Annotated in this window: 94 protein-coding genes (2 of these 94 running past the window's edge); 37 read left to right on the plus strand and 57 right to left on the minus strand. The window is 73.7% G+C overall.

Translation table 11 applies throughout. The features are described 5' to 3' along the window. Together ACGFSH_RS18215 and ACGFSH_RS18220 are read right to left on the minus strand one after the other, a co-directional pair. On the minus strand, window positions 1–2,188 hold the 5' portion of the coding sequence (locus ACGFSH_RS18215) for a bifunctional FO biosynthesis protein CofGH (RefSeq protein ID WP_393349591.1). It extends 428 nt beyond the left edge of the window; only the first 2,188 of its 2,616 coding nucleotides appear in the window; it begins with the start codon at window positions 2,186–2,188; its stop codon lies off the left edge, out of view. Window positions 2,189–2,287: 99 nt separating this feature from the next. After that, window positions 2,288–3,133 carry an LLM class F420-dependent oxidoreductase gene (locus tag ACGFSH_RS18220; protein WP_393349593.1) on the minus strand — a complete coding sequence of 282 codons (846 nt, stop codon included), beginning with the start codon at window positions 3,131–3,133 and terminating at the stop codon, window positions 2,288–2,290. Between the two features lie 267 nt (window positions 3,134–3,400). Between ACGFSH_RS18220 and ACGFSH_RS18225 the strand changes: the two genes are divergently transcribed. Both ACGFSH_RS18225 and ACGFSH_RS18230 read left to right on the plus strand, forming a co-directional pair. After that, window positions 3,401–3,637, plus strand: coding sequence for a hypothetical protein (locus ACGFSH_RS18225; protein WP_393349595.1), 237 nt, complete (start codon window positions 3,401–3,403; stop codon window positions 3,635–3,637). Between the two features lie 633 nt (window positions 3,638–4,270). Beyond that, window positions 4,271–4,672, plus strand: coding sequence for a nitroreductase/quinone reductase family protein (locus ACGFSH_RS18230; RefSeq protein WP_393349597.1), 402 nt, complete (start codon window positions 4,271–4,273; stop codon window positions 4,670–4,672). 7 nt (window positions 4,673–4,679) lie between these two features. Here ACGFSH_RS18230 and ACGFSH_RS18235 read toward each other — a convergent pair whose 3' ends face one another. The 4 genes from ACGFSH_RS18235 to ACGFSH_RS18250 form a co-directional block, all read right to left on the minus strand. Continuing rightward, window positions 4,680–6,173, minus strand: a complete 1,494-nt coding sequence (locus tag ACGFSH_RS18235; protein WP_393349599.1) for an aldehyde dehydrogenase family protein — start codon at window positions 6,171–6,173, stop codon at window positions 4,680–4,682. Beyond that, window positions 6,170–7,900 (minus strand): amidohydrolase family protein, encoded by a 1,731-nt coding sequence (locus ACGFSH_RS18240; RefSeq protein ID WP_393349601.1) that lies wholly within the window; start codon window positions 7,898–7,900, stop codon window positions 6,170–6,172. Before ACGFSH_RS18240 ends, ACGFSH_RS18235 begins: the two co-directional genes overlap by 4 nt. Before the next feature lie 146 nt (window positions 7,901–8,046). Then, window positions 8,047–9,165, minus strand: coding sequence for an LLM class flavin-dependent oxidoreductase (locus tag ACGFSH_RS18245; RefSeq protein ID WP_393349603.1), 1,119 nt, complete (start codon window positions 9,163–9,165; stop codon window positions 8,047–8,049). A gap of 108 nt (window positions 9,166–9,273) precedes the next feature. Further along, window positions 9,274–10,044: an SDR family NAD(P)-dependent oxidoreductase gene (locus ACGFSH_RS18250; RefSeq protein WP_393349605.1), complete on the minus strand. Its 771-nt coding sequence runs from the start codon at window positions 10,042–10,044 to the stop codon at window positions 9,274–9,276. Window positions 10,045–10,223: 179 nt separating this feature from the next. Here ACGFSH_RS18250 and ACGFSH_RS18255 point away from each other — a divergent pair, with 179 nt between their 5' ends. After that, entirely contained in the window at window positions 10,224–11,714 is a 1,491-nt protein-coding gene (locus ACGFSH_RS18255; protein WP_393349607.1) for a M1 family metallopeptidase, read from the plus strand. A gap of 59 nt (window positions 11,715–11,773) precedes the next feature. Here the strand turns inward: ACGFSH_RS18255 and ACGFSH_RS18260 are convergent, their stop codons facing one another. Both ACGFSH_RS18260 and ACGFSH_RS18265 read right to left on the minus strand, forming a co-directional pair. Beyond that, on the minus strand, window positions 11,774–12,649 hold the full coding sequence (locus tag ACGFSH_RS18260) for an LLM class F420-dependent oxidoreductase (RefSeq protein ID WP_393350050.1): 876 nt from the start codon (window positions 12,647–12,649) through the stop codon (window positions 11,774–11,776). A gap of 44 nt (window positions 12,650–12,693) precedes the next feature. Then, entirely contained in the window at window positions 12,694–13,956 is a 1,263-nt protein-coding gene (locus tag ACGFSH_RS18265) for an amidohydrolase family protein (protein ID WP_393349609.1), read from the minus strand. Between the two features lie 207 nt (window positions 13,957–14,163). Here ACGFSH_RS18265 and ACGFSH_RS18270 point away from each other — a divergent pair, with 207 nt between their 5' ends. Continuing rightward, window positions 14,164–17,184, plus strand: a complete 3,021-nt coding sequence (locus ACGFSH_RS18270; protein WP_393349611.1) for a BTAD domain-containing putative transcriptional regulator — start codon at window positions 14,164–14,166, stop codon at window positions 17,182–17,184. 251 nt (window positions 17,185–17,435) lie between these two features. After that, window positions 17,436–17,633, plus strand: a complete 198-nt coding sequence (locus ACGFSH_RS18275; protein ID WP_393349613.1) for a hypothetical protein — start codon at window positions 17,436–17,438, stop codon at window positions 17,631–17,633. Between the two features lie 182 nt (window positions 17,634–17,815). Here the strand turns inward: ACGFSH_RS18275 and ACGFSH_RS18280 are convergent, their stop codons facing one another. Further along, window positions 17,816–19,414, minus strand: coding sequence for a FadD3 family acyl-CoA ligase (locus ACGFSH_RS18280; protein WP_393349615.1), 1,599 nt, complete (start codon window positions 19,412–19,414; stop codon window positions 17,816–17,818). A gap of 95 nt (window positions 19,415–19,509) precedes the next feature. On the opposite strand from ACGFSH_RS18280, the gene ACGFSH_RS18285 reads away from it, so the two are divergent. From ACGFSH_RS18285 to ACGFSH_RS18295, 3 genes are read left to right on the plus strand one after another with little or no spacing between them, the layout of a single operon-like run. Then, window positions 19,510–20,655 (plus strand): lipid-transfer protein, encoded by a 1,146-nt coding sequence (locus ACGFSH_RS18285; RefSeq protein WP_393349617.1) that lies wholly within the window; start codon window positions 19,510–19,512, stop codon window positions 20,653–20,655. An 18-nt stretch (window positions 20,656–20,673) separates the two neighbouring features. Further along, a complete protein-coding gene (locus tag ACGFSH_RS18290) occupies window positions 20,674–21,090 on the plus strand; it encodes a Zn-ribbon domain-containing OB-fold protein (RefSeq protein WP_393349619.1) in 417 nt (138 codons plus the stop codon). Further along, entirely contained in the window at window positions 21,087–21,860 is a 774-nt protein-coding gene (locus ACGFSH_RS18295; RefSeq protein ID WP_393349621.1) for an enoyl-CoA hydratase/isomerase family protein, read from the plus strand. Before ACGFSH_RS18290 ends, ACGFSH_RS18295 begins: the two co-directional genes overlap by 4 nt. 75 nt (window positions 21,861–21,935) lie before the next feature. Here the strand turns inward: ACGFSH_RS18295 and ACGFSH_RS18300 are convergent, their stop codons facing one another. The 3 genes from ACGFSH_RS18300 to ACGFSH_RS18310 form a co-directional block, all read right to left on the minus strand. Beyond that, window positions 21,936–22,436 (minus strand): hypothetical protein, encoded by a 501-nt coding sequence (locus ACGFSH_RS18300; protein WP_393349623.1) that lies wholly within the window; start codon window positions 22,434–22,436, stop codon window positions 21,936–21,938. A gap of 127 nt (window positions 22,437–22,563) precedes the next feature. Beyond that, window positions 22,564–24,945, minus strand: a complete 2,382-nt coding sequence (locus ACGFSH_RS18305) for a PQQ-binding-like beta-propeller repeat protein (RefSeq protein ID WP_393349625.1) — start codon at window positions 24,943–24,945, stop codon at window positions 22,564–22,566. Between the two features lie 221 nt (window positions 24,946–25,166). Beyond that, window positions 25,167–25,898, minus strand: a complete 732-nt coding sequence (locus tag ACGFSH_RS18310) for a VOC family protein (protein ID WP_393349627.1) — start codon at window positions 25,896–25,898, stop codon at window positions 25,167–25,169. Between the two features lie 134 nt (window positions 25,899–26,032). Between ACGFSH_RS18310 and ACGFSH_RS18315 the strand changes: the two genes are divergently transcribed. Next, window positions 26,033–26,668 carry a TetR family transcriptional regulator gene (locus ACGFSH_RS18315; protein WP_329417080.1) on the plus strand — a complete coding sequence of 212 codons (636 nt, stop codon included), beginning with the start codon at window positions 26,033–26,035 and terminating at the stop codon, window positions 26,666–26,668. Between the two features lie 99 nt (window positions 26,669–26,767). On the opposite strand, the gene ACGFSH_RS18320 is transcribed toward ACGFSH_RS18315, so the two are convergent. Beyond that, window positions 26,768–27,220 (minus strand): Lrp/AsnC family transcriptional regulator, encoded by a 453-nt coding sequence (locus tag ACGFSH_RS18320; protein WP_389500092.1) that lies wholly within the window; start codon window positions 27,218–27,220, stop codon window positions 26,768–26,770. A gap of 82 nt (window positions 27,221–27,302) precedes the next feature. Between ACGFSH_RS18320 and ACGFSH_RS18325 the strand changes: the two genes are divergently transcribed. Continuing rightward, window positions 27,303–27,962 (plus strand): LysE family translocator, encoded by a 660-nt coding sequence (locus ACGFSH_RS18325; protein ID WP_393349629.1) that lies wholly within the window; start codon window positions 27,303–27,305, stop codon window positions 27,960–27,962. On the opposite strand, the gene ACGFSH_RS18330 is transcribed toward ACGFSH_RS18325, so the two are convergent. Both ACGFSH_RS18330 and ACGFSH_RS18335 read right to left on the minus strand, forming a co-directional pair. Next, window positions 27,959–28,486 carry a nitroreductase family deazaflavin-dependent oxidoreductase gene (locus ACGFSH_RS18330; protein WP_393349631.1) on the minus strand — a complete coding sequence of 176 codons (528 nt, stop codon included), beginning with the start codon at window positions 28,484–28,486 and terminating at the stop codon, window positions 27,959–27,961. The two genes, ACGFSH_RS18325 and ACGFSH_RS18330, sit on opposite strands and share 4 nt — an antisense overlap. Next, window positions 28,483–29,709 (minus strand): acyl-CoA dehydrogenase family protein, encoded by a 1,227-nt coding sequence (locus ACGFSH_RS18335; protein WP_393349633.1) that lies wholly within the window; start codon window positions 29,707–29,709, stop codon window positions 28,483–28,485. The genes ACGFSH_RS18330 and ACGFSH_RS18335 overlap by 4 nt, the downstream gene beginning before the upstream one ends. 79 nt (window positions 29,710–29,788) lie before the next feature. On the opposite strand from ACGFSH_RS18335, the gene ACGFSH_RS18340 reads away from it, so the two are divergent. The 3 genes from ACGFSH_RS18340 (at window position 29,789) to ACGFSH_RS18350 (ending at window position 32,753) form a co-directional block, all read left to right on the plus strand. Beyond that, a complete protein-coding gene (locus ACGFSH_RS18340) occupies window positions 29,789–30,958 on the plus strand; it encodes an acetyl-CoA acetyltransferase (RefSeq protein ID WP_393349635.1) in 1,170 nt (389 codons plus the stop codon). A 127-nt stretch (window positions 30,959–31,085) separates the two neighbouring features. Next, on the plus strand, window positions 31,086–32,072 hold the full coding sequence (locus tag ACGFSH_RS18345) for an expansin EXLX1 family cellulose-binding protein (RefSeq protein ID WP_393349637.1): 987 nt from the start codon (window positions 31,086–31,088) through the stop codon (window positions 32,070–32,072). Window positions 32,073–32,087: 15 nt separating this feature from the next. Continuing rightward, complete coding sequence (locus ACGFSH_RS18350; RefSeq protein WP_393349639.1) at window positions 32,088–32,753, plus strand: pyridoxal 5'-phosphate synthase; 666 nt, start codon at window positions 32,088–32,090, stop codon at window positions 32,751–32,753. A 228-nt stretch (window positions 32,754–32,981) separates the two neighbouring features. Here ACGFSH_RS18350 and ACGFSH_RS18355 read toward each other — a convergent pair whose 3' ends face one another. The 4 genes from ACGFSH_RS18355 to ACGFSH_RS18370 are packed head-to-tail and all read right to left on the minus strand — an operon-like array spanning window position 32,982 to window position 35,503. After that, entirely contained in the window at window positions 32,982–33,965 is a 984-nt protein-coding gene (locus tag ACGFSH_RS18355; RefSeq protein ID WP_393349641.1) for a GNAT family N-acetyltransferase, read from the minus strand. 50 nt (window positions 33,966–34,015) lie between these two features. Beyond that, window positions 34,016–34,621, minus strand: a complete 606-nt coding sequence (locus tag ACGFSH_RS18360) for a GNAT family N-acetyltransferase (protein ID WP_393349643.1) — start codon at window positions 34,619–34,621, stop codon at window positions 34,016–34,018. Window positions 34,622–34,625: 4 nt separating this feature from the next. Continuing rightward, window positions 34,626–35,054 carry a Zn-ribbon domain-containing OB-fold protein gene (locus tag ACGFSH_RS18365; RefSeq protein ID WP_393349645.1) on the minus strand — a complete coding sequence of 143 codons (429 nt, stop codon included), beginning with the start codon at window positions 35,052–35,054 and terminating at the stop codon, window positions 34,626–34,628. After that, the gene (locus ACGFSH_RS18370) at window positions 35,051–35,503 is read right to left on the minus strand and encodes a DoxX family protein (protein ID WP_393349647.1); all 453 of its coding nucleotides are present in this window, start codon (window positions 35,501–35,503) and stop codon (window positions 35,051–35,053) included. Before ACGFSH_RS18370 ends, ACGFSH_RS18365 begins: the two co-directional genes overlap by 4 nt. Window positions 35,504–35,738: 235 nt before the next feature. Between ACGFSH_RS18370 and ACGFSH_RS18375 the strand changes: the two genes are divergently transcribed. The 5 genes from ACGFSH_RS18375 (at window position 35,739) to ACGFSH_RS18395 (ending at window position 42,442) form a co-directional block, all read left to right on the plus strand. Continuing rightward, window positions 35,739–36,929, plus strand: coding sequence for a flavin-containing monooxygenase (locus tag ACGFSH_RS18375; protein ID WP_393349648.1), 1,191 nt, complete (start codon window positions 35,739–35,741; stop codon window positions 36,927–36,929). A gap of 206 nt (window positions 36,930–37,135) precedes the next feature. After that, a complete protein-coding gene (locus ACGFSH_RS18380) occupies window positions 37,136–38,608 on the plus strand; it encodes a flavin monoamine oxidase family protein (protein WP_393350052.1) in 1,473 nt (490 codons plus the stop codon). Between the two features lie 128 nt (window positions 38,609–38,736). Then, complete coding sequence (locus ACGFSH_RS18385; protein WP_393349650.1) at window positions 38,737–40,962, plus strand: acetate--CoA ligase family protein; 2,226 nt, start codon at window positions 38,737–38,739, stop codon at window positions 40,960–40,962. A 31-nt stretch (window positions 40,963–40,993) separates the two neighbouring features. Beyond that, on the plus strand, window positions 40,994–41,791 hold the full coding sequence (locus ACGFSH_RS18390) for an enoyl-CoA hydratase/isomerase family protein (protein ID WP_393349652.1): 798 nt from the start codon (window positions 40,994–40,996) through the stop codon (window positions 41,789–41,791). A 72-nt stretch (window positions 41,792–41,863) separates the two neighbouring features. Continuing rightward, window positions 41,864–42,442 (plus strand): flavin reductase family protein, encoded by a 579-nt coding sequence (locus ACGFSH_RS18395; RefSeq protein WP_393350054.1) that lies wholly within the window; start codon window positions 41,864–41,866, stop codon window positions 42,440–42,442. Window positions 42,443–42,528: 86 nt separating this feature from the next. Here ACGFSH_RS18395 and ACGFSH_RS18400 read toward each other — a convergent pair whose 3' ends face one another. Together ACGFSH_RS18400 and ACGFSH_RS18405 are read right to left on the minus strand one after the other, a co-directional pair. Further along, on the minus strand, window positions 42,529–44,058 hold the full coding sequence (locus tag ACGFSH_RS18400) for a multicopper oxidase family protein (RefSeq protein WP_393349654.1): 1,530 nt from the start codon (window positions 44,056–44,058) through the stop codon (window positions 42,529–42,531). A gap of 156 nt (window positions 44,059–44,214) precedes the next feature. Further along, complete coding sequence (locus ACGFSH_RS18405; protein WP_393349656.1) at window positions 44,215–45,540, minus strand: MFS transporter; 1,326 nt, start codon at window positions 45,538–45,540, stop codon at window positions 44,215–44,217. Between the two features lie 71 nt (window positions 45,541–45,611). Between ACGFSH_RS18405 and ACGFSH_RS18410 the strand changes: the two genes are divergently transcribed. Further along, window positions 45,612–46,664, plus strand: a complete 1,053-nt coding sequence (locus tag ACGFSH_RS18410; protein ID WP_393349658.1) for a GlxA family transcriptional regulator — start codon at window positions 45,612–45,614, stop codon at window positions 46,662–46,664. 1,293 nt (window positions 46,665–47,957) lie between these two features. On the opposite strand, the gene ACGFSH_RS18415 is transcribed toward ACGFSH_RS18410, so the two are convergent. From ACGFSH_RS18415 to ACGFSH_RS18425, 3 genes are all read right to left on the minus strand, one after another. After that, window positions 47,958–49,007, minus strand: a complete 1,050-nt coding sequence (locus ACGFSH_RS18415; RefSeq protein WP_393349660.1) for a Zn-dependent alcohol dehydrogenase — start codon at window positions 49,005–49,007, stop codon at window positions 47,958–47,960. A 19-nt stretch (window positions 49,008–49,026) separates the two neighbouring features. Further along, window positions 49,027–50,175: an acyl-CoA dehydrogenase family protein gene (locus ACGFSH_RS18420; protein ID WP_393349662.1), complete on the minus strand. Its 1,149-nt coding sequence runs from the start codon at window positions 50,173–50,175 to the stop codon at window positions 49,027–49,029. A gap of 82 nt (window positions 50,176–50,257) precedes the next feature. Next, window positions 50,258–51,172 (minus strand): SDR family oxidoreductase, encoded by a 915-nt coding sequence (locus ACGFSH_RS18425; protein ID WP_393349664.1) that lies wholly within the window; start codon window positions 51,170–51,172, stop codon window positions 50,258–50,260. Window positions 51,173–51,275: 103 nt separating this feature from the next. Here ACGFSH_RS18425 and ACGFSH_RS18430 point away from each other — a divergent pair, with 103 nt between their 5' ends. Further along, window positions 51,276–52,202, plus strand: a complete 927-nt coding sequence (locus ACGFSH_RS18430) for a cyclase family protein (RefSeq protein ID WP_393349666.1) — start codon at window positions 51,276–51,278, stop codon at window positions 52,200–52,202. Between the two features lie 463 nt (window positions 52,203–52,665). Here the strand turns inward: ACGFSH_RS18430 and ACGFSH_RS18435 are convergent, their stop codons facing one another. The 4 genes from ACGFSH_RS18435 to ACGFSH_RS18450 form a co-directional block, all read right to left on the minus strand. Then, the gene (locus ACGFSH_RS18435) at window positions 52,666–53,178 is read right to left on the minus strand and encodes an ATP-binding protein (protein WP_393350056.1); all 513 of its coding nucleotides are present in this window, start codon (window positions 53,176–53,178) and stop codon (window positions 52,666–52,668) included. Between the two features lie 532 nt (window positions 53,179–53,710). Further along, window positions 53,711–54,610, minus strand: a complete 900-nt coding sequence (locus tag ACGFSH_RS18440) for an acyl-CoA dehydrogenase family protein (protein WP_393349668.1) — start codon at window positions 54,608–54,610, stop codon at window positions 53,711–53,713. Window positions 54,611–54,619: 9 nt separating this feature from the next. Further along, the gene (locus tag ACGFSH_RS18445; protein WP_393349670.1) at window positions 54,620–55,756 is read right to left on the minus strand and encodes an acyl-CoA dehydrogenase family protein; all 1,137 of its coding nucleotides are present in this window, start codon (window positions 55,754–55,756) and stop codon (window positions 54,620–54,622) included. A 32-nt stretch (window positions 55,757–55,788) separates the two neighbouring features. Next, window positions 55,789–56,985 carry an amidohydrolase family protein gene (locus ACGFSH_RS18450; protein WP_393349672.1) on the minus strand — a complete coding sequence of 399 codons (1,197 nt, stop codon included), beginning with the start codon at window positions 56,983–56,985 and terminating at the stop codon, window positions 55,789–55,791. A gap of 186 nt (window positions 56,986–57,171) precedes the next feature. On the opposite strand from ACGFSH_RS18450, the gene ACGFSH_RS18455 reads away from it, so the two are divergent. Further along, window positions 57,172–58,740, plus strand: a complete 1,569-nt coding sequence (locus ACGFSH_RS18455) for a class I adenylate-forming enzyme family protein (RefSeq protein WP_393349674.1) — start codon at window positions 57,172–57,174, stop codon at window positions 58,738–58,740. Here the strand turns inward: ACGFSH_RS18455 and ACGFSH_RS18460 are convergent. Further along, window positions 58,724–59,236 (minus strand): EF-hand domain-containing protein, encoded by a 513-nt coding sequence (locus tag ACGFSH_RS18460; RefSeq protein ID WP_329411113.1) that lies wholly within the window; start codon window positions 59,234–59,236, stop codon window positions 58,724–58,726. The two genes, ACGFSH_RS18455 and ACGFSH_RS18460, sit on opposite strands and share 17 nt — an antisense overlap. A gap of 317 nt (window positions 59,237–59,553) precedes the next feature. Further along, window positions 59,554–59,934 carry an STAS domain-containing protein gene (locus tag ACGFSH_RS18465; protein ID WP_361351041.1) on the minus strand — a complete coding sequence of 127 codons (381 nt, stop codon included), beginning with the start codon at window positions 59,932–59,934 and terminating at the stop codon, window positions 59,554–59,556. Window positions 59,935–60,268: 334 nt separating this feature from the next. Here ACGFSH_RS18465 and ACGFSH_RS18470 point away from each other — a divergent pair, with 334 nt between their 5' ends. Together ACGFSH_RS18470 and ACGFSH_RS18475 are read left to right on the plus strand one after the other, a co-directional pair. Next, window positions 60,269–60,859, plus strand: a complete 591-nt coding sequence (locus tag ACGFSH_RS18470) for a sigma-70 family RNA polymerase sigma factor (RefSeq protein WP_393349676.1) — start codon at window positions 60,269–60,271, stop codon at window positions 60,857–60,859. A 164-nt stretch (window positions 60,860–61,023) separates the two neighbouring features. After that, window positions 61,024–62,397: a zf-HC2 domain-containing protein gene (locus ACGFSH_RS18475; RefSeq protein ID WP_393350058.1), complete on the plus strand. Its 1,374-nt coding sequence runs from the start codon at window positions 61,024–61,026 to the stop codon at window positions 62,395–62,397. A 55-nt stretch (window positions 62,398–62,452) separates the two neighbouring features. On the opposite strand, the gene purU is transcribed toward ACGFSH_RS18475, so the two are convergent. The 4 genes from purU to ACGFSH_RS18495 all read right to left on the minus strand — a co-directional run bounded on the left by purU (window position 62,453) and on the right by ACGFSH_RS18495 (window position 67,496). Then, a complete protein-coding gene (gene purU, locus ACGFSH_RS18480) occupies window positions 62,453–63,337 on the minus strand; it encodes a formyltetrahydrofolate deformylase (protein WP_393349678.1) in 885 nt (294 codons plus the stop codon). Between the two features lie 106 nt (window positions 63,338–63,443). Beyond that, entirely contained in the window at window positions 63,444–63,944 is a 501-nt protein-coding gene (locus ACGFSH_RS18485) for a hypothetical protein (RefSeq protein WP_393349680.1), read from the minus strand. Window positions 63,945–64,029: 85 nt separating this feature from the next. Then, complete coding sequence (locus ACGFSH_RS18490; RefSeq protein WP_393349682.1) at window positions 64,030–65,910, minus strand: hypothetical protein; 1,881 nt, start codon at window positions 65,908–65,910, stop codon at window positions 64,030–64,032. A gap of 200 nt (window positions 65,911–66,110) precedes the next feature. Next, a complete protein-coding gene (locus ACGFSH_RS18495) occupies window positions 66,111–67,496 on the minus strand; it encodes a transcriptional regulator (RefSeq protein WP_393349684.1) in 1,386 nt (461 codons plus the stop codon). 432 nt (window positions 67,497–67,928) lie between these two features. Between ACGFSH_RS18495 and ACGFSH_RS18500 the strand changes: the two genes are divergently transcribed. From ACGFSH_RS18500 to ACGFSH_RS18510, 3 genes are read left to right on the plus strand one after another with little or no spacing between them, the layout of a single operon-like run. Next, window positions 67,929–68,591 carry a bifunctional DNA primase/polymerase gene (locus ACGFSH_RS18500; RefSeq protein ID WP_393349686.1) on the plus strand — a complete coding sequence of 221 codons (663 nt, stop codon included), beginning with the start codon at window positions 67,929–67,931 and terminating at the stop codon, window positions 68,589–68,591. Between the two features lie 35 nt (window positions 68,592–68,626). Next, window positions 68,627–69,394 (plus strand): ABC transporter ATP-binding protein, encoded by a 768-nt coding sequence (locus ACGFSH_RS18505; protein ID WP_393349688.1) that lies wholly within the window; start codon window positions 68,627–68,629, stop codon window positions 69,392–69,394. After that, on the plus strand, window positions 69,391–71,022 hold the full coding sequence (locus ACGFSH_RS18510) for a transporter (RefSeq protein WP_393349690.1): 1,632 nt from the start codon (window positions 69,391–69,393) through the stop codon (window positions 71,020–71,022). The genes ACGFSH_RS18505 and ACGFSH_RS18510 overlap by 4 nt, the downstream gene beginning before the upstream one ends. A 64-nt stretch (window positions 71,023–71,086) precedes the next feature. On the opposite strand, the gene ACGFSH_RS18515 is transcribed toward ACGFSH_RS18510, so the two are convergent. Together ACGFSH_RS18515 and ACGFSH_RS18520 are read right to left on the minus strand one after the other, a co-directional pair. Next, window positions 71,087–71,992, minus strand: a complete 906-nt coding sequence (locus ACGFSH_RS18515; protein WP_393349692.1) for an alpha/beta fold hydrolase — start codon at window positions 71,990–71,992, stop codon at window positions 71,087–71,089. A gap of 495 nt (window positions 71,993–72,487) precedes the next feature. Then, entirely contained in the window at window positions 72,488–73,180 is a 693-nt protein-coding gene (locus tag ACGFSH_RS18520) for an iron dependent repressor, metal binding and dimerization domain protein (protein WP_329411126.1), read from the minus strand. A 274-nt stretch (window positions 73,181–73,454) separates the two neighbouring features. Here ACGFSH_RS18520 and ACGFSH_RS18525 point away from each other — a divergent pair, with 274 nt between their 5' ends. After that, the gene (locus ACGFSH_RS18525; RefSeq protein WP_393349694.1) at window positions 73,455–74,210 is read left to right on the plus strand and encodes an SIS domain-containing protein; all 756 of its coding nucleotides are present in this window, start codon (window positions 73,455–73,457) and stop codon (window positions 74,208–74,210) included. An 18-nt stretch (window positions 74,211–74,228) separates the two neighbouring features. Here the strand turns inward: ACGFSH_RS18525 and ACGFSH_RS18530 are convergent, their stop codons facing one another. Beyond that, the gene (locus ACGFSH_RS18530) at window positions 74,229–75,683 is read right to left on the minus strand and encodes a PAS domain-containing protein (protein ID WP_393349696.1); all 1,455 of its coding nucleotides are present in this window, start codon (window positions 75,681–75,683) and stop codon (window positions 74,229–74,231) included. Between the two features lie 1,018 nt (window positions 75,684–76,701). On the opposite strand from ACGFSH_RS18530, the gene ACGFSH_RS18535 reads away from it, so the two are divergent. Then, a complete protein-coding gene (locus ACGFSH_RS18535) occupies window positions 76,702–77,763 on the plus strand; it encodes an isopenicillin N synthase family dioxygenase (protein ID WP_393349698.1) in 1,062 nt (353 codons plus the stop codon). Window positions 77,764–77,777: 14 nt separating this feature from the next. On the opposite strand, the gene ACGFSH_RS18540 is transcribed toward ACGFSH_RS18535, so the two are convergent. Continuing rightward, window positions 77,778–78,878 carry a citrate synthase 2 gene (locus ACGFSH_RS18540; protein ID WP_256919091.1) on the minus strand — a complete coding sequence of 367 codons (1,101 nt, stop codon included), beginning with the start codon at window positions 78,876–78,878 and terminating at the stop codon, window positions 77,778–77,780. A 278-nt stretch (window positions 78,879–79,156) separates the two neighbouring features. Here ACGFSH_RS18540 and pdxH point away from each other — a divergent pair, with 278 nt between their 5' ends. Beyond that, complete coding sequence (gene pdxH / locus ACGFSH_RS18545; RefSeq protein ID WP_393349700.1) at window positions 79,157–79,855, plus strand: pyridoxamine 5'-phosphate oxidase; 699 nt, start codon at window positions 79,157–79,159, stop codon at window positions 79,853–79,855. A 53-nt stretch (window positions 79,856–79,908) separates the two neighbouring features. Here the strand turns inward: pdxH and ACGFSH_RS18550 are convergent, their stop codons facing one another. The 10 genes from ACGFSH_RS18550 to ACGFSH_RS18595 all read right to left on the minus strand — a co-directional run bounded on the left by ACGFSH_RS18550 (window position 79,909) and on the right by ACGFSH_RS18595 (window position 94,697). Further along, window positions 79,909–80,529, minus strand: a complete 621-nt coding sequence (locus tag ACGFSH_RS18550; RefSeq protein ID WP_393349702.1) for a TetR/AcrR family transcriptional regulator — start codon at window positions 80,527–80,529, stop codon at window positions 79,909–79,911. After that, a complete protein-coding gene (locus ACGFSH_RS18555) occupies window positions 80,517–81,266 on the minus strand; it encodes an enoyl-CoA hydratase family protein (protein WP_393349704.1) in 750 nt (249 codons plus the stop codon). Before ACGFSH_RS18555 ends, ACGFSH_RS18550 begins: the two co-directional genes overlap by 13 nt. Beyond that, on the minus strand, window positions 81,263–82,831 hold the full coding sequence (locus ACGFSH_RS18560) for a 4-coumarate--CoA ligase family protein (protein WP_393349706.1): 1,569 nt from the start codon (window positions 82,829–82,831) through the stop codon (window positions 81,263–81,265). The genes ACGFSH_RS18555 and ACGFSH_RS18560 overlap by 4 nt, the downstream gene beginning before the upstream one ends. Before the next feature lie 150 nt (window positions 82,832–82,981). Continuing rightward, window positions 82,982–84,130, minus strand: a complete 1,149-nt coding sequence (locus tag ACGFSH_RS18565) for an acyl-CoA dehydrogenase family protein (RefSeq protein WP_393349708.1) — start codon at window positions 84,128–84,130, stop codon at window positions 82,982–82,984. Between the two features lie 83 nt (window positions 84,131–84,213). Beyond that, window positions 84,214–86,070 carry an acetyl/propionyl/methylcrotonyl-CoA carboxylase subunit alpha gene (locus ACGFSH_RS18570; protein WP_393349710.1) on the minus strand — a complete coding sequence of 619 codons (1,857 nt, stop codon included), beginning with the start codon at window positions 86,068–86,070 and terminating at the stop codon, window positions 84,214–84,216. Window positions 86,071–86,075: 5 nt separating this feature from the next. After that, complete coding sequence (locus ACGFSH_RS18575) at window positions 86,076–87,674, minus strand: acyl-CoA carboxylase subunit beta (RefSeq protein ID WP_393349712.1); 1,599 nt, start codon at window positions 87,672–87,674, stop codon at window positions 86,076–86,078. After that, window positions 87,671–89,404, minus strand: coding sequence for an acyclic terpene utilization AtuA family protein (locus ACGFSH_RS18580; protein ID WP_393349714.1), 1,734 nt, complete (start codon window positions 89,402–89,404; stop codon window positions 87,671–87,673). The genes ACGFSH_RS18575 and ACGFSH_RS18580 overlap by 4 nt, the downstream gene beginning before the upstream one ends. After that, window positions 89,401–90,273, minus strand: coding sequence for a TIGR03084 family metal-binding protein (locus ACGFSH_RS18585; RefSeq protein WP_393349716.1), 873 nt, complete (start codon window positions 90,271–90,273; stop codon window positions 89,401–89,403). The genes ACGFSH_RS18580 and ACGFSH_RS18585 overlap by 4 nt, the downstream gene beginning before the upstream one ends. 296 nt (window positions 90,274–90,569) lie before the next feature. Beyond that, window positions 90,570–91,541, minus strand: coding sequence for a DMT family transporter (locus ACGFSH_RS18590; RefSeq protein WP_393349718.1), 972 nt, complete (start codon window positions 91,539–91,541; stop codon window positions 90,570–90,572). A gap of 198 nt (window positions 91,542–91,739) precedes the next feature. Further along, entirely contained in the window at window positions 91,740–94,697 is a 2,958-nt protein-coding gene (locus ACGFSH_RS18595) for an FAD-binding and (Fe-S)-binding domain-containing protein (RefSeq protein WP_393349719.1), read from the minus strand. Window positions 94,698–94,838: 141 nt separating this feature from the next. Here ACGFSH_RS18595 and serC point away from each other — a divergent pair, with 141 nt between their 5' ends. Further along, the gene (gene serC, locus ACGFSH_RS18600; protein ID WP_393349721.1) at window positions 94,839–95,957 is read left to right on the plus strand and encodes a phosphoserine transaminase; all 1,119 of its coding nucleotides are present in this window, start codon (window positions 94,839–94,841) and stop codon (window positions 95,955–95,957) included. Between the two features lie 91 nt (window positions 95,958–96,048). Here the strand turns inward: serC and ACGFSH_RS18605 are convergent, their stop codons facing one another. From ACGFSH_RS18605 to ACGFSH_RS18615, 3 genes are all read right to left on the minus strand, one after another. Further along, window positions 96,049–97,653, minus strand: a complete 1,605-nt coding sequence (locus ACGFSH_RS18605; protein WP_393349723.1) for an alpha/beta hydrolase — start codon at window positions 97,651–97,653, stop codon at window positions 96,049–96,051. A gap of 194 nt (window positions 97,654–97,847) precedes the next feature. After that, window positions 97,848–99,407: a cellulase family glycosylhydrolase gene (locus ACGFSH_RS18610; protein ID WP_393349725.1), complete on the minus strand. Its 1,560-nt coding sequence runs from the start codon at window positions 99,405–99,407 to the stop codon at window positions 97,848–97,850. A 151-nt stretch (window positions 99,408–99,558) separates the two neighbouring features. Then, window positions 99,559–100,590 carry a WD40 repeat domain-containing protein gene (locus ACGFSH_RS18615; RefSeq protein WP_393349727.1) on the minus strand — a complete coding sequence of 344 codons (1,032 nt, stop codon included), beginning with the start codon at window positions 100,588–100,590 and terminating at the stop codon, window positions 99,559–99,561. A 101-nt stretch (window positions 100,591–100,691) separates the two neighbouring features. Here ACGFSH_RS18615 and ACGFSH_RS18620 point away from each other — a divergent pair, with 101 nt between their 5' ends. From ACGFSH_RS18620 to ACGFSH_RS18630, 3 genes are all read left to right on the plus strand, one after another. Continuing rightward, window positions 100,692–101,366, plus strand: a complete 675-nt coding sequence (locus tag ACGFSH_RS18620) for an SGNH/GDSL hydrolase family protein (protein WP_393349729.1) — start codon at window positions 100,692–100,694, stop codon at window positions 101,364–101,366. A gap of 117 nt (window positions 101,367–101,483) precedes the next feature. Continuing rightward, entirely contained in the window at window positions 101,484–102,071 is a 588-nt protein-coding gene (locus ACGFSH_RS18625) for a Uma2 family endonuclease (RefSeq protein ID WP_393349731.1), read from the plus strand. A gap of 48 nt (window positions 102,072–102,119) precedes the next feature. Further along, complete coding sequence (locus tag ACGFSH_RS18630; protein ID WP_393349733.1) at window positions 102,120–103,112, plus strand: aldo/keto reductase; 993 nt, start codon at window positions 102,120–102,122, stop codon at window positions 103,110–103,112. Window positions 103,113–103,462: 350 nt separating this feature from the next. On the opposite strand, the gene thpR is transcribed toward ACGFSH_RS18630, so the two are convergent. The 3 genes from thpR to ACGFSH_RS18645 form a co-directional block, all read right to left on the minus strand. Continuing rightward, window positions 103,463–104,035, minus strand: coding sequence for an RNA 2',3'-cyclic phosphodiesterase (gene thpR, locus ACGFSH_RS18635; protein WP_393349735.1), 573 nt, complete (start codon window positions 104,033–104,035; stop codon window positions 103,463–103,465). Between the two features lie 212 nt (window positions 104,036–104,247). Then, complete coding sequence (locus ACGFSH_RS18640) at window positions 104,248–105,606, minus strand: MFS transporter (RefSeq protein ID WP_393349737.1); 1,359 nt, start codon at window positions 105,604–105,606, stop codon at window positions 104,248–104,250. A gap of 24 nt (window positions 105,607–105,630) precedes the next feature. Continuing rightward, window positions 105,631–106,068, minus strand: a complete 438-nt coding sequence (locus tag ACGFSH_RS18645) for a MarR family transcriptional regulator (protein ID WP_329411162.1) — start codon at window positions 106,066–106,068, stop codon at window positions 105,631–105,633. A 152-nt stretch (window positions 106,069–106,220) separates the two neighbouring features. Between ACGFSH_RS18645 and ACGFSH_RS18650 the strand changes: the two genes are divergently transcribed. Continuing rightward, a complete protein-coding gene (locus tag ACGFSH_RS18650; protein ID WP_069769474.1) occupies window positions 106,221–106,403 on the plus strand; it encodes a ribbon-helix-helix protein, CopG family in 183 nt (60 codons plus the stop codon). An 84-nt stretch (window positions 106,404–106,487) separates the two neighbouring features. On the opposite strand, the gene ACGFSH_RS18655 is transcribed toward ACGFSH_RS18650, so the two are convergent. Continuing rightward, window positions 106,488–107,939 (minus strand): NCS2 family permease, encoded by a 1,452-nt coding sequence (locus ACGFSH_RS18655; protein WP_393349739.1) that lies wholly within the window; start codon window positions 107,937–107,939, stop codon window positions 106,488–106,490. A 118-nt stretch (window positions 107,940–108,057) separates the two neighbouring features. Between ACGFSH_RS18655 and ACGFSH_RS18660 the strand changes: the two genes are divergently transcribed. Together ACGFSH_RS18660 and ACGFSH_RS18665 are read left to right on the plus strand one after the other, a co-directional pair. Then, a complete protein-coding gene (locus ACGFSH_RS18660) occupies window positions 108,058–108,327 on the plus strand; it encodes a DUF2530 domain-containing protein (protein WP_393349741.1) in 270 nt (89 codons plus the stop codon). Window positions 108,328–108,436: 109 nt separating this feature from the next. Next, window positions 108,437–110,827, plus strand: coding sequence for an HAD-IC family P-type ATPase (locus ACGFSH_RS18665; RefSeq protein ID WP_393349743.1), 2,391 nt, complete (start codon window positions 108,437–108,439; stop codon window positions 110,825–110,827). A gap of 57 nt (window positions 110,828–110,884) precedes the next feature. On the opposite strand, the gene ACGFSH_RS18670 is transcribed toward ACGFSH_RS18665, so the two are convergent. Continuing rightward, entirely contained in the window at window positions 110,885–111,697 is an 813-nt protein-coding gene (locus tag ACGFSH_RS18670; protein WP_393349746.1) for a hypothetical protein, read from the minus strand. Between the two features lie 257 nt (window positions 111,698–111,954). Between ACGFSH_RS18670 and ACGFSH_RS18675 the strand changes: the two genes are divergently transcribed. Beyond that, entirely contained in the window at window positions 111,955–113,304 is a 1,350-nt protein-coding gene (locus ACGFSH_RS18675) for a M1 family metallopeptidase (protein ID WP_393350060.1), read from the plus strand. Between the two features lie 12 nt (window positions 113,305–113,316). On the opposite strand, the gene ACGFSH_RS18680 is transcribed toward ACGFSH_RS18675, so the two are convergent. Then, window positions 113,317–113,651, minus strand: partial view of a hypothetical protein gene (locus ACGFSH_RS18680; RefSeq protein ID WP_393349748.1) — the final stretch only. The gene runs 598 nt beyond the window's last position; 335 of the gene's 933 nt are visible here — the last part of the coding sequence; its start codon lies beyond the right edge, outside the window — the gene reads right to left on this strand; its stop codon occupies window positions 113,317–113,319.

Here is a 113,651-nt window from a genome sequence, read left to right on the forward strand (position 1 = left end):
AGCCGCCCGTGCGTTGCTGGATGCCGGCGAGGGTGCGCAGATGGCCGAGCCAGTGCCGGGGCTGGTCGACATGGCCGTACATCATCGTGGACGACGACCGGAGCCCGACCTCGTGGGCCGTCGTGACGACCTCGATCCAGGTGGCCGTCGGCAGCTTGCCCTTGGTCAGCACCCAGCGGACCTCGTCGTCGAGGATCTCGGCCGCCGTGCCGGGGATGGAGTCGAGCCCCGCCTCCTTCGCCGCGATCAGCCATTCGCGGATCGACAGGCCGGTGCGGGTCGCGCCGTTGACGACCTCCATCGGTGAGAAGGCGTGCACGTGCATGCCGGGGACGCGCTCCTTCACCGCCCGCGCGATGTCGAAGTAGGCGGTGCCGGGCAGGTCCGGGTGGATGCCGCCCTGCATGCAGACCTCCACCGCGCCCACCTCCCACGCCTGCTGGGCGCGGTCGGCGACCTGGTCGAGGGAGAGGGTGTAGGCGTCGGCGTCGGTGCGGCGCTGCGCGAAGGCGCAGAAACGGCAGCCCGTGTAGCAGACGTTGGTGAAGTTGATGTTCCTGGTGACGATGTAGGTGACGTCGTCGCCGACGGCCGAGCGGCGCACGTCGTCCGCGATGCGGGTGAGGGCGTCCAGGGCGGGGCCGTCCGCGTGGAGCAGGGCGAGGGCCTCGTCGTCGGTGAGCCCGGCCGGGTCGTCGGCGGCGGTCGCGAGGGCGTGGCGTACGTCGGTGTCGATGCGCTCCGGGACCATGCCGGGGGCGGCGGCCTCGCGCAGCGCCCCCCAGTCGCCGTACACCTCGTCGAAGTCGTCTCGCCGGTCGGAGGTGCGGCCCTCGGTGTCGATCGTGCGGTGCAGGTCGGTGCGGCCGGACGGCACGAACACCTCCTCCGGCTCCTGCCAGGGGCGGCCCTCGACGACGGCGTCGGGCAGGGCCAGTCCCGTCTCCGGGTCGGCCAGCGCGCGCACGTGCGGCAGCAGCCGCGGGTCCAGCCAGGGTTCGCCGCGCCCGACGAACTCCGGGTACACGCACAGCCGTTCGCGCAGCTCGAAGCCGGCCGCGGCGGACTTCTCGGCGAGTTCCTCGATCTGCGGCCAGGGGCGCTCGGGGTTGACGTGGTCGATGGTGAGGGGGGAGACCCCGCCCCAGTCGTCGACGCCCGCGCCGATCAGCCGCCCGTACTCGCTGTCGACGAGGTTGGGCGGGGCCTGGATGCAGGCGGACGGGCCCATGATGTGCCGGGCGACGGCCACCGTGGCGACCAGCTCGTCGAGTTCGGCGTCCGGCATGCCGCGCATGGCGGTGTCCGGCTTGGCGCGGAAGTTCTGGATGATCAGCTCCTGGACGCCGTGGTAGGCGCGGGAGACCTTGCGCAGCGCGAACAGCGACTCGGCCCGTTCCTCGTACGTCTCGCCGATGCCGATGAGGATTCCGGAGGTGAAGGGGACGGAGGACCGGCCGGCGTCCTCCAGGACGCGCAGCCGGACGGCCGGTTCCTTGTCCGGGCTGCCGTGGTGCGGGCCGCCGGGCTCGGACCACAGCCGGGTCGCGGTCGTCTCCAGCATCATGCCCATGGACGGCGCGACCGGCTTGAGGCGCTGGAAGTCGGTCCAGGACAGCACGCCCGGGTTGAGGTGCGGGAGCAGTCCCGTCTCCTCCAGGATGCGGACGGAGACGGCGCGGACGTAGGCGATGGTGTCGTCGTAGCCGTGCGCGTCGAGCCACTCACGGGCCTCGGGCCACCGCTCCTCCGGCTTGTCGCCGAGGGTGATGAGGGCTTCCTTGCAGCCGAGGGCCGCGCCCTTGCGGGCGATGTCGAGCACCTCGTCGGGCGACATGAACATCCCGTGCCCGGCGCGGCGGAGCTTGCCGGGCACGGTCACGAAGGTGCAGTAGTGGCACTTGTCCCGGCACAGCCGGGTGAGGGGGATGAAGACGCTCTTCGAGTACGTGATGACGCCGGGCCGGCCGGCCGCCTCCAGCCCGGCGTCGCGCACCCGGGCGGCGGAGGCGGCGAGGTCGCGCAGCGCCTCGCCGCGCGCCTGGAGCAGCACGGCCGCCTCGCCGACGTCGAGCGCGACGCCGTCCCGGGCCCGTTTGAGGGCGCGCCGCATGGCGTTCTCGGTGGGGCCGCCGGACGGGCCGGGGGTCGGGCCGGGGCCGGTACCGGAGCTCGCGGGAGTCGTCATCCTTCGAGCATACGATCACCGATTCCGGGCGCGGGGCGCGCCTGCCGACGCTACCGACCGGCACCCGCGCCGGCCCGGAACCATGCCCGGCGCCGCTGCCTAGAGGAAGGGGGCGAACCCGTCGAGCAGCCCCAGCACCTCCGCCTCGCCCGCCGGCGGGAGCTGCACCACGACCTCCTCGATGCCCAGCTCGGCGTAGTGCGCGAGCTTGCCGGGGGACGGGTGGACGGCGTACGGCACGATCTGGAGGGCGGACGGATCGCGGCCCGCGTCCGCCCAGGCGGCTCGCAGCACGGGCAGCGACTCGGACAGGCCGCGGCCGCCGATCGGCAGCCAGCCGTCGGCGTACTCGCAGATGTGGGCGAACAGCTTGGGTCCGGCGGCCCCGCCGATCAGGGTGCGGGGGCCGCTGACCGGGCCGCGCGGTTTCTGCACGGGCTTGGGGTACGCCGTGCTGGCCCGCACGGCGGCGAACTCGCCCTCGTACGCGGTCGGTTCGTCCGCCCACAGCGCCCGCATCAGCCGCATCCGGTCGCGGACCAGCTCGCGCCGGGTCCGCCACTGGACGCCGTGGTCGGCGGCCTCCTCGACGTTCCACCCGTAGCCGAGGCCGAGGGTGAGCCGCCCGCCGGAGAGGTGGTCCACGGTCGCGATCTGCTTGGCCAGGTCGATGGGGTCGTGCTGGGCGACGAGCGTGATGCCGGTGCCCAGCCCGAGCGTGCGCGTCACGGCCGCCGCCTGTCCGAGGGCGACGAAGGGGTCGAGGGTGCGGCCGTACTCGCGGGGCAGTTCGCCGCCGGCCGGGTACGGGGTGGTCCGTTCGACCGGGATGTGCGTGTGCTCGGGCAGATAGAGGCCGGCGAACCCGCGTTCCTCCAGCTCACGGGCGAGGCGGGTGGGGGTGATCGTCTCGTCGGTGAGGAAGATCGTGACGGCGATGCGCATGGGCGGCCCTTTCACTGCGTACGGCTTCGTCGACGGCGTCGTCGCGGGCGACGCCCTCATCTGTACCGGGAGACGCGGCACGTGTCCATACCGACTGGTCGGCATTCACTGCGGAGCGTTCCGGAGCGGGAGCGCCGACGGTCGGCGCCGCTACGTGCGTCGCGTCTACGATGACGACGCCGACGCCGGGGCCGACGGGCCCCGGCACGTCAACCGGGCCTGAACGGAAGGGAGGTCCGGTGGGCCCGGCAGGGGGAGGTGGAGATCGTGTTCGACCACATGAGCGGGCTGCGCCCCGAGGAGGCCGCGCGCTGGACCGCGCTGGTCGAGGAGTGCCGCCCGGTCCTCGAACGGGAGGGGATGGAGGCCGTCCAGACGTTCCTGGCCGAGCGCCGGGTGGGCGTCATCGCGGCGATCGCCGTCACCCGGGCGCTGCTCGGGCACGCCGGGACACCGCTGCGGACCGCCGTCGAGATCGTGACCACGAGTGCGGCCCGGCAGTGACTTTCGCAGCCGTCGGCGCACGGTGACCCGATAGGTGATCCGTGCCGGTTCGGGCGGCGGGGGCGCGGACGGGCTCGCGCCGCCGCAGGCCGCCGCCCCGGCCGTGGGGAAGATGCAGTGCAGCAGCGTGATCCGGGTGCTGCCCGCGCCCGTGGCCTCGAAGGCGAGGACGAGCGTGCCGCCGCCGGCCGACTTCCCGTCGTCGGCGGACTCGTGGCGCGGGCCGGCGGTGCGGACCACCGAGGCGTCCGGGCGCGGCGCGACGACGGACCGGTGCTCGCGGGTGGAGGCGTTCTCCAGCACGGAGAGCGTGAGGCGCTCGCCGACCTCGGCGGAGACGGTCGTGTCCTGCGTGCGGTGGCTGGTGGGGGCGTCCACGCCGGAGCCCGACGCACAGCCCGCCGGCAGCGTGACGGCGCACACCGCCGCTCCCGCGATCCGGCCCGGCCCGGCGGCCGTCGGCTCCCCCGTCTCCTCGATCACCGGTCCTGAACCCCGGGAGGCCAACAGTCGCCCGGAGTTCAGGACCCGCCCGCCCGGCCGGCCGGCGGGGGCGGCAGCCCGCCGTCCGCGCGCCGACGGCGTCGGGGAGCATGGGCACGACACCCCTGTCCGCGAAGGAGCCCCCGGACCATGGCCCGTTCCAGCGACCTCCGCTTCCGTGCGACCACCGCCTTCCAGCGGTACCTCGCCAACCCCCTGACCCGCCGGCTGCCGTTCCACACCCTCCTGGAGACCACCGGCCGCGTCTCCGGCCGGCCCCGGCGCACCCCGTTGGGCGGCCGCCGCGTCGGCGACGCGTTCTGGCTCGTCTCGGAGTTCGGGGAGCGCTCGCAGTACGTCCGCAACATCCAGGCCGATCCGCGGGTGCGGGTGCGCATCCGCGGACGGTGGCACGCCGGGACGGCCCACCTGATGCCCGAGGACGACCCGGTCGCCCGTCTGCGCACCCTGCCCCGCGCCAACAGCGCGGCGGTGCGGGCGCTCGGGACGGGACTGCTCACGGTGCGGGTGGACCTGCACGACCGGGTGTAGGGACGGTTCACCCCGGCCAGACGATCGCCTGCACCTCGCTGTACGCGTGCAGCGCGTACGAGCCGACGTCGCGGCCCACCCCGCTCTTCTTGAAGCCGCCGAACGGCGCCTCCATGTTGCGGCCCACGGTGTTGATCCCGACACCGCCGGCCCGCAGCCGCCGTGCCACCCGGAACGCCTTCGCCACGTCCCCGGACCACACGTAGTCGATGAGGCCGTAGTCGCTGTCGTTGGCGAGGGCGACGCCCTCCTCCTCGTCGTCGAAGGGGACGACGACCACCACCGGGCCGAAGATCTCCTCACGGGCCACCCGCATGTCGTTGGTGCAGTCGGCGAGGACGGTCGGGGCGACGTAGAAGCCCCTTTCCAGCGCCGGGCGTTCACCACCCGCTACGACCACCGCGCCCTCCTTGCGGCCGAGTTCGACGTACGACTCCACCCGGTCCCGGTGGGCGGCCGAGATCACCGGGCCGACGACCGTGTCCGCCTCCCGCGGATCGCCCACCTTCAACCGTCCCGCATAGGCGGTGAGTTGCTCCACGAGCCGGTCGTACACACCGCGCTGCGCCAGCACCCGCGTGGGCGCCGTGCAGATCTGGCCGCTGTAGAAGGAGAACGTGGTGCCGATGCCGGCCACCGCCGAGGCCAGGTCCGCGTCGTCCAGGACGACCGCCGCGCCCTTGCCGCCCAGCTCCATCAGCTGGCGTTTCATCTGCCGCCCGCACACCTCGGCGATGCGCTGTCCGACGGCCGTGGAACCGGTGAAGCTCACCATGTCGACGTCCGGCGACGACACGGCCGTCTCGCCGACCGCGACCGCGCGCCCGGACAGGACGTTGACGACCCCGCGCGGGACGCCCGCCTCCTCAAGCGCCTCCGCCATCCGGTAGACGGACAGGGGGTCCTGCGGGGCCGGTTTCACGACCACCGTGTTGCCCATGGCGAGGGCGGGCGCGATCTTGCCCGCCGGGTTCGCCCACGGATTGTTGTACGAGGTGACGCAGGCGACGACACCCACCGGCTGGCGCACGGCCAGCGCGCCCATGACGCCCGCCTTGCCCGCACCCGCCGCCTGAAGTGCGGGGGAGGCACCCCCGCCGGCCTCGTTGACCTGCGGCGCGATCGGCCACTCGGCCGGTTCCACGCGCGCGTACCGGCGGAAGCGGGCCGCGGCCACCCCGACCTGCATCGCCCGCGCGGTCGCGGTGGTGGCGCCGCTCTCCGCCCGCGCGAGTTCGGCGTACGGCACGAGCCGGCCCCGGATGAGGTCGGCGGCCCGGGCCAGCACGGCCGCCCGCTGCTGCGGCGGGGTGCGCGACCACGGGCCGAGCGCCTCACGGGCCGCCGCGCAGGCCGCCCGCACCTGGTCCGGCGAGGCCTCCGGCGCCCGGCCGACGGTCCCCTCGGTCGCCGGGTCGACGACCTCGTAGTGGCCGCCGTCCGGCTCCACCCACGCCCCGTCCACGAACAGCCGCTGCCCGCCGTCCGGTTCCCGGCTCATGCGGTGCTCACCGTGCGGGTGTCGCGGCCCGAGCGCAGCACCCGTCCCGGCACCGCGCCCGTCACCGCGTCGTCGCGGATGACGGCCACGCCGTTGACCCAGACGGCCCGCACGCCGATCGCCCGGGAGTCCAGCCGCGGGCTGCCGCCGGGCAGGTCGTGCACCAGGGTGGCCTTGCCCGCGTCGATGCGCTCCGGGTCGAACAGGACCAGGTCCGCGTGGAAGCCCTCCCGGATCCGGCCCCGTTCCCGCAGGCCGAACAGTCGCGCCGGGTCGTCGGTGAGCATCTTCACCGCCTCCTCCAGCCCGGCCAGCTTCCGCCCGCGCAGGCAGTCGCCCAGGAAGCGGGTGGTGTAGGGCGCGCCGCACATGCGGTCCAGGTGCGCGCCGGCGTCGGAGCCGCCGAGCAGGACGTCCTCGTGGCTCCAGGTCCGCGCGCGCAGGGCCCACGAGTCGGGGTCGTTGTCCGTGGGCATCGGCCACAGGACCGTGCGCAGTTCGTCGGCCGCGCAGATCTCGACCAGGCAGGCGAACGGGTCGAGGCCGCGTTCGGCGGCGACGTCCCGGACGACCCGGCCGGTGAGGCCCTCGTTCGCCGCGCTGTAGGTGTCGCCGACGACGTACCGGCCGAAGTCGGCGAGCCGCCGGAAGACGCCCGCCTCCCGGGAGTCGGCACGCCGCAGCATCTCGGCCCGCACGGCCGGGTCGCGCAGTCGCGCGATGCGCTCCGGGACGGGCAGGCTCAGGATCTGCCCCCAGCCGGGGATCAGGTTCAGGGCGCAGAACGTGCCCAGGGACATGTTCATCGGCGTGAGGATCGGCATGGTGAGCGCCACGACCCTGCCGCCCGCCTTGCGGGCCCGTTCGCTCGCCGTGAGCTGCCGGGGGACCCGCTCCGGGACGGCCGCGTCGACGGTGAGGACGTTCCAGTTCAGGGGCCGTCCCGCCGCCGCGCTCATGTCGACGAGCAGGTCGATCTCGGCGTCGCTGAACTGGTCCAGGCAGCCGGCGACGATGGCTTCTATCTGGGTGCCCTCGTGCTCGCCCACGGCCCGCGACATCGCCAGCAGCTCGTCGGGAAGGGCATGCCGGGAGGCGACCGGCCGGCCGTCGCCGTCGGAGTGGGTGGACGACTGGGTGGTGGAGAAGCCCCACGCCCCCGCCTCCATCGCCTCGTGCAACAGCCGCACGATCTCGTCCAGTTGCTCCTCGCTGGGCTGTCCGCCGATCGCGTCCGGTCCCATCACGTACCGGCGCAGGGCGCAGTGCCCCACCATGAAACCGGCGTTGACGGCGATGCGCCCTTCGAGCGCGTCGAGGTATTCCCCGAAGCCGTGCCAGTTCCAGGGCGCGCCCTCCTCGAGCGCGACGAGGGACATGCCCTCCACCTTGGACATCATGCGGCGCGTGTAGTCGGCGTCCTCGGGCCGGCCGGGGTGCAGCGGGGCGAGCGTGAAGCCGCAGTTCCCGGCGGCGACGGTGGTGACGCCGTGGTTGAGCGAGGGGGTGGCGTACGGGTCCCAGAACAGCTGGGCGTCGTAGTGGGTGTGCGGGTCGACGAAGCCGGGCGCGAGGACGAGCCCGGCGGCGTCCTCGGCGCCGCGGGCCTCCTCGGCGACCGTGCCGACGACGGCGATCCGCCCGTCGCGGATCCCGACGTCGGCGACGACCGCGGGCGCGCCCGTCCCGTCGACGACGGTCGCGCCCCTGATGACGTGATCGAGCATGGGAGATCCTCCTCAACTCCGCCGCGGGCGGCACCGCTCGGGCGCGGGGCCGGGTCGATGTGCGGCTCCGCCACGCGGGCGCGACCGGCCACGACGGGCTCGCGGCCGCGCACCGGCCCGCACCCCGGCGGCGACGGGGACGGCGACTACGCGCCCTGGCGGAACCGGGTGGTCCGGTGCACGGGATCGGTGTCGATCTTCGGGATGACGTGCTCCCCGATGAGCCGGATCGTCTGGAGCGTCTCCTCCTTGGGCACGCCGACCGGCAGCCCGAAGGACAGCTGGTCGGCCCCGGCCTGCTCCCACCGCTTGCACTGGCGGGTCACCTCGTCCGGGTCGCCGCAGATCAGCAGCTCCTCCTCGATGAGCAGCTCGACGAACTCGGCGTTGTACTCGGGCAGCGTCTCCGGCCAGACGGGGAAGCCCTCGGGGCGCGGGAAGGTGTCGTGGTAGCGGAACACCAGGGACGGCAGGTAGTGCAGTTCGCCCTCGACGGCGATCCGGATCGCCTCGTCGTGGGTGGGCGCGCAGATCGCGGTCGTCGTCACCATCACGTTGTCGTTGACGAAGTCGCCGATGGGCTCGGCGTTCACGACGGCCGTCTTGTACTGCTCCAGCACCCATTCCATGTCGGACACCTTCTGGATGCTGAAGCCCAGCACCCCGAGGCCCTTCCTCGCGGCCATCGCGTACGACGGGGGCGAGCCGGCCGCGTACCACATCGCCGGGTGCGACTTCCCGTACGGCTTCGGCAGGATCTTGCGCGGCGGCAGCTGCCAGTGCTTGCCGTGGAAGCCCGCGTACTCGTCCTGGAGCCACATCTTGGGGAACTCGGCGATGGTCTCCTCCCAGATCTCCTTCGTGTGGTTCATGTCGGTGATGCCGGGGAGGAAGCCGAGGATCTCGTGCGAGCCGGCGCCGCGGCCGGAGCCGAACTCGAAGCGGTTGCCGGTGAGGTGGTCGAGCATGGCGACCTTCTCGGCGACCTTGACCGGGTGGTTGACCTGCGCGAGCGGGTTGAAGATGCCCGAGCCGAGGTGGATGCGGTCGGTGGCGTGGGCCAGGTAGCCGAGGTAGACGTCGTTGGCGGAGAGGTGCGAGTACTCCTCCAGGAAGTGGTGCTCGGAGGCCCAGGCGTACTTGAAGCCGGACTTGTCCGCCTGGATGACGTACTCGGTCTCCTCCATCAGCGCCTTGTGTTCGGCGAGCGGGTCGGTCTCGCCGCGCTTGCCCACGTATCCCTGTACAAAGAGCCCGAATTCCAAGGAGGTTCACCGTCCCCGGTTCTGGAGTTCCGCTGTTTCTGACACCTCGTCAGATCGATGGCCCGACTGTCGCACCCGTCGCATGGCGGGTCAATAGCTGACACTCCCTCAGATGATGCTGACCCCGGCCAGCCAGCCCCCGTCGATCACGAACGGCTGGCCGGTGATGTAGGAGGAGTCGTCGCAGGTGAGGAAGAGCGCGAGCCGGGCGACCTCCTCGGGCCGGCCGATGCGGCCGAGCGGCACGAGCTTGCGGTACAGCCCGTCGACGGCCTTCGCGCTCTCCTCCCGGTCCGCCTCCGGGTCGAGCAGGGAGGGGTTGGACATGGCGGTGTCGACCGCGCCGGGGCACATCGCGTTGACCCGGATGCCGCGGGGCGCGAGTTCCAGGGCCGCGACCCGGGTGAGGCCGAGGATCGCGTGCTTGCTCGCCGCGTACGCGCCCACGGCCGCCATCCCCGTCACCGCGGTGTAGGACGCCGTGTTGACGATGGTGCCGCCGTCGGCCATCACCGGCGCGACGGTCTTGACACCGAGGAAGCAGCCCACCTGATTGACCCGCACGACCTGCATGAACTCGTCGAGCGGCGTGTCGGTCAGGGCGTTGAAGCGCAGGATGCCGGCGTTGTTGACGAGTCCGTCGATCCGGCCGTGCGCCTCCCGCACGGCGCCCACCGCCGCCTGCCACGACTCCTCGCTGCCGACGTCGAGCGACACGTACAGGGCGCCGATCTCCTCGGCGAGGGCCGCGCCCTGCTCGTCCAGGACGTCGGCGACCACCACCTCGGCGCCCTCCGCCCGGAACAGCCGGGCCTCCTGCTCCCCCTGGCCGCGCGCGGCGCCGGTCACGAGAACGACGCGTCCGTCGAGCTTGCCCATGCCGAACCCCTTCGCATCGCATCACTGGAGCTGAGCATCGTAGCGCTGTATCTGACGATGCGTCAGATGCTGTGAGCCCGCGAACGGCCCGATCCGGACTTCCGCCGCCGCCGAGGCAACCAAAGTGCCGTCCCGGCTTTCTGACGTACCGCAACCCCGCTCTCGACGAGGGACACGACATGAAACCTCCCGCGGTGAAGAGCCGTCGGTCCCGGCCGGCTGCCTCCGGCCCGCTGCGCGGCTGGGTTCCGGCCACCGCCCTCCTCCTGGCCGTGACCACCTCCTGCACCGGCTCCGCACCGGGGGACGGCGGCGCAGGCGGGGGGCCGCGGCCCGGTGCGGCCGGCGTGGGCGACCGGCTGTTCCCGGGGCTCGGCAACGGCGGATACGACGTGGCCCATTACGGGCTGACCCTGGACTACGTGCCCGAGACCAACCGTCTGAAGGGCACGGCCGTCATCACCGCGCGGGCCACCCAGGACCTGAGCCGGTTCGACCTCGACCTGTCGGGGCTGCGGGTGCGCACCGTCACGGTGCGGGGCGACGAAGCACGGATTCGGCGCAGTGCCGGCGAATTGCTGGTCACGCCGGTGAGGGCGGTCGGCAAGGGCGAGACCTTCGAGACCGTCGTGACCTACGACGGCACCCCGCGCACGCTCGGAGGCGACGAGGGCGACGAAGGCGACGAAGACGGTCTGGAGGGCTGGATCGAGACCGACGACGGCGCGACGGCCCTGGGAGAGCCGACCGGCTCCATGACCTGGTTCCCGGGCAACCATCACCCCTCGGACAAGGCCACGTACGACATCACCGTCACCGTGCCCAAGGACGCGGACGGCGAGCCCTACGACGTGGTCTCCAACGGCACCCTGGTCGCGCAGCGGGACGACGGGGAGACGGTGACCCGGCACTGGCGCACCGAAGAGCCCATGGCCGGCTACGTCGCCCACGTCTCCATCGGCCACTTCGACGTCGACGAGTCCTCGACCGACGACGGACTGCCCGTCTACGTCGCCGTCGACCCCGCCGAGTCGGCGCAGGCCGGCGATGTCGCGGCTCAGGTGGCCGAGATCGTCGGCTGGGGCGGCGAACGGTTCGGCCCCTACCCCTTCTCCTCCGCCGGCGCCGTCGTCGACCACCTGCCCGAGCTGGACTACGCCCTGGAGACGCAGACCAGGCCCTACTTCGGCGAGGCCCCGGACGAGGCCCTGCTCGTGCACGAGCTGGCGCACCAGTGGTTCGGCAACTCCGTCACCCCGCGCCGGTGGAAGGACATGTGGCTCAGCGAGGGCCTGGCCACCTACGCGGAGTGGCTGTGGGAGGAGGACCGGGGCGGCAGAGGCGCCGACGAGATCTTCGACGACTTCTACGACGGCACGGACCCCGAGAGCGAGGGCATCTGGGCCTTCCCCCCGGCCGACCCGCCCAGCGCGGCCCTCGTCTCCGACCCGCCCGTCTACGGCCGCGGCGCCATGGTCGTGCACAAGGTGCGCGAGGCCGTCGGCGACGAGACGTTCTTCCGCATCCTCCGCACCTGGACCCGTCGCCACCGGTACGGCAACGCCGACACCCGGCAGTTCGTCGCCCTGTGCGAGGCGACGTCCGGGAAGGACCTGACCGGTCTCTTCGACGCATGGCTCTACGGCGGGAGGAAACCGTCCCGGAGGTGAGGAGAGCCGTCCGGCGGGAGGGCCCGGTATCGCCCCGCGTGCACGGGAGGGGGCGGTCCCTACAGCAGCAACGGCCCCACCTCGGCCCCGAACGCGGCCATCTGGTCGGTGAGTTCGGTGCGGGTCCGGCAGCGGAAGCGGACCTGGATCTGGTCCACGCCCATCGCCGGGTAGGCGCGCAGGGACTCGGCGAGGGCGCGCGGCGGCCCGGTGAGGGTGCGGCGGCCCACGTCCCAGGCGGGCGTGCCGACGTAGAGGGGTTCGGTGATGGCGCCCATCGTGCACGGCTCCTCGATCCCGGCCTCGGCGCGCAGCCGGCGGATGCGCTCGATCTGTGCGGGGAGCCGGTCCCTCGGGTCGCCCTGCGGAAGCCAGCCGTCGCCCTTCAGCGCGGCGCGGCGCACGGCGGCCGGGGAGGAGCCGCCGACCCAGAGGGGGACGCGGGCCTGGGCGGGGCGGGGCCGCTGGCCGAGTCCCTCGAAGTCGTACGTCTTCCCGTGGTGGGCGGGGAACTCGTCGGGCCCGAGGGCGGCGCGCAGGGCGTCGATCGTCTCGTCCAGGACCGCGCCGCGCCGCTCGAAGTCCGCGCCCAGCGCCTCGAACTCCTCGCGTACGTGCCCCGCGCCGACGCCGAGGACGAGGCGGCCCCCGCTGAGATGGTCGAGGGTGGCGTACTGCTTGGCCGTCAGCAGGGGGTGGCGCAGGCCGACGACCGCGACGTGGCTGAGCAGGCGGACGCGGGTGGTCACGGCCGCGACGTGGGAGAGGGTGGCCACCGGGTCGTACCAGACGGTGCTCATGGCGTCGGCCAGCCGGCGCGGGATCGCCACGTGGTCGCAGGCGGCGACGTAGGCGAAGCCGGACCGGTCGGCGGCGCGGGCGATCTCGACGAGGTCGGCGGGCCCGGCGTCGGCCTCCCACGGTTCGGCGAACATCGTCGACCCTGACTGGACCGGCAGCTGGATGCCGTAGTCGAGACTCACCGGGGGCTCCAGAGGCCGTCCTCGGTGAGCCCGAGCAGGTCGATGGCGTTGCCCCGGACGATCCGCTCGACCACGTCCGGGGCCAGGTGGCCCATCTGCGCCTCGCCGACCTCCCGCGACTTCGGCCAGGTGGAGTCGGAGTGCGGGTAGTCGGTCTCGTACAGGACGTTGCCCACGCCCACGGAGTCGAGGTTGCGCAGTCCGAAGGCGTCGTCGAAGAAGCAGCCGTAGACGTGGTCGGCGAACAGTTCGGACGGCGGCCGGTGCACCTTGTCCGCGACGCCGCCCCAGCCCCGGTTCTCCTCCCACACCACGTCGGCCCGCTCCAGGATGTAGGGGATCCAGCCGATCTGGCCCTCCGCGTACATCACCTTCAGGTTCGGGAAGCGCTCGAACTTGCCGCTCATCAGCCAGTCGACCATGGAGAAGCAGCAGTTGGCGAAGGTGATGGTGGAGCCGACGGCGGGCGGGGCGTCGGCGGAGGTGGAGGGCATCCGGCTCGACGAGCCGATGTGCATGGCCACGACCGTGCCGGTCTCGTCGCAGGCGGCGAGGAACGGGTCCCAGTAGTCGGTGTGCACGGACGGAAGGCCCAGGTGCGGGGGTATCTCGGAGAAGGCGACCGCGCGCACCCCGCGGGCGGCGTTGCGCCGGACCTCGGCGGCCGCCAGTTCGGCGTCCCACAGCGGGACGAGGGTGAGCGGGATCAGCCGCCCATGGGCTTCGGGGCCGCACCACTCCTCCACCGTCCAGTCGTTGTAGGCGCGCACGCACAGCAGGCCGAGCTCGCGGTCGGCGGCCTCGGTGAAGGTCTGGCCGCAAAAGCGCGGGAAGGTGGGGAAGCAGACTGCGGACTGGACGTGGTTGACGTCCATGTCGGCGAGCCGGGAGGGCACGTCGTAGGAGCCCCGGCGCATCTGCTCGTAGGTGATGACCTCCAGCTTGATCTCGTCCCGGCTGAAGCCGACGGCGGTGTCCAGGCGGGTCAGGGGGCGTCGCAGGTCCTCGTAGACCCACCAGTCGCCGACGGGGCCGTCGTCGCCGGGCTCGCCCATGACGGGTTTGAAGCGGCCGCCGAGGAAGGTCATCTCCTTCAGCGGGGCCCGGACGACGCGAGGTCCGGTGTCGAGGTACTTCTTCGGCAGACGGTCCTGCCAGACGGTGGCCGGCTCCACGGTGTGGTCGTCGACGGAGATGATCGGCGGGAGCGGCGCGGGGGCCGGCGGGACGGCGGGCGGGGCGGTCGCTGAGGTGTCCATGGGGGCACGGTAGCGCCGATCTGACGGTCCGTCAGTAAACCTGTGGCGTCCGGCGGTGATCGACTGCGACCTGATGTGCGCGCCGATCCTGTGAGGGGGCGGTGAACTCCCGCGATCCGCGCTGTGATCGGCGTCTCGCGCAGCTGACGCACTTGGCGCGGACAGGGCAAACTGGGCTGGTACTTCGGATGCCTAAGGGGAGCCCTGATGGACGACCGCGCAGAGCACGGCGGCCCGCGTGTGCCGCAGCAGAGGCGCCCCGGTCCCCCCGGGGAGCCGGCCGCGCTGCGCTTCGACGTGCTCGGCCCGGTGCGCGCCCGGCGCGGCGAGGAGCAGCTCGCCACCGGCTCCCCCCAGCAACGCGCCCTGCTCGCCGCCCTGTTGCTGCGCGAGGGCCGCACCGCCACGGCCGCCGAACTGATCGACGCCCTGTGGGGCGAGGACCCGCCCTCCCAGGCGCTGGCCGCGGTGCGGACGTACGCCTCCCGGCTGCGCAAGGCGCTGGACCCGCGCGTCCTGGTCAGCGAGTCGGGCGGGTACGCGGTGCGCGGGCTCGGCGACGGCGCCCTGGACCTGGCGGTGGCGCAGGACCTCGCGGCCGACGCGGAGAAGGCCAGGGCCGCCGGCGACCTGGGCCGGGCCCGCGAGGTGCTGAACCGGGCGCTCGGCCTGTGGGACGGCGAGGCGCTGGCCGGCGTCCCCGGGCCCTACGCGGAGGCCCAGCGCGTCCGGCTGGAGGAGTGGCGGCTCGGGCTGCTGGAGGCCCGCCTGGACATGGACCTGGAGCAGGGCTGCCACGCGGAGGCGGTCTCGGAGCTGACGGCGCTGACGGCCGCGCACCCGCTGCGCGAACGGCTGCGCGAGCTGCTGATGCTGGCGCTGTACCGCAGCGGGCGGCAGGCGGAGGCGCTCGCGGTGTACGCGGACACCCGGCGGCTGCTGGCGGAGGAGCTGGGGGTGGACCCGCGCGCGGGTCTGCGCGAGCTGCAGCGCCGCATCCTCCAGGCCGACCCGGAGCTGGCCGAGCCGTCCGCGCCCGCCGAGCAGCCCACGGTCGCGCAGGTGCGGCCCGCCCAACTGCCCGCAACCGTCCCCGACTTCACCGGGCGCTCGTCCTTCGTGCGGGAGCTGAGCGAGGTGCTGGCGGCGGCCTCCGGGCCCGGCGGGGGCGACGGGACGGGCCGGGTCATGGCCGTGTCGGCGCTGGCCGGGATCGGCGGCGTCGGCAAGACGACCCTCGCCGTGCACATCGCGCACCGGGCGCGCTCCGCCTTCCCCGACGGGCAGCTGTACGTCGACCTCCAGGGGGCCGGCGCGCGGGCGGCCGACCCGGAGACGGTGCTGGGCTCGTTCCTGCGGGCGCTCGGCACGCCCGACTCGGCGGTGCCGGACTCCCTCGCGGAGCGCGCGGCGCTGTACCGCTCGGTGCTGGACGGGCGCCGGGTGCTGGTGCTGCTCGACAACGCCAGGGACGCGGCGCAGATACGGCCGCTGCTGCCCGGCACCGAGGGCTGCGCGGCGCTGGTCACCAGCCGGGTGCGGATGGTGGATCTCGCGGGCGCCCATCTCGTCGACCTGGACGTGATGTCCCCGGACGAGGCGCTGGCCCTGTTCACCCGCATCGTCGGCGAGGAGCGGGTGGCGTCGGAGCGCGAGGCCGCCCTGGACGTGGTCGCGGCCTGCGGTTTCCTGCCGCTGGCCATCCGCATCGCGGCGTCCCGGCTCGCGGCCCGCCGCACCTGGACGGTGTCGGTGCTGGCGGCCAAGCTCGCCGACGAGCGGCGCAGGCTGGACGAGCTCCAGGCCGGCGACCTCGCCGTGAAGGCGACCTTCGAACTGGGCTACGGCGCGCTGGAGCCGGCCCAGGCGCGCGCGTTCCGGCTGCTGGGCCTGGCGGACGGCCCGGACGTCTCCCTCGCCGCGGCCGCCGCCGTCCTGGACCTGCCGCCGGAGGAGACGGAGGACCTGCTGGAGTCCCTGGTGGACACCTCCCTGCTGGAGTCCGCGGCCCCCGGCCGCTACCGGTACCACGACCTGGTGCGGCTGTACGCGCGGGCCTGCGCGGAACGCGACGAGGAGCCGGCCGCCGCGGGGGCGCCCGCCGGGCAGCGGGGGACGGAGGCCGCGATGTCGCGGCTGCTGGACTTCTACCTGGCCACCGCGACGGGCGTCTACGCGATCGAGCGGCCCGGGGAGCGGGTGCTCGACCATCTCAGCCGCGGCAGCTACCCCGGCCTGGAGTTCGCCGACCGCGGCCGGGCGCTGGACTGGCTGTTCGCCGAGGCCAGCGGGCTGCTCGCGGCGGTGCAGCAGGCAGGCACGGCGGGCATGCTGCGGCGCGCGGCCGACCTGCTCCTCGCGGCCGTCGACCTCGGAGAGTCGGGGAGCGGCTCGCGCCAGTACGTGCGGGCGGCCACCGCGGTGGTCACGGCCGCCCAGCGGACCGGGGACCCCTACGCGGAAGGCCGCGCCCGGCTGATGCACAGTCACATCCTGGGCGTCTCCGGACAGTTCGCCGAGTCCGACCGGGAGGCGGCCGCGGCGCTGAAGCTGGGCCTGGCCGCCGGGGACCCGGTGGTCTGCGCGCAGGCGCCCAACCAGCAGGGCATCCTCGCCCTCTACACCGGCCGGCACGCCGAGGCGGAGCGGCATCTCACCGAGGCGCTGGCCGCGTTCCGCGCCGACCGCAACTCGCCGGGCGAGGCCAGCGCGCTGTGCAACCTGTCCCGGGTGCATCTGGCGACCGGCCGCATCGACAGCGCCGTCTCGCTGGCCCGGCAGGGCGTCACCCTCTACGAGCGCGACGACACCGGCATGGCGCTGCGTCTGGCCAACGGCAAGTATGCGCTGGGACTGGCGCTGACCAGCGCCGGGGAGAGCGCGCTGGCGCTGGAGGCGCTGACCGACGCGCTCGGCATGTTCCAGGACGCCCGGCAGCAGCTGTGGCACGGCATGACGCTCTTCCGGCTCGCCGAGCTGCATCTCGCCGACGACGCCCCGGCCCGCGCCGCCGCCTGCGCGGAACAGGCCCTGGCCGTCCTGCACGGCATCGGCGGGGAGTGGCGGCGCGCCAACGTCCTGACCGCCCTCGGCCGGGGCCTGCACGGCGTGGGCCAGCTGGACCGGGCCCGGGTGTGCTGGCAGGAGGCGCTGGCGGCGTTCGAGGCGCTGAAGTCGCCCGAGGCGGCGGACGTACGCTCGCTGCTGGCGTCGGCGCCGGTCGGCTGAGGGGCCGTGCGGGGGCGTTCATCATTCGTTTATCGCCGTGCGGCACCGTCATGGGAGCCGGACCGTCGCGTCGGGGGGCAGACGGCTCGGCGCGACGGCCGCGCAGCCGGGAGGGGTCTTGTGGATCAGGCCACAGGGCGCCGCCTAAGGTGAACGGCCGTGCGGGACCCGCCCGGCAATCCACGGGGGTACTGCCGGGCGGGGTCCGCTTCCGTCCGTTCCGTCACGCTCGATTTCCCAGGAGTCACTTCATGGCCGACAACACCGGCACCGTCAAGCCCGCAGACTTCCACGCCACCAGCGAGAAGGCGGAGACCCCGGCGGTCGTCGCCGAGTCCCGGCCGGCCGCGCAGACGGCGGGCGAGGACCTCACCACCCAGGACTTCCACGCCACCACCGAGCCGCTGAACAAGCCGGCCGACTTCCACGCGACCGACGAGAAGGCCTGACCGAAGGCCTGACACGAGCCACACCCGACGGGGATCGGCCGCGGCGGCGCGGAGGGGGCGCCGCCGCGGCCGAGGCGTGCCGGCGACCGGGACGGGGCCCGGTTCAGGCCACGGTGTACTGCGTGTCCCCGAGACCGCTGAACGGGATGCCACCCATTTCACCCCTTGGGGGGTGATGCCCCTCAAGGTTCCCGCAGCTCCGCCTTCACGACCTTGCCGCTCGCGTTGCGGGGCAGGGCGGGGACGAATCTCACCGATCTCGGCACCTTGTAGTTGGCCATCTCGCGGCGGGCCCAGGCGATCAGGTCGTCGGCCGTCGTCACCGCGCCCGGCCGCCGGACGACGTACGCGCGGCCCACCTCGCCCAGGCGGGGGTCGGGGACGCCGACGACGGCGACGTCGGCCACGTCCGGGTGCAGCCCGAGGAGTTGCTCTATCTCCGCCGGGTAGGCGTTGAAGCCGCCGACGATGAACATGTCCTTGATGCGGTCGGTGATGCGCAGGTTGCCTGCCGCGTCCAGGACGCCGACGTCCCCGGTGCGCAGCCAGCCGTCCGGGGTCAGCGCCTGCGCGGTGGCCGCCGGGTCCTCGTAGTAGCCGCGCATCACGTTGAAGCCCCGCACGAGTACCTCGCCGGGCAGGCCCGGGGCTGGTTCGGCGCCGCGCTCGTCGACCACCTTCACCCGGGTGCCCGGGATCGCCCGGCCCGAGGTGGCGGCGACCACGTCCGGCGCGTCCCCCCGCCGGCACATCGTGACGATGCCGCTCGCCTCCGACAGCCCGTACGCCGTCAGCACGGTCGCCACGCCGAGTTCGCCCCGCAGCCGTTCCACCAGGCGCAGCGGGACGACCGCCGCGCCGGTCACCACCAGGCGCAGCGCCGAGAGGTCGTACTGGCGGCGGGCGGGGTGGTCCAGGAGGGACTGGTGGAGCGTCGGGGGGCCGGGCAGCACCGAGACCCGTTCCGAGGCCACGTGGGCCAGCACGGCGTCCACGTCGAACACGGGCTGCGGGATCATCGTCGCGCCGCGCATCAGGCAGGCGATCACCCCCGCCTTGTAGCCGAAGGTGTGGAAGAAGGGGTTGACGATCAGATAGCGGTCGCCGCGCCGCAGCCCCGCCAGGTCGGTCCAGACGCCGTACGCCCGCAGGGTCTGCGCGTGCGTGATCACCGCGCCCTTGGGGCGGCCCGTCGTGCCCGAGGTGAAGACGATGTCCGAGGGCTGGTCCCCGCGCACCGCGTCCGCGCGCCGGCGGACCGCGGCCCGCCCCACGCCGTCGCCGCCCGCGAGGAAGTCCTTCCAGGTGCGGAAGCCGGCCGGGGCGTCGTCGGACAGCACGACCACCTGTTCCAGCGCGGGCAGACCCCCGAGCGGCCCCGAGCCGGGCCCCTCCCCGGCGGCCCGCCGCAGCGACGCCACGTACGAGGCGCCGAGGAACGTGCCGGTGACGAACAGCAGCCTGGCCCCGCTCCGGCGCAGCACGTCGGCCGCCTCGGCGCCCTTGAAGCGGGTGTTGACCGGCACCAGGACCGCCCCGGCCGACACCGCGCCGAGCGCCGCGACGATCCAGTCGAGCGAGTTCGGGGCCCAGACGCCGACCCGGTCGCCCGGCTCGACGCCCTCCGCCAGGCAGGCCGCCGCCGCGCGCTCCACGCGCGCGCCGAGTTCGGCGTACGAGATCCGGGTGCGGCCCTCGGCCACGGCCTCGGCGTCGGCGTACCGCCCGGCCGCCGCGCGCACCAGGCCCGGGATGCTGCCCCACTCCACGTCACCGCGCATCACGCGCCTCCCCGCCGGTAGCTGACTACCCGTCAGATTAGCTGTAGCCTGACGGACTGTCAGCCGTCACAACGCATTGCGGAGGTGCGCGCAGCGTGACCCTCAAGGACGCGACCGCCGTCGTCGGCATAGGTCAGACCCCGTTCGCCAAGCACCTCCCCGAGTCGGAGAAGACGCTCGCCTGCCGGGCCGTCCTCGCCGCCCTCGACGACGCGGGCATCGCGCCGGGCGAGGTCGACGCGCTCGCCTCGTACACGATGGAGGAGACGGACGAGGTCGAGCTGGCCAAGGCCGTCGGCTTCGGCGACCTCACCTTCTTCAGCAAGGTCGGCTTCGGCGGCGGCGGTTCGTGCGCCACCGTCGCGCACCTCGCCGCCGCGATCGCCGCCGGGCAGGCGACGGTGGGGGTGGCCTGGCGCTCGCGCAAGCGGGGCAGCGGGCCGCGCCCGTGGACGAACACGGCCGTCCAGCTGCCCACCCCGGCCCAGTGGACCCGGCCCTTCGGACTGCTGCGCCCCGCCGACGAGATAGCCATGCTGGCCCGCCGCTACATGCACGAGTACGGCGTGACCCGCGACCACCTCTTCAACGTCGCCCTCGCCTGCCGCAACCGGGCCAACCAGAACCCGGCGGCGATCATGTACGAACGGCCGCTCACCCGCGAGATGTACATGAACGCCCGCTGGATCAGCGAACCGCTGTGCCTCTACGACAACTGCCTGGAGACGGACGGGGCGTTGGCGTGCGTCGTCGTCGGCCGGGAACGGGCCGGCGACTGCCGGCAGCGGCCCGTGTACGTGCACGCCGCGGCGCAGGGCCTGCCCGCCCAGCACCACGGCATGGTCAACTACTGGAACGACGACCCGCTCACCGGCCCCGCCTGGGCCGCGGCCGCACACCTGTGGAAGCACGCCGACCTCACCCCCGCCGACGTCGACGTCGCCCAGATCTACGACGCCTTCACCCCCCTCGTGCCGCTCTCCCTGGAGGGGTACGGCTTCTGCGGGCGCGGCGAGGGCGGCGCCTTCACCGAGGGCGGCGCGCTGGAGACCGGCGGACGGCTGCCGCTCAACACGGGCGGCGGCGGGCTGAGCGAGGCCTATGTGCACGGCTTCAACCTGATCAACGAAGGCGTCAAGCAACTGCGCGGGACCAGCACCGCCCAGGTGCCGGACGCCGCGACCTGTCTCGTCACCGCCGGCGAAGGCGTCCCGACCTCCGCCCTGCTGCTCAGGAACTGAGAGCGAGGAGCCGACCCGATGCTCACCCCCGTCACCGACCCCGACGGCGCGCCCTTCTGGCGGTACGCCGCCCGCGGCGAACTGCGCGTCCAGACCTGCGCCGACTGCGGCGAACCCCGGTTCCCGCCCCGCCCCTGCTGCCCGCACTGCCGGTCCTTCGCGAGCGAGTGGCGGCGCGTGTCGGGACGCGGGCGGATCTGGTCCTACGTCGTCCCGCACCCGCCCCTGCTGCCGGAGTACGCGGCGCACGCCCCCTACAACGTGATCGTCGTCGAGCTGGCCGAGACGCCCCGGATACGGCTGGTCGGCAACCTGGTGAGCGGTCCGGGAGCGGCCCTGGACTCCGTTCCCCCCGGCACCGTCCGGATCGGCGCCCGGGTCCAGGCCGTCTTCGACGGCGACGGGCTGCCGAGCTGGGTCCTGGAGCGGCCGTGAACGTGCGTCTCGACGTCGACGAGGACACCGGCGTCGCGGTCGTCACCCTCGACCGGCCGCACCGGCTCAACGCGGTCGACCTCGGCACGGCCGCCGAACTGCGCGACGTCTGGCTCGGGCTGCGCTTCGACGACCGGGTGCGCGCCGTCGTCCTGACCGGCGCCGGGGAGCGGGCGTTCTCCACCGGCATCGACCGGGACGCCGTCGTGCCGCAGCCCGCCTCCCCCTTCATGCAGGACGATCCCCTGCTCACCGTCGGCCCCAAGGCGAACGACCTGTGGAAACCGGTGATCGCCGCCGTGGAGGGCATGGCCTGCGGCGGCGCCTTCTACCTGCTCGGCGAGTGCGAGTTCGTCGTCGCGGGCGCCGACGCCGTCTTCTTCGACGCCCACACCGCCTACGGGATGGTCAGCGCCTACGAGTCGGTGCTCCTGGCGCAGCGCATGCCGTACGGGGAGGCCGCGCGGATGATGCTCATGGGCACGGCGGAACGGATCTCCGCGCGGCGCGCACACGAGATCGGCCTGGTCTCCGAGGTGACCGAGCCGGGCGGCGCGGTATCGGCGGCCGCGGCCTGCGCCGCCGTCCTCGCCGGGTATCCGCCCGGCGGCGTCCAGGGCACCGTGCGGGCGCTGTGGGCGGCGAAGGAGGCGGCCCGCGCGCCGGCCTACGCGCAGGCGCCCCACCTCATCGCCCTGGGCAACCTGCCCGGCGAGGACCAGGCGAGGCTGTTCACGAGCCGGCCGGCCGCGCGCCCGCGCATCCGCTGAGCCGGCGCGCCCGCGGCGGCCCGGAGGTCAGGCGGTCAGGCGGTCAGGCGGTCAGGCGGTCAGGCGGTCAGGCGGTCAGGCGGCCGGTGCGTAGGGCTCCGGGTTGCAGTGGTCCACCTTCGCCGCGAGGCCGGGGGTGGACAGTTCGACGTCGACGCTCGTTTTGTCGTGGGCGGCGACGTACACGCTCTCGGTCCGTTCCTCCACCTTGCCGGAGCCCGCGTCGAGGAAGTCGACCGTGACGGTGAAACGGCCGTCGGTCGCGTTCGGGTTGTCGACGACGACGGTCGCGTAGGGCCTGCCCGGTTTCGCGCAGTCGGCCAGCTGGACCGAGGCGTCCCCCAGCGCCGCGGAGCTGGACGGGCCGCTGCCGCCGGAGGTGGTGGTGCCGTAGTCGTCGTCATCGTCGTCGTAGTCGCGGTAGCGCGATCCGGTGGTGCCGCCGGTCGAGGACGAGCTGTCGTGGTCCTGACTCGAACTGCTGCACCCGCCGCCGTGGCCGTGGCTGCTGTGGCCGTGCCCGTGGCCTCTGCTCGTCGTGAAGCCGGTAAGGGCCAGGACGACCCCCGTCGCCACCGCTGCGAACCTGATTCTCTGCCGCCGTCGATCCATCCGGACAGCCTAGGCACAGGCTGTCACGGCCATGTCACGACGCTGCGACCGGCCCGTCCCCGCCGGAGGCGGGGGCGCCGCGGGGTCCGGCTCACGCCGTGCGCGCGGTGCCCGTGCCCTTCTCCGCGTCCAGCGCGTACACGCAGCGGTCCTTGCTGCACGCGTACACGACGCCGTCGCGCACCACCGGCGAGCCGGTGATCTCCCCGCCGGTCGCCAGCTTCCAGCGCAGCCGGCCGTCGTCGGCCTTCAGGGTGTAGAGCAGGTGGTCGGTGGAGCCGAAGTGGATACGGCCCTCCGCGACCGCGGGGGCCCCCACGATGTCGCCGCCCGCCTGGAAGCGCCACTTGGGCGTGCCGGTGACCGCGTCCAGGGTGTAGAGCCCCTTGCCGCTGCCCACGTGGACATGACCGGCGGCGACCAGCACCGGGTCGACGCAGGAGCGGGCCTCGGTGGCGATGCGCCAGCGGTCGCGGCCGTCGGTGGCGTCGATGGCGTACACCGTGCCGAGGTAGTCGGCGAGGTAGACGCCGCCGCCGGTGACCGCGGGGCCGGGGACGAAGGCGGGCGGGGACAGGAAGACCGCGGGCGCCTCGAAGTGCCAGCGCACCCTGCCGCTCGCGATGTCGACGGCGAGGACGCGGGTGCCGGCCGAGACGTAGACGTAGCCGTCGGGGGCGGGGGTGACGCGCACCGGGACGCCGCCGCAGGAGGCCGTGTCGCCGATCGGATACGCCCAGCGCTCATCGCCGGTACGGGCGTCCAGGGCTCTCAGCCGGGCGTCCTGCCAGACGAAGACGGTGCCCTCGTGCAGGACCGGTCCCGCCTCCGGGGACTCGAAGTCGGTCTGGCAGCCGGAGATCTCCCAGAGCTTGTGCCCGTTGGAGGCCTCCCAGCCCTGCACCCCGCCGCCGCGCGTGCCGGTGACGACCGTGCCCCGCTCGGCTTTGAGCGAGTACACCCAGGCTTCCGTCGACAGCCGCCACAGATCGGCGCCCTCGCGGGCGTCCAGGGCGAACAGCGTGGGCCCGTCGGAGGCGTGCACACGGCCGTCCGCGACCGCCATCGACCAGGCCACGTCCCGGGTCTTGAACCGACGCCGGCCGGTCGCCACGTCCAGGGCGTGCACCTCGAAGGAGGTGACGTACACGAGGTCGCCGGCCACCGACGGGGTCCCCCACACGTCGTTCGACATGCGAAAACGCCAGGGCCGCCAGCCCGCCGGGGTCTCCGCGGGCGCGCCCTGGGTCGCCGGGAGGGCCGTGTCGGCGCCGTTGACGCCGGGGTGCAGCCGCGACCAGCTGGCGACCAGTCCCGGCTCGGCGAGCGGCGCCTTGACGGCGGCCGTGGCGCGCACGTCGGCGACGCGCGGACCGGGCCCGATCGGCACGGCCGCACCGGCCAGCCGGACCGGACCGGTGTCGGGGGCGCCGACCGCCACGGGCGGCTGGGCCGGCCGGGCCAGCACCACCGGATCGTGCGACGGCGGGGGCGGCACATGGCCCCGGCCCAGCCCCACGCCACCGCCGCCGCCACCGCCGCCGCTGCGCGGGCTCACGGGGGCGGGCTTGGCCGCACGGCCGCCGCGGCGGGTCTCGATGAGGGTGACCGCCTTCTCGGGCAGCCACGCCGACGCCGTGCCGCTGTCGTCGGAGCCGGAGCCGAAGAGGTGGGGGGCGAGCTGCGCCTGGAGGTCGGCGGGGTTGGGGCGGGCCGTGGCGTCCATCTGCATGCAGGACTCGATGAGCGGGCGCAGCTCGTCGGGCAGGCCCTCCAGGTCCGGGCCCTCGCGCAGCAGCATGAAGACCGTCTCGACCGGGTTCGCGCCGTGGAAGGGCGGATGGCCGGTGGCGGCGAAGACGAGCATCGAGCCGAGCGAGAAGACGTCACTCGCGCCGGTCACGCTGCGCGAGTCCTTCGCCTGCTCGGGCGACATGTAGGCGGGGGTGCCGACGGCCACGTTCGTCATCGTCAGACGGGTGTTCGAAACGCCGGACGCGATGCCGAAGTCGATCACCCGGGGGCCGTCCTCGACCACGAGCACGTTGGACGGCTTCAGGTCACGGTGGACCAGCCCCGCGCCGTGGATCGACTGGAGGGCCTCGGCGACGCCCGCCGCCAGCCAGCGCACCGCCTGGGCCGGCATCGGCCCGCACTCGTTCACTATCTCCTCGAGGGAGGGCGCCGGGACGTACGCGGTGGCCAGCCAGGGCACGGCGGCGCGCGGATCGGCGTCGACGACCGCGGCCGTGTAGAAGCCGGAGACCGCCCTGGCCGCCTCCACCTCGCGCGTGAAGCGCACGCGGAAGAGCTGGTCCTCGGCGAGCTCCGTGCGGACCGTCTTGATCGCCACGCGCCGGCCCGAGGCCGACCGTGCCAGATAGACCAGCCCCATGCCGCCGGCACCCAGCCGTCCCAGCACCTCGAACGGCCCGATCCGCCGAGGATCGTGCTGCGTCAGCTGATCCACCACTTGCCTGCCACCTCCCCGTACGAGCCGCGCCACCCACTTGTGTGCACGGCCCCGTGCAGCGTCTCACCACCGCACCGCCATGGCGGCACGCACCCCGATTCTTCCTGGCCGGGCGGCCGGTTGCGAACCCGGGGGCAATCGGGGTGTCTCATTTCATATGCGGGCAAAAAATCCTCACGGCAGGGCGAACCCGCCGGTGAGAGGCCCGTGCGACGCCTCGTTCACCGCTGAAGCAGCGCGAACGACGCCCCCTGATTGTCGGTGACGACGGCCACCGTGCCGTACGAGGCGGTGAACGGACCCGCCTGCACCCGCCCGCCCAGCCGGCTCACCGCGCCCAGCGCCGCCTCGCAGTCCTCGGCGCCGAAGTGCACCAGGAAGTGCGGCGGCATCATCTCCGGGAAGACGTCGCCCACCGGGGCGCGGCCGAAGTCGGGGGCGGCGCCGGGCCCGAAGAGCGCCTCGTGGAAGAGATGCCCGTAGAACGTGTTGGCGGCCTCGGTGTCCCGCGCGTACAGCTCGGCCCAGGCGAACGCGCCCGGCCGGTGGCGCACGCCGAACCCCGGGTGGCCGTCGGGCTGCCACAGCCCGAAGACGGCGGCCTCGGGATCGGCGGCCAGGGCGGCGGTGCCGAGCCCGCCCACCGGCATCGGGGCCGTCACCAGGCGGCCGCCCGCCGCCCCGATCCGCCGGGCGGTGGCCTCGGCGTCCGGAGTGGCGAAGTACACCGTCCAGACCGTGGGCATCCGGCCGTCGGTCTTGTGGCCCAGCGCGGCCACGGGCTCGCCGTCCAGCCGGGCCCACACGGAGTCCCCGTGGCCCTCCGGCCGGTCCTCGAAGGTCCACCCGAAGAGCTCCCCGTAGAACCGCTTGCCCGCTTCCACGTCGGGGAGCTGCGCGTCCACCCAGCAGGGGACGCCCTCTGCGTACACCGATGCCCTGTTTTCGGCCATGGAGCCAAACTAACGGCGGTTCACGCAAGCCGCAGACCAGGCACAGCCGCCCCCGGACCCCCGCGCACCCCATTTGCAGTCGGCCGAATCGCGCTCCCATCACCCCTCGGTAAGCTGACGGCATGACAGGACAAGTGCGTACCGTCGACGGCCGCGTGGCCGGTCGGCGCGGGCAGGCGACGCGGCAGAAGTTGCTCGACTGCCTCAGCGAGATGCTCAGCTCCTCTCCCTACCGGGACGTCAAGGTCATCGATGTCGCCCGGAAGGCGGGCACTTCGCCCGCGACCTTCTACCAGTACTTCCCGGACGTCGAGGGCGCCGTCCTGGAGATCGCCGAGCAAATGGCCGCGGAGGGAGCCGAGTTGACCGAACTGGTCGCCGGGCGCTCCTGGGTCGGCAAGGCGGGCTGGCAGACGGCGCAGGAACTCGTGGACGGCTTCCTGGAGTTCTGGCGGAAGAACGACGCGATCCTGCGCGTGGTCGACCTCGGCGCGGCCGAGGGCGACAAACGCTTCTACAAACTCCGCATGAAGATCCTCAACTCGGTGAACAACTCCCTCTCGGACGCGGTCGCGGAGCTTCAGTCCAAGGGCAGGGTCGACAAGGACGTGAACCCGGCGGCGGTCGCGGGCGCGCTCGTCGCGATGCTCGCGGCCGTCGCCTCGCACCAGAAGGGCTTCCAGACGTGGGGCGTCAAGCAGGCTGAGCTGAAGCCGAACCTGGCGCTGCTGGTGCACCTGGGCATCACCGGGAAGAAGCCGACGAAGTAGCGGCGAAGCCCGCGAGGGCGCACCACTCTTACGATCAAGTCCTGTCTGCCAGGCGGCGGTTCACCGGTGCATCATCCGGTCGGGCCGCCGCCTGCCGCGCTATGCGGGCAGCCCCCGGTCCTTCACCACGTGCTTCATGACCAGCGTCGACGTCAGCCGCTGCACGCCCGGCAGGGTGGCGAGCCGCTCGTCGTAGAGCCGCTGGAAAGCCGCGAGGTCGGCGGTGGCCACCCGCAGCAGGTAGTCGGGCTCCCCGAACAGCCGCTGCGCGTCCAGCACGTGCTCGACCTCGCCCACCGCCCGCTCGAACTCGACGACGGTGTCCCGGTCCTCCTGCCGCATGGAGACGAAGACCAGCGCTTCGAAGGTCAGCCCGACGGCGGCCGGCTCCACCACCGCGCGGTAGCCGCTGATCGCGCCGGACCGCTCCAGCTCCCGCAGCCGGCGGTGACACGGCGAGACGCTGAGCCGCACCCGCGCGGCCAGCTCGGTCACGGTCAGCCGCCCGTCCTGCTGGAGCTCGGCAAGGATTTTCCGGTCGACGTCGTCCATGAGGCAGATCTTCCCTCATATCCCGGCGTTCCGTGAAAACATCGGAAACACTTTCGGCCGCATCGCGCCTAATGTCCCTTCCATGGATGTGGGCACGCTGATTTCCTTCCTCGCCGTCGACCTGCTGCTGGTCTGCGTGCCGGGCGCCGACTGGGCGTACGTGATCTCCGCCGGGCTGCGCGGCCGCTCGGTCGGCGCCGCCGTGAGCGGTCTGGTGAGCGGATACGCCCTGCACACGGCGCTGGCGACGGCGGGCCTGGCGGTCCTGGTGGCGGGCTCGCCCGCCCTGCTCACCGCGCTGACGGCGGCGGGCGCTGCCTACCTGGTGTGGCTGGGCTGGGGGGTGCTGCGGCAGCCCGGCACCCCGCAGGCCGGCGAGCCGGTCCACCCGGAGGGGACGAGCGGGGCGCGGGTGTTCCTGCGCGGGGCCACGATCAGCGGCCTGAACCCCAAGGGCCTGCTGCTCTACCTCTCCGTCCTGCCGCAGTTCCTCACCACGGCGGGCGGGACGGGAGCGGGAGCCGGCTCCGGCTCCGGGGGCGGTCACCTTCCGGTCGCCGCCCAGACGGCCGTCCTCGGACTGCTGCACATGGCGTGCTGCGCGGCCGTCTACCTGACGGTGGGCGTCCTGGCCCGCAGACTGCTGGGCGCCCGCCCGGCGGCGGCCCGCGCGGTCACCCGCACCTCCGGCGCGGCGATGCTGGGCATCGGCGCCTTCCTGCTCGTGCAGCGGGCCTTCTAGGGCGCCGGGTCGGCGGGACGGGCAGGGCGGCCGGAGCGGTCGGGGCGGCCGGGGGTTCTCGGTGTGAGGCGGAAGACCCTGATCTCGCGTTCCACGCGCTCCTGGTAGGTCGCGTAGGGCGGCCAGAAGTCCAGCAGCCGCTGCCAGGCGGCCGCCCGCTCCTCCCCCGTCAGCAGCCGGGCGGTCACCGGGATGTCGGCGCCCTTCCAGCTGATCTCCGCGTCGGGGCGGGCGAGGAGGTTGGCCGTCCAGGCGGGGTGCCCCGTGCGGCCGAAGTTGGAGCCGACGAGGGTCCAGCCCCGGCCGTCGGGCTCGGGCATGCAGGCCAGCGGCGTCCGGCGCGGCACCCCGCTCCTCGCGCCGGTCGCGGTGAGGATCACCCCCGGCAGCATCTGGGCGCTGAGCAGGACCTTCCCCCGGGTGAGCCGGTGGACGGTCCGGTCGAGCGCGGGGATGACGCGAGGGGCGACCTTGGCGAAGGCGCGCGTCGAGGACGCCTTCTGCACCAGCCGGACGCCGATCACACCGTCACCTCCGTCCGGGTGAACAGGGCGGCCCGCTCGGCCGCGTGGGCGCGCAGCCGGTGCACGGGCCCGAACAGCAGCTCGTCGCCCGCCGCCCGCTTGAAGTACAGGTGGGCCTCGTGCTCCCAGGTGAAGCCGATCCCGCCGTGCAGCTGGACGGCTTCGGAGGCGGCGAGGCGCAGCGCCTCCAGGGCCTGGGCGAGCGCGAGCCCGCCGGCGTCCCGTGCGACGTCCGGGACGTCGTCCGTCCGGCCGGTGGCCCACGCGGCGTAGTAGGCGGCGGACCGGGCCGCCTGGATCCGCACGTACACGTCCGCGAGCCGGTGCTGCACGGCCTGGAACGACGCGATCGTCCGCCCGAACTGCACGCGCTGCCCGAGGTACTCGACGGTGCGCTCCAGCGTCCGGCCGGCGGCCCCGACGGCCTCGCAGGCGAGGAAGGCGGCGGCGAAGTCACCCACGTCGGCCAGGGCCCCCCGGACGGCCTCCCCCTCGTCCACCGCACCGCCGTCGGCACCCAGCAGCTCGGCCTCCACGTGGCGCAGCTGGACGCGGGCCTGCGCCCTGGTGGCGTCGAGTGCGGTCTGCCGGGTCCGGACGACCCCGGGCGCGTCCCCCGCCACCAGGAACAGCAGGGTCCGCGACCGTACGAACCCGCCGGCGTGCGCGGCGACCAGCAGCAGTCCGGCGCTGTGGCCGTCGAGCACCTGCGCGGCCTCCCCGTACAGCCGCCAGCCGCCGCCCTCGGCCGGGCGGGCCTGCACACCGCCCGCCCGGCCCCCGCCGGCCCAGTCGCCGCCGCCCGGACCGGTCAGGGCGAGGGCGGTGGCGAGGGCCGGTGCGGGCACGGCGAGGGCGGCGGTGAGCGTGCCGTCGGTGATCGGCGGCAGCAGAGTGGCGCGCTGGGCGTCGGAGCCGAGCGCGAGGATCAGGGGCGCGGCGAGGACGGAGGTCGCGAGCAGCGGGGTGGGGGCGAGGACCCGGCCGGTCTCCTCGGCGGCGAGCGCGAGGTCGGTGCGGGGGCAGCCGACTCCGCCGTGGCGTTCCGGGAGCGCGAGGCCGGGCAGCCCGAGCCGTCCGGCGAGCGCGGCCCACAGGGCGGGGTCGTGCCCGGTGGGGGTGTCGAGGGCGGCGCGCAGCTCGCCGGGGCCGCAGCGTTCGTGGAGCAGTGCCCGCAGTGTGCGGCGGATCTCGTCCTGTTCGGCTGTGAAGCCGGGGTCCATGGCCGCCCCTTCCTCCTGATCTGACGGTCCGTCATATTAGGGACGCGGCAACGAGATGCACAGAGAAAGGTGGCCTCTCATGACAGCGGGGACCCGGAACGTGGCCGTCGTCGGCGTCGCGCTCTCCGACTGCGGTCGGGTGGACGACGTCACCCCCTACGCCCTGCACGCCCAGGCCGCGCGCCGGGCGCTGGCGGACGCGGGGCTGGGGCGGGAGGCGGTGGACGGCTTCGCCTCGGCCGGCCTCGGCACGCTCGCCCCGGTCGAACTGGCCGGCTACCTGGGCCTGCGTCCCACCTGGGTCGATTCGACCTCGGTGGGCGGCGCGACCTGGGAGGTGATGGCGGCGCACGCGGCCGACGCGATCGCCGCCGGGCACGCCGAGGCCGTCCTGCTGGCCTACGGCGCGACGCCGCGCGCGGACATCAGGGCGGGCCGCCGCGGCGGCGCCTTCGCCTTCGGCGCGCGCGGCCCCCTCCAGTTCGAGGCCCCCTACGGCCACACCCTGATCGCCAAGTACGCGATGGCCGCCCGCCGTCACATGCTCCGCCACGGCACGACGGTCGAGCAGCTGGCGCAGGTCGCGGTGCAGGCGAGGGCGAACGCGGCGCTGAACCCGGAGGCGATGTTCCGCGATCCGGTCACCGTCGACGACGTCCTGTCGGGGCCGATGATCGCCGACCCGTTCACCCGACTGCACTGCTGTCTGCGCTCGGACGGCGGGGCGGCCGTGCTGCTGGCCGCCGAGGAATACGTCCGCGACTGCCGCACCGTGCCGGTGTGGATCCTGGGGACCGGCGAGCACGTCTCGCACGCCACGATGTCCGAGTGGGACGACTTCACGGTGTCCCCCGCGGCGACGAGCGGCCGCCTGGCCTTCGCGCGGGCCGGACTGCGCCCGGACGAGATGGACTTCGCCGAGATCTACGACGCGTTCACGTACATGACGCTGGTCACCCTGGAGGACCTGGGCTTCTGCGCCAAGGGCGAGGGCGGACCGTTCGTGGAGAAGGGCCGGCTGCGGGTGGGAGGGGAGTTCCCCGTCAACACGGACGGTGGCGGCCTGTCGGCCCAGCACCCCGGTATGCGCGGCCTGTTCCTGCTGGTCGAGGCGGTGCGCCAGCTGAGGGGCGATGCGGGGGCCCGGCAGGTGCGCGACCGCGCCGGGAACCTCCCCCGCCACGCGGTGGCCTCCGGCACCGGCGGCTGGTTCTGCTCCTCGGGGACGGTGGTCCTGGGCCGCGGGTGAGCCGTCCGGCGGCGGGAGCGCACGGGCGGCAACCTTTCGGCGGGCAGCGGCCACTGGGAGACGGCGGGCGCGGCATACCGCGGCCCGCCGCCGGACGTGCTCCGCCGACTCCCGTAAGGATCTCTTCGTGGCAAGCTCCTCGCACCGCCGTTCCCGTCGCCCCGACCGGCGTTCGGGCCGTCGCGTCCCCGTCGTCGCCGTGGTGGCCGTGGCCGCCGTCGCGCTCGTGGTGTCCCTGGTCGTGGCCTTCCGCCCCGGCGGCGGGAGCGACGACGCGGCACGCGCCGTCGAGCCGGTGGCCGGAACCGCGGTGAGCGCGACGCCCGCGACGAGCCCGTCGGCGACCGGGTCCGGGTCGCCGACGGGATCGCCGTCGCCGTCGCCGTCGCCGAAGGCCTCGACGGCGTCCCGTGGTCCCGGTCCGGCCGGCGCGTCGGCCTCGCCGTCGGCGCGGCCCGCCCGGCCCGCCGCCCGCGCGGGTTCCGGCCCGGCCGCGTCGGCCGGAGGCGTCCGGCCGGGCACCGTCCACACCGGGGTCGCGACCGCCTACGACATCGGCGACGGCAACGGCGCCTGCTCCTACGGCCCGACCTCCGACGTCATGACCGCGGCGATGAACACCGCCGACTACGACACGTCCACGGCGTGCGGCGCGTACGTGTCCGTCCACGCGGCGAACGGGGCGTCCGTGACGGTGCGGATCACCAACGAGTGCCCGGCGCCCTGCGCCCCCGGCCAGATCGACCTCAGCCGGCAGGCCTTCGCCGAGCTGGCGCCGCTCGTCACGGGCCGGATCGCGATCACCTGGAGCGTGCTGAGCCCGGCCACGTCCGGCACGATCTCGATCCGCTACAAGACCGGCTCCTCCGCGTACTGGTGCGGCATCCAGGCCATCGGCCACCGCAACCCGCTGGCCCGGCTGGAGGTCCGCACGGGCGGGAGCTGGACCCGGCTGGCCCGCACCGGCTACAACTACTTCCTCTCCGAGCACGGCGCCGGCTGCGGCAGCGCGATCCGGCTCACCGACGTCTTCGGCGAACAGCTCACCGTCGAGGGGATCGCCGTCCGGGCGAACGTGGTGCAGCCGACCCGGGTCCAGTTCGCCCGGCACTGACCGGATACTCGGTGCATGGCCAAGGATCTGCATGAACTGCTGAGGACGCTGCGGGTGTGGGACCCGGAGGTGACGGAACTGCCGCCGTTCGACCCGCAGTCGGCGCCCGCCGATCCGCTGCCTCTCTTCACGGAGTGGTTCGCGCAGGCGGTCGCGGCGGGCGAGCGGGAGCCGCACACCCTCACCCTCGCCACCGTCGGCGAGGACGGTCTGCCCGACGCCCGCGTCGTGATGCTGCACGGCGCGGACGCGGACGGCTGGTCCTTCGCGTCCCACGCCACCAGCCGCAAGGGCCGCCAGCTCGCCGCCCGCCCGTACGCGGCGCTGACCTTCTACTGGCCCGTGCTCGGCCGCCAGGTCCGGGTGCGCGGCCCCGTCTCGTCCGCCCCCTCCGAGGAGGCGCAGGCCGACCTGCACGCCCGCTCGACCGGGGCCCTGGCCGCCGCGCTGACCGGCCGGCAGAGCGAGATCCTTGCCTCGCCGGAGGAACTGGCCCGGGCCTCCCGCGCCGCCTGGGAACAGGCCCGCCGCGACCCGGCGGCCACGTCCCCGACCTGGACCCTGTACCGGCTGCGCCCGGACGAGGTGGAGTTCTTCCAGGGCGACACGGCCCGCCGCCACACCCGCCTGACCTACCACCGCACGGCCGGGACCTGGTCCACAGACCTGCTGTGGCCCTGAGGGCCATGCTCGGCCTCGCGCAGCGCCTTCGCCACGATGGCGCGCTCGACCTCGGCTTCCTCGCGCACCCTGGTCTTCCGGAAGACGGTGAGCAACACGGTCCGCCGGTCGGAAGCCGGCCGGTACGTGACCCTCGTGGCATGGACGAGTGCCCGTCGCGCGGGACGCGGCTCCCCCCACGGCAGCCACCCGCCACATCCCCCCGCTCGCTTCGGGCGCCCACGCCCCCTACTCGAACGCGTACACCGCGAAGTCCGCCACCGGGCGGTAGCCGATCCGCTGGTAGAGGCCGTTGCTCGTCGGGTTGGACAGGTCGGTGAAGAGGAGCACCTCCGCCGCGCCCGAGGCGCGTGCCGCGCGGCTCACCTCGGCCGTGGCCGCGCCCGCGTAGCCGCGTCCGCGCAGTGCGGGCGGGGTGTAGACGGGGGCCACCCTGATCTGGCCGGCCACCTCGGGGGTGACCCCCGCCATCGCCACGGGGACCCCGTCGGGCGTCTCCCACAGGGTGATTCCGCCGTGGGAGACACGGGAGTCGGCCCATGCGCCGGCGTCCTGGGCCGGGTGCCCGCCGACCTCGGCCGCGAACTCCCCGTACCAGCGCATCAGCAGGTCCCGGTCGGCCGCGGCGGCCACCCGCGCCCGGCCCGCGGGGGCGGGCTCCGGCGGCGTCAGCTCCGCCAGCCGGTACAGGCGTTGGCGCATCCCCACCCTCGACGCGATACCCGTGCTCCGTCGCCACGCCCCGGCGAACGCCGCCGCGGTGTCGCGGTCGCCGTAGACCGTGGGGAACCGGTGACCGGCGTCGGCCAGCGTCGCGGCGAGCGCGTCGGCCTCCTCCTCCGTCAGGGGCGTGACGCAGATCCCGTGGGGCGGGGTACGGAAGAACACCGCGCGGACCGCGCCGTCCCCTCCGCCCCGGACGTCCCCGCCCAGCACGCCGAAGACGGGATCCTCGTCGCCGTACACGTGCGTGCCCCTGCGCCGCAGGCTGTCGACGACGGTCAACGGGACCGTGTGCAGTGCCGGACGGGAGGCGAGGAAGTCGCCGGCACGCTCGAGGAAGCCGTCGAGATCACGGGTGACACGCCAGGCGGCGGGAGCGCCGGACCGGTCGTGGCCGGCCGGGCGGATGGACCCACCGGAACCGCCGGGGCTGTCAGGGCTGTCAGGGCTGTCAGGGCTGTCAGGGCTGTCAGGGCTGTCAGGGCTCATGCTTCATCGTCGTGGCGAAGGGCCCCGCGCCGCCTGCCATTTTCCGGGCGTCAGGGGAACTCCGGCTCCGGGTCGGTCGCCAGGCGGGCGTGCAGGTGGACGTCGCGGAAGGCGTCCCGGCGGCCCTCCTCCCACATCGCGCCGCGCAGGGTCCCCTCGTACCGGAAGCCGCAGCGCTCGGCGATCCGGCAGGAGGCCTCGTGGCCGAGGGCGTGACCCAGCTCCAGCCGGTGCAGGCCGGTCTCGGTGAACGCCCAGCGCGACGCGAGCAGCAGGGCATTGCCGGCCACGCGCCGGCCGCGCGCCTCGGGCAGGACCCAGTAGCCGACCCGGGCGAAGCTCAGCACCCGGTCGATCATGCTGACGGCGACCTGCCCGAGGATCGTCCCGTCGGCCGCGTCCGTGACGCAGAACGGCAGGGCGTGCCCGGCGGCGGCGTCCGCGTTCTTGCCCTCCAGGGAGGCCCGCGCGCCGGCGGTGTCGGCGACCGTCCGCACCGGTGTGTTCCAGCGCCGGAACTCCGGGTCGAGGTGCCCGCGCAGCCACGCCTCCACGTCGGCGGCGGACTCCGGGTCCCAGGCGCGCAGCCGCAGGCCGTGGCCGTCGAGCACGGGGATCGTGTGGGGAGCGGAGGGGGACTCACGAGTGTCGGTCATCCGGTCATTGAACACCGGTCCGGGCGGACGGCGGTGGGTCGCCGTCCGCCGCCCGGAAGACGGGGACGCCGTCCCGGAAGGCGACCGTCAGCGCCATGCCCATGCGCGGCTCCGCGTCCCCGACCAGCTCGGTCGACATGCGCGGCCCCTCGGCCAGGTCGACCACGGCCGCGACATAGGGCGTGCGCTCCCCGAAGGGCGGCAGGTCGTTGCGGTGGACGACGGACCAGGTGTAGAGGGTGGCCAGGCCGCTCGCGTCCTCCCAGGCCACGTCCTCGCTCCAGCAGTGCGGGCAGAACTCGCGGGGGTAGTGGTGGGCGCGCGCGCAGGCCCCGCAGCGCCGGATCAGCAGCCGGCCACCGGCGGCGGCCTCCCAGTAGGTGCGGGTGAAGGCGTCGGCCTCGGGGACGTCGTGCCGGGGGCCGGGGGTCATCGGAACCACCCGAGCGCGTCGTCCACGGACCACCTCTGCCAGGCCATCGCGCCCAGCGCCACGGCCGAGATCAGCGCCATCATCGAGTTCTGCCCCTGCTCGGCCCAGTCGTGGATCATGAGGACGAGGTAGAGGAGGTTGAGGAGCAGGCCGCAGACCAGCGCGACCGGGGTGAGGAAGCCGGCGACCAGCCCGAGCCCGAGGGCCAGTTCCGCGTACACCACCACGTAGGACATGACGCGCGGGCGGGGCCGCACCACCACGGCGAAGCCGGAGCGCACGGCGGTCCAGCGGTGCTTCGCCGCCACGTCCGCGGCCCAGGCGATGCCCGACCCCTCGGCGAACCAGGCCTTCTTGTCCTTGTGGCGCCAGCTCTCCAGCCACCACATTCCGAGCCCGATCCGCAGCACCGCCAGCCACTCGGCCCCGTCGAGCCAGATCGCATCCATGAATCTGACGGTACGTCAGATGAGTGGTTCCGGGAACCCCGCCGGTCGCGGAGGCGGCCCCCACCCCTCCCCCGGTCCTCGCCCGGCCCTCCCCCGGTCCTCGCGCCGCCCTCGCGTGCGACGAAGTGGTCTACGTCACCGGTCCGCCCGCGCATCCCCCGCACGTGATCGATCCGCAACCAATTCCCGTCTTGACCGAGACCCATCAACGACACGCGTGATTACGCTCGCGCTCATGGAAGACTCCGCACCGCGCCCGGCCCACCAGGCGATCACCGCCGCGAACCCGGCCGACCGTCCCGTCTACGTGATCGGCGGCGGCCCCGGCGGCCTCGCCACCGCGTACGCGCTGCGCGCCCAGGGCGTACGCGCGGTCGTCGTGGAGAAGGCCGACGCGGTCGGGGCGTCCTGGCGGCGGCACTACGACCGGCTGCATCTGCACACCACGCGCGGGCTGTCCGCCCTGCCGGGGCTGAAGATGCCGCGCAGGTTCGGACGGTGGGCGGCCCGCGACGACGTGGTGCGCTACCTGGAGAAGTACGCCGAGGTGCACGAACTGGAGATCGTCACCGGCGTCGAGGTCTCCCGCGTCGAGCGCACCGCCGACGGCACCGGGTGGCTGCTGCGCGCCACGGGCGGCCGTGAGCTGACCGGCTCGGCGGTCGTCGTCGCCACCGGCTACAACCACACCCCGTATCTGCCGGACTGGCCCGGCCGCGAGGGGTTCACCGGCGAGCTGACCCACGCCGGCTCCTACCGCGACGGCAAGCCCTACGCCGGCCGGGACGTCCTCGTCGTGGGCGTCGGCAACACCGGTGCGGAGATCGCCGTCGACCTGGTGGAACACGGGGCGGAGCGGGTGCGGCTCGCGGTGCGCACCGTGCCGCACATCGTGCGCCGCTCCACCGCCGGCTGGGCCGCCCAGTACAGCGGCATCCTGGTGCGCCGCCTGCCCGTCGCCCTCGTCGACCGGATCTGCCGGGTGATGGCCAGGGCGAGCGTTCCCGACCTGTCCGCGCACGGGCTGCCGCGCCCCGACACCGGCCTCTACACCCGGGCCAGGCAGGGCGCGATCCCGGTGCAGGACGTCGGCCTGATCGACGCCGTGCGCACCGGCCGGGTGGAGATCACGGCCGCCGTGGAGGGCTTCGAGGACGGCGGCAAGGTCGTGCTCGCCGACGGGACGCGGATCTCCCCGGACGCGGTGATCGCGGCCACCGGCTACGTCCGCGCCCTGGAGGACCTCGTCGGCCACCTCGGCGTGCTCGACGACCGGGGCAGACCCGTCGCGCACGGCGCCCGCACCGCGAAGGACGCCCCCGGTCTGCATTTCACCGGCTTCACCACTCCCATCAGCGGCACCCTGCGCGAGTTGTCGATCGACGCCGGGAAGATCGCGAAGGCGGTGCGCCGCACCCTGCGGTGAGCACCGGCGGCCTCACCCGTAACTGTCGGTAACTCCCTTGATTCCGCTGCCCGTTACATCTGCGCGAGATGTGGCGGGAACGTTGTCGTGCGCCCGTGCGCGGAGCCAGAATGTGAGCGCTGTTCACCTTTTCGGTTCCACCACCTCTCGCTCCCGAAGCCCGTCGGAGGACGCACGTGGCACGTGAAAGACAGACCGCCCCCAGGATGTCCCGCCGCTCCCTGCTCGGCCGCACGGCCGCGGTGGCCGCCGGCGCCACCGCCCTCGGCGCGACCGCAGCGGGTCCGGCCGCCGCGGCCGCCCGGGAGGTGGACGTCGCGATCGTCGGCGCCGGCCTGGCCGGTCTCACCGCGGCCCGCGACCTGGTGGCCGCCGGCCGCACGGTCGCCGTCCTGGAGGCCCGCGGCCGGGTGGGCGGCCGGGTCGTCAACCTCCCGCTGGCGAACGGCGGGGTCACCGAGGGCGGCGGCGAGTTCATCGGCCCCACCCAGGACCGCATCAAGGCGCTCGCCGACTCCCTGGGCGTCGCCACCTTCCCCACCTACAACAGCGGCAAGAACCTGCTCCACAAGGACGGCCGGAAGACCCCGTACGCCACCGACGGCCTCCTCGGCTCGGTCCCGCCGGTCGACGCCGCCGGCCTCGCCAACGCGGCGATCGTGCAGGCCGCGCTGGACGACATGGCCAAGACGGTCCCCGTCGACGCGCCGTGGACCGCTCCCAAGGCCGAGGAATGGGACCGGCAGACCTTCGAGACCTGGCTGCGCGCCAACGCCGTCGTCCCGTCCGCCAAGTTCCTCCTGGACGTGGCCTGCACCTCGATCTTCTCGGCCGAGCCGCGCGAACTCTCCCTGCTCTTCGTGCTGTTCTACATCGCCGCGGCCGGGAACGACTCGACCCCCGGCACGCTGGAACGCCTCACCGAGACCGCGGGCGGCGCCCAGGAGCGGCGCTTCGTCGGCGGGTCCCAGCAGGTGCCGGTCAGGCTCGCCGCCACGCTCGGCGACCGGGTGGTGCTGAACGCCCCGGTGCGCACGATCGCCCGCTCCGGGGAGCAGTACGCCGTGACGGCCGACGGCGTGAGCGTCACCGCCCGGAAGGTCGTCGTCGCCGTGCCCCCGCCGCTCGCCGCGCGCATCACGTACGACCCGCTGCTGCCCGCCGCCCGCGACCAGCTCACCCAGCGCCTGCCGATGGCCTCGGTCGGCAAGGCGATCGCGATCTACGACACCCCGTTCTGGCGGGCCGACGGCCTCAACGGCCAGGTGGTCAGCGACACCGGCGTGATCAGCTCCACCTTCGACAACTCCCCGCCGGACGCCTCCTACGGCGCGCTCATGGGCTTCATCGAGGCCGACGAGGCGCGGGCGTACGACGCGGCGGGCGAGGCGGAGGTCAGGGCGGCCGTACTGAAGGACTACGTGAGGTACTTCGGCCCGAAAGCGGCCTCCCCCACGTCGTTCGTCCTGCAACGCTGGAACAACGAGGCCTACACGCGCGGCGGCCCCGTCTCCATCGCCGCGCCCGGCGTCCTGACCCGGTACGGCCGGGCCCTGCGCGAGCCCGTCGGCGGGATCCACTGGGCCGGGACCGAGACCTCCGTCCACTGGATGGGTTTCATGGACGGGGCGGTGCGCTCGGGCGAGCGGGTGGCGGCGGAGGTGCTGGCCGCGCTGTAGGCGAAGGGCTCGGATCCGCTCCTTTCTGCGTGCACGACCATTCCTGACGGACCGTCAGCTATGTAACCTGACAGAGCGTCAGTTACTTGACAGTCACTCACGGCAGTCACACAGGAGCGGGCGGACCCATGCTTGGATCAACCCACGGCACCCTCACCACCGACTCCCGCCGGGCCCGGGTCATCGCGTGCGGCGAGGAACCCGGGCCCGCCGTCCACGGCCGGCCCGCGCAGGCGGACGACCTCGACGTCAGCGGCCGCCCGTTGTACGCGGACGTCCCCGATCTGGACCGGCTCTTCCGCCCCGGGTCCGTCGCGGTCGTCGGCGCCTCGGACGCCGAAGGACGCCCGAACACCGGTGTCACCCGGCAGCTGGTGAGCTGGGCCGAGCGGGTGGGGGCGCGGCTGCATCCCGTGCACCCCACCCGCACGAGCGTGTTCGGCCTGCCCTGCGTCGCGTCCGTCGCCGACCTGCCCGAGCAGGTCGACCTCGCCGTGCTGCTGGTCTCCGACCCGCTGCCGGTGATCGAGCGGCTGGCGGAGACCAAGGTGAGGTTCGCGGTCGTCTTCGCCTCCGGCTTCGCGGAGACCGGCGCGGAGGGCGCGGCCGCCCAGGAGCGGCTGGCGGCGGCGGTGGAACGTTCCGGCATGCGTCTGCTCGGCCCCAACACCAACCTCAACGCCTTCGAGCGGTTCCGCGACGACCTGAGCGGACCGGCGATCGCGCTGATCACCCAGTCCGGCCACCAGGGCCGCCCGGTGTTCGCGCTCCAGGAACTCGGCGTGCGGCTCTCGCACTGGGCGCCGACCGGCAACGAGGCCGACCTGGAGACCGCCGACTTCCTCTCCTACTTCGCCGAGCGCCCGGAGGTGGGCGCGATCGCCTGCTACGTCGAGGGCCTCAAGGACGGCCGGTCCTTCCTGCTGGCCGCCGACCGGGCCGCCCGCCGCGGGGTGCCGGTCGTCGCCGTCAAGGTGGGCCGCACCGAGGCCGGCGCCCGCACCGCCGCCTCCCACACCGGCAAGCTGACCGGCGCGGACGAGGTCGTCGACGCGGCGATGCGGCAGTACGGCGTGATCCGCGTCGACGGCCTCGACGAACTCCAGGACACGGCGGCCCTGCTGGCACGGGCCCGGCCGCCGCGGGCCACCGGCGTCGCGATCTACTCCATCTCGGGCGGCACCGGCGCCCACGCGGCCGACCTGGCCACGGCGGCGGGCCTGGAGCTGCCCGCCCTGTCGAGCGCGAAACAGGCCGAACTGCACCAGTGGATCCCCGCGTACCTGAACGTGGCCAACCCGGTCGACAACGGCGGCCACCCGGTGGGCGACGAGCGCGGCCGGAAGATCATCGACGCGATTCTCGACGACCCGGCGGTGGGCGTCCTGATCTGTCCCGTCACCGGGCCCTTCCCTCCCCTCAGCGACCGGCTGGTCCAGGACCTGGTGGACGCGGCGGAGCGGACCGACAAGCTGGTGTGCGTGGTCTGGGGCTCCCCGGTGGGCACGGAACGCGCCTACCGCGAGGTCCTGCTGGGCTCCTCCCGGGTGGCCACCTTCCGCACCCTGTCCAACTGCATCTCGGCCGTCCGGGCCCACCTCGACCACCACCGCTTCGTCACCGGCTACCGCTCCCCCTTCGACCAGGCCCCGCGCACGCCCTCCCCGTCCTACCGCAAGGCGCAACTGCTGATGCGGCCGGGACAGCAGCTCAGCGAGCACGCGGCCAAGCAACTGCTGCGGGCGTACGGCATCCGCGTCCCGCGCGAGCAGCTGGTGACCAGCGCGGCGGCGGCCGTGCGGGCGGCGGGGCTGGTCGGCTACCCGGTGGTGATGAAGGCGTCCGGCGCGCAGATCGCCCACAAGACCGAACTGGGCCTGGTCAAGATCGGCCTGACCTCGGCCAGCCAGGTGCGCGACGCCTACCGCGAGCTGACCGACATCGCCCGCTACGAGGGCGTCGAGCTGGACGGCGTCCTGGTGTGCCAGATGGTCGAGCGGGGCGTGGAGATGGTCGTGGGCGTGACCCACGACGACCTGTTCGGGCCGACGGTCACGGTCGGGCTGGGCGGGGTCCTGGTGGAGGTGCTGCGGGACGCGGCCGTGCGCGTCCCGCCCTTCGGCGAGGACCAGGCCCGCGCCATGCTGGCCGAACTGCGCGGCAGGGCGCTGCTGGACGGCGTCCGCGGCCGCCCGCCGGCCGACGTCGACGCCCTCGTCGAGGTCGTCCTGCGGGTGCAGCGCATGGCCCTGGAACTCGGCGCCGACCTGGCCGAACTCGACGTCAACCCCCTGGTGGTCCTCCCCCGCGGCCAGGGCGCGGTGGCCCTGGACGCACTGGCGGTGTGCAGGTGAGGGCCCTGCGGCACGAGCGGGGGGACGGGGCGTGACCGGGTCCGAGGCGTCGGTCCGGCGGCGGACCGACCGCCATGTCACCCGTCTGACGCTCGACCGGCCCGAGGCCCTCAACGCCCTCACGCCCGACGGGCGCGACCGGCTGATCGCGCTCCTCGGCGACGCCTCCGCGGATCCGGATGTCCGGGCGGTGATCCTGACCGGCGCCGGCCGCGCCTTCTGCGCGGGGGCCGATCTGCGCGGCGGCGGCGCGCGCGGCGAGCGGATCGCCGGGGACGTCGCCCGCACCCTGCGCCTCGGCGCGCAGCGCCTGGTCGCCGCCGTCCTCGACTGCGAGAAGCCGGTGATCGCCGCGGTGAACGGCACGGCCGCCGGCCTGGGCGCCCACCTCGCGCTCGCCTGCGACCTGGTGCTGGCGGCCGAATCGGCCCGCTTCATCGAGGTGTTCGCCCGTCGCGGCCTGGTCCCCGACGGCGGCGGCGCCTATCTGCTGCCCCGCCTGGTCGGCCCGCAGCGCGCCAAGGAGCTGATGTTCTTCGGCGACGCGCTCACCGCGCCGGACGCCGAACGCCTGGGCCTGGTCAACCGGGTCGTCCCGGACGCCGACCTGGAAGGGACGGCCGTCGACTGGGCGGCCCGCCTGGCGGCCGGCCCCACCCGCGCCCTCGCGCTCACCAAGCAGCTCGTCAACGCCTCCCTGGAGTCGGACCGCGCCACGGCCTTCGCCGCCGAGGCCGCCGCTCAGGAGATCAACATGACGACGAGGGACGCCCAGGAGGGCGTGGCGAGCTTCGTGGAGCGCCGGGCGACGGACTTCCACGGACGGTGACCCGCGGACCGGGCGGCCCGCGGGCCCGCACCCCTTCCCATCTGACATGCCGTCAGTTTCAATGAGGACATGATGGGACATGCGGGAATGGCGGCCGCCGCCGTCCGATACCTCCGGGCGGGGCCGGTCGATCCGCTGCCGCGCCCCGCGCTGCGCTGTGTGCGCGACGACGAGCGGGCGCCCGTCGATCCCGGCGAATTCCGCAGGGTGCTCGGGAGCTTCGCCTCCGGGGTGACGGTCGTGACGGCGCCGACGCCCGAGGGCCCCGCCGGCTTCGCCTGCCAGTCGTTCTCCTCGCTCTCCCTCGATCCGCCCCTGGTCGCCTTCATGGTCGGCCGCACGTCCACGACCTGGCCGCGCATCGCCCGGGCGGGCGTCTTCTGCGTCAACGTCCTCAGCGCGCGCCAGGCGGCGCTGTGCCGGGCCTTCGCGGTGAGCGGCGCGGACAAGTTCGCCGGCGTCGACCACGACCCGGCCCCGGTCTCGGGCGCCCCGCGCCTCGCCGGCGCGCTCGCCTGGATCGACTGCGCGATCCACGCCGTCCACACCGGCGGCGACCATCTGGTCGTCGTGGGCCGCGTGAACGCCCTCGGCACGGGCGACGACGCGGACGGACCGCCTCTGCTGTTCCACCGGGGCCGGTTCCTGTGAGCCGCGGATGAGCGATGTACGGGTGACGTGACTGACGGGTGACGTGGCCTACGGGCCGGGCCGGCGCCTGCGCCGTCGGCAGCGGCTCAGTTCACGTACTCGACGATCTGCATCATGCCTTCGTCGCCGTGCTGGAGCTGATGGCAGTGCAGCATGGAGCGGCCGGTGAAGTCCTCGGCGCGCAGCCGGAAGGTGACCGAGCCCTTCGGCGGGACGGTGACGGTGTCGTGCCAGACCGGCGTGGCGAGCCGGCGGTTGTCCACGGCGGTCAGCAGGAAGTGGTTGGTGTGCAGGTGGAAGGGGTGGTGGCTGTGCAGGTGCGAGTCGTTGACGACCGTCCACTCCTCCACCTCGCCGAGCCGCACCCGCTGATTGACGTGGTCGGACGAGTAGCGGCCCCAGGCGGTGTCCGAGCGGCCGCCCGGTGAGACGGCGGGCGGGGTCTCGCCGTCGCCCAGGATGCGGTAGGCGTTCGGAAAGGCGCCGGAGAAGACGTTCTCGTAGCTGCGGAAGGTCAGCGTCCGGGTGCGGGTGGGCTCCGGCAGCTCGGGGGGCCGGCCGGGCAGACGGGCCGGGAGCCGCATCGAGCGGGCGGCGCCGGTGACGACGAGGGTGAGCAGGTGCTGGGAGGGGCCGCCGCCGGTCAGCTGGTAGGTGCCGGGCTCGCCGCCCCGGACGAGGATGTCGGCCCGGCCGCCCATGGGCAGAGTCAGGCCGGTGGTCGCGACGGGGGCCATGAAGGTGACGCCGTCGCAGGCGATCTGGTGCATCTCCTGCCCGGCCAGGCTGAGGAAGTGCGCCGTCAGCGCGCCGGCGTTGACGATCCGCCAGCGCTGGATCTCCCCCGGCGCGATGGTCAGCACGGGGTTCTTCACGCCGTTGACCAGGAACGTCGAGGCGATGCCGTCGTAGACGCCGGACGAGGTCAGCTCCGGCACCCGCCCGCCGGACACCTTGAGTTCGCTGATGCAGACGACGACCTCACGGGCGGCGGCGATCTCGGGGACCTCGTCGACGTCCCCCTCGACGACGAGCACGCCGGCCATGCCGCCCAGCACCTGGGTGGCGGTGGATCCGTGGTGGTGGGGGTGGTACCAGTACGTGCCCGCCGGATGGCCGGCGGGCACGTCGACGCGGCTGACGTGGGCGGTGGTCGCGCCCCGGACGGCGGCGGGCTCGAAGACGCGGAAGACGTTGTCCGCCTCGCCCGTCGGGTCCACGTGCAGGCCGTGGGTGTGGAGGTTGAAGGAGTTGAAGTGATGGGGGACGTTCATCTCCTGGTGCGCTCCGCCGCCGTTCGCCGGCAGTGCGTTGACCTGGGTGATCTCCAGGGAGTCCCCGGGGTGCACGCGCAGCGTCGGCCCCGGCACGGCGCCCTCGTAGGTGCGCGTGGACACCCGCCCGACGCCGGGGATGTCCAGGTCGGCGAACCGGACGTTCAGCTCGGTCCTCAGCCGCCCGGTGTCGGGCGACGAACTGCGCGTCTCCGGCTCGGGGAAGGGCGGGTCGGCCGCCTCCCGCGCCGCCGCGGGCGGACTCGCCGCCCCCGCGGCCACGACCGCCCCGGCGGCGAGCGGCAGGCTTTTCAGTACGCCACGACGGGACAGTGCTGGCATGAGGGGCCTCCACGGGCAGCGAACGGCAGAGCGGGTCGGAGCACCCTCACATTACGGAACGTCGCGGCCCGGCACGTGGAGTAACCACCGGCGGGTTGCGCCCCCACCGCCTCCCCCTCCCCCCTGTCCCCTCACCCATCGCCGTCGCCGTCGTCCTCAGGCCGCGGCCGGCGCCGGGAGGCCGGGGGCGGAGGCGGGCCGGCGCCGGATGACCAGCGCCATCAGCGCGGCCGCGGCGCACAGCGCCCCGGAGCCGTACCAGACCACGTCGTACGAGCCGAACGCGTCCCGCGCCACGCCGCCCAGGAAGGCCACCAGAGCCGCGCCCACCTGGTGCGAGGCCAGGACCCAGCCGAAGACGATCGCGCTGTCCTCGCCGTAGTGCTCGCGGCACAGCGCGAGGGTGGGCGGCACCGTGGCCACCCAGTCCAGACCGTAGAAGACGATGAAGAAGATCATCGGAGGGTGGACCGAAGGGGCCAGCAGCATGGGCAGGAACAGCAGCGAGACGCCGCGCAGCGCGTAGTACACCGCGAGGAGCCGGCGCGCCTCGAACCGGTCGGTGAACCAGCCGGAGGCGATCGTGCCGACCACGTCGAACACCCCGATGACGGCGAGCAGCGAGGCCGCCGCCGTGACCGGCATCCCGTGGTCGTGGGCGGCCGGCACGAAGTGGGTCTGCACGAGGCCGTTCGTCGAGGCGCCGCAGATCGCGAAGGTGCCGGCCAGCAGCCAGAAAGGGCCCGTGCGCACCGCGGAGCCCAGCACCCGCAGGGTGCGGCGGGCGGCGCCCGGCACCGGCGCGGGCTTGGGCACGAACTCCCGCGCGCCGTAGGGCTTCTGGCCCACGTCGGCCGGATGGTCCCGCAGCAGCAGCCAGACGAAGGGGACGACGGCGAGCGCGGCCAGCGCGACGGTCACCGCGGCCGGCCGCCAGTCGTGGCGCGTGACCGTCCACGACAGCAGCGGCAGGAAGATCAGCTGGCCGGAGGCGGAGGCCGCGGTGAGGATCCCGCTGACCAGACCCCGCCGCTCGGTGAACCACCGGTTGGTGACCGTCGCGGCGAACGCGAGCGCCATCGAGCCCGAGCCGAGCCCCACGAGCAGACCCCAGTACAGCATCAGCTGCCAGGCGGCCGTCATCCACACCGTCAGCAGCGAGCCGGCGGAGATCACGGTGAGCGCCGCGGCGACGACGCGGCGGATGCCGAAGCGGTCCATCAGCGCCGCCGCGAAGGGCGCGGTCAGCCCGTACAGCGCCAGGTTGACCGAGACGGCCGCCCCGATCGTGCCGCGCGACCAGCCGAACTCCGCGTGCAGGGGGTCGATGAGCAGTCCGGGCAGCGAGCGGAACGCCGCCGCTCCGATGATCGTGACGAAGGTGACGGCGGCGACGAACCAGGCCCGGTGGACACGGGAGCGGGGCGGTCCGTCCTGCCGGGGTCGCCCTGCCGCCGCGGGCGTTTCGGTTGTCTGAGTCACGACAACGAGCTTCGGCCACCCGCGCGCGCACGACGAGTGGCCCGAAAGACAGCATTCGCTAGGATCGGGCCATGGCTGTCGACGAGGTCTCCTTCCGTCCGCACCGGGTCGTCGTGCTCGCGCTCGACGGTCTGCTGCCCTTCGAGCTGGGCATCCCGCACCGCATCTTCGGCCGCCCCAGGGACGCCCGGGGCCGGCCGCTGTACGAGGTCGTCACGTGCTCCGTGCGGCCGCCGGGCCCCGTCGAGACGGACGCGGACTTCGCCGTCGACGTCGCGCACGGCCCCGAGGCCCTGGCCACCGCCGACACCGTGATCGTCCCGGCCTCCTACGAGCTGGGCCCGGTCTTCGAGCAGGGCGTCCTGACCGACGAGCTGGCCGCGGCGCTCGCCCGGATCCGGCCCGGCACACGCCTCGCCTCCATCTGCACCGGCGTGTACGTCCTCGCCGCGGCCGGTCTCCTCGACGGCCGGCCCGCCACCACGCACTGGGCCGACGCCGACCGCCTCCAGCGGCTCTTCCCGCGCATCGACGTCGACCCGGACGTGCTGTTCATCGACGACGGCGACGTGCTCACCTCGGCGGGCGTGGCCGCGGGAATCGACCTGTGCCTGCACATGGTGCGCCGCGACCACGGCACGGCCGTCGCCAACGACGTCGCCCGCCGCACCGTCGTGCCCCCGCACCGCGACGGCGGTCAGGCGCAGTACATCGAGCGCCCGGTGCCCGACCCGCGGCAGGCGACCACGACCGCCGCGCGCGCCTGGGCGCTGGACCGCCTGCACGAGCCGATCCAGCTGCGCGACATGGCCGAGCAGGAGGCCATGTCGGTGCGGACGTTCACCCGCCGCTTCCGCGAGGAGGCCGGGATCAGCCCGGGTCAGTGGCTCACCCGGCAGCGCGTCGAACGGGCCCGGCAGCTGCTGGAGTCCAGCGACCTGTCCGTGGACCGGATCGCCCGCGACGCCGGGTTCGGCACCGCCCAGTCGATGCGCCAGCACCTACAGGCCGCCCTCGGGGTCACCCCCACCGCGTATCGACGCACCTTCCGCACCGGCGGCGCTTCCCCGCGGCCCGGGGACACCTCCCTCCAGGGCCACGACAGGCCGGCCGTCCCGCGGTGACCGGGCTTCCCTGCGCGCCTCGCCCGCCCAGCCGACGGCGGTCAGCGCCAGGGTCAGCCCCACGCCCGCGAGCACGGCCGTGGACGGCGCCACCACGTCCAGCAGGACGCCCGCGAGGGAGCCCGTGGCCGCGTAACCCGCGCCTGCCGCCGCGTACATGACCGAGTAGCCCGCCGCCAGGGCCTCGGGCGGCAGGACCTCGCGCAGGGCCAGATTGCGGGTGAGCATCGCGCCCGACTGGAGCGCGCCCCCGACGGCGAGCGCCGCCGCGATCCCCGGCGTGTCCGGTGCCAGCGCGACCACTGTCACGCAGACGGACGTCCCAGACATCAGCACCGCGGCTCGCGTGCGCAGCCGTCCCGGCCAGGCCCGCAGCCCGTACACGAACGCGCCGAGCCCCGCGCCGACGGCCAGCCCGGCCAGCAGCGGCCCCGACCAGCCCACGCCGATCCCGCGCTGTTCCAGCAGGGCGGGCAGGATGAGTTCGGCCAGACCGAGCAGGGTCAGGCTGGCCGCGCCCGTGACGTACACCGGCCAGGCTCCCGCCAGCACCCTCGTGAGCGGGGCGCCTCCGCGGCCCTCTCCGTCCGGCCCGTGCGCGCCCCAGACGGCCGGGAGCCGCCACAGGCCCGCCGTGGCACCCGCCATCAGCGCGGCGGCGAAGAGCAGCGGGACGCGCGGGGCGACGCCCAGGGCGAGGCCGGTGACCGCTGCCGGGGAGACGGCCCACACGCCGGACATCAGCGTCGACTCGGCGGACAGTGCCTGCGGCACCGCACGGCCGGGGACCAGCTCGGTCAGCAGCGTGCGCAGGCCGCCGGCGGACGCGGCCGGGGCGGCGCCGGCCAGGAACGCGAACGCGGCGAGGACCGCGGCGGGTGCACCCGGCGCCGCGGCGAGGCCCGCGAAGCCGACCGCCCCCGTCGCGAGCCCGGCGGCCAGCTGACCACGGGCGCGCTCGTGGCGCAGCCGCAGGCCGAGCACGGGGGCGCCGACGATCTCCCCGGCGACGTAGGCCGCCGCGAGGACGGCTCCGAGGGTGTACCCGCCCGGCCGCTCGCGCACCAGGAACACCAGCGCCAGCGGGGCCATGGCGACCGGCATGCGGGCGCCGACGGCGGTGCAGGCCCAGGTCAGGACCTGCCGGGAAGCGACGTCGCGGTAGCTCATGCCCCGACCGTAGGGGTCGGCGCCGACATCGCCCCAAAGGTTTTCCGCAGCCTGTGGACAACTCGGGGACGCCTTCAGCGGCCTCTTCGTGAGGGGCCTCCTCGGGCCTGGGACGCGGCGGCGTCAGAACGTCAGCACCGCGCGGGCCACCCGGCCCGCCTCCGCGTCCGCCGCGGCCTTCTCGAAGTCCTCCACCGGGTAGGTCCGCGTGACGAGTTCGTCGAGCAGCAGCCGGCCCTCGCGGTACAGCTGCGCGTACAGGGCGACGTCCCGCTGAGGGCGCGAGGCTCCGTAACGGCAGCCCAGGATCGACTTGTCCAGGAACAGGGAGGAGACGAGGAAGGACGCCTCGGCCGTCGCCGGCGGCACCCCCAGCAGCACCGCCTGGCCGTGCCGGTCGAGCAGGTCGACGGCCGTGCGGATCAGCTCGACGCGGCCCACGCACTCGAAGACGTGGTCCGCGCCCGTCGGCAGCACGTCCCGCACGCCGTCCGCCGACGTCAGGAAGTGGGTGGCCCCGAACTGCCGCGCCGCCGCCTCCTTCGCCGGGTTGGCGTCGACGGCGACGATCCGAGACGCGCCCGCGATCCGCGCGCCCTGGAGCACGTTGAGCCCGATGCCGCCCGTGCCGATGACGACGACGCTCTCCCCCTGGCCCACCCGCGCGCGGTTGAGCACCGCCCCGACCCCGGTCAGCACCCCGCAGCCGATCAGCGCGGCGGACGTGAGCGGGACGTCGGCCGGGATGCGGACGGCCTGCACCGCCTTGACGACGGTCCGCTCGGCGAAGGCGGAGTTGGCCGCGAACTGGAACAGCGGCCGTCCCGCGCGCGTGAACGGCTTCCCCGGCCGTCCGATGGCCTGCCGGCACATCGTCGGGCGGCCCCGGTCGCACTGAGCGCACGCGCCGCAGTTGGCGAGCGTGGACAGGGCGACATGGTCGCCCGGCACGACGTGGGAGACCCCCGCGCCGACCGCCTCCACCACCCCCGCGCCCTCGTGCCCGAGAACGACGGGCGTCGGGAAGGGGATCGTCCCGTCGACGACCGACAGGTCGCTGTGGCACAGCCCGGCCGCCGCGACCGCGACGAGCACCTCGCCCGGGCCCGGCGCGCGCACCTCCAGATCGTCGACGACCTCGGCCCGCTCCCCCTCGAACACCACGCCTCGCATCACGCTGCTCCCCTCCGCCTCATCCCTTGGGTTGCCTGGGCAGACCGAGCACGCGCTCGGCGATGATCGTGCGCTGGACCTGGTCCGAGCCGCCGTAGATCGTGTCGGCCCGCGAGAACAGGAACAGGTGCTGGGCGTCGTCGAGTTCGTAGGGCGCGGCGGGCGACCAGTCCGCCGGGCCGGCGCTCGCCGCCGCTCCGCGCACCAGCACCGCCGTCTCCCCCAGCCGCTGGTGCCATCCCGCCCACAGCAGTTTGGCCACGCTCGGCGCGCCCGGCCCGCCCGAACCGCCCAGCGTGCGCAGCGCGTTCCACCGCATGGTGCGCAACTCCGCCCACAGCCGCACCAGCCGTTCCCGGACGACGGGGTCGTCGGCCGCGCCGCACGCCACGGCCGTGCGCACCACCCGCGCCAGTTCCTCGGCGAAGCCGATCTGCTGGGCGAGCGTGGAGACGCCGCGCTCGAAGCCGAGGAGGCTCATCGCGACCCGCCAGCCGTCGCCCTCCGCGCCGACGACGTGCTCGGCCCGCGCGTGGGCGCCGTCGAAGAACACCTCGTTGAAGTCGCTGGTGCCGGTGAGCTGCCGGATGGGCTTCACCTCGATCCGGCCGGGCTGGTCCATGGGCAGCAACAGGAAGGTGAGCCCGTGGTGGCGTGTGGACCGCGGGTCGGTGCGCGCGAGCACGAAGCACCAGTCGGCCTCGTGGGCGAGGGACGTCCAGATCTTCTGCCCGGTGATCCGGTAGGACCGTCCGTCGGGGGCGCGTTCCGCGCGCGTCCGCACGCCGGCGAGGTCGGAGCCCGCGCCGGGTTCGCTGTATCCCTGGCACCACAGTTCGGCGCCGGCGGCGACCGGCGGCAGGAAGCGCTTCTTCTGCTCCGCCGTGCCATGGGCGAGGAGGGTGGGGGCGAGGAGGTTCTCCCCGATGTGCCCGGAGCGGGGCGGGGCGCCCGAGCGGGCGTACTCCTCGGCCCAGGCGACCTGCTGGGTGAGGGTCGCGGTCCGGTTGCCGTACCCGTCCTCCCCCCATCCCATCCCGATGCGGCCCGCCGCCCCGAGGACGCCCTCCCAGGCCCGGCGGTCGCCGGCCCGCGGGACGTGCTCGGCGAGCCAGGCCCTGGCCTCGGCCCGGAACGAGTCGTCCGCCGGCGTGAATCCGAAGTCCACGTTCCCCTCCTTGGACATGGGACGAGGGCGGCCGCAGCCCCTCCGGGGCGGGCCCGGGCCGAGGCGCGGCCGCGCGGGGCGGTCAGGCGTTGGGGCGGTGCCCCTCCCGGGCGGCCCGGGCCATCTCCTCCAGCCGTGCGAGCATCGGCATGGGGTCCACACCGACGGTGCGGGGCAGCACGTCGGCGATCCGCTCCGGCGTCCAGGGGCCCCCTTCGGCGTAGGCCGAGCGCAGTTCTCTCGGCTGCGCCCACACGGCGATCCTGGGCCCCGCGACGGTGTAGACCTGCCCGGTGACCCCCGCCTCGCGCGCCCGGTCCGACAGCAGGTAGACCACGAAGGCGGCCACGTCCTCGGGCTCGCCCATCTCGGCGAGTTCCATGGGGACGCCGGCCGACATGCGCGTCCGGGCCACGGGGGCCACCGCGTTGGCCGTCACGCCGTACTTGTGCAGGCCCAGCGCGGCGCTGCGCACGAGCGAGATGATCCCGCCCTTGGCGGCGCTGTAGTTGGCCTGGGACACGGAGCCCTGGTGGTTGCCGCTGGTGAAGCCGATGAGGGTGCCGCAGCGCTGCTCGCGCATCACCGCGGACGCGGCCCGGAACACCGTGAACGTGCCCTTGAGATGGGTGGCGACGACCGGGTCCCACTCCTGCTCGGACATGTTGAACAGCATGCGCTCGCGCAGGATCCCGGCCACGCACACGACTCCGTCGAGCCGCCCGTAGGTCCGCAGGGCCGTGTCCACGACGCGCCGGCCGCCCGCCATCGTGGAGATGTCGTCGGCGACGGCGACCGCCTCCCCACCCGCCGCCTCGATCTCCTTGACGACGGCCTCGGCGATCTCGCTGGTGGGTGCGGCCCCGTCCACGCCGACGCCGTAGTCGTTGACGACGACCCGTGCGCCGTGCGCCGCCGCCGCGAGCGCCACCGCCCGTCCGATGCCCCGTCCCGCGCCCGTGACGGCGACGGCCTTGCCGGCCAGGAAGTTCGCCATGCCCGACCCCCTCCCAAAGTTTCTGACGGACCGTTAGATTCTGGATGCGAGGACCAGACTGACCTGTCGGAGAGTCGGGGACAAGCCCCGGGGAGGCACGGAAATGACACTGCCGGCCGAGTTCCGCGACATCGCCGAACGCGTCAACAACTGGGGGCGCTGGGGGCCCGACGACGAGATCGGCACGCTGAACCTGATCACCGACGACGTCGTGCGCGCCGCGGTCGCCGAGGTGCGCACCGGCCGGCGCGTTCCGCTGGCGCTGCCGCTGCGGGAGGACGGCGTGCAGACCGGGCTGATCCCCGGCCGGGTCAACCCGCTGCACGCCATGGTGCAGATCAACCAGGAGATCTTCGGGCCGGCCACGGTGGCGTGCAGCGACGACGCCGTGACGATGGGCCTCCAGGCCGGCACCCACTGGGACGCGCTGTCCCACGTGTCGCACTCGGGCAGGCTCTACAACGGCCGTCCGGCCGCCACGATCACGGCGCACGGGGGAGCCGCGTTCGGCGGCATCGACAAGGCGCCGCACGTCGTCTCGCGCGGGGTGCTGCTCGACGTGGCCCGCGCGCGGGGCGTCGACCGGCTGGCGGGCGGTCACGCGGTCACCCCGCAGGACCTGGACGCGGCGGAGGAACTGGCGGGCACGCGCGTGCGTGCCGGGGACGTGGTGCTCGTGCGCACCGGGCAGATCCAGGTCTATCTGAGCGGCGACCGGCAGGGGTACGGCTTTCCGTCCCCGGGGCTGTCCGTCCGCACGCCCGAGTGGTTCCACGCCCGTGACGTGGCCGCCGTCGCCGACGACACGCTGACGTTCGAGATCTTCCCCCCGGAGATCGAGGACCTGTGGCTGCCCGTGCACGCGCTGCACCTGGTGGAGATGGGGATGCTGCAAGGGCAGAACTGGAATCTCGAAAAGTTGTCCACAGCCTGTGGAGAAACCGGCCGCTACGCCTTCCTGCTGTCGGCGATGCCCGAGCCGTTCGTCGGCGCGACGGGAACCCCGGTGGCGCCGGTGGCCGTGCTCTGAGGACCCCGGGGGCGGCTCCGGGGGCGGCGGGCGCGACGGGCGGGACCGCGCGAGGACGTCGGCCGGCGGTGCGCGGCCGCCCGCCCCGAGCACGGCACCGCACACCGCCATCCGACTCCGGCGTTCCCCCCCCAGCTCCCCTGGGCCCTGAGGAAGCCTTCGACGCCGAATCACGACCCACGCTCGGCAAGGGCTCCCGTCACCGAAGCCCTCGCCGTCCCCTCGCGGCGAATCGCTGCCCACAAGCGTGATCAAACGGACAACGCACGTCAACACCCGGACGGCGATTTGTTACTTACGTCCGATTCACAGTGGGCGCGCACGGAAGCACGGCCGGGCGCACCGTTCCCGGACGGAGGAAGGACCGGCAGCGCCTTCCGCATCCACGCACCGCGCCCCGCCGGGCGTTTCCCGGCCGTGCGCCGCACCGGGCACACGGCCGCGCGCGTGCGCCGACGGCCCGTCACACCACCTCGTAGGCGCGGCCTCCGTAAGCCGGCGCGGGTTTCGGGCGCACCGCGAGGGCGCGTTCGGCCACGACCGGGCACTCGGCGACGCCGCTCCGGTCCGCCGTGATCCGGCCCGGCGCGCCGCAGCGGTCCAGCTCGCACCAGATGCGCTTGCCCGCACCCTCGACGCTCCAGCCCCAGCGGTCCGCGAGCCCGTCGACGAGGGCCAGGCCGCGGCCGCCGGTCGACTCGTCGCCGGCGCACCGGGGGACCGGGGCGCGGTCGCTGGCGTCCGCGACCTCCAGGCGGACGACGGAGGGCTCGCCCGCGACGGCGGGCAGGGAGAGCCGCAGCACCGCCGGACAGCCGGTGTGCACCACCGCGTTGGTGACCAGCTCGGAGACGAGCAGGATCAGCGTCTCGGCGAGCGGCTCCTCGTCCCCTATCCCGGACCCGGCGAGGCGCGAACGGGCCCACCTGCGGGCGCGCCCCACCTCAGCGGGGTCGGGCCGGATCTCCAGCTGCACTTGAAGCACCTGCACCGCTCACACCATCCGAACCGGCGGACACATGGCCGTGCGCCATGCGAACCACGCGAGCCGCGTGGGCACCATGACGACGGGGGCCACGATCGTAGCCATTTTCTGCATGGCCAGAACAACAGCCAGAGGCAGGGTGACGGAACGTGAATCCCTGAGGAGACAGCTTGGTTGACATACAGTCACCCCAACAAGCGCTTCGGGCATATTCCATCGCGAAGGAGTACCCGTGCGGCATACTGTGCGACGCTCGTTGCGGGGAGTCGAACAGGCGGGGGCCCACGGCCCGTCCGCCCTGCGAGCGGCGGCGCGCACCGCCGGATCCGGCACCGCCCCAGGGGCACCGCCGGCATGGCTCATGCTCGGAACCACTCGCATCCCACAGAAGGTACCGGAGCCGCCCGCCGACTCCGGGCCGTGACGGGTCACGCATCGGACACAACCCGGTCTCGACGCTCCGTGACGGCGTTCTGCCACGATCCGCGACATCCCCGCGGACGTCCGCCCGCCGGACCGACCGTCACCGCAGGCAGGCCCCCTGACGGTCCGTCGCGGCCAGCAGATCCCGGGCGAGCAGCTCCTCACTCTCGGTGCCGCCGCCCGCACGGCGGGTACGCACCCAGGCCCGTTTCAGCAGCAGATGGACGTCCGCCTCCCAGGTGAAGCCCATGCCGCCGTGCACCTGGAGGCAGTCGCGCGCGCCGCGCACGGCGGCCTCGTCGGCGAGCAGCCGGGCCGCCGCGATGTCGGCCGGGTCGCCGGTGACGGCGGCCGCGTAGACGGCGGCGCGGGCCGTCTCGACCCGCACCAGCAGTTCCGCGCACAGATGCTTGATCGCCTGGAAGGCCCCGACGGGCCGGCCGAACTGCTCACGCGCCCGGGCGTGTTGCACGGCCAGTTCGCAGGCGCGCGTGGCGGTGCCGAGCTGCTCCGCGGCGGTCAGGAGGATCGCGACGGGATCGGCCGCCCCGCGCGCGGGGACCGTGTGCAGCGGGGTCAGCGGATCCACGCTGTCCAGCGGCACGGCGCCGGCGGCGTCGCCGCGCACGACGTCCGCCCCGGCGAGCCACTCCACCAGGCCGCCGCCGTCGACGGCCGCGACGACCGTCTCCCCCTCGGCCGCGCCGGGCACCTCGCCCGCCGCGAGGTGCGTGGCCAGCAGCGGGCCCGGCAGCAGGGCCCGTCCGGCCTCCTCGAAGACCAACGCCGCTTCCGGCAGCCCGAGTCCCACTCCGCCGTCGGCCTCGGGCAGCCGCAGCGCGAAGAACCCGGCGGCGCCCAGCTCGCGCCACAGCGCCCGGTCCAGGCGCCCCGGCCGGTCCACGGCGGCCCGCAGGGCCTCCCGGTCGAAGCGCCGCCCCAGCAGGGCGCGCACGCCCTCGCGCAGCGCCCGCTGGTCGTCCGTCGGTCGAAAGCGCATGGCGGACGCTCACCTCCCCTTCGGCAGTCCCAGGATCCGTTCGGCCACGATGTCGCGCTGGATCTGCGAGGTGCCGGCCGCGATGGTGTACGACAGCGAGGACAGCCGGTCGCGGACCCAGGGGTGGCCGAGGTCCAGCGCCGTGTCGCCCAGGACCTCGGCGGCGGCGTCGTACAGGTCCTGGCGGGCCTGCGAGTACCGCAGTTTGAACACCGAGCCGCCCACGCCGGGCACTTTGCCCCGGGCGGCCTCCGCCTCGCTCACGTTCCACTGCGTCAGCCGCCACAGCGCCCGGAACTCGGCGTTGAGGCGGCCCAGCCGGCGGCGCAGGGCCGGGTCGTCCCAGCGCCCGTCGCGGCGGGCCCGCGCGGCCAGTTCGCCCAGCACACGCCGGCAGGCGACGACCTCGCCGACGAAGGCGGTGCCGCGCTCGAAGGACAGCGTCACCATCGTCACCCGCCAGCCGTCGTTCTCCGCGCCCACCCGGTCGCCGACCGGCACCCGCACCTCGTCGAGGAAGACCTCGGCGAACTCGGTGGAGCCGGCGAGGGTGCGCAGCGGCCGTACGGTGACGCCCGGGGCGTCCATGCGCAGGGCCAGCCAGGTGATGCCCTTGTGCTTCGGCGCCCGCGGGTCCGTGCGGACGAGGAGTTCGCACCAGTCGGCGACCTCCGCGTGCGAGGTCCAGATCTTGGACCCGCTCACCACGTAGTGGTCGCCGTCGCGCCACGCGCGCGTGCGCAGGGCCGCGAGGTCGGAGCCGGCGCCGGGCTCGCTGAAGCCCTGGCACCAGACCTCCTCGCCGCGCAGGACGGGCGGCAGCCAGCGGGCCCGCTGTTCGGCCGTCCCCTCGGCGGCGATCGTCGGGCCGGCGTGCAGCAGGCCGACGAAGCCGGCCCCCACGTAGGGCGCGCCCGCCCGCTCCGTCTCCTCCAGGAAGATCAGCCGGACGCCGGGCGAGGCCTGCCAGTGCACGTCGGCGTATCCGGCGTCGTACAGGATCCGCTGCCAGCCGAGGTCGTAGGCGCGGCGGCCGGGCCAGTCGTCCGGGGAGGGCTTCGGCGGGAGCGCGGGCAGCGTCTTGGCGAGCCATTCGCGCAGCCGGGCCCGGAACCCGGCGTCCTCGGGGCTGTCCGAGAGGTCCATGGTCCTCGTCCCTCCTTCGGGCGCCGCGCCGGCTACTTGTCGAGGTCCAGGTCGAGCATGCGGATCGCGTTGCCCCGCATCAGCTTGTAGACCGTCTCGTCGTCGAGGCCCTTGACGTGGTCGAGGGCGACCTCCTTGGTGTGCGGGAAGGTCGAGTCCACGTGCGGGTAGTCGGTCTCGAAGGTCGCGTTGTCGCGTCCCACGGCGTCCAGCGAGGCGACGCCGTGCTTGTCGCGGAAGAAGCAGCAGAAGATCTGCCGGTAGTAGTACGTCGACGGCGGCTCGGGCACGAGGTCGCGGACGCCGCCCCACGCGCGGTGCTCCTCCCAGACGTCGTCGGCGCGCTCCAGGGCGTACGGGATCCAGCCCATCTGACCTTCGGAGTAGGCGAGCTTGAGGCGCGGGAAGCGGACCAGGACGCCGCTGAAGAGGTAGTCCATCATCGACGCCATGGCGTTGTTGAACGACAGGGACGCCTGGACGGCCGGGGGCGCGTCCGGTGAGGCGGCGGGCATCTGCGACGACGAGCCGATGTGCATGTTGACGACCGTGCCGGTCTCCTCGCACACGGCGAAGAACGGGTCCCAGTAGCCCGAGTGGATCGACGGCAGCCCGAGGTGGCTGGGGATCTCGGAGAAGGTCACGGCGCGCACCCCGCGGGCCGCGTTGCGCCGGATCTCGGCGACCGCCAGGCCGACGTCCCACAGCGGGATCAGGCACAGCGGGATCAGCCGGCCGCCGCTGCCGCCGCACCACTCCTCGACCATCCAGTCGTTGTAGGCGCGCACACAGGCGAGGGCGACCTCCTTGTCGTGCGCCTCGGCGAAGGTCTGGCCGCAGAAGCGGGGGAAGGTCGGGAAGCACAGCGAGGCCTCGACGTGGTTGAGGTCCATGTCGGCCAGCCGGGCCTGCGGGTCCCAGCAGCCGCGGCGCATCTCCTCGCGGGTGATGCCCTCCAGGGTCATCTCGTCGCGGTCGAAGCCGACGGCGGCGATGTTGCGCTTGTACGGGAACTTCAGGTCCTCGTAGACCCACCAGTCGGTGGGCGGGCCGTCCGGGTCCATGGTGATGCGGTACTTCCCGGCGACGTAGGCGAGTTCGCCGATCCCGGCGGTGAGGGGCTGCGGCCCGCGGTCTCGGTACTTGCGCGGCAGCCAGGTCGCGAAGAGGTGCGCGGGCTCGATCACATGGTCGTCGACGCTGACGATGCGCGGCAGTTCGGTGCTCATGGCTTCCCCTCCGCCCGGTGGCGCGCCGCTCGTCCGGCGCGCCGACCGCAACGCGATCTGATGGACCGTCAGATGCTGTTTTCCCCGCAGGCTAGTCCGCGACCCCTGGACCGACAAGGCGACCGGCCCTACGCTCTGCCGAAAATCTGACGCACCGTCAGCTGACCGCCAGGCCAGGGGGCCTCCGTGACCGACTCCGACACCGCCACCGCCACCGCCCACGAGCTGAGCGGCTCGCGCACGCTGTGGGACCTGCTCGTCCGCCGCGCCGGCCTCACCCCCGGCCGCCGGGTCCTTCTCCAGGAGGAGCGCGCCCTGACCTTCGGCGAGCTGCGCGAGCGGGCCGAGCGCACGGCCGCCGGGCTGTACGGCATGGGCGTGCGCCCCGGCACGGTCGTCGCCTGGCAGCTGCCCACCCGCCTGGAGACCGCCGTCCTGTCCTTCGCCCTGGCCCGGCTCGGGGCCGTGCAGTCGCCCGTCATCCCGTTCTACCGCGACCGCGAGGTGGGCTTCGCGCTGCGCGAGTCCAAGGCGGAGTTCTTCGCGGTGCCGGGCGTCTGGCGCGGCCACGACCACGCCGAGATGGCCCGGCGGCTGGGCGCGAAGGGCGTCTTCGAGGCCTACGACGACCTGCCGGACGGGGATCCGGCCGTCCTCCCGCCGCCGCCCTCCGACGGCGGCGCGGTGCGCTGGATCTACTGGACCTCGGGCACCACCTCCGACCCCAAGGGCGTCCTGCACACCGACCGTTCGCTGATCGCGGGCGGCTCCTGCCTCGCCCACGCCCTGCGGCTGACCCCGGACGACGTCGGCTCGATGGCGTTCCCCTACGCGCACATCGCCGGGCCCGACTACACCGTCATGCTGCTGCTGTACGGCTTCCCGGCGGTGATGTTCGAGCATTTCGCGCTGCCGGACGCGCTGGCGGAGTACCGGCGGCACGGGGTCACGGTCGCGGGCGGTTCGACGGCGTTCTACTCGATGTTCCTCGCCGAGCAGCGCAAGCAGCCGGGCGTTCCCGTGATCCCCACGCTGCGGCTGCTCGCGGGCGGCGGCGCGCCCAAGCCGCCCGAGGTGTACCACGCCGTCGTGCGCGAGATGGGCGTGCAGCTCACCCACGGGTACGGGATGACCGAGGTGCCGATGATCACCATGGGGTCGCCCGACGACACCACCGACAACCTCGCGACGACCGAGGGACGGCCGCCCGCGGGCATGGAGATACGCGTCGTGGACGGGGAGGTGCGGCTGCGCGGGGAGGCCGTGTGCCAGGGGTACCTGGACCCCGCGCAGAGCGCCGAGGCGTTCGACGCGGACGGCTTCCTGCGAACCGGCGACCTCGGGCGGCTGACCGGCAGCGGGCATCTGGTGCTCACCGGGCGGCTGAAGGACGTCATCATCCGCAAGGGGGAGAACGTGTCCGCCAAGGAGATCGAGGACCTGCTGGCCGCCCACCCCGGCGTCGGGGACGTCGCCGTGATCGGCCTGCCCGACGCCGAGCGCGGGGAACGGGTGTGCGCGGTCGTGGAACAGCCGCCCGGCGCGCGGACGCTGACCCTGGAGGCGGTCGCCTCGTACCTGCGCGCGGCGGGACTGTCCGTGCACAAGCTGCCCGAGCAGCTGGAGCTGGTGGACGCCCTGCCGCGCAACGACACGCTCCGCAAGGTCCTCAAGTACAAGCTGCGCGAACGCTACGCGCGGCCCGCCCGGCCGCCGGCCGCCGGCGATCCGGGGACGGCTATTCGGGGACGGTGAAGTAGCGCGCGAAGGCGGGGACGATCTCCGCCTCGCCGACCTTGCCGTCCGCGTCGGCGTCGAGGACGGCGGCGGCCCCGCGGGCGACCTCGTCGGGCGCTCCGAGGGCGTGCAGCACCCGGACGGTGTCCTCGACCGTCGCCCGGCCGTCGCCGTCGGCGTCCGCGACGTCCAGGGCGGCGTGCAGGAAGGGGCGGGCGATCTCCGCGAACCGCTCCGGGTTGTCCCGCAGCCGCTTGACCGCGCTGTTCACGAACTCGTCCCGGCTGATGCGCTGGTCGCCGTCCCGGTCCGCGATCCCGGCCATGCCCTGCCAGAACGCCTCGGCCCCCGCGTACAGCGCCTGCCCCTTGTCGGAGCGGGCCGCGGTCGAGAACTCCGCGAGCACCGCCTTGGCCGCGGCGGCGAAGTCCACGCGGTCGATGTAGCCGTTGCCGTCCTGGTCGAAGGTGGCGAACCGGGCGGCGATCCTGCGCTCGTACTCACTGCTGACCATGTCTGCTCGGGCCGCCTTACGTCGTCACGTCGTGGGGTGGGTGGTGATGCCTGCGGGCGGGCGCCGAGGGTGGTGCGGGTGGCGCCGCCCGGTGGGTCGGGCTCTGAAGATGTCTCCGGGCCCGTGTCCGGGAGGGTTCCCGGCCGGTGCCCGCGGGGGTTTCCCGGCCGTGTGCCGGAGGGTTTTCCGGCGCGCGGACGGGAGTGCTTCCGGCAGGGAGCGTACGACGCCGGGGACGTCCGGGCGGCCGGAAGGGGCCGGCTGTGGCGAGACCGGGGGAATTCCGGGACACACGTGTGGCCCGGCGGGGGCACGGCTCACGCCGAGAGGGGCTCGGTCCCGTCGTCCACGGCGTCGGCGAGATCGCCGTAGACGTCGAACAGACGGCGCACGCCCAGCGCGCCCAGGACCCGGTTGACGTGGGAGCCGTCGGCCGCGCCGTGCGCGGGGAGGATCAGCCGCAGCCGTCCCCGGCAGGAGCGGATCAGCCTGCGGGCCGCGATCAGCACGCCGACGCCGCTGGAGTCGCAGAAGTACACGTCGGAGAGGTCGAGGACGAGACGGTGGCGGCCCTCGGCCACCTCGTCGTGCACCCGTTGCCGCAGCACGGGCGACGTCACCAGGTCCAGCTCGCCGGACACGTGGAGCACGGCCCATCCGCCCTGCTCGCCGCCGGTCACCGTGAAGGCCACCACCACGCCCTTCGTTCGCTGTAGCTGGCTGGGAACGGAAGCTGTCCCTTCGCTTCCTTGCAGCGCGGCTGCCCAGCGGCCGTGCCCCGAAACACCGGCGTGAAAACAGAAACAAACAGAAAGAGGCTTGTTCCTGTCATATCCAGTCCGGTTCGATCCATGCCTGTCGGGTAGGTGCCGCCCATACCACTCCCTGACGGGCAGGGGGCGCACATTGCAACAAAGGGGCGTGCATTGTCGTACGTGCCGACTACATTCGAGGAGACGGCGGACGCACGCTGGACACACGCGAGACCGAAGGACGCACGGCCAGAGGGACGGACACGGGTGAGGGGGCCGCATGGCGAAAAAGGACGCACCGCCCCGCTGGGACCGCAAGATGCAGCAGCGGCTCGCGCGCGGTGAGGCGGCCGCCCTCGGCGAGCTCTACGACCGGTTCGCTTCGCTCGTGCACGGTCTCGCCCACCGCGTGCTCGGAGACGAACGCGCGGCCGACGGCATCACCCGCGAGGTCTTCGCCCACGTCTGGGAGCATCCCGACGCCTACGACCCCCGGCAGGGCCCGCTGCGCACCTGGGTCGCCGCGCTGACCCACCGTCTCGCCGTGCAGCGGCTGCGCGCCACCGAGACCGCCGCGCTGGCCGAGACCGGCCGCGGCTCGGCCAAGGCGCGCGAGGAACTGGAGCACCGGGTGCGGCACGCGTCCGTCGCCGCCCGCGCCGACTACATCGTCCAGGCCATGCCCGCGCCCCTGCGCGCCGCCCTGGAACTGGCCTACTTCCAGCGCCGCGACTACCGCCAGACCGCGGCCGACCTCGGCGTCACCGAGGACGAGGCGCGCCGCCGGCTCCGCCTGGGCCTCCAACTGCTCTCCACGGCCCACGACACCGCGGCCCCCGGAGCCCCGCCCGGATACGGGGGTGCCGCGTGAGCGACGCGAGCATCCGGCCGTCGTACGACGGCGGCGAGGGCGACGAACGGAACGGAGGCGGCGAAGAGGGCCGAGGGAGCGAGGGCGGCCAGGACGGAACGGCCTGGGAGGACGGGAAAGACGGGAACACCGCGGAAGCCGGGGAAGACAGGGTGCCCACCGGGATGAACGGGCCGGACGACAGCGGACCGGGTGGACCGGGAGGGCCGGGAGGGCCGGGAGGCCCCGGCGGCGGCGGTGACGGCGGTGGCCGGGACGTCGCCTCCGGCTCCGGGGCCGGCCGGCCGGCGCGCATACCGCTGCCCCGCGCGTCCGTCGAGGACGGCGGGCTGCCGCTGCCCGCCGCGCCCGCCCCGGACCTCCCGCAGCCGCTCCGGCTGGAGCACCGGGTACTCAAGTCGCTGCTGGGCGCATGGGCGTTGGCGGCCTGCTCCGCCGAGGAGACGGCGGCCGTCGAGGAGCACCTCGGGGACTGCGGCGCGTGCGCCGACGAGGCACGGCGGCTGCGCGAGGCGGTCGGCCTGCTGCAACGCCCGGAGAGCCTCGACCTGGACCCGGGACTGCGCACCCGCGTCCTCGACGGCTGCCTGACCCGTCGTCCGCCCCGGATCCCGGTGCCGCGCTGGGCGCAGTCGTACGACGCCGAGACCGCGCGGCTGGACGCCCTGCTCCAGGACTTCGGGGACGCCGAGTGGCACGCTCCCGTGCGGCTGCGCTGGTTCCGCGGCCAGGAGGCCACCAGCCGGCGGACCACGGTCGCCGGGGTCATCGCCCATCTGCTCGCGGTGGACGGGCTGGTCGCCCTGGCCCTGGGGCTCGACGACCCGCTGGAGACGGGCGGGGCACGGGACACGGACGGGGCACGCGAGACGGGCGCGGACGGCCCGGACGCGCCCCCGGGCACGCCCGCGCGCCGCACCGAGGCCTTCTGGGCCGGCTCGCGCTTCCCGCCGACCCGCTCCGTGCGCGGCCCCTGGCGCGAACAGACCCACGCCCTGGTCCGCACGGCGGCCTTCACCGGCGGAGAGGGCGAGGGCGCCATGCCGGTGTCCTACGGCGGCTTCGAACTGCCCCTGCGGGACGCCATGCTGGACCGCGCATTCGAGTGCTGGGTGCACGCCGAGGACATCGCCGACGCGGTCGACTACCCGTACGCGCCGCCCGCTCCCCGCCATCTGCACGGCATGATCGACCTGGCCGCCCGGATGCTGCCGGAGACGCTCGCGGCCCGCCGCCGCGCCGGGCTCGCCGCTCCCTCGCACCACACCCGCCACCTGGTGAGCGCCGGCCGTCCCGGCCGCAGCCTGCGGCTGGAGATCGAGGGCTCGGGCGGCGGCCAGTGGCTGATCCCCCTCGACTCACCGGCCGCGGTGGGCTCAGCCGACCACGAGGTGGCCCATGTGGCCCTGGACGACGTGGAGTTCTGCCGTCTCGCCGCGGGCCATGTGTCGCCCGAGGAAGCGGCGGCCGGGCAGCTCGGCGACCGCGAGGCGATCCGCGACGTGCTGTTCGCGGCGGCGAGCCTGAGCCGCATGTAGGCGGCAGGCGGGGGGAGGCGGCCCAGGCACCCGGACGGGCCGGAAGCCGGGACGCCTACGGGAAGACGACCGTGCGCCGGCCGTTGAGCAGGATGCGGCGCTCCGCATGCCACTTGACGGCCCTGGCCAGCGCCTGGCACTCCACGTCCCGCCCGATGGCGACGAGCTGGTCGGGCGTGACGCCGTGGCCCACCCGCTCGACCTCCTGCTCGATGATCGGCCCCTCGTCGAGGTCGGCCGTCACGTAGTGCGCCGTCGCGCCGATCAGCTTCACGCCCCGGGCGTGCGCCTGGTGGTACGGCTTCGCGCCCTTGAAGCTCGGCAGGAACGAGTGGTGGATGTTGATGATCCGGCCGCTGAGCTGCTTGCACAGGTCGTCGGAGAGGACCTGCATGTAGCGGGCGAGGACGACCAGTTCGACGTCCTGCTCCCGGACCAGCTCCAGCAGCCGCGCCTCGGCCTGCGCCTTGGTCTCCTTCGTCACCGGGATGTGGTGGAAGGGGATGTCGTACGAGCCCACCAGCTCGGCGAAGTCGGTGTGGTTGGAGACCACGGCCGCGATCTCCACCGGCAGCGCGCCGATGCTGGCGCGGAACAAGAGGTCGTTCAGGCAGTGCCCGAACTTGCTGACCATGAGGACGATGCGCATCCGGTCGTCGGCCCGGTTGATGTGCCAGTCCATGTGGAAGGAGTCGCCGATCGCGGCGAAGCTCGCCCGCAGCTTGTCCACGGTCACCGGGGACTCGGCGGAGAAGTGGACGCGCAGGAAGAACAGACCCGTGTCGTGGTCGCCGAACTGCTGACTGTCCTCGATGTTGCAGCCGGTCATGAAGAGGTAGCTCGACACGGCGTGCACGATGCCCTGTTTGTCGGGGCAGGAGAGCGTGAGGACGTACTGGTCGGCGGGGTTCGCCGGGGCTCGGCCGGACTGCGCGTTCATGCCCGACAGGGTCCCATACCGCCCGTCGCCGTGGACAGCCGTCCCGCAGGGCGGAACGCGGGCGGCCGCCCGGCCTCCCCGTGCCCCTTCCGGCTCCAGCGCGCTCCTACGCCGCCCGCGTCATGATCCGCAGGACCTCCAGCGTCCGGGGCGGCGCGTCCGGGTCGTCGCCGTCGCTCGCCGCCATGCGCACGTGTGCGTCCCGCGCCGCCCGCACCGCGTCGGGCCAGGCCTGGTGGTCGACGTACGCGGAGACCGGGGCGTCCGGCCCGACCTGGTGCATGATCCGCAGCACGCGCAGCACGGCGGTGTCGACGAGGGCCGCCTCCTGCGAGTCGCGGAAGATCGTCCCGACGTACTTCTCGGCCGACCAGTTGTCGAGCCAGGTGTCCTCGACCAGGCGGTACACGGCGTCGGTGACGTCCCCGTACCCCTCGACGCCGGCGAGCCAGACGTTCTGCTGGAACACCGGATCGGAGAGCATGTGCAGCGCGGAGCGCACATTGCTGCGCCAGCGCCACCACGGCATGTCGTTGAGTGGCATGCCGCCCATGGTGAACGAGCGGCGGCCGCGACGGGAAGAGTTCTCCGAACCTTGCACGGTCACCGATCGTACGTTTCGTCACCCCAGGAGCTTCACGGGCCCCTGAGGTTCACCGCTGCGTCACCGACCATGGACCGAGGGTCACCGGTCAGAGCTGGGTGGGGCCGCGCTGGGTGAGGCCGTACTTCTTCGCGATCTCGTTCCAGAGCTTGGCGGCCCGGCTCTTCTGGGCGCTCGCGGTGCCGCTCGCCCGGTTGCCCGCCTGCGCCTCCCCGGTCGCGCGGGCCGAACCCTTGCGGCAGTTCTTCTTCTTGTCGCCGTTGACCTGGTCGGCCCAGGCGGCGTAGTGCTCGTCGGCCGAGGCGGACGCCTGCCAGGCCTTGGTGAGCGCGACGGTCAGCGCGTCGTGGTCCGGCAGCCGGTCCACCTTCAGCGCGGACAGCCTCGTGACCAGGCCGGTGCGCTGCCCGGCCGCGTCCCGCAGGTCCGAGGCGGCCTGCGAGAGGTTGTCGCACGACTTCACCGAGGCCACCGCGCTGATCACGCCGGCCCGGCTGCTCCCGCTGTCGGCCAGCAGCTTGTCGAGTTCGACGGCCTGCTGCCGGGCTCCGTCGGCGGACGTCGACGCGGAGCCCCCGGTCACGGGCGCGGATGCGGCGACGGTCTGGCCGGCGCCGCCCTTGTCGCCGCCGCCGCCCGCGAGCAGCGCGCCCGCGCCGACCCCGACGACCGCCAGCGCCACGCCGACCGCCGCGAACAGCGGCACGCGCGAGCGCGTACGGCCCTCGCCGGCGTCCCCGCCCTCGCCGGCGCGCGCCCCGCGTCTGCCGCCCGCAGCCGGACCGCCGGGCGGGACGGGGGCGGACTGCCCGTAGGAGGGCTGGGCGTAGGAGGACTGGGGGGAACGGGCGGCCGGTCCGGCTCCGTACCCCTGGGGGCCGCCGTGTCCGGGGCCGTCCGGCTCGCTGAAGCGCGGGAGCTGCTGCGTGGACCCGGCCTGGCCGTCGCCGCCTCCTCCGTCGCGGAAGAGGTTCTCGAACCCGGCGGGCGGCTGCGCCTCCCCGCCGCCCTGGCCCGGGACCGGCGGAATGTACTGGGTGGCCTCGGAGTCGGGGTGCGCGCCGGGCTGTGCGCCCGGGAACGCTCCCGTGCCGGGCATCGGCCCGGCGGTGCCGCGCGGGGCGCGGCCGAGGAAGTGGGTCGACTCGGCCGGGCTCTCGGGCGGCAGCGCGCCCGGTGCGACCGGCGGGAGGTACTGCGTCGCGCCGTCGCCGGCGGGCACGGGCGGTATGTACTGCGTGGCGCCCTCGTCGGCCGGGACCGGAGGTATGTACTGGGTCGCGCCCTCGTCGGCCGGGACCGGAGGTATGTACTGGGTCGCGCCCTCGTCGGCCGGGTTCACCGCGGGCGGCAGCGGCGCGCCCGCGCCGTACGCGGCGCCGCCCGGGGCGGCCTCCGGCGGGAGCGGGCCCGGCCCCGCCTGCGCGCCGCCGTTCCAGGCCGCCTGGGAGCCGTTCCACCCCTCCTGCCGTACCGCGTCCGGGTCCGGCCGGCCCGCCGGGGCCTGCCAGCCCTGGGCGGACTGCTGCGGGGCGGATGTCTGCCGGTCCGGGCCCCAGGGCTGTCCCCAGGTCTGCCCGCCGGACGGCGCCGGCCCTCCGCCGTCCTGCTGCCCGAAGTCCTGGCGTCCGTAATCCTGGCGTCCGTAGTCCTGCGGACCGGGTTGCGGCTGCGGCTGCGCTCCGGGCTGCCCGTAGGCCGGCTGCTGCCCGTACTGCTGCTGCCCGTGGTCGGGCCGGCCCTGTCCGCCTGGCTGCCCGTACTCCTGGCGTGCCGGGTCCTGCTGCCCGTACTGCCGGGCGCCGTACCCGCCGGACTGCCCGCCCTGCTGCGGGCCCGGCCGGTCTCCCGGCCTCGGCACGCTCGGCGTCATTCCCGGCAGCAGGGGTTCCCCGCCGTCGGAGGGCAGCACGATGCCTTCGCGCGCGGGCTGCGCCGAGGGCTCCTCGCCCTGTCCACTCTGCGTCACCGGGACTCCTACGAATGGGGGACCTTCGGAATCGTCGGCTCACGCTACCGGGTCCCCGGAACCCCGTGCCACGCAGCTCAGATCCCGACCTGCCGCTTCAGGGCCGGACAGTGACGTTCCCGACAGATCCGGAGCGCCGTGCGCCGCGTCCGCCGCCCTCCCGGGGACGGACGCCGTTGCCGCAGCGGCGCCCCACCCGTTCACGCCGCGGTCTGCAACTCCAGCCGCGCGCCGAACTCCCGTACCACCGACTCCTCCCGGAACGGTTCCAGCCGCTGCTGAAGATCCTCCAGATACTCCGCACCCCGGTTGGAGCGGAGCGTCCCCAGCAACTCGACCGCCTTCAGGCCGGTGTTGCAGGCCTGCTCGATCTCGCGCTGCTGCACCTGCGCCGTGGCCAGCAGGACGTACCCGATCGCACGCCGCCGGGCACGGCCGGGCGGATGCCCCGCCAGCGACTGCTCGGCGCAGCGCGCCGCCGCCTCCGCCTGACCGAGGTCGCGGTGGCAGTGCGCCAACTCGTCGGCCAGGTAGGCCTCGTCGAAGTGCGCGATCCACGCCGGGTCGTCGCCTGCGGTCCGGTCCGCCGCCTCCAGTGCGGACACCGCCCGCCCGGAAGCCGCCTGCGCGCCCCGGACGTCCCCGAGCAGGGCGTGCCCGCGCGCCTCCGCGGCGAGGAACATGGCCTCCGCGCGCGGGGTCACCCGCCCACGCGTCCCCTCCTGCGCCGCCCGCGCCAACTGGGCGATCTCACGCGGGTTCCCGAGCTGCGCGGCGAGGTGGCTCATGGAGGCGGCGAGGACGTATCCGCCGTAGCCGCGGTCGCCGGCCGCCTGGGCCAGCCGCAGCGCCTGGATGTAGTACCGCTGGGCGAGGCCCGGTTGACCGGTGTCGACGGCCATGTACCCGGCGAGTTCGGTCAACCGGGCCACGGCCGCGAAGAGTTCACGGCCGACCGCCTCCCGGTAGGAGCCGGCGAGCAGCCCGGAGACGACGCTGTTGAGGTAGTGCACGACGACCGGGCGCACATGCCCGCTGCCGTACTGGTGGTCCAGTTCGACCAGGGCCTGCGTCATCGCCTTGACGGCCGCCACGTCGGACTGGCCCACGCGAGGGCCCGCGGACCGCGCCACCTGCGCGTCGGGCGCGGAGATCAGCCAGTCGCGGCTCGGCTCGACCAGCGCCGAGGCGGCCACCGACGAGCCGGACAGGAAGTCGCGGCGGCCCACGTCGCTGCGCCACAGCTCGCAGACCTGCTCGATGGCCCCCAGCACCGTCGGCGAGAACTGAAGCCCCACGCCCGAGGCGAGGTTCTTGCCGTTGGCCATGCCGATCTCGTCGATCGTGACCGTGCGGCCGAGCTTGCGGCCCAGCGCCTCCGCGATGATCGCCGGAGCGCGCCCCCGGGGCTGCTGCCCGCGCAGCCAACGGGCCACGGACGTCTTGTCGTAGCGCAGGTCGAGACCGTGCTCCGCGCCGCACATGTTGACGCGGCGGGCGAGCCCGGCGTTCGAGCACCCCGCCTCCTGGATGAGCGCCTGCAGCCGTTCGTTCGGCTGCCGCGCGACTAGCGGCCTTGCGGCCATGGGCACTACCCCCTGTGGCTGCGGTGACCGGGGCGGCGGGTGCCCGCCCACACACCGAGTTGACGTGTCTTGCACCGAAAAGTTCCGGCCGAGCAGATCAATGCCCCACCGACCGGCCGAAAATGCGAGGCATGTGAGGATTGCCGATGATTGCCCCGCAATGACGTGCGGCACCGGTCGTGGCCGAGCCATGCCGTGCCGTGTGCCGTGTCGTGCCGGGTGATGCCGTGCCGGGTGATGTCGTGTGCTGCCGTGTCGCTGCGGAGAATCGCCGGTCGCCGACGGAAAGCCGCCCCCGCTACCTGGATACCCGTTCCCGCGCCCGTTCCTCCCGCGCGCCCCCGCACATGCACCCATGCGCCCCGGACGCCGAATCGATGCTCCTCCCCCGCGCATCGGCGGCGGGCGTAACCCCTGGTGACCGCTAGAGTTGTGTTCATCGTGGAAGAGACCATCGCGGGCGCCGAAGCCACTCAAATCCCGAAGCAGCGCGGGGAATCGCTGCTCGAGACCGCTGTTCGCTACGCCGAGGAACGTCATTGGGACGTCTTCCCCGGCACCTGGCTGGAAGCCGTCGACGGGGTGCAGCTCTGCTCCTGCGGCGACGGCGCGTGCGCCGCCCCCGGGGCGCACGCCGCCCGGCCCGACTGGGCGACGCAGGCGACCGGCAGTGCGACGGTCGCGCGCCGGATGTGGCAGAAGCAGCCCACGGCCTCGATCCTGCTCCCCACCGGTCGCACCTTCGACGCGATCTCCGTGCCGGAGACGGCCGGGTTCCTCGCGCTGGCCCGCATGGAGCGCATGGAGCTGACGCTCGGCCCGGTGACCCTGACGCCGGACCGGCGGATGCAGTTCTTCGTGCTGCCGGGCGCGTCGGCCAAGGTGCCGGAGCTGGTGCGCAAGCTGGGCTGGTCGCCGGCCGCCCTGGATCTCGTGACGCTCGGCGAGGGCACGTACGTCGCCGCGCCGCCCACCCGGTTCGGGTCCCGCGGGGCCGTGCAGTGGGCCTGCCGGCCGACCGCCGCGAACCGCTGGCTGCCGGACGCCGAGGAGTTGATCTCACCGCTCGCCTACGCGTGCGGGCGGGACCGGTAGAGGGGTCTCCCGCAGCTCATGCGTAGGGTTCGTGCATGACGTCCGTACGCGTGCGCAACCTCTGGAAGCGGTTCGGTCAGCAGGTCGCTGTCGCCGGGATCGATCTCGATCTGCCCTCGGGCAAGTTCATCGGGCTCGTCGGGCCGAACGGAGCCGGGAAGACCACCACCCTGTCGATGGTGACCGGGCTGCTGCGGCCCGACCAGGGGTCCGTCGAGATCGCCGGACACGACGTGTGGCGGGATCCCGTCGAGGTGAAGGCCCGGATCGGGGTCCTCCCGGAGGGCCTGCGCCTGTTCGAACGGCTGTCCGGGCGTGAACTGCTGTCCTACAGCGGGCGGTTGCGGGGGCTGCCCGGCACCGAGGTCGACAAGCGGGCCACCCAGCTGCTCGACGTCCTCGATCTGGCCGGCGCCCAGCACAAACTCGTCGTCGACTACTCGACCGGCATGCGCAAGAAGATCGGGCTCGCGGCCGCGCTGCTCCACAACCCCGAAGTGCTCTTCCTGGACGAGCCGTTCGAGGGCGTGGACCCGGTGTCCGCGCAGATCATCCGTGGCGTCCTGGAGCGGTACACGGCGTCCGGTGCGACGGTCGTCTTCTCCTCCCATGTGATGGAACTCGTCGAGTCGCTGTGCGACTGGGTGGCGGTGATGGCGGCGGGACGCATCCGGGCGCACGGCACGCTGGAGGAGGTGCGGGGATCCGCGCCCTCGTTGCAGCAGGCGTTCCTCGAACTCGTCGGGGCGCAGGGCCGGGACACCGGTTCCGACCTCGACTGGCTGGGCGGGGCGGGCCGTTGAACGCCCCCGCCGCGCCGCACTCCGCCGCCTCGGCCTCCGCACCGGGCCTCGTCGCCACCGTCGTCCGGCTGAAGCTGTCCCTGCTGCGCAACGGGCTGCGGCAGTCGAGCGGACGCCGGGCCGCCTACGTCGCCTCCGCCGTCGTCACCCTGCTGTTCGCCGCGCTGCTGCTGCTCGGCCTGGTCGCCCTGCGGGGACACGCGCACGCCGTGTCGCTGGTGGTGCTGCTGGTCGCGGTGTTCGGCCTGGGCTGGGCGGTGATGCCGCTGTTCTTCCCCAGCGGCGACGAGACCCTCGACCCGACCCGGCTGGTGATGCTGCCGCTGCGCCCCCTGCCCCTGGTGCGGGCGCTGCTGGTGGCCTCACTGGTGGGTATCGGGCCGCTGCTCACCCTGCTGACGCTCACCGGGGCCGTGGTGGCCCTGGCGCACGGCGCGGCGGCGTGGACGGTGGGCGTGTTCGCCGTGGCGCTCGGCCTGCTGGTGTGCGTGGCGCTGGCGCGCACCGTGGCCGCCGCCAACGTCCGGCTGCTGACCAGCCGCAAGGGCCGCGATCTGGCCGTGCTGAGCGGGCTGGTCATCGCGGTCGGGGCGCAGGTCGTCAACTTCGGGGCGCAGCGGCTCGGCACGTCCGGCCTGGCGGAGCTGGATCCGGCGGCGGCCGTGCTCCGGTGGCTGCCGCCCGCCTCTGCGGTCGGCGCGGTGGACTCGGTGAGCAAGGGGCACCACGGCGTCGCGGCCGCGCAGCTCGCCGTCAGCGCGGCGGCCCTGGCCCTGCTGGTGACGGCGTGGGCGCGGAGCATGACGCGGCTGATGACGTCGCCCGACGGCTCGACCCTTCAGGCCGCCGAACCCGCCGCGCAGAAACGGCGGGGCCGGGCGGGCCCGGCGCGGCTGCTGCCGGGCGGGCGCACCGGCACCGTCATGGAACGCAGCCTGCGCTACGTGTGGCGGGATCCGAAGACCAAGGCGGCCTGGGTGACGTCGCTGGCCATCGGCCTGATCGTGCCCCTGTTCAACGCGTTGCAGGGCACCGGCTCGATCTACTTCGCCTGCTTCGCGGCCGGGATGCTCGGCATCCAGATGTACAACCAGTTCGGCCAGGACACCTCCGCGTTCTGGATGGTCGCCATGACGATCTCGTCGACGCGGGACGCCTACGACGAGCTGCGCGCCCGGGCACTGGCCCTGCTGCTGATCACCCTGCCGTACGCGACGTCGGTGACCGTGCTGACGACCGCGCTGCTCGGCGACTGGCGGAAGCTGCCCGAGGTGCTGGGGCTGTCCCTCGCGCTGCTCGGCGCGATGCTCGCGACGGGCGCGTGGACCTCGGCGCGCTTCCCCTACTCGATCCCTCAGGAGGGCTACAAGAACGTCGCCCCGGGGCAGGCCGGGCTGGCCTGGATCGCGGTGTTCGGCGGCATGGTCTCGGCGGCGCTGCTGTGCGCGCCCGTCATCGCGGTGACGATCTGGCTGAACGTCAGCGAGGGCGGCGACGCGTGGACGTGGCTGCTGCTGCCGGGCGGAGCGCTGTACGGCGCGGGCATCACCTACCTGGGACTGCGGCTGGCCGCGCCGCGCACGGCGGCACGGCTGCCGGAGATCCTGGCAGCCGTGAGCAAGGGCTGACGCCGCAGGCCGCCGGCTCTCACCCCGGGACCGCCGGTTTCCGCCCCGAAGCCGGCGGTTTCGGTCAGGGGGTGTCCGGGGTGAGCACTGTGTCCAGGAAGGGTTCGATCGCCGTGCGCCAGCCCTCGGGCTGGTCGTAGTGGACGAGGTGGCCGGCGTCGGCCACCTCGGCGTACTCGCCGCGCGGCAGGACGCGGACCATCTCCTGGGCCTCCGCGCGGCCCAGCTCGCCGTCGAGGCCGCGCACGACGAGGGCGGGGCACCGGACCTGGGTCAGTTCCTCCCAGTGCGCGTCGTAGACCCAGGTCTCCCGGGACTTGAGCATCTGCTCGGGCTCGAAGACGGGACGCCAGCCGTCCGGCGACTCGTGCATCGCCTCCGCGTAGAATTCGCCTCGCGAGGGGTTCGGGCGCTCCACCCAGGGGTCGTCCTCGCCGAACCATTTGCGGACGTCGGCGAGCGTGGCGAAGGGCAGCGGCCAGGACGCGAACCAGTCGGCCCACTCGCGTTGCGAGGCCGCGCCGAGCGCCGAGGCCCGCATGTCGCAGACGACGAGGCCGCGCACCAGGTCGGGGCGCCGGGCCGCGAGCTGCCACGCGGTGAGCGCGCCCATGGCGTGCCCGATGAGGACGGCGGGGGCCAGCCCGAGCTGTTCGAGGGCGGCCTCCGCGTCCTCCACGTAGGCCTCGCGGGTGAACGCGGCCCGCGGCGGCTTCTCGCTCTGCCCGTGGCCGCGCTGGTCGAGGGCGACCGCGCGATGTCGCTCGGAGAGCCAGCGGGCGGTGGACGCCCAGTGCGAGGCACGGCCCATCAGGCCGTGCAGTAACAGGACCCCGGAGGTCCGCTCGGGTTCCGCGGGCCGCTGCCGCCCGCCGGAGGACTGCGCCGGGATCCCCTTGGGCGGGTCCCCGAACTCCCAGGCCGCCAGACGTACGCCGCCCGCCCCGGTCACGTCGATGCGTCGCGCCATAGGTCCTGGCACCCCCTAGCCGTCGTACCGCTGCGCTGTCGATGCTCCGTATCGCTTCGATCACCCGCAGGCTATCGAATGCCCTTTCGAGAATTGCACTCTCCGCGCACAACACCCCTCGTTCGAGTGACCACCCTCAAGGAATGATCCCCGCTGCCAAGGGGAGATTTTCAGCGGGAGGCGGACCGCTCGGGGAAAAACGGTCCGAGGGGAATGACCCTGGGAGCTCGGGGCTCCGGGTCAGCACAGGGGAGGACAGGCCCCGGCGCCGCACGGCGCCGGGGCCCTCCCTTGCTCCGCGGCACACCATCCCGGCCCCCTCAGGTCATATGCCTCACGCGACAGCCTGGCACGCCGAACGCCGCCGCGCTGCGATTCGACACAGGCAACCGCCCGATCCGACGACTTCGACGGCTCCGACGACACCCCGCAACCTGCCCGCCGGACCGGGGAGTTGAACCGTGCCCGACACCGCGCCGAACGGTCTCCCGCGCGCTACTTCTTGGCGACGAACACGTGCGACGCGACGTCCGACACCAGCTCCGCGGCCTCGCCGCCGCTGCCCACCAGCACACCGCCCGGCGACTCCGTCACGCTCACCACCGAGCCCGGCTGCACTCCCGCGCGGCGCAGCGTGTACATCAGCTGCGCGTCCGTCTGGATCGGCTCGCCGATCCGGCGCACGACGACCGTCTTGCCCTCCGGGCCGGGGTCGAGATCGGCCAGCGAGACCATGCCCTCGTCCAGGAACGGGTCCGCGCCGTCCTTCTCGCCCAGTTCCTCCAGGCCCGGGATCGGGTTGCCGTACGGCGACTCCGTCGGGTGCCGCAGCAGCTCCAGCACCCGCCGCTCCACCGCCTCGCTCATCACGTGCTCCCAGCGGCACGCCTCTGCGTGGACCTGCTCCCACTCCAGGCCGATCACGTCGACGAGAAGACACTCGGCGAGACGGTGCTTGCGCATCACGCGCGTGGCCAGCCGGCGGCCCTCGTCGGTCAGCTCCAGATGGCGGTCGCTGGCCACCGCCACCAGGCCGTCGCGCTCCATGCGCGCCACGGTCTGGCTGACCGTCGGGCCGCTCTGGTCGAGCCGCTCGGCGATCCGGGCACGCATCGGGACCACACCTTCCTCTTCCAGCTCGAGGATGGTGCGGAGATACATCTCCGTGGTGTCGATCAGTCCGGACATTCGTGCCCCTCGATTAGCTCTGCCGAAAAGCTCGACCGCTCTACGGCGCGTGCGCTGGCCCTGCACCCAATTCTGCCGGATACCACTGACAAGCGTGCCTCGCCGTCCCAACGCGCGGACCGCGTCCCGGCCCCGCCGGGCGCGCCCGGCGCGTCGCCCGCCCCGGCCGCCCCACCGGCGCCGGCCGTATTGACAGGGCACTGGTCCAGACCGCACGGTGATCCGCGACACGGACAGCGACACCTCCACCGACTCGGCAAAGGGGCCCCCTCGGATGAGCGACCGCAAGCTCGCCGCCCAGTTCTTCGACGCCGCCGTAGCCCTGCTGCAACGGGTCCGCGACGAGGAGGCCGAGGCCGTCGACGCCGCCGGCGCCCTCCTCGCCGACACCGTGGCGGACGGCGGCCGCCTCTTCGCCTTCGGGGCCGGCCACTCCTCGCTCGCCGCCCAGGACGTCGTCTACCGGGCGGGCGGCCTCGCCCTGATGAACCTGCTCGTCGTGCCGGGCGTCGTCGGCGTCGACGTCGTCCCCGCCACCCTCGGCTCGGCCCTCGAACGCGTCGACGGCCTGGCCGCCGCCGTCCTCGACACCTCGCCGCTGCGTGCGGGCGACGCCCTCGTCGTCGTCTCCCTCTCCGGCCGCAACGCGCTGCCCGTGGAGATGGCCCTGAACGCCCGCGCGCTGGGCGTGAAGGTCATCGGCGTGACCTCGGTCGCCTACGCGACCGAGACCTCGTCCCGGCACGTCACCGGAACGTTCCTCAAGGACCACTGCGACGTCGTCCTCGACTCGAAGATCGCGGTCGGGGACGCCGAACTCGCCCTCGACACCGTCCCCGCGCCCTTCGCCCCCGCCTCCACGGTGGTGACCTCGGCGCTTCTCCAGGCCGTCATGGCCACCGCGGCCGGCGTCCTCGCCGAGCGCGGCATCGAGCCCCCGCTGCTGCGCTCGGGCAACGTCGACGGCGGCCACGAGTGGAACGGCCGGATCATGGACGAGTACCGGGACCGCATCTTCTACCGGCACTGAGCGCCCCCCGCGCGCGGGTCAGCCGTCGTCGCGCCCGGCCTCCCGCGCCGTCAGGTCCGCCAGGTCCAGTGCCGTGGCGATCCGCACGGCGACGTCCTCGGCGTAGTTCGCGTCGGAGCGCTCGAAGGCGGCACGGCCGCCGCCGCGCAGGAACGTCACCACGCCCAGGGTGCGGCCCCGGCTGCGCAGCACCGCGCACAGCGCGTGCACCGTGTCCTGCGGCCACTGCCGCGCCCGCGCCCACTCCCGCGCCGCGTCGGCCGACGCGGAGCCGGCGCCCGCCCGCACCGAGCCGGCGCGCGCCACGCACTGCAAGGCCGGGTGCCCCTGCGGGTAGCGCACCGGCAGGCCCGCGTGCCCCGTCAGGGCGCTCGGGCCGGGACCGGCCGAGGGGGTGGCCGCGACCCGCGCCAGCCGCAGCGGGCCCGGCCCCTCGGCGTCGCCCATCACCCGGTCGACCAGGGCGTGGTCGGCGAAACCGGCGAGCGCGAAGTCGAGATGCACGGTGGCCGCCTCCGCGGGGTCCTCGCACTCGGCGGCCGCGCGTGCCGCCCGGTGCAGCTGGTTGGCCCGGAACCGCAGCAGCGACGCCTCCTGCTCGCCCTGTTTGCCCTCCGTGACGTCCTGGAAGATCCAGCCGACGCCCAGCGGCACCGGCTCCTCCGCGAGCGGCGACGCCAGCCGCAGGAAGCCGCTGCGCCAGCAGCGCCGCCGCTCGCCGTCCGGCGTGCGCACCCCCACCCACAGCTCCGCCGGGGCCGGCGGGGCGCCCTCGGCGAGGACGTGCGTCAGCGCGCTCTCCAGTTCCTCCGCGCCCTGGGTCAGCAGTTCGCCCAGGGGACGGCCCAGCACCGCCGTGCGGCCGGCGCCCAGCGCGCGGGCGGCATGGGCGTTGACGACGGCGGGGCGCAGGTCGGCGTCGACCAGGACGACGCCCCAGGAGGCGTCGTCGAAGAGCGCCTCGCTGAGCGCGATGGACCGCTCCAGGTCGATCTGCGCGTGCACCTCGCTGAAGGCGCAGTACAGTCCGGCGGGCTTGCCGTCCGGGCCGGGCACGGCGGCCGACTGCGTGCGCACGAGGACCCGGCCGCCGTCCTTGGTCAGCAGCGCGAACTCGTGCACCTGGCGGCCGGGCGCGTGCATGGCGGCCATCAGCCGCCCCTCGATGTCCTCCGCGTCGGCCTCGCGCACGGCCCAGCCGGCGAAGCCCCGCCGGCCGACGGCCTCCTCGGCGCTCCAGCCGAGGATGCGCTCGGCCTCGCGGTTCCAGTGGGTGACGACTCCGTCGCCGTCGAACGCGCACAGCGCCGCGTCCATGCCGTCGAGCAGCGCGGCGAGCAGATCGGCGCCGGCCGGGCCGACGGCGGGCTGCGCGCCGCCCGGGATCTTCCGGCCGTCGTCGCCCCGCCCGGGCCGCTCGGGCTCGTCCGGCCCGAGTGCGTCGGTGGTCCCACTACGCCGGGAAGCACTCACCTGGACCCCCTGCAGGTTCGCTCACGTGCCCTCATTCAACTCGAACGTGACGCAGCCCACATACGGTTCCCGCAAGATTGCAGGGAATCGCCGTACCGAGCCCGCGCCCCGGCGGGACGCAAGCCGCGGGCCGGTCCGTGCCACCGCCCCGCCACCGCGCGCCGCCGGGTCTCCGGGCCCGTCCACGACGACGGCCGCGGACGGGAACGAAGATCATTCACCTCTCCAGCGAACCTCGCCGGTACGCGCACGTCAACCCGCCCGCCGCCGGCCCCGGAGACCGCCCCCACGCGCGGGGGTCCGGGAAACCCGTCCCTCCGGCCGGACGCCGTCCGCCCCGCCCGCGGTGCGTGTCGCGCGGCCGGTGGGCGGACGCGGCGCCGCCGCCGAGGCCCTGCCGTGGTTCCTGTGGGAAAAAACAGTTGATTGCCGGGGGAACGCTTCTTAGGGTTCCAGTACACGCGAAAGGAGGTGATCCGGTAGATGTGTGATTCCCGGACTCGTGAGGTGGCTGCGGGCTAGCGGCTCGCCACCACACTCTGTGCGGTGCCGGACCAGCGCGTGAGACACGCGTGCAGCCGGCCCAAACCCAGCAGTCACCCGACCCGCGAGTCGCCGGTAAGTCCGGCCGGCCCTCCTCACCGAGGACCAGACTCGCGGGTCGCCTGCATGTCCGGCCCGTCCCGGCCCGCCGCGGCGCGGCTCCGCCCCCGGCGCCCGGCTTCCTCGCCCGTGCCCTCCTTCGCGTCCCGTCCGCAGATTTTGCGGGGCGTGACGCGCGCCACGTACGGATCTTTCGTCAGGCAGTACCCTGGGCGCATGCTTTCGCTCGTTCGACGACGCCACGTGGACTACGTCCGCGTCACGAGCATGGGCTGTCGACGCTCCGTCTGAGCCTCCGGCCCCCTTGCGGTTCACCCCGCCCGCGTTCACGCGCTCCCTCCCTCCGCCCACCTGGCACCCGTGCGCCGTCCCACCCGACGCCGGCCGCGGGCCCCCGTACACCCACGGACGCACCATGACGAACGTGACACCCCTCGCGACGACCCCGGCCCCGAACGCGGCCGTGGCCCCGGCCTACCGGCAGTTGCCGATCATCGACCTCTCCGCCGCCGACCGCGGCCCCCAGGCTCGTGCGCTGCTGCACGCCCAGCTGCACGCCGCCGCGCACGACGTGGGCTTCTTCCAGCTCGTCGGGCACGGGGTCGGCGAGCGGGAGACGCAGGCGCTGACGTCCGCCATGCGCGCCTTCTTCGCGCTGCCCGAGGACCGCAGGCTCGCCCTCGACAACGTGAACTCGCCCCACTTCCGCGGCTACACGCGCACCGGCGACGAGCGGACCGGCGGCCGGCAGGACTGGCGCGACCAGCTCGACATAGGGGCCGAGCGGCCGGCGAGGCGGCCGGGCCCGGACGAACCCGCCTACTGGTGGCTCCAGGGGCCCAACCAGTGGCCCGCCGAGCTGCCCGAGCTGCGCACGGCGGCGCTCGCCTGGATCGACCGGCTCGGCGCCGTCGCCGAGAAGCTGCTGCACGAACTGCTCGCCTCGATCGGCGCGCCGGCCGGTTTCTACGACCCGGTGTTCGGGGAGCGGGCGCATCCGCATCTGAAGCTCGTGCGGTATCCGGGCAGCGCGGGGGACGGCTCCGGCCAGGGGGTCGGGGCCCACAAGGACTACGGGTTCCTGACGCTGCTGCTCCAGGACGAGGTGGGCGGCCTCCAGGTGCAGCGCGAGGACGGCGCGTTCCACGACGTCCCGCCGCTGCCGGGCGCGTTCGTGGTCAACCTCGGCGAGCTGCTGGAGGTGGCGACCGACGGATACCTGGTCGCCACCAACCACCGGGTGGTGTCACCGCCGAGCGCCGTCGAGCGGTTCTCCGTGCCGTTCTTCTACAACCCGCGGCTGGACGCGCGCGTGGAGCGGCTGCCGTTCCCGCACGCCTCGGCCGCGCCCGGGGTGACCGACGACCCGGCCAACCCGCTCTTCGCCGAGTACGGCTTCAACGAGCTGAAGGGCAAGCTGCGCGCCCATCCGCTGGTGGCTGAGCGCCATCACGCGGGGCTGCTCAGCCCCGCGTGACGGGCCCGCCCGGTTCAGTCGGCGATGTCGTCGTAGCCCTCGATGTCGCGCGGGTCGCGGGAGCCGGGGCCGGTGTAGCGGGCGGACGGGCGGACCAGGCGGCCGGTGCGCTTCTGCTCCAGGATGTGCGCCGACCAGCCGGCGGTGCGGGCGCAGGTGAACATCGAGGTGAACATGTGGGCGGGGACTTCGGCGAAGTCCAGCACGATGGCCGCCCAGAACTCGACGTTCGTCGCGAGGACCCGGTCGGGGCGGCGGGCGTGGAGCTCGGCGAGGGCGGCCTTCTCCAGGGCCTCGGCGACCTCGAAGCGGGGCGCGCCGAGTTCGCGGGCGGTGCGGCGCAGCACGCGCGCGCGGGGGTCCTCGGCGCGGTAGACGCGGTGGCCGAAGCCCATGAGGCGTTCGCCCTTGTCGAGGGCCTGGCGGACGTAGGCGTCCGCGTCGCCGGTGCGCTCGATCTCCTCGATCATGCCGAGGACGCGGGAGGGGGCGCCGCCGTGCAGGGGGCCCGACATGGCGCCCACGGCGCCGGAGAGGGCGGCGGCGACGTCGGCGCCGGTGGAGGCGATGACGCGGGCGGTGAACGTGGAGGCGTTCATGCCGTGCTCGGCGGCGGACGTCCAGTAGGCGTCGACGGCCTTGACGTGCTTGGGGTCGGGCTCGCCGCGCCAGCGGATCATGAAGCGTTCGACGACGGACCGCGCCTTGTCGATCTCCCGCTGCGGGACCATCGGGGTGCCCTGGCCGCGCGCGGACTGGGCGACGTAGGAGAGGGCCATGACGGCGGCGCGGGCGAGGTCGGCGCGGGCCTGCTCGGCGTCGATGTCGAGGAGGGGTTTGAGGCCCCAGACGGGCGCGAGCATGGCGAGCGCGGACTGGACGTCGACGCGGATGTCGCCGGAGTGGACGGGGATCGGGAAGGGCTCGGCGGGCGGCAGGCCGGGGTTGAAGGCGCCGTCGACGAGCAGGCCCCAGACGTTGCCGAAGGAGACGTGACCGACCAGGTCCTCGATGTCGACGCCCCGGTACCGCAGGGCGCCGCCCTCCTTGTCGGGTTCGGCGATCTCCGTCTCGAACGCGACGACTCCTTCGAGTCCGGGTACGAAGTCGGACATCGGGCGGCTCCTCGTGATGGGTGCGACGGGACGGGCGGGCGGTCGACGGCGGGTGCGGAACGGGCGGCGCCGGCGGTTCCGCGGTCCTCGGAAGGGCTCGCGGTCCTGGGCGGTCGTCCCGGTCGTCCCACTGATGCCCCGTGGGGCGGGCGGTCACCCACCACCCGACCGGTCCGGCATCAGCACCATATCCCCGAGTGCCACCTTTGGGGAGAGTCGCGGCACTGAGTGCCACCCCGTTTGCGGCAGGGCGGGAGGCCGATCCGTGCCGGCGGGGCATGCGGCAAGATGGCCGGGTGACCGACGCAGACGCCGTCTCCTCCGGATCCTTCCCCGACCCCGCCGCCATGCGCAAGCAGTACCGGGCCGAGGGGCTCTCCGAGGCGCACCTGGCCGCCACGCCCGTGGAACAGTTCAGCCGCTGGTTCAAGGACGCGGCCGTCGAGGCGCACCTCTTCGAGCCGAACGCCATGGTCGTCGCCACCGCGGACGCCGAGGGACGGCCCGGCTCGCGCACCGTGCTGCTGAAGCACTTCGACGAGCAGGGCTTCGTCTTCTACACGAACTACGACTCCCGCAAGGCCCGCGACCTCGCCGAGAATCCGTACGTCTCGTTGCTCTTCCCGTGGCATCCGATGGCCCGGCAGGTCATCGTGTGCGGCGTGGCCCGGCGCACCGGACGCGACGAGACGGCCGCCTACTTCCGCACCCGGCCGCACGGCTCGCAGCTCGGCGCGTGGGCCAGCGCCCAGTCGTCGGTGATCGCCACGCGGGCCGATCTCGACGCCTCGTACGCCGAGCTGGAGGCCCGCTATCCGGAGGGCGAGCAGGTGCCGGTGCCGCCGCACTGGGGCGGGTTCCGGGTGGCGCCGCAGTCGGTGGAGTTCTGGCAGGGCCGGCTGAACCGGCTGCACGACCGGCTCCAGTACGTCGCGCGGCCCGACGGGAGCTGGCGGGTGGAGCGGCTCAGCCCCTGAGCGGCCGCCCGCCCGCAACGAGCCGTGACACCCGCGGCGGCTCGACGGCGGCGTCAGCGCAGCTTCTCGCGCAGCAGGTCGGCCCACTGGGCCACCACGCGTTCGCGGCGGGCGCGGTCGTCGGTGAGGAGGTTGGCGAGGCCGAGGCCGCGGGCCATGTCGAGCAGGCCCTGCACGCTCTCGCGGACGCCGGGCACGGACTCGTCGGCGCCCAGCAGCTCCACGGCGATGCGGTGGCTCTCGCGGCCGACGCGGGCCTCCAGCTCCGTCACCCGGGGGCGCAGCTGCTCCTCGTTGGAGGCGGCGACCCACAGGTGCAGGGCGGCGCGGAACAGGGGGCCGGTGTACAGGTCCACCAGGGCGGCGACGACCGCCGTCCGGTCGCCCGCCGCGCCGCCCTGCGCACCCTGCGGGAACAGGGCGCGCAGGGCGCGGGAGCGTTCCTCGGCGACGTATTCGACGGCCGCCGTGAACAGGTCCTCGCGGGTGGGGAAGTGGTGCTGGGCCGCGCCGCGGGAGACGCCGGCGCGTTCGGCGACGACGGTGACCGTGGAGCCCGCCCAGCCGTGTTCGGCGAGGGCGCCCACGGCGGCTTCCAGGAGGCGCTGCCGGGTGGCGCGGCTGCGGTCCTGCTTGGGGAGGCGGTCGCGGTCGGCGGCGCTCACAGCACCCATGCGGGATCCCGTCGTTCGAGGAAGGCCGTCATCCCCTCGCGGGCCTGCGCGGTGGAGAACAGCCGGGCCGAGAGCGCGGTGAGGTCGGCGGCGTCCCGGTCGAATGTCTCCAGCACCCTAGCCGTGAGCAGCCGCTTCGTCTCCGCCAGCCCCTGGGGGGCGGATCTGCGCAGACCGTCCAGGACGGGGGCGAGGACGGCGTCGACGTCGTCGCCGTGGCCGGTGAGCAGGCCGATTCGGGCGGCCTCGGCGGCGTCGAAGCGCTCGCCGGTGAGGCAGTAGCGGGCGAGGGCGCGCGGGTCGGTGCGCGGGAGCAGGGGCAGCGAGATGACGGCCGGCGCGACCCCGATGCGGACCTCGGTGAAGGCGAACGTGGACCCGGTGGCGGCGGCCGTGACGTCGCAGGCGGCCAGCAGTCCGAGGCCGCCCGCGCGGACGTGTCCGCTGACGCGGGCGACGACCGGCACGGGAACTTCCACGATCTGCCGCAGCAGGGCCACGAAGGCGTCCGGGTCGGGCGGGTCGCGCAGATCGGCGCCCGCGCAGAAGGCGCCGCCCGTGTGGGTGAGGACGACGGCGCGCACGCCGGGGTCCTCGGCGCACTCGGCGAGCGACGCGGCGAGCCGCCCGACGAGCGCCGAGGACAGGGCGTTGCGGGTGGCGGGCGAGTCGAGGCTGAGGGTGTGGACGCCCCGGTCGCGGGACTGTCCGACCAGGGCGGCCGACGCCGGTGTCATGGGCGCTCCCGCAGGAGGCGGCGCAGGATCTTGCCGGACGCGGCGCGCGGCACCTCGTCGACGAAGGTGACGTCACGGACGCGTTTGTAGGGGGCGACCCGTTCGGCGACGAACATGGCGACCTCTCCTTCGGTCAGGGCCGGTGCGGTGGGGCGGCGGACCACGTAGGCGTGGGGGACCTCGTTGCCGTCGTCGTTGTAGACGCCGACGACGGCCGCGTCCGCTATGCCGGGGTGGGTGAGCAGCAGTGCCTCCAGTTCGGCCGGGGCGACCTGGAAGCCCTTGTACTTGATCAGCTCCTTGACGCGGTCGACGACGAACAGCCAGCCGTCGGCGTCGACGCGTCCGACGTCGCCGGTGTGCAGCCAGCCGTCGGCGTCGATCATGTCGGCGGTGGCGTCGGGGCGGCCGAGGTAGCCCTTCATGACCTGAGGGCCGCGGATCAGGATCTCGCCCGCCTCACCGGCGTCGAGGTCGCGGGCCGGGTCGTCGAGGGCGACGATCCGCATCTCGGTGCCGGCGATGAGTCTGCCTACGGTGCCTGCGGGGGCCTCGCGCATGGCGTCCAGGGGGACGACGTGGGTGCCGGGGGACAGTTCCGTCATGCCGTAGGCCTGGCCGACGGGCGGCAGGCCCAGGCGTTTCGCGCAGGCCTCGGCGAGGGCGGCGTCCAGTGGCGCGGCCGCGCTGACCACGTACCGCAGGGACGAAAGGTCGTAGCCGTCGACGGCCGGGTGCTTGGCGAGGGCGAGGGCGATCGGCGGGGCCACGTACAGGGCGGTGATGCGGTGGGTCTGGACGGCCGCGAGGAACGTCTCCAGGTCGAAGCGGGGCAGGACGACGACGGTGGCGCCGTGCCGCAGCGGCGCGTTCATCAGGGCGGTGAGGCCGTAGATGTGGAAGAAGGGCAGCACGGCGAGGATGCGGTCGCCCGGGCCCGCGGAGACCGCCGACCGGAGCTGGTCGAGGTTGGTGGCGATCTGGCGGTGGGTGAGCATGACGCCCTTGGGGGCGCCGGTGGTGCCGGAGGAGTAGGGCAGGACCGCCACGTCCCGCACCGGGTCGATGTCCACCTGGGGCTCGGGGGCGTCCGAGGCGAGCATGTCGATCAGCGAGCGGTGTCCGGGAGCGGTGTCGCAGACGAGGATCTCCTCGACGCCGCCCGCGAGGGCGGCGGCCCGGCGGGCGGTCTCCAGGAGCGGGGAGACGGTGACGATCCAGCGGGCGGCGCTGTCGCCGAGCTGCCTGGCGAACTCCTCGGCGGTGGCGAGCGGGTGCACGGTGGTGACCGTGGCGCCCGCGCGCGTGGCCGCGTAGAAGGCGAGGGGGAAGGCGACGGTGTTGGGGCTGTGCAGGGCCAGCACGTCGCCCTTGCGGACCCCGGCCTCGGCGAGGGCGGCGGCGACCCTGCGGTGGAAGCGGTCGACCTGGTCGTAGGTGAGGACGGTGCCGTCCGTGCCGTCGACGAGCGCGGGGAGTTCGCCGAACTCGGCGGCGCGGCCCAGCACGGCGTCGTGGATGGGCAGGTCGACGGGCGGAACGTCTGCGTACGGGCTGCGGAACACGGTTCCTCCTGGCACGGCGGTGTGCGGCCGAGGGTCTGTCGTTCGGGTCGGCGTGCGGGGCGGGGGCGGCACCTGTCGGTGCCGGTGAAGGGGCCGACGGTGGCCGGTGCGTGCCGGGCCCGGCGCCGCGCTGTGCTGTGCCGGCCGGTCCTAGTACGACTTGGGCAGGCCCAGGGTCTGGTGGGAGACGTAGTTGAGGATCATCTCGCGGCTCACCGGGGCGATGCGGGCCACGCGGGAGGCCGTTATCAGCCGGGCGAGCCCGAACTCGCGGGTGAGGCCGTTGCCGCCGAGGGTGTGCACCGCCTGGTCGACCGCCCGCACACAGGCCTCCCCGGCCGCGTACTTGGCCATGTTGGCGGCCTCGCCCGCGCCGACGTCGTCGCCCGCGTCGTAGAGGTGCGCCGCCTTCTGCATCATCAGCCGGGCCAGTTCGAGTTCGATGTGGGCCTGCGCGAGGGGGTGGGCGATCGCCTGGTGGGCGCCGATCGGGGCGTCCCAGACGGTGCGTTCACGCGCGTAGGCGACGGCTCGTGCGAGGGCGTGGCGCCCCATGCCGATCGCGAAGGCGGCCGTCATGACGCGCTCGGGGTTGAGGCCGGCGAACAGTTGCAGCAGGCCCGCGTCCTCTCCCCCGCCCTCGCCCACCAGCGCGTCGGCGGGGAGCCGGACGTCGTCCAGGACCAGCTCGAACTGCCGCTCCACGCTGTCGAGTTCCATGTCGATGGCGAGGCGGGTGAAGCCGGGGGTGTCGCGCCCGACGATGAACAGGCAGGGCTTGAGGCGGCCCGTGCGGGCGTCCTCGGTGCGGCCGACGATCAGGGTGGCGTCGGCGATGTCGACGCCGGACACGAACACCTTGCGGCCGGTGAGCAGCCAGTCGCCGCTCGCGCCGTCACGGCGGGCGGTGGTGGTGATGCGGTGGCTGTTGGAGCCCGCATCGGGCTCGGTGATGCCGAACGCCATGAGACGGCTGCCGTCGGCCATCGCGGGCAGCCACTCCCGCTTCTGGGCCTCGGTGCCGAAGCGGGCGATGACCGTGCCGCAGATCGCCGGGGACACGATCATCATCAGCAGCGGGTTCCCGGCCGCGCCCAGTTCTTCGCAGATCAGGGAGAGCTCGGCGATGCCGCCGCCCCCGCCGCCGTACTCCTGCGGGAGGTTGACGCCGATGTAGCCGAGCTTGGCGGCCTCCCGCCACAGGGCGCCGTGGTCGCCGTCGCGGGCGCGGCTCCTCGCGAAGGCCGACACCGCCGCTCGCAGTGCCTTGTGCTCGTCGGAATCGATGAGAGTGGTCACGGTGGCTCCTTCGTCTGCCGGCTCGTCGTGGCTGGTCGCGCTCACGCGGCGAAGCCGCGCGTCGTGCGGTCCCGCTGTCGTCGTCAGCCGCTCTCCACCACTGCCAGGAGCGTGCCGACCTCCACCTGCTGTCCTCGCGTCACGTGCAACGCCGTCACCGTGCCCTGCGCCGGAGCCGCGATGACGTGCTGCATCTTCATCGCTTCGAGCCACAGCAGCGGTTCACCGGCCCGCACACCCGATCCGGTGACGAGACCGTCCGCGAGCTTGACGACCGTGCCCGGCATCGGGGCCAGCAGGGAGCCCGGCGCATGCTGGGCCTGCGGGTCGGGGAAGCGGGGCAGCACGGTCAGGGCGTCGGCGCCGACGTGGACGCGGTCGCCGTAGCGGGCGACCTCGAAGCGGCGCCGCACCCCGTCGACCTCCAGGACGACCAGCGCGGCGTCGGCCGACACCACCTGGACGCCGTCGGCGGCGAGGCCCGTGCGGGTATGGCGGTAGCGGACCTCGCGCTCCTCGCCCGCCACCGCGTACCGCTTCGTCTGCGGCCCCGACGGCAGGTTGCGCCAGCCGCCGACGCCCCGGCGCGCGGCGGTGTCCGCCGCCTCGGCCAGGGCGGCCGCGAGCGGGGCGTACGGGTCGGGGGCGGACTCGGTCAGTTCGGCGAGGTGACGGCCGTAGAAGCCGGTGTCCATGCGGGCCGAGGCGAACTCCTCGTGGCGCAGGGAGCGGACCAGGAGGTCGCGGTTGGTGACCGGACCGTGCACCGCCGCCCGTTCCAGCGCGCCCGCCAGCCGGCGGACCGCCTCCGCGCGCGTGGGGGCGTGGGCCACCACCTTGGCGATCATCGGGTCGTAGTGGACGCCGATCTCGTCACCGTCCGCGTACCCGGTGTCCAGGCGGACGCCGTCGGGGACCGCCAGGCGGTGCAGGACGCCGGTCTGCGGCGTCCAGTCGGCCGCCGGGTCCTCGGCGTAGAGGCGGGCCTCGACCGCGTGCCCGCGCGCGGGCGGCGGCTCGGGGGGCAGGGCCGCGCCCTCGGCGATCCTGAGCTGCTCGACCACCAGGTCGAGGCCGAAGACCGCCTCGGTGACGGGGTGTTCGACCTGGAGGCGGGTGTTCATCTCCAGGAAGTGCGCCCGGCCGTCGGCGACGAGGAACTCGACGGTGCCGGCGCCCACGTAGTCCACGGCGCGGGCCGCGCGCACGGCCAGCGTGCGCAGCCGCTCGGCGACCCCGTCGGGCAGTCCGGGCGCGGGCGCCTCCTCGACGACCTTCTGGTGACGCCGTTGCAGGGAGCAGTCCCGGGTGCCCAGCGCCCACACCGTGCCGTGCGTGTCGGCGAGGATCTGCACCTCGACGTGGCGGCCGTTCTCGACGTACGGCTCGACGAACACCTCGCCGTCGCCGAAGGCGCTCTCGGCCTCGGCGCGGGCGGCCTCCAGCGCCGCCCCCAGCTCCTGCGGCCGGCGCACGACGCGCATGCCGCGTCCGCCGCCGCCCGCGGCCGCCTTCACCAGGACCGGCAGGTCGGCCCCGGTCACCTCGTCCGGGGACAGGGGCGCGAGGCCCATGAGCCGCTTGGCGCGGGTCTTGGACGCCATCGCCTCGATCGCCTCGGGCGGCGGCCCGATCCAGACCAGGCCCGCGTCCAGGACGGCCCGCGCGAAGCCGGCGTTCTCGGAGAGGAAGCCGTAGCCGGGGTGCACGGCGTCCGCGCCCGCCGCGACGGCCGCCTTCACCACGAGGTCGGCGCGCAGGTAGGTGTCGGCGGGCGAGACGCCGGGCAGCCGCACGGCGGTGTCGGCGACCCGTGTGTGGAGGGCGCCGGCGTCGGCGTCCGAGTGCACGGCGACGGTGCGGATGCCCGCCTCGCGGCAGGTGCGGAAGACGCGGCAGGCGATCTCGCCGCGGTTGGCCACCAGAACGGAAGTAATCATGGGCCTCACATCCGGAAGACGCCGAAGCCGCCGCGGGCGCCCTCGTACGGAGCCGTGTGGACGGCCGACAGGCACAGGCCGAGCACGGTGCGGGTGTCGCGGGGGTCGATGACGCCGTCGTCGTAGAGCCGGCCCGAGAGGAACATGGGCAGCGACTCCGACTCGATCTGCTGCTCCACCATGGCGCGCAGGGCCGCGTCGGCGTCCTCGTCGTAGGGGCGGCCCTTCGCGGTCGCCGACTGCCGGGCGACGATGGACAGGACCCCGGCGAGCTGCTGCGGGCCCATCACGGCCGACTTGGCGCTCGGCCACGCGAACAGGAACCGGGGGTCGTAGGCGCGCCCGCACATGCCGTAGTGGCCGGCGCCGTACGACGCGCCCATGAGCAGGGACAGGTGCGGGACCTTCGAGTTGGCGACCGCGTTGATCATCATCGCGCCGTGCTTGATGATGCCGCCCTGCTCGTACTCCTTGCCGACCATGTAGCCGGTGGTGTTGTGCAGGAAGAGCAGCGGGATGTCGCGCTGGTTGGCGAGCTGGATGAACTGGGCGGCCTTCTGCGACTCCTGGCTGAACAGCACGCCCCGGGCGTTGGCCAGGATGCCGACCGGATAACCGTGCAGCGCGGCCCAGCCGGTGACCAGGCTCGTCCCGTACAGGGGCTTGAACTCGTCGAAGTCGGAGCCGTCGACGATGCGGGCGATCACCTCGCGCGGGTCGAAGGGGGTGCGCAGGTCCCCGGGGACGATGCCCAGGAGCTCTTCCTCGTCGTACTTCGGAGGGACGGCCGGGCCGGGGTCCCGGTACGCCTTGCGGTGGTTGAGGCGGGCCACCACACGCCGTGCCTGGCGCAGCGCGTCGTGCTCGTCGACGGCGAAGTGGTCGGCGAGGCCGGACACGCGCGCGTGCATCTCCGCGCCGCCCAGCGACTCGTCGTCGCTCTCCTCGCCGGTGGCCATCTTCACCAGCGGCGGGCCGCCGAGGAACACCTTCGCCCGCTCCTTGACCATGATCACGTGGTCGGACATGCCGGGGATGTAGGCGCCCCCGGCGGTGGAGTTGCCGAAGACGACGGCGACGGTCGGGATCCCCGCGGCGGACAGCCGGGTCAGGTCGCGGAAGACCGCCCCGCCCGGGATGAAGATCTCCTTCTGCGAGGGCAGGTCGGCCCCGCCGGACTCCACCAGGCTGACGCAGGGCAGCCGGTTGGCGAGCGCGATGTCGTCGGCCCGCAGGGCCTTCCTCAGCGACCAGGGGTTGCTGGCGCCGCCCCGCACGGTCGGGTCGTTGGCGGTGATCAGGCACTCGACGCCCTCGACGACGCCGATGCCGGTGACGAGGGACGCGCCCACGGTGTACTCGCTGCCCCAGCCCGCCAGCGGCGACAGCTCCAGGAACGGCGTGTCGGGGTCGAGGAGCAGCTCGATGCGCTCACGGGCGAGGAGTTTGCCGCGGGCGCGGTGCCGGGCGACGTACTTCTCCCCGCCCCCCGCGAGCGCCTTCGCGTGCTCGGCGTCGAGGTCGGCCAGCTTGGCCAGCATGGCCTCGCGGTTCGCGCGGTGGTCGGGGCCGTGGATGTCCAGGGCGGACGTGATGACCGTCAAAGCAGAGCCTCCGGGATGTCCAGGCGGCGGGAGCGCAGCCATTCGCCGAGCGCCTTGGCCTGCGGGTCGAAGCGGTGCTGCGAGGCCACGCCCGCGCCGAGGAGTCCCTCGACGACGAAGTTCAGTGCGCGCAGGCGGGGCAGGGAGTGCCGGGTGACGGTCAGGTCGCGGCTCTCGGGCAGCAGCTCCCGCAGCCGTTCGGCCGTCAGTTCGTGGGCCAGCCAGCGCCAGGCCTCGTCGGTGCGGACCCACACGCCCACGTTGGCGTCCGGGCCCTTGTCGCCGCTGCGGGCGCCGGCGACCAGGCCGAGGGGCGCGCGCCGCACCGGCCCCGGCGGCAGCGGCTCCGGCAGGTCCGCCTCCGCGACGGGTTCGAGGACGCGCGCGGCGGAGGACGGCGGGGGCGGGACCGGGACGCGCCGGCCGTCGTCGAGGACGGCGACGTGCCCGACCTCCTCCTGGGGGACGTACGCGGCCTCGAACACCCCGTAGGGGGAGCCCTTCCCGGGCGGGGCGAGCACATGGAAGCCGGGATAGCTGGCGAGCGCCAGCTCGATCGCCGCCCCGCTCAGCGCCCGTCCCACGAGCGCCTGGTCGGGGTCCCGGACGACGAGCCGCAGCAGCGCGCTCGCCGTCTCCTGCGTGTCGGCGTCCGGCCGGTCGGTGCGCACCAGCTCCCAACGGATCTGCTCAGGACGGGACTTGGCGAACGCGTCCGCCATCTGCTCCTGCACCAGGGCCGCCTTGGCCTCGATGTCGAGCCCGGTCAGGACGAAGACGACCTCGTTGCGGAAGCCGCCGAGGCGGGTGCGCCCGACCTTGAGGGTGGGGGGCGGGGCCTCGCCGCGCACGCCGTCGACGCGCACCCGGTCGGGGCCGTCCTGCGCGAGCCGCACGGTGTCCAGGCGGGCGGTGACATCGGGCCCGGCGTAGCGGGCGCCCGCGGTCTCGTACAGAAGCTGCGCGGTCACCGTGCCGACGTCCACGAAGCCGCCCGTGCCGGGGTGCTTGGTGATGACGCAGCTGCCGTCCTCGTGGATCTCGGCGAGCGGGAACCCCGGCCGCCGCAGGTCACGACCGCCGTCACCGCCACCGCCCCGGGACCCCGCGTGGGCATGGCCGGCCGCGCCGGCGAAGAAGGCGTAGTTGCCGCCGGTGGCCTGCGTCCCGCACTCCAGGACGTGTCCGGCGACGACGGCGCCCGCGAGCCGGTCGTACTGCGTGGCGTCCCAGCCGAAGTGCGCGGCGGCGGGTCCGGTCACGAGGGCCGCGTCGGTGACCCGCCCCGTGACGACCACGTCCGCGCCCTCGCGCAGACAGGCGGCGATGCCGAACCCGCCCAGGTAGGCGTGGGCGGTGAGGCTGCCGGGGTAGCGGGCGCCCAGGTCGTCGCCCTCGACGTGCGCGACGCGCACGGGGACGCCGAGCCGGTCCGCCAGCCGCCGCACGGCGTCGGCGAGCCCTGCGGGGTTGAGCCCGCCCGCGTTGGCGACGATGCGCACGCCGCGCTCGCGGGCGAGGCCGAGGCACTCCTCCAGCTGGCGCAGGAACGTGCGGGCGTACCCGGCGGCGGGGTCCTTCAGGCGGTCGCGCCCGAGGATGAGCATCGTCAGCTCGGCGAGGTAGTCACCGGTGAGGACGTCGAGTTCGCCGTCGGTGAGCATCTCGCGCAGGGCGTCGAAGCGGTCGCCGTAGAAGCCGGAGGCGTTGCCGACGCGCAGCACGCTCACGACCGCGCTCCCCTGGGCCCCCGCGGCCCGGCGGACCCTTCCGCGTCCTCCACGGGCCCTTCCGTGTCCGTCGCGGACCCTTCCGTGTCCTTCGGGGGGCGGCCGCCGCCGGGCGGACCGGCGAAGGCCTGGGCGACGTCCAGCCAGCGGTCGGCGTCGGGGCCCTCGGCCCGCAGGGCGAGGTCGGCGCGGTGGGCGCGCTGGGTGACCAGGAGGCAGAAGTCGAGGGCGGGGCCGGTGACGCGGTCCGTGGCGTCCTCGGGGCCGTAGGTCCACGACTCGCCCGACGGGGCGCGCAGTTCGACGCGGAACTCCTCGAACGGCGTGGGCAGGCCGTGCACGCCGAAGGCGAAGTCGCGCGTGCGCACGCCGAGGCGGACGATGTGCCGGAGCCGGTCCGTGGGCGCGACGACCGCGCCCAGCGCGTCCGCGACGTCCAGGCCGTGCGCCCAGGTCTCCATGAGGCGGGCGGTGGCCATCGAGGCGGCGGCCATCGGCGGGCCGTACCAGGGGAAACGCGCGCCGGCGGGGGCCGCCCGCAGGGCCTCGTCCAGGGCCCGGCGTCCGGCCCGCCAGTCCCCGAGCAGTCGCGCGGGCGGCTTCGCCGCGCCCTCCTCGGCGCCGTTGTCGACGAAGTCACCGGGCGCGGACAGCGCCTTCTCGACCTCGCGGGCGAAGGCGTCCTGGTCGGTCACGGCCAGCACGGAGGAGTGGTCGGTCCAGGCGAGGTGCGCGATCTGGTGGGCGACGGTCCAGCCGGGGGCGGGCGTGGGGAGTCTCCACTGTTCGGCTCCCAACTCGGCCACGAGCCGGTCGAGTTCGTCGCTTTCGGCGCGGAGGTCGTCGAGCACGGGGGTCGGGTCGGCCATGGGGTGGAGCATGGCAGCGCCCCGAGAAACAAGCAAGCATGCTTGCATTGATTTATGGGAGGGGAGACCGGCGGGCGGGGTGCGCACGGGCGGCTGATGAGCGCGGACGGGCCAGCGCGGGGCAGGCAGGATGCGACTCCCGGCCGCCCCCCGGCCTCCGGTCTCCGGCCTCCGGTCTCCGGCCTCCGGTCTCCGGCCTCCGGTCTCCGGTCTCCGGTCTCCGGTCTCCGGGTACCCGACCGCACACGCGGCCTCCGTCGCGCCCCCGGAAACGGCGTCGCGCCTCCGGAAGCCCGTCACGCCTCCGGCGTGGCCGTCTTCGGTCTGCCGGTCCGGGTGCGGACGGCGCCCATGCTGGCCGCGACGACGAGGGCGATGGCGGCGGCCTGGACGGCGCTCAGGGCCTGGTCGAGGACCAGGAAGCCCGCGGTGGCGGCGAGGGCCGGTTCCAGGCTCATCATGACGGCGAACGTGGAGGCCGGCAGACGGCGCAGGGCGAGGAGTTCGAGGGTGTAGGGCAGCACCGAGGAGAGCACGGCCACCCCCGCGCCCAGGCCGAGCGTCACCGGGTCGGCCAGTTTGGCGCCCGACTCCGCGAGGCCCAGGGGCAGGAAGAGCAGCGCGCCGACCGCCATCGCCAGGGCCAGCCCGTCCGCCTGCGGGAAGCGGCGGCCGGTGCGGGCGCTGAACACGATGTACGCGGCCCACATCACGCCGGCGCCCAGCGCGAACGCGACGCCCGCCGGGTCGAGGGCGCCCAGGCCCCCGTCGGCGCCGCCGGCGCCGCTGAGGAGGAAGACGCCCGCGAGCGCCAGCGCGGCCCAGACCAGGTTCAGCGCGCGGCGCGAGGCCACGACCGACAGGGTGAGCGGGCCGAGCACCTCCAGGGTGACCGCCACGCCCAGCGGGATGCGGTCGAGCGCCTGGTAGAACAGGCCGTTCATCGCGGACATGGCGACGCCGAAGGCGACGACCGTGCCCCAGTCGGCGCGGGAGTGGCCGCGCAGGCGGGGCCGGCAGACGACCAGGAGCACGACCGCGGCCACCAGCAGTCGCAGCGCGACGACGCCCAGGGCGCCCGCCCTCGGCATCAGGGTCACCGCCAGCGCGCCGCCGAACTGCACCGAGACCCCTCCGGCGAGCACCAGGCCGACGGGGCCGAGGGAGCCGAACCGGCCGCCGTGGGCCGGGCCACCCGTCCCCGCGTCGGGCCGGGGCTGCGGGGGGACGACGGGGGCGGTGGCCGCTGCTGCGTCGGGGGTGGTCACGGGCGGTCCAGGTGTTCGACTCGGTTCGTTCAGCACGATGTACTGCCGAGTCCACGGTAATGGACTCGGTCAGGGGTGTGAACCCCTTTTGCCTCTGTCTCAGGCTACGAGACGTCCCCTGTCCACGAGAGGTACCGCGGCGTCCCGTGACGTCCCCCGACGTCCGTGACGTCCCGCGCGCGCGGAGGGCGGGGGCGGCTACGCGCGCGTGGAGCCGCGTCCGTCGTCCAGCGCCGCCGCCAGGATCTCCGCGAGATGGCGTCCCCGCACCCCGGCGAGCTGCTCCAGCTGGGTCCGGCAGGAGAACCCGTCGGCCAGGACCACCGCCCCTGCCGGGGCGGCCCGCACGGCCGGGAGGAGCTGTTCCTCCGCGCACGCCGTCGACACCTCGTAGTGCCCTCTCCCGAAGCCGAAGTCGCCGGCCAGACCGCAGCACCCGCCGCTGAGGTCGCCGGTGAGCCCGGCGGCCTCGCGAAGCCGCCGCTCGGCCGCGTCGCCCAGGACCGCGTGCTGGTGGCAGTGGGTCTGGCCCACCACGGGACGGTCCAGCCGGGGCGGGACCCAGTCGGGCGCGTGCCGCTCCAGGACCTCCGCGAACGTGAGGACGCGGGCGGCGAGCAGGGCCGCGCGCGGATCGTCGTGCAGCAGCTCCGGCAGGTCGGAGCGCAGGGCCGCCGCGCAGCTCGGCTCCAGGACGACGACCGGGGCCGCCGTCTCCAGCACCGGCTCCATCAGGTCGAGCGTGCGGCGCAGCACCACGCGCGCCTGGTCGAGCTGGCCGGTGGAGACGTACGTCAGCCCGCAGCACACCCGGCCGCGGCGGGCCGTGAGCAGTGCCGCCGCGCTCCGCGAGCGCCCGTCGCCCACCGGCCGGCCCCGCATCCGCAGGGCCGGCGGCAGCGTCACCCGCAGTCCCGCCGCCTCCAGCACCCGCACGGCCGCCCGGCCCACGGCCGGCGAGAGGTGCTCGGTGAACGTGTCCGGCCACAGCACCACCAGCTCCCCGCCCGCGCCGTCCCGCCCCTCCCCCGAGGTCGTGGCGGCGAGGGCGGGGCGTGCCGTGGGGGGCCGGGTGCGCCACCAGGCGGTGAACGTCCGCCGGGCCAGCCGTGGGAGGTCCCGCTCGGCCGCGACGCCGCCCAGCCGCTTGGCGACGGCCGCCAGGGGGCGGACCGAGGCGAGCGCGTTGACGAGGGCGGCCGCCCGCAGCCGGCTCGCCCAGCGCAGCCACACCGGCAGCCGTCCCATGCTGTAGTGCGCGGCGGGACGGCGGCGCCCCCGGTAGTGGTGGTGCAGGAACTCCGCCTTGTAGGTGGCCATGTCCACCTCCACCGGGCAGTCGGAGCGGCAGCCCTTGCAGGACAGGCACAGGTCCAGCGCGTCACGGACCTCCGTGGAGCGCCAGCCGTCGGTCACCAGCTCCCCGGCCAGCATCTCGTGAAGCAGCCGGGCCCGCCCGCGCGTGGAGTGCTCCTCCCGGCCCGTCACGCGGAACGACGGGCACATCACCCCCGCCCCGGACGCCGGCGCCGTCGTACGGCACTTGGCGACCCCCACGCACCGCCGCACCGCCGCCGAGAAGTCGCCGCCGTCGGACCGGTAGCCGAAGGCCACGTCCACCGGTTCGCGCGGCAGGACCGAGAAGCGCAGGCCGGAGTCGAGGGGCTCGGGCCGCACCAGCATCCCCGGGTTCAGCAGGCCGTCCGGGTCCCAGACGTCCTTCACGCGTTCGAACAGCGCCACCAGGTCCGGCCCGTACATCAGAGGCAGCAGCTCGGCCCTGGCCCGGCCGTCGCCGTGCTCGCCGGACAGCGAACCGCCGTGCGCGACGACCAGCTCCGCCACCTCCCGCGAGAAGCGGCGGAAACGGCCGACGCCCTCCGGCGTCAGCAGGTCGAAGTCGACGCGGACGTGGATGCAGCCGTCCCCGAAGTGTCCGTAGGGCGCGCCGCGCAGCCCGTGCCGTGCCAGCAGCGCGCGGAACTCGCGCAGGTACGCGCCCAGCCGGGCCGGGGGCACCGCGCAGTCCTCCCAGCCGGGCCAGGCCTCGGCGGGCCCTCCGGCGCCCGGCGGCAGGGACGGGTCCCCGGGGATCCGGGTCGCCGTGCCGCTCGCGTCCTCCCGGATCCGCCACAGCTCCCGCTGCCGCGCCGCGTCCGTCACCACCCGGGCGTCGACGACGTCCGCCGCGCGCACGATCGTCCGCGCACGCGCGTGTGCCTCCCGCGGCGACGCACCGCCCGCCTCGACGAACAGCCACGCCCCGCCGCGCGGCAGCCCGCCCGTACCCGGGGGCACCAGGTCGGCGGCCATCCCCTCCACGGTGAGCGGCCCGAGCGGCAGCAGTGCTGCCGCCGCGTCGGCGGCGGCGCTCTCGTCCGCGTAGCCGAGCACCGCGAGCGCACGCGCGCGTGGCGCCTCGACGAGCCGCACGACGGCCTCCGTCAGCACGCCCAGGGTGCCTTCGCTGCCGCACAGGGAGCGGGCCACGTCCACGCCGTTCTCCGGCAGCAGCGCGTCCAGCGCATAGCCCGAGATCCGGCGGGGCAGCTGCGGGAAACCGGTCCGCAGCAGGGCGAGTTCGCCCTCCACGAGGGCGCGCAGCCCGTCCGGCGCGCCCGCCCAGCCCCGTCCGGCCCGCAGCCGCCGCCCCCGTGCGGTGACGACCCGCAGCTCGCGCACGCTGTCCGCGGTCGTGCCCCACGCCACCGAGTGGGAGCCGCAGCTGTTGTTGCCGATCATCCCGCCGAGCGTGCACCGGCCGTGCGTGGACGGGTCGGGCCCGAAGCGCAGCCCGTGCGGCGCGGCCGCCTCCTGGAGCCGGTCCAGCACCAGCCCCGGCTGCACGACCGCCGTCCGCTCCCGCGGGTCGAGCGAGACCAGCCGGTTCATGTGCCGGGTGAAGTCCAGCACCACGCCGGTCCCGGTGGCCTGGCCCGCGAGCGACGTCCCGCCGCCGCGCGCGACGACCGGCGTCCCGCGTTCCCGGCACACCTCCAGGACGGCCGCCACGTCGTCCTCGTCCCGGGGCGCGACGACCCCGAGCGGGACCCGCCGGTAGTTGGACGCGTCCATGGTGGTGAGCGCGCGGGAGGTCGCGTCGAAGGCGACCTCGCCCCGGACGGCCTTGCGCAGGGCGGCCTCGAGATCGGTCATGCCTTCAGCAAACCAGGACGCGCGCACGCCCACAGCCCGCCGGGACCCGCCCCGGCGGACGCTCCCCGCCGACGACACGGCCCGTCTCATCCGACGGACGAGGTTTCACCCGTGTTTCCCGCACCGGCTAACCTCGCTTCCGTGGCTGAGATCCGGATTCCTGCTGACATCAAGCCCGCCGACGGTCGATTCGGCGCTGGCCCCTCCAAGGTGCGGGTGGAGGCGCTGGACGCCCTGGCCGCCACCGGCACGTCCCTGCTCGGCACCTCCCACCGCCAGGCCCCGGTCAAGAACCTGGTCGGCAAGGTGCGCGAGGGCGTCTCCGAGCTGTTCTCCCTCCCCGAGGGCTACGAGGTCGTCCTCGGCAACGGCGGCTCCACCGCGTTCTGGGACGTCGCGACGCACGGCCTCATCGACAACAGGTCGCAGCACCTCACGTTCGGCGAGTTCAGCTCCAAGTTCGCCAAGGCGGCCAAGCTCGCCCCCTGGCTCGGCGAGCCCACCGTCATCTCCTCCGACCCCGGCACGCACCCCGAGCCGGCGGCCGAAGCGGGCGTCGACGTCTACGCGTTCACCCACAACGAGACCTCCACCGGCGTCGCCGCCCCGCTCAAGCGGGTCCAGGGCGCCGACGAGGGCGCGCTGGTCCTGGTCGACGCGACCTCCGGCGCCGGTGGCCTCCCGGTCGACATCGCCGAGACGGACGTCTACTACTTCGCCCCGCAGAAGTCCTTCGCCTCCGACGGCGGACTGTGGATCGGCGTGTTCTCCCCGGCCGCGATCGAGCGCGCCGAGCGGATCCACGCGTCCGGCCGGCACGTCCCGGAGTTCTTCAGCCTGCCGACGGCGATCGACAACTCCCGCAAGAACCAGACGTACAACACCCCGGCCCTCGCCACCCTGTTCCTGCTGAACCAGCAGCTGGAGTGGATCAACGGCCAGGGCGGCCTCGACTGGTCGGTGCGCCGCACCGCGACCTCCGCGCGCACGCTGTACGGCTGGGCCGAGGACGTCAAGTACGCGAACCCGTTCGTCGCCGACCCGGCCAAGCGCTCCCAGGTCATCGGCACGATCGACTTCACCGACGACGTGGACGCGGCCGCCGTCGCCAAGGTGCTGCGCGCCAACGGCATCGTCGACACCGAGCCCTACCGCAAGCTCGGCCGCAACCAGCTGCGCGTCGCGATGTTCCCGGCGATCGACCCGGCGGACGTCGAGGCCCTCACGAAGTGCGTCGACTACGTGATCGAGAACCTGTAGCGGTCCCCGCGGTCCACGGCACGACGGCGAAGGGCGCCCGGTTCCCACCGGGCGCCCTTCGTGTGTCCGTCGTCCGTCCCGCGGCGGGACGTCAGCCGCGGGCGCCGAGCAGGCGGTGCAGGGCGTCGCCCGGAGCCGTTGCGGCCGGCCGGCCCGCGGCCAGGGCGGACGGCGCGGCGGCCGCGTCCGGGACGGGGTCGGCGGTCTTCTTGCAGACCGCGTCGGCCACGCCGTGGGCGTGCGGCACGGTGCCGTCGGTCAGGTACTTCACCAGGTAAGCGTCCAGGCAGGCGTTGCCGCCGAGCGTGATGCCGTGGTTGCCGCCGCCGTTCTCCACCACGAGGCTGGAGTGCTTGAGCAGGCGGTGGACGGCGACGCCGCCCTGGTACGGGGTGGCCGCGTCGTTCGTAGCCTGGAACAGCAGCACCGGCGGGAGCTTGCTGTTGGCGACGTTCACCGGCTTCATCGCCTTGGTGGGCCAGAACGCGCAGGGCGCGTTGTACCAGGCGTTGTTCCACGCCATCAGCGGGGCCTTCTTGTAGACGGCCCAGTTGTCCTTGCGCCACTGGTTCCAGTCGCGCGGCCAGGACACGTCACGGCACTGCACGGCGGTGTAGACGCTGTACCCGTTGTCGCCGGAGGCGTCGACTGCCGCCATGCCCTCGTACGCCTTGACGAGCGGGGCGGTGTCCTTGTGGTTCACGTACGCGGCGAACGCCTCCGCGAGGGAGGGCCAGTAGCCGTTGTAGTAGCCGCCGGGGATGAAGGTGTCCTCCAGCTCGGAGGCGCCCACCTTGCCGCCGGCCGGGTGCTTGGCGAGCGCGGCGCGCATCGCGTACCACTCGGCCTCGATCCGGGCGGGGTCCTTGCCGAGCTTGTACGTGGCGTCGTACTTGGCGATCCACGCCATCAGCGCCTTCTGCCGGGCGTCGAAGGCGTAGTCCTGCGCGAGGTTGGCGTCGTACCAGACCCCGCCGGGGTCGACGATCGAGTCGAGCACCAGGCGGCGCACCCGGTTCGGGAAGAGCTTGGCGTAGACCTGGCCCAGGTAGGTGCCGTACGAGTAGCCGAAGTAGTTGATCTTCTGGGCGCCGAGCGCCTTGCGGATCGCGTCCATGTCCTTCACGGCGTTGACCGTGTTGATGTACGGCAGGACGTCCGCGTACTTCGTCCCGCAGGCCTTGGCGAAGGCCTTCGCGCGGGCGAGGTTGGCCTTCTCGATCGCGGCGGTGCGCGGCACCGAGTCCGGGCGCACAGGGGCGAAGTGGCCCGGCCGGCAGTCGAGGGCGGGCTTGCTCTCGCCCACGCCCCGCGGGTCGAAGCCGATGACGTCGTACTGGGACGCGACCGCCTTCGGCAGGGAGGACGCTACGAACGGCGCGAGGGACAGACCGCTGCCGCCGGGGCCGCCGGGGTTGACCAGCAGCGGGCCCTGGTAGCGGCTCGCGGTGTGCGGGACGCGGGACAGGGCGAGGGTTATCTTCCGGCCCTGCGGCCTGGCGTAGTCGAGCGGCACCTTCACCGTCGCGCACTGGAGCGTCGGGGAGTCCTCCGTGGCGCACTTCTTCCAGGTGACCTTCGAGGCCTGGGCGGCCGGCGCGGACTGCGACGCGGTGGTGGCCTCGGCCGGGACGGCCGTGAGCGTTCCGGCCAGTACGACGGTCGCGCCGCACAGCACGGCTGTGCTTCTTCTCATGAAGTTCCCTCACATCATGGGGCATTCGGCCAGACCGCAAGGTTCGCGATCCTCGCGGGATCCTTCCGGAGAAGTACGGCCTCAAGAAACCGTTCGACTGAAAATTTTGAACTCGTTTGCGTCACAGTCCATTTGAGGTGGCCGGTATGCGGCCGGGTGCCCGGCGAACGGTCCGCCGGGCGCCCGGCCCCCTCTCACGCCGCCGTGCAGCTCACCGTGGGCGCCGTCCCGCCGCCGGGCGTGCCCCCGAAGCCGAAGGTCGTCGAACCGCCCGCCGGGACCGTGCCGTTGTGGGCGGCGTTCACCGCGGTCACGGTGGATCCGCTGCGGGTGTACGAGGCGTTCCACATGGAGGTGATCTGCTGGGAACCGCTCCAGGTCCAGGTCACCTTCCACGAACCGAGCGCACTCGTCCCGGTGTTGGTCACCTTCACCTCGGCGTTGAAGCCGCCGCCCCAGTCGCTGCTGACGGTGTAGGACGCCGTGCAGGCGGCCGTGCCACCGCCGCCTCCGTCCCCGCCGCCACCGCCGCCGCCCGGGAAGCCCGGCGCCTTGACGCTGGCCAGGTACCCGTCCTTCACGGTGTCGACGCTCTGCCAGTCGTCCTTCAGGATTCCGCCGGTGTCACCGGAGTTGGGGTTCCAGGACCAGAAGGTCCAGTGGAAGGAGTCCGCGCCGTACGTCGAGGTCGGCCGCAGGTAGCTCACCAGGGCCGCCAGCCACTTCTGGTCCACGGTGGACTGAAGCGTGGTGCCGAACTCGCCCACCCACACGGGGGCGATGTTCTGCTTGAAGATGTAGCCCCAGTACTTGTCCCAGACACCGGGCATGTTGGCGGGGAACGCCGGGTCGCTGAACCAGCTCTGCTGGGCGACGCTGGTCGCGTAGTCGTGGGCCGAGTACACCACCCGGTTCGCCACGTTCAGCTGCACCGGGTACTGGCCGACGCCCATCAGGTTGCCGCCCCACCAGCCGGAGACGCCGTTGAAGGTCTGCACGCCCTCGACGAAGATCAGCAGGCTCGGGTTGACGGACAGGACCGCGTTGCCCGCGCGCTGCGCGGCGAGCCGCCAGTCCGTCGCCTGGTCCCCGCAGCCCCAGCAGGCCGGGTCGTGCGGCTCGTTGTGCAGGTCGATGCCGACGACGGCGTCCTGGCCGAGGTAACGGGCGGCGAGCGCCTTGAGGTTGGCGATCCAGGTCGACTCGGGGACGGCGGCCGTGTACCAGAGCGCCGACTGCCCGCCGGAGTCCGGCCGGTGCCGGTCGAGGATGACCTTCAGTCCGTCCTGGCCTGCGTACGCGACGAGCTTGTCCAGCACATGGAGCGAGTCGAGGCCCTGGAGGTCGGCATTCTTGCCGCCGGAGAAGTCGATGCTGTTGGGGACGGTCCCGGCCTTGAAGACGTCGTCGCTGTAGGGGATGCGGAGCGTGTTGTACCCCAGCGTCTTCATCTGGTCGATCATGCTCTTGTAGTCGCGCGACCAGAGGCCGTGCACGACGTGGTTGCCGGTCTCGAAGCCGAACCAGTTGATCCCGGCGATCCGGACCGGCTGTCCGGCCGCGTCGAGGATCTGCCGGCCGCTGGTGTGCCAGTAACCGGCGCCGGCCGCGTCGGGCCCGGCCGCGGTGGCACGGGACGCGGTGGCGCCGGCCGCGTGGAAGCCGGCCGCGTGGGCCGCCGTCGCGCCGGCGCCCAGGGGTATCAGGAGCGCGGCGGCGACACCGCACAGCACTCTTCGCAAGCTGCGGAACATCTCGCTGCTTCCTCTCGGGAGGCGCGGCCCCGGAACATATGGGAGCGCTCCCATACACCGCGCACCACCCAGGTAACTGACACACCATGACCACGTCAAGGAGTAGGACAGCGGCGGCCCCGCAACGGCGGCCGCGCGCGGACCGCATGAGTCAGCCGCGCCGCCGGAGCCGGCGGACGCCGAAGAAGGCGGCGCACACCGCCAGGAGGGCGAGCGCCCCGGCCTTGACGCCGCCCGTCGCGGAGGAACCGGCATCCTTGCCGGAGGCGCTGGAACTCCCGCCGCCGGACGAGGACGTGGCGCCGGACGAGGCGCCCTCGGGTGCGTCCTCGGCCACCACGGGGCTGTGGGAGCCCTCGCTCCCGTACAGGAGCTTGCGGCCGTCGGCCGAGTAGGTGACGGACTCGCCCTGCCGTTGCAGCGGCACGTCCAGCCGCCCCTGGCGTTCGATCTTCCCGCCGTTCCAGGCGTAGGAGATGCCGCCGAAGTAGCCGCGAACGGCGAGCTGGGAGCCGTCCGGGGAGAAGGCGGCGTCGGTGGCCCACAGGTCGACGGCGGCGGTCGGGCGGAAGACGTTGGCCCCGGAGGCGGAGAGCTTCGCCGGTCCTTCGTAGAGGTGCCCGCCGTCCTCCTTCTTGTCGATGATGTAGACGCGCCCGGTCCTGGGGTGCACGAGCAGCGACTCGGCGTCGCGGGGGCCGTCGGAGTACTTCACGACGTACTGCGTCGCCTTGACCGTCCTGTCCTCGAGCTTCTTCGGCTCGGGCAGCCGGTAGACCCACACGTACTTCCAGCTGCCGCCGAGGTTGTCGCCGATGTCGCCGACCCAGATCTGGTTGTCCGGGCCGATGGAGATCGCCTCGACGTCGCGGGGCGTGCCGATCCCGGTGAGGGTGAGCCGGGCGACGGTCTTCCCCGTGGCGCTGTCGACGGCGTAGAGGTAGGGGCCGTCGTCGCTGTCGTTGTGGGTCCAGTAGACGCCCGGGTGCTGCCGCGAGGCGGCCAGACCGCTGGACTCGGTGATGCGGGGGTCGTCGATGGTGAACCCCTTGTCGCCGTCGGCCGCGGACGCGGGGGACGCGGCGGGCCCCGCGAGCACGGCGAGGGCTCCTGCGAGGAGGGCCCCGGGCAGCAGGCCCGCGGACACGAGGGCTCCGGCTCGGACGGCGAAAGGTCGGCGCATGCCCCCAAGCCTGCCATCCCGCCCGGCGGTTCACCGGGCCGTGGCCGGTCTCACACGCCCCCGCCCGCGGTGATCGACTCCGGATCCCTCATCATGAGCGGATGCTCAGGTTCATGCCCGTAGGCGACTCGATGACGATCGGCAGCTCGGGCGAGCACACCTGGCGCTACCGGCTGTGGCAGCACCTGTGCACCGCGTACGGCGGACCGTTCACGTTCGTCGGTCCCCGCGAGGCGCTCCACGACAAGGCGACGGACAGCCCCACGTCCTACGCCTACGCGGAACCCGGCTTCCCGCGCGGCCACCTGGCCGGCTGGGGCGAGGGCTGGGCGCACATGACCCCGCTGATCGGCGAGGCGGTCCGCGGGACCCGGGCGGACGTCCTGCTGGTCTCGCTCGGCCTGATCGACCTGGGCTTCTACACCAACGCCGAGCAGACGGCGGAGAACGTACGGGCCTTCGTCGCCGAGGCCCGTGCTGCGGACCCCCGGATCGCCATGGTGTGGCTGCCGGTCATCCACAACATCCGGGCCGCGAACGACGCGCCCTTCGCCGCCCAGGTCGCCCGCTTCAACGAACTCCTGGCGAAGACGGCCGCCGACCTGGACGAGGCGGCCTCCCCGATCCTGCTGGCCTCGGTCCCGCCGACCTGGGACATCGACACCGACACCTACGACGGCACCCACCCCAACGCCAGCGGCGAGCACCAGCTGGCGTCGGCCTTCGCGGAGGCGATGTACCAGGGGTGGGAACTGGGCGCGGAGTACGCGGGCTGAGGACCGCTCGCCGCACTTGTCCCCGACATATGCGCGACGCCCCGTGTCCCGTCGCGGTCCGTATCGTTGTACCGCGCGGCGGCACCCGAGCGGGTGCGGCCGGGGAGGAGCGCCAAGATGACCGTCCTCGAAGACAGGATCACGATGGCCGAGAGCGACAACACGATCACGCTCGACGAGATGTTCGAGCGGCTCGAGACGATGCCCGTCCCCGAGGGATACAAGGTCGAGATCGTCGAGGGGACCGTTTTCATGTCGCCGCAGCGGGACACCCACTGGGAGATCATCGCGGACATCTACGAGCAGCTGCGCGCCAAGTATCCGCGCAAGCGCGTGAAGTCCGACGTGCGCATCGACTACCCGGGGCATCTGAACGGCTTCGCCACCGACGTGACGGTGATGACCGAGAGCGCCGCCAAGTCGGACGACGGTCGCTGGAGCCACGAGGACGTCGAGTTCGTCGCCGAGGTGATCTCCAAGGGCACCGCCGCCAACGACTACGGCCCCAAGATGACCGCCTACGCCACCGCCGAGGTACCGGTCTACCTGATCGCCGATCCCTACCAGCGCCGGTGCCACGTCTACACCCAGCCCAAGAACGGCGAGTACGTCACCGAGACGAAGATCGACTTCGGCGACGCCATCGACCTCACCGGCACCGTCGTCGGCCTCACCCTCAAGACCGACGAGTTCCCCCGCGACTGACCCGATCCCCTTGCGTCGAGCGCACTCCAAGTCGTTGGCTTGTGCTCCATGAAGTACACGCAGCTCGGACGTACCGGACTCAAGGTCAGCCGCCTCGTCCTCGGCACCATGAACTTCGGCCCGCAGACCGACGAGACCGACAGCCACGCGATCATGGACGCGGCGCTCGGTGCGGGCATCAACTTCTTCGACACCGCGAACGTGTACGGCCAGGGCGAGAACAAGGGCCGTACCGAGAAGATCATCGGCAGCTGGTTCGCCAAGGGCGGCGGACGGCGCGACAAGGTGGTCCTCGCCACCAAGGTGTACGGCAACATGGCCGCCGACGGCGACGCCTGGCCCAACCACGACAGGCTCTCCGCGCTGAACATCCGGCGGGCCGTCGACGCCAGCCTGAAGCGGCTCGGCACCGACCACATCGACGTGTACCAGTTCCACCACATCGACCGCGCCACTCCCTTCGAGGAGATCTGGCAGGCCGTCGACGTGCTGGTCCAGCAGGGCAAGATCCTCTACGCCGGATCGTCCAACTTCCCCGGCTACAAGATCGCCCAGGCCAACGAGACCGCCGCCCGCCGCGGCGGCACCATCGGCCTCGTCAGCGAGCAGTGCCTGTACAACCTGGCCGAGCGGCGCGCCGAGATGGAGGTCGTCCCGGCCGCGCAGGAGTACGGCCTCGGGGTCATCCCCTGGTCGCCGCTGCACGGCGGGCTGCTGGGCGGCGTGCTCAAGAAGCAGGCCGAGACCGGCCGCCGCGCATCCGGCCGGGCCGCCGCCGCCCTCGCCGACCCCACGACCCGGGCCCGGATCCAGGCCTACGAGGACCTCCTCGACAAGCACGGGGTCGAGCCCGGCGAGGCGGCCCTGGCCTGGCTGCTCGCCCGGCCCGGCGTGACCGGCCCCATCGTCGGCCCGCGCACGGCCGGGCAACTCGACTCGGCGCTGCGCGCGGTCGAGCTGGAGCCGGGCGAGGAACTGCTCTCCGGCCTGGACGAGATCTTCCCCGGCCCGGGCCCGTCCCCGGAGGCCTTCGCCTGGTGACACCGGTCCCTGAGCGCCCTGAGCACCGACGCCGGCCGGTTTTCCGGGCGGGGCGGCGGAGGGGACCGTCGGGCCGGGGGCGGCGACGGGAGCCGTCCGGGCACGAAACGGCTGCCGAGGGCCCTGCGTGCGGAGCCCGGCGCGGGGCGGTCGCCGAGGGAGTGTCGGGCAGGCGGCTCGCGGTGCCCGGGGGCCGGCTGCCGGGCAGGGAGTGGCGGAGGCGGTGTGACGGGTCGGTCGGGCGGTCGGTGTTACCTGCCGACCGCCGCCGCCACCGCCACCACCACGAACATCAGCACAAGGGCACCGGCCATGATCCGGTTGCGGGTCTTCGGGTCCACGTGTCGAGACTAACCGGCCCCGCCGAGCGCCCAGCGCCCGACCGGCTCGTAACGGGGCTGCTCGCCCGGCACCCCGGACCCCGGCAGACGGCTGCGCACCAGCACCAGCTCCCCCACCGTCCAGGTACGGCCCTCGTAGGCCTCCAGCGCCTCGACGCACGCCCCGACGTCCACGGCGTCGTGGCTGCGGGCCAGCGTCAGATGCGCCTTGTAGCGGCGGTGAGCGCCCATGTCCACGCCCGCCCTGCGGCCCGCCGCCTCCGCCCTGTCGGCCAGCAGCCGCAGCGCCGGGACGTCGCCGGCCGCCCCTGCCCACAGCGCCCGCCCGTGTCCGAACTGCCCGCCGCCGCGCACGGCCAGCGGGAAGGGAGCGCCTCGGTGCGCGGCCCGCTCCAGGCGCGCCGACAGCTCAGGGAGAAGGGCGTCGTCGACCTCGCCGTAGAAGGCGAGCGTGAAGTGCCAGCCGGACCGGTCCGTCCAGCGCAGCGCGTCCGCGCCCGGCAGTGCGCGCAACCCGGCTGCCTCTGCGGCGAGTTCGTCGACGACGTCGTCCGGGGGAAGCACGGCCGCGAAGAGTCTCATGGCCCCGATTGTCCCGGCCGGGGACGGCAGCGCGCTCCCCGTGGCGGAGGTGATGCGGTGACGGACGTCATGCAGTGACGGACGTCATGGGGTGCGCGGGTCTGCGTTCTGCGCCGCGGAGGGCCGCACGGGCCCTGTGCCGAAGGGAGCCGGACACGCCGCCGGCCCGGAGGGCGCCTAGGGGGCGTCCTCCGGGCCGGTGGTGCGGCCGGTCAGGCCACGGTGGCCAGCTCCCGTTCCTCGCGCGGCACGAACCGCACGCGCGGGTGGCCGCGGTGCCAGCCCACCGCCAGCCGCAGGTTGCCCATCCGGGCCAGGACCAGGCCGACGGTGACGGCTGCCGCGGCCGAGACCGCGCCGCCCGCCGCCATGCCCGCACGCACGCCGTACGCGTCGGTGACCCAGCCGGCGATCGGCGCGCCGATCGGGGCCCCGCCCATGAACACCATCATGTAGAGGGCCATCACCCGGCCTCGCATGGCCGGGTCGGTGCCGAGCTGGACGCTGCTGTTGGCGGTGACGTTGACCGTCATGCCGAACATCCCGATCGGGGCCATGAGCAGGGCGAACAGCCACAGCGAGGGGGCCGCGGAGGCGACGATCTCCATCGTGCCGAAGGCCACCGCGCCCGCGACCAGCACCCGCATCCGGGCGGTCCCGCGCCGGGCCGCGAGCAGGGCGCCCGCGAGCGAGCCCACGGCCATCAGCGTGTTGAAGAGGCTGTAGGAGCCGGCTCCCGCGTGGAAGACGTCGTCGGCGAAGGCCGAGAGGTAGACGGGGAAGTTGAACCCGAAGGTGCTGACGAACCCGACGAGGACGATGGTCCAGATCAGGTCGGGGCGGCCGGCGACGTAGTGGAGGCCCTCCCGCAGCTGCCCCCTGCCGCGCGGAGCCCGCTCGACGGCGTGCAGCTCGCGCGAGCGCATCAGCAGCAGCCCGGCGAGAGGCGCCACGAAGGACAGCCCGTTGAAGAGGAACGCCCAGCCGGTTCCGACGCCGGTGATCATCACGCCGGCGACGGCGGGGCCGATCAGCCGGGCCGACTGGAAGTTCGCCGAGTTGAGGCTGACCGCGTTCTGGAGCTGGTCGGGGCCGACCATCTCGGAGACGAACGTCTGCCGGGCGGGGTTGTCCAGCACGGTCGCGAGGCCGACGGCGAAGGCGGCGACGTAGACGTGCCAGACCTGGACGTGGCCGGAGAGGCTGAGGACGGCGAGGGCGATGCCGGTGAGGGCCATCGCGGACTGGGTGAACAGCAGCGTGCGGCGCTTGGGCAGGCGGTCGACGAGGACGCCGCCGTAGAGGCCGAAGAGGAGCATCGGCAGGAACTGGAGCGCGGTCGTGACGCCGACTGCGGTGGCGGAGCCGGTGAGGCTGAGCACCAGCCAGTCCTGCGCGATGCGCTGCATCCAGGTGCCGATGTTCGAGACGACCTGGCCCAGGAAGAACAGGCGGTAGTTCCTGACCCGCAGGGAGGCGAACATCGTCGACCTGCGGGCGGGTGGAGGGACGGACGGGGTGTCGTGGGTGGCCGGTGCGGGTGCGGAGTCTGCTCCGGGTCCCGTACTCAACAGGTTCGCCTCCTCGGGGACGGTCTACAGGTGTGCGAGCTTCTCCAGCACGGGGGCGGCGGCGCGCAGTTTCGCCCACTCGTCCTCGTCGAGGCCGTCGACCAGGGTCGCCAGGAAGGCGTTCCGCTTGGCGCGGCTCTCCGCGAGCATGGTCTCGGCCTGCTCGGTCTTGGTGACGACCTTCTGGCGGCGGTCCTCGGGGTGCGGCTCCAGCCGGACCAGACCCTTGGCCTCCAGCAAGGCCACGATGCGCGTCATCGACGGGGGCTGCACGTGCTCCTTGCGGGCCAGTTCGCCGGGGGTGGCGCTGCCGCAGAGGGAGAGGGTGCCGAGCACCGACATCTCGGTCGGGCTCAGCGACTCGTCGACCCGCTGGTGCTTGAGCCGGCGGGACAGCCGCATCACGGCGGAGCGGAGGGAGTTCACGGCGGCTACGTCGTCGCCATGGGAGAGGTCAGGCATCTCTTTAGGGTAACTCATTACTCTGGCTAAACAAGCTGGGGCAACGCCGGGATTCCCGTGATGCTGGACACGGAAACCCCGCCATCACCCGAACGGGTGAGTCGGCAGCGGAAAGTGACCGGAGTGCGCTACACGCCCGCGACCCTCGTCTCATGGGGACCAGTGTGCTCAGCCTGCGGATAGACGGGGAGCTGCTCGAACGGCTCCGTCAGCATGCCGCCAAACGGGGGATGAGCGTCCAGGACTATGTCGTCCAGACGCTCATCCGTGATGACTTCGACGAGCGCTTCAAGACCGCGGTCGACGAGACGGGGAAGTTCTACGGGCTCACCTGAGGCCGCCCCGAGCCCGTCCGTCGCTCTCGCGACGGCAACGGACCGGGGAACGGGAGTCGGGGACCGGGAGGCGGGGACCGGGGCTCAGGTCAGGCCGAGGGCCGGCATCAGGTAGTAGAAGACGAAGACGGCGGCGACGACGTACATCGGCGCCGGGACCTCCCGGCCGCGGCCGGCGACCAGACGCAGCAGGACGAAGGCGATGAAGCCCATTCCGATGCCGTTGGTGATCGAGTAGGTGAACGGCATCATCACCATGGTGATGAAGGCCGGGATGGCGATGGTGTGGTCGGCCCAGTCGATCTCCTTGACCGCGCCGGACAGGATCAGGAAGCCCACCGCGAGCAGTGCCGGGGTGGCGGCCTGGGACGGGACCATCGTGGCCACGGGCGTCAGGAACAGCGCCACGGCGAACAGCGCGCCGGTGACGAGGTTCGCGAACCCGGTGCGGGCGCCCTCGCCGACGCCGGCCGTGGACTCCACGAACGCGGTGGTGGCGGAGGACGAGCTGGCGCCGCCGGCGGCGACCGCGAGGCCGTCGACGAAGAGGACCTTGTTGATGCCGGGCATCTCGCCCTGGGCGTTGGTCAGCTTGGCCTCGTCGCTGACGCCCATGATCGTGCCCATCGCGTCGAAGAAGCACGACAGCAGGACGGTGAAGACGAACAGGACGCCGGTCAGCACGCCGACCTCGCCGAAGCCGCCGAACAGGCTGACCTCGCCGATCAGCCCGAAGTCGGGGGTGGCGACGGGGTTGCCGGGCCACTCGGGAGTGGTCAGACCCCAGGAGGGCACGGTCGCGACCGCGTTGATGATCAGCGCGAGGACGGTCATCGCGACGATCGAGATCAGGATCGCACCGGGCACCTTGCGGGTGATGAGGGCCAGCGTGAGCAGCGCGCCCAGGACGAAGACGAGGACCGGCCAGCCGTTCAGGTGACCGTCGGCGCCGAGCTGGAGCGGGACGGTGGTGTGTGCGGCGTCGGGAATGCGGCTGACGAAGCCGGAGTCGACGAGCCCGATCAGCATGATGAACAGGCCGATGCCGATGCTGATCGCCTTGCGCAGCCCGAAGGGCACCGCGTTCATCACGCGCTCACGCAGACCGGTCGCGACCAGGAGCATGACCACCAGACCGGCGAGCACCACCATGCCCATGGCGTCCGGCCAGGACATCCGGGGCGCGAGCTGGAGCGCCACCACGGAGTTCACGCCGAGGCCGGCGGCCAGTGCGATGGGCACGTTGCCGATGACGCCCATGAGGAGGGTGGTGAAGGCCGCCGTCACACAGGTCGCGGTGACCAGCTGGCCGTAGTCCAGGTGGTGGCCGTACATGTCCTTGGCGCTGCTGAGGATGATCGGGTTCAGCACGATGATGTACGCCATCGCGAAGAACGTGGCGAAACCGCCGCGAACCTCCCGGGACAGCGTGCTGCCCCGCTCGGAGATCTTGAAGTAGCGATCGAGGGCGCCGTGGGCGGACCTGGCTCCCGGCTCGTCAGGGGAGGGAATCTTGGCGGGGGCCGAGGTGGGCATGTTTTTGTCGGTTCCTACGAAGAGAAGTGGTCAGCGGCAAACGGTTTCAGTATGAACATATGACGCCGAGATCGGCCATCTCCGCGCGTAGACGTGACCACCTCGTAAGCTGTCCCCCATGGCGAAGTGGACACCCCAGCACGAGGCGCCGGAGCCCCTGGAGGGGCCCGTCGTCGCCACCATCACCGGCGGCACGATCCTCTGGTTCGTCCTCTTCCTCGTCCAGCTCCCCTTCTACGGCTGGTTCGACGACCACGGCCGCGCCTGGTGGGTGTGGACCTGCCTCGCCGGCGCCGGCCTCGGCCTGATCGGCATCTGGTACGTCCGCAAGCGGGACGCGGCGATCAAGCGGGCCTCCACGACCGCGGAGCCGACGGCAGCGGACTAACCCGCCCGGCACCCGTCTTACAACCGTCGTAGCATCCCGGTCCTCCCCAGGTCGGATCTTCGGGGCCTTCAGGGGGTGAAGCCCCAAAACCGCACGTACCGTCGATTCCATGGCCCACATCGACGCCCCCGCCCTCGCGCCGACGGCGAGAGGTCTGACCGCCGCGGAGGTCGCGGACCGCGTCGCGCGCGGTCAGGTCAACGACGTGCCCGCGCGCAGCAGCCGTTCCATGGGCGAGATCGTCCGGGCGAACGTCTTCACCCGGTTCAACGCGATCATCGGCGTCCTGTGGCTGGTCATGCTCGCGGTGGCGCCCATCCAGGACAGCCTGTTCGGCTTCGTGATCCTCGCCAACACCGGCATCGGCATCGTCCAGGAGTGGCGGGCGAAGCAGACCCTCGACTCCCTCGCGGTCGTCGGCGAGGCCCACCCCACCGTCCGGCGCGACGGCACACCCGTGCAGGTGAGCACCTCCGAACTCGTCCTGGACGACCTGATCGAGATCGGGCCCGGCGACAAGATCGCCGTGGACGGGGAGTGCGTGGAGGCCGACGGCCTGGAGATCGACGAGTCGCTGCTCACCGGCGAGGCGGATCCCGTCGTCAAACGGGCGGGCGACCAGGTCATGTCGGGCAGCTTCGTGGTGGCCGGCGGGGGCGCCTTCCGGGCCACGAAGGTCGGCCGCGAGGCCTACGCCGCCCAGCTCGCCGAGGAGGCCTCCCGCTTCACCCTCGTCCACTCCGAGCTGCGCTCCGGCATCTCGACGATCCTCAAGTACGTCACGTGGATGATGGTCCCGGCCGCGATCGGCCTCGTCGTCACGCAGCTGTTCGTCAAGAACAACGGCTTCCGGGACTCGGTCGCCCGCACCATCGGCGGCATCATCCCGATGGTCCCCGAGGGGCTCGTCCTGCTCACCTCGGTCGCCTTCGCGATCGGCGTCGTCCGGCTCGGCCGCAAGCAGTGCCTGGTGCAGGAACTCCCGGCCATCGAGGGCCTCGCCCGCGTCGACACCGTCTGCCTGGACAAGACCGGCACCCTCACCGAGGGCGGCATGGACGTCACCGCGCTGCACACCCTCGGCGACGCCGACGAGGGCTACGTACGCCAGGTGCTCGGGGCGCTCGGGGAGTCCGACCCACGGCCCAACGCCTCCCTCCAAGCCGTCATCGACGCCTTCCCGCCCGCCGACGGCTGGCGCTGCACCGAGTCCCTGCCGTTCTCCTCGGCCCGCAAGTACAGCGGCGCCGCCTTCAACGAGCGCGCCGACGGCGGCGCCGGCGGGAGCGAGGGCGGAAGCAGCACCTGGCTGCTGGGGGCGCCCGACGTGCTCCTGGACGAGGACGATCCCGCCCTCGCCGAGACGGAGCGGCTCAACGAGCAGGGGCTGCGCGTGCTGCTGCTGGCGCGCGCCGCACGCGAACTGGACGATCCCGAGCCGGCCCGCGGAGCCCGGCCGGCCGCCCTGGTGGTGCTCGAACAGCGGCTGCGGCCCGACGCCGGGGACACGCTGCGCTACTTCACCGAGCAGCGCGTCCGGGCGAAGGTCGTCTCCGGCGACAACGCGGTGTCGGTGGGCGCGGTGGCCGCCAAGCTGGGTCTGGACGGCGCCGCCGTGGACGCCCGCCGACTGCCCGCGGACCCGGACGGCATGGGGCGGGCGCTGGACGAGGGCACGGTGTTCGGCCGGGTCACCCCGCAGCAGAAGCGGGACATGGTGGGGGCGCTCCAGTCCCGCGGGCACACCGTCGCGATGACCGGGGACGGCGTCAACGACGTCCTCGCGCTGAAGGACGCCGACATCGGCGTGGCGATGGGGTCGGGCTCGGAGGCCACCCGGGCGGTCGCGCAGATCGTGCTGCTGGACAACAGCTTCGCGACCCTGCCGTCGGTGGTGGCGGAGGGCCGGCGGGTCATCGGCAACATCACGCGGGTGGCGACCCTCTTCCTGGTGAAGACGGTCTACTCGGTGCTGCTCGCCCTGCTCGTGGTGTGCTGGCAGGTCGAGTACCCCTTCCTGCCGAGGCACCTGACGATGCTCTCCACCCTCACCATCGGCATCCCGGCCTTCTTCCTCGCTCTGGCCCCCAACACCGAGCGGGCCCGCCCGCACTTCGTGCGACGCGTGATGCGGTACTCCGTCCCCGGCGGGGTGATCGCGGGCGTCGCCACCTTCGTCACCTACCTGCTGGCCCGCCACCACTACACCGGCGAGGGCTCACTGGAGGCCGAGACGAGCGCGGCCACCCTCACGCTGTTCCTGGCGTCGATGTGGGTGCTGGCGATCATCGCCCGCCCCTACACCTGGTGGCGGGTGCTGCTGGTCGCCTCGATGGGCGGAGCGTTCCTGCTGGTGCTCGCGGTCCCGTGGCTCCAGCACTTCTTCGCGCTGAAACTGGTCGGCCTGACGATGCCGTGGATCGCGGTGGGCGTTGCGGCGGTGGCGGCGCTCGCTCTGGAGTTCACCTGGCGCTGGGTCGACCGCCGCTTCCCGGACTGAGCGCCGAGGAGCCGGCCCGGGGCCCGGGCCGGCGGCACTCAGTTGCCCGACGTCACATCACCTGACGTCGACGAAGTCACCCGCGGCGCTGATCGCCGAGGTGGTGGAGGTGCCCGCGAAGACGAAACGGTAGTAACCGTCCGCGGACGCCGTGACCGTGGTCTTCAGACCGCCCGTGGAGCTGGACTTGACGGTTTTGACCGTGCTGTAGGCAGTGCTGCCCTTCTTGCGGAACTGCAACTTCACCGACTGGCCCGAGTAGCCGGCGTACCGGTTGGTGTCCCAGTTCGCACGGGTCAGCGCGCCCGTGACGGTGAGGGTCTTGCCCTTCTTCACCGGCTCGGGGGCGGCGTCGGCCGTCAGCTTCGCCTGGCGCTGGACGCGGATGGCGCCCAGGTTGCTCTGCCACGTGAAGTCGTCGAGCCCGGTGGCGTTCTTGGGAAGGGCGAGCGCGCCGACCTTCCAGGCGCCTGCCTGGCTGTTGGCGAGGCTGTCGTGATCGTCCGTGTCGACGGCACGGAACTGGATCTTGGCGGTGCAGTGCAGGACCGTCGAGGAGACAGTCGTGCAGACGCCCGGATCGTCGCCGCCGATGACCTCGGCCCGCGCGTCGAGCTTGCTGCCCCGGTAGAGCAGCGGGCCCGTCTCGATGGAGCCGGCGCTGAGGTTCGCGGGCTTGGTGACGGTGTAAGTCGCGTTGACCGTCACCTTGGCCGTGGGGCCCACGACGACGGCCTTGCCCGCGTTGACCTTCATCGCGGAGAAGGTCACGCCGGGGGCCGTGGCCGGAGCGGCCTGCGCGGCCGGGACGGCGAGGGCGGAGCAGGCGACGGCGCCGGTGGCGGCGACGACGAGAGCGCGTATGCGCATGTGCGTTTCCCAGATGGAGAGAAGGGATCTCGGGGTCTGTTGACCCATCAGGTCAGATCACCCACGCAGGCGGCGAGTTGTACGGCAGAAGGTAAAGAAAGCCACTGCTCCGGCCGGTGCCCGCTCCCTTCCGCCGGGCGGTGCCGATGTCGGAGTCTGTTCAACTCCGTTGCAAACCAACGCAGTTGTGGCAGTATCGGCTGGCATGTCACCGTCAGTCGTATGGTCGTCGTCGTCCGGGGTCCGTCGTCGTCGCGCTGCTCGCCGTGCTGGCGGCGCTCGGCGGTGGGGTGAGCGAGGCCGGTGCGGCGGACGGCCCGGCGGCGGGAGCCGGGGCGGGGGCGGCGACGCCCGACCGCGCCCGCTACGACGTGTCCCTGCGCTCGGACGCCGACGGCGGGCACTGGGCCGGACGGGAGCGGGTGTCGTTCCGCAACGCATCCTCCGCTCCCCTGCGCGAGGTGTACCTGCGGCTGTGGGGCAACGGAGAGGACGGGTGCGGCACGCCCGGCGGGCCCGCCTCCCCCGTCGTCGTGTCGCACGTCGCCGGCGGCACGCCCGAGCCCCTGACCGTCGACTGCACGGCCCTGCGCATCGTGCTGACCGAGCCGCTCGGGCGCGGCGAGCGGGTGTCCGTCGCCTTCGACGTGTCCGTCACCGTGCCCGACCGCAACGCCCGCTTCGGCCGTGAGGGCGCGACCCGCTTCCTCGGCAACGCGCTGCCGGTCCTCGCCGTGCACGATGCGAAGGGGTGGCACCTAGACCCCTACGTGGCGCTAGGTGAGAGCTTCTACGCCCTGGCGGGCGACTTCCGGGTCCGGCTGGACCACCCCTCGGCCCTGAAGGTGCCCGCGACCGGCCGCACCCGCACCCTGCCCGGCGCCCCCGGCCGCACCGTCACCCTCAGCGTCGCCGACCGGGTGCGGGACTTCGCGTGGGCGGCGGGCCCGTTCCGCACGGCGACCGAGACCACGCCCGGGGGCGTGCTCGTCCGGTCGTACTGGGCGCCGGACACCCCCGACGCGGGCGTGCGGCTGAGCCGCGCGGACGCCGTCGCCTCGATCGACCGGTTCGGCGAGGAGTTCGGCCGCTACCCGTACGGCGAACTCGACGTCGTGATGACGCCGGAGTTCGGCGGCGGCATGGAATACCCCGGTCTCGTCCTCATCGGCACCACCGAGGAGGGCGGCGCGGTCGTCCACGAGGTGGCGCACCAGTGGTGGTACGGGATCGTCGGCAACGACGAGTACAACACGCCGTGGCTGGATGAGAGCTTCGCCCAATACGCCAACGCCCGCTTCCAGGGCTGGGACATGCGCAACTGCTGGGCGGACGTCTACTGGCCCGACGACGGCGCCGAGCTGACGGCCTCGATGGCGTACTGGTCGCAGCACCGCAACGAGTACCACCTCGTGTACACGGCCGGGCCCTGCGCCCTCGCCGACCTCGAGAACACCCTCGGCGCCGACGCGATGGCCCGTCTGCTCAGGCAGTACGCCCGCGACCACCGCTACGGCGTCTCCACCACCGAGGACTTCGTCCGGGCCGCCCAGTCCATGACGGACGTCGACCTCGGCCCCTTCTGGGAGTCCCACTACATCCGGTGACCGCCCGTCACCTCACCGGACGTCGACGAAGTCACCCGCGGAACTCACCGCGGGGACCGTCACGTTGCCCGCGAACGTGAAGCGGTAGTAGCCGTCCACCGAGGCGGTGACCGTGGTCTTCAGACCGCCGCCGGCACTGGACTTGAGGGTCTTGACGGTGCTGTACGCGCTGCTGCCCTTCTTGCGGAACTGAAGCTTCACCGGCTGGGAGGCGACCCCGCCGTACAGACCGGTGTCCCAGTTGGCGCGCGCCAGCTTGCCGGTGACGGTGAGGGTCTTGCCCTTCTTCACCGGCTCGGGGGCGGCGTCGACCGTCGACCGGGGCGCGCGCTGGAGCTGGACGGAGG

It is taken from the genome of Streptomyces sp. NPDC048481 (assembly GCF_043200075.1).
GTDB lineage: Bacteria > Actinomycetota > Actinomycetes > Streptomycetales > Streptomycetaceae > Streptomyces.

Excerpts from the sequence above, each read along its gene's own strand:
- ACGFSH_RS18220 (WP_393349593.1), bottom strand. The coding sequence starts at position 3,133 with ATGCGCATCGCCGTCACGATCTTCCTCACCGACGAGACGATCACCCCC.
- ACGFSH_RS18230 (WP_393349597.1), top strand. The coding sequence starts at position 4,271 with ATGGCCCGTTCCAGCGACCTCCGCTTCCGTGCGACCACCGCCTTCCAG.
- ACGFSH_RS18235 (WP_393349599.1), bottom strand. The coding sequence starts at position 6,173 with ATGAGCCGGGAACCGGACGGCGGGCAGCGGCTGTTCGTGGACGGGGCG.
- ACGFSH_RS18240 (WP_393349601.1), bottom strand. The coding sequence starts at position 7,900 with ATGCTCGATCACGTCATCAGGGGCGCGACCGTCGTCGACGGGACGGGC.
- ACGFSH_RS18250 (WP_393349605.1), bottom strand. The coding sequence starts at position 10,044 with ATGGGCAAGCTCGACGGACGCGTCGTTCTCGTGACCGGCGCCGCGCGC.
- ACGFSH_RS18255 (WP_393349607.1), top strand. The coding sequence starts at position 10,224 with ATGAAACCTCCCGCGGTGAAGAGCCGTCGGTCCCGGCCGGCTGCCTCC.
- ACGFSH_RS18260 (WP_393350050.1), bottom strand. The coding sequence starts at position 12,649 with ATGTTCGCCGAACCGTGGGAGGCCGACGCCGGGCCCGCCGACCTCGTC.
- ACGFSH_RS18265 (WP_393349609.1), bottom strand. The coding sequence starts at position 13,956 with ATGGACACCTCAGCGACCGCCCCGCCCGCCGTCCCGCCGGCCCCCGCG.
- ACGFSH_RS18270 (WP_393349611.1), top strand. The coding sequence starts at position 14,164 with ATGGACGACCGCGCAGAGCACGGCGGCCCGCGTGTGCCGCAGCAGAGG.
- ACGFSH_RS18275 (WP_393349613.1), top strand. The coding sequence starts at position 17,436 with ATGGCCGACAACACCGGCACCGTCAAGCCCGCAGACTTCCACGCCACC.
- ACGFSH_RS18280 (WP_393349615.1), bottom strand. The coding sequence starts at position 19,414 with ATGCGCGGTGACGTGGAGTGGGGCAGCATCCCGGGCCTGGTGCGCGCG.
- ACGFSH_RS18290 (WP_393349619.1), top strand. The coding sequence starts at position 20,674 with ATGCTCACCCCCGTCACCGACCCCGACGGCGCGCCCTTCTGGCGGTAC.
- ACGFSH_RS18310 (WP_393349627.1), bottom strand. The coding sequence starts at position 25,898 with ATGGCCGAAAACAGGGCATCGGTGTACGCAGAGGGCGTCCCCTGCTGG.
- ACGFSH_RS18320 (WP_389500092.1), bottom strand. The coding sequence starts at position 27,220 with ATGGACGACGTCGACCGGAAAATCCTTGCCGAGCTCCAGCAGGACGGG.
- ACGFSH_RS18325 (WP_393349629.1), top strand. The coding sequence starts at position 27,303 with ATGGATGTGGGCACGCTGATTTCCTTCCTCGCCGTCGACCTGCTGCTG.
- ACGFSH_RS18335 (WP_393349633.1), bottom strand. The coding sequence starts at position 29,709 with ATGGACCCCGGCTTCACAGCCGAACAGGACGAGATCCGCCGCACACTG.
- ACGFSH_RS18340 (WP_393349635.1), top strand. The coding sequence starts at position 29,789 with ATGACAGCGGGGACCCGGAACGTGGCCGTCGTCGGCGTCGCGCTCTCC.
- ACGFSH_RS18350 (WP_393349639.1), top strand. The coding sequence starts at position 32,088 with ATGGCCAAGGATCTGCATGAACTGCTGAGGACGCTGCGGGTGTGGGAC.
- ACGFSH_RS18355 (WP_393349641.1), bottom strand. The coding sequence starts at position 33,965 with ATGAGCCCTGACAGCCCTGACAGCCCTGACAGCCCTGACAGCCCTGAC.
- ACGFSH_RS18360 (WP_393349643.1), bottom strand. The coding sequence starts at position 34,621 with ATGACCGACACTCGTGAGTCCCCCTCCGCTCCCCACACGATCCCCGTG.
- ACGFSH_RS18365 (WP_393349645.1), bottom strand. The coding sequence starts at position 35,054 with ATGACCCCCGGCCCCCGGCACGACGTCCCCGAGGCCGACGCCTTCACC.
- ACGFSH_RS18370 (WP_393349647.1), bottom strand. The coding sequence starts at position 35,503 with ATGGATGCGATCTGGCTCGACGGGGCCGAGTGGCTGGCGGTGCTGCGG.
- ACGFSH_RS18375 (WP_393349648.1), top strand. The coding sequence starts at position 35,739 with ATGGAAGACTCCGCACCGCGCCCGGCCCACCAGGCGATCACCGCCGCG.
- ACGFSH_RS18380 (WP_393350052.1), top strand. The coding sequence starts at position 37,136 with ATGTCCCGCCGCTCCCTGCTCGGCCGCACGGCCGCGGTGGCCGCCGGC.
- ACGFSH_RS18385 (WP_393349650.1), top strand. The coding sequence starts at position 38,737 with ATGCTTGGATCAACCCACGGCACCCTCACCACCGACTCCCGCCGGGCC.
- ACGFSH_RS18395 (WP_393350054.1), top strand. The coding sequence starts at position 41,864 with ATGGGACATGCGGGAATGGCGGCCGCCGCCGTCCGATACCTCCGGGCG.
- ACGFSH_RS18400 (WP_393349654.1), bottom strand. The coding sequence starts at position 44,058 with ATGCCAGCACTGTCCCGTCGTGGCGTACTGAAAAGCCTGCCGCTCGCC.
- ACGFSH_RS18410 (WP_393349658.1), top strand. The coding sequence starts at position 45,612 with ATGGCTGTCGACGAGGTCTCCTTCCGTCCGCACCGGGTCGTCGTGCTC.
- ACGFSH_RS18415 (WP_393349660.1), bottom strand. The coding sequence starts at position 49,007 with ATGCGAGGCGTGGTGTTCGAGGGGGAGCGGGCCGAGGTCGTCGACGAT.
- ACGFSH_RS18425 (WP_393349664.1), bottom strand. The coding sequence starts at position 51,172 with ATGGCGAACTTCCTGGCCGGCAAGGCCGTCGCCGTCACGGGCGCGGGA.
- ACGFSH_RS18430 (WP_393349666.1), top strand. The coding sequence starts at position 51,276 with ATGACACTGCCGGCCGAGTTCCGCGACATCGCCGAACGCGTCAACAAC.
- ACGFSH_RS18440 (WP_393349668.1), bottom strand. The coding sequence starts at position 54,610 with ATGCGCTTTCGACCGACGGACGACCAGCGGGCGCTGCGCGAGGGCGTG.
- ACGFSH_RS18445 (WP_393349670.1), bottom strand. The coding sequence starts at position 55,756 with ATGGACCTCTCGGACAGCCCCGAGGACGCCGGGTTCCGGGCCCGGCTG.
- ACGFSH_RS18450 (WP_393349672.1), bottom strand. The coding sequence starts at position 56,985 with ATGAGCACCGAACTGCCGCGCATCGTCAGCGTCGACGACCATGTGATC.
- ACGFSH_RS18460 (WP_329411113.1), bottom strand. The coding sequence starts at position 59,236 with ATGGTCAGCAGTGAGTACGAGCGCAGGATCGCCGCCCGGTTCGCCACC.
- ACGFSH_RS18470 (WP_393349676.1), top strand. The coding sequence starts at position 60,269 with ATGGCGAAAAAGGACGCACCGCCCCGCTGGGACCGCAAGATGCAGCAG.
- ACGFSH_RS18475 (WP_393350058.1), top strand. The coding sequence starts at position 61,024 with ATGAACGGGCCGGACGACAGCGGACCGGGTGGACCGGGAGGGCCGGGA.
- purU (WP_393349678.1), bottom strand. The coding sequence starts at position 63,337 with ATGAACGCGCAGTCCGGCCGAGCCCCGGCGAACCCCGCCGACCAGTAC.
- ACGFSH_RS18495 (WP_393349684.1), bottom strand. The coding sequence starts at position 67,496 with ATGGCCGCAAGGCCGCTAGTCGCGCGGCAGCCGAACGAACGGCTGCAG.
- ACGFSH_RS18505 (WP_393349688.1), top strand. The coding sequence starts at position 68,627 with ATGACGTCCGTACGCGTGCGCAACCTCTGGAAGCGGTTCGGTCAGCAG.
- ACGFSH_RS18515 (WP_393349692.1), bottom strand. The coding sequence starts at position 71,992 with ATGGCGCGACGCATCGACGTGACCGGGGCGGGCGGCGTACGTCTGGCG.
- ACGFSH_RS18520 (WP_329411126.1), bottom strand. The coding sequence starts at position 73,180 with ATGTCCGGACTGATCGACACCACGGAGATGTATCTCCGCACCATCCTC.
- ACGFSH_RS18525 (WP_393349694.1), top strand. The coding sequence starts at position 73,455 with ATGAGCGACCGCAAGCTCGCCGCCCAGTTCTTCGACGCCGCCGTAGCC.
- ACGFSH_RS18535 (WP_393349698.1), top strand. The coding sequence starts at position 76,702 with ATGACGAACGTGACACCCCTCGCGACGACCCCGGCCCCGAACGCGGCC.
- ACGFSH_RS18540 (WP_256919091.1), bottom strand. The coding sequence starts at position 78,878 with ATGTCCGACTTCGTACCCGGACTCGAAGGAGTCGTCGCGTTCGAGACG.
- pdxH (WP_393349700.1), top strand. The coding sequence starts at position 79,157 with ATGCGGCAAGATGGCCGGGTGACCGACGCAGACGCCGTCTCCTCCGGA.
- ACGFSH_RS18550 (WP_393349702.1), bottom strand. The coding sequence starts at position 80,529 with ATGGGTGCTGTGAGCGCCGCCGACCGCGACCGCCTCCCCAAGCAGGAC.
- ACGFSH_RS18555 (WP_393349704.1), bottom strand. The coding sequence starts at position 81,266 with ATGACACCGGCGTCGGCCGCCCTGGTCGGACAGTCCCGCGACCGGGGC.
- ACGFSH_RS18570 (WP_393349710.1), bottom strand. The coding sequence starts at position 86,070 with ATGATTACTTCCGTTCTGGTGGCCAACCGCGGCGAGATCGCCTGCCGC.
- ACGFSH_RS18585 (WP_393349716.1), bottom strand. The coding sequence starts at position 90,273 with ATGGCCGACCCGACCCCCGTGCTCGACGACCTCCGCGCCGAAAGCGAC.
- ACGFSH_RS18595 (WP_393349719.1), bottom strand. The coding sequence starts at position 94,697 with ATGACCGATCTCGAGGCCGCCCTGCGCAAGGCCGTCCGGGGCGAGGTC.
- ACGFSH_RS18605 (WP_393349723.1), bottom strand. The coding sequence starts at position 97,653 with ATGAGAAGAAGCACAGCCGTGCTGTGCGGCGCGACCGTCGTACTGGCC.
- ACGFSH_RS18610 (WP_393349725.1), bottom strand. The coding sequence starts at position 99,407 with ATGTTCCGCAGCTTGCGAAGAGTGCTGTGCGGTGTCGCCGCCGCGCTC.
- ACGFSH_RS18615 (WP_393349727.1), bottom strand. The coding sequence starts at position 100,590 with ATGCGCCGACCTTTCGCCGTCCGAGCCGGAGCCCTCGTGTCCGCGGGC.
- ACGFSH_RS18620 (WP_393349729.1), top strand. The coding sequence starts at position 100,692 with ATGCTCAGGTTCATGCCCGTAGGCGACTCGATGACGATCGGCAGCTCG.
- ACGFSH_RS18625 (WP_393349731.1), top strand. The coding sequence starts at position 101,484 with ATGACCGTCCTCGAAGACAGGATCACGATGGCCGAGAGCGACAACACG.
- ACGFSH_RS18630 (WP_393349733.1), top strand. The coding sequence starts at position 102,120 with ATGAAGTACACGCAGCTCGGACGTACCGGACTCAAGGTCAGCCGCCTC.
- thpR (WP_393349735.1), bottom strand. The coding sequence starts at position 104,035 with ATGAGACTCTTCGCGGCCGTGCTTCCCCCGGACGACGTCGTCGACGAA.
- ACGFSH_RS18645 (WP_329411162.1), bottom strand. The coding sequence starts at position 106,068 with ATGCCTGACCTCTCCCATGGCGACGACGTAGCCGCCGTGAACTCCCTC.
- ACGFSH_RS18650 (WP_069769474.1), top strand. The coding sequence starts at position 106,221 with ATGGGGACCAGTGTGCTCAGCCTGCGGATAGACGGGGAGCTGCTCGAA.
- ACGFSH_RS18655 (WP_393349739.1), bottom strand. The coding sequence starts at position 107,939 with ATGCCCACCTCGGCCCCCGCCAAGATTCCCTCCCCTGACGAGCCGGGA.
- ACGFSH_RS18660 (WP_393349741.1), top strand. The coding sequence starts at position 108,058 with ATGGCGAAGTGGACACCCCAGCACGAGGCGCCGGAGCCCCTGGAGGGG.
- ACGFSH_RS18665 (WP_393349743.1), top strand. The coding sequence starts at position 108,437 with ATGGCCCACATCGACGCCCCCGCCCTCGCGCCGACGGCGAGAGGTCTG.
- ACGFSH_RS18670 (WP_393349746.1), bottom strand. The coding sequence starts at position 111,697 with ATGCGCATACGCGCTCTCGTCGTCGCCGCCACCGGCGCCGTCGCCTGC.